Here is a 115,343-nt window from a genome sequence, read left to right on the forward strand (position 1 = left end):
GAAACGAGGCTGCGATCTTTTGATCTTGTTTTCGAAGATCCAGATCAAAAGATCGCAGCCTCGTTTCACTCGTCAGCTCCTACAGGGGCATGCATTTCAGGTGTTCCAGATTCGTGGGGGCATGGCTTCGCGGCCCAGCAGCGCTGGCCTTAGCAGTCGCCATAAATCAATCAGCCAGGCGCGGGCGAGTAACGCTTCACCGGCCAGACACCGCGCCACCAGCAACCCTGGCAACTGCGTCAAGTCTCCACGCACTTCGTGCCCCAGCGAGCGGCAGCGCTCCAGCAACCCGGCGTCTATCTCACCGGTGACCAGCATCGTTGCGAACACCGGATTGCCATCCAGGCCGATCGGCGAATCGAGTAAACCGTCCGCACCGACAATGCGCTGCCGTTCGTGCCAGAGCAACTGACCATCGCGGCGGATATCCAGGTGCGCCTGAAAATGCCCGAGGTCAAAACGCTCGCCGCTGGCCGGACGACCGAGCGCCACCACGTCCCAGTAGAACAGCCGCGCATCGCCTTCGAGCTCGATCGTTGTGCTCAACTCGGCCTGCGCGGCGCTGTAGACGATGGTTTCCTGCGGTAGCCATTCAAGCGTAGCGCCGGCGGCGACTTTCAAGTCGAGTTGCTGATAAGCCGGTCCACCGGCGCGATACCACTTGGCGGCGCCGGGGCTGGTGATTTGCGCCCAGGCGTTGGGTTCGACGCGGGCCTTGATGTCCAGCCGATCACCACCGGCAATTCCGCCCGGTGGGTGGACGATGATGTGCTGACAGACCTCGGGGCCTTCGGCGTACAGGTGCTTTTGTACGCGCAGCGGGCCGAGATGGCGGCGCATGACCGGGCGCGTGCAATCGCCGAAGCGCGCGTAAGCCAGTTCCAGCTCGGCGTGCCAGCTCGGGGTAAACAGGGCAGGTGAGGCAAGTGAATTCATGATTTGTGATTATCGTTAGGAAGCTACAGATTAGACCGGCGCGTTAGATCGTGACCAGCCCGCGTACACCCTCGGCCTCCATATTTTCACCGCGACCCTGCTGGACGATCTCGCCCCGCGACATCACCAGGTATTGATCGGCCAGTTCGGCGGCGAAATCGTAGAACTGCTCGACCAGCAGAATCGCCATGTCGCCGCGCGCCGCGAGCTGCTTGATTACCGCGCCGATTTCCTTGATCACCGACGGTTGAATGCCTTCGGTGGGCTCATCAAGAATCAGCAGGCGCGGGCGGCTGGCCAATGCCCGGCCGATTGCCAGTTGCTGCTGCTGACCGCCGGACAGATCGCCGCCACGGCGCTGCTTCATTTGCAGCAGCACCGGGAACAGTTCGTAGATGAAACCTGGAACTTCTTTGGCTTCTGAGCCTGGAAAGCGCGACAGGCCCATCAGCAGATTTTCTTCTACCGTCAGGCGCCCGAAGATCTCACGGCCCTGCGGCACGTAGGCGATACCGGCATGCACACGCTGATGCGGTTTGAACGTGGTGATCGGTTTGCCTTCCCAGTTCACCGCACCTTCCTTGGCCGGCAGCAGGCCCATCAGGCATTTGAGCAGGGTGGTCTTGCCCACGCCGTTACGCCCGAGCAGGCAAGTGACTTCGCCGACTTTCACGTCAAAGCTCAGACCGCGCAGGATGTGGCTACCGCCGTAGTACTGATGAAGTTGTTGGACTTGTAGCATCGGAACTCCGTTAGTTGGGCTTCAAGCCGCAAGCCGCAAGCCGCAAGCCGCAAGCTGCAAGCAAGAGCAGTGCTGTTTATGACTTTGCTTTTACTTGCTGCTTGAAGCTTGTCGCTTGCAGCTGGCCGATTCATCGGCCGAGGTAGACCTCGATCACCCGCTCGTTTTCCTGCACCTGTTCCAGCGAGCCCTCGGCCAGCACGCTGCCCTGATGCAGCACCGTGACGTGGTCGGCAATCGAGCCGACAAAGCCCATGTCGTGCTCGACCACCATCAGCGAATGCTTGCCCGCCAGCGACTTGAACAGCTCGGCGGTGAATTCGGTTTCGGCGTCGGTCATGCCCGCCACCGGCTCGTCGAGCAAGAGCAGTTGCGGGTCCTGCATCAACAACATGCCGATCTCAAGGAACTGCTTCTGGCCGTGGGACAGTAGGCCGGCCTGGCGATTGACCGAGGTGGTCAGGCGAATCGTCTCAAGCACTTCGCTGATGCGATCCTTCTGTTCGCCGCTCAGGCGTGCACGCAAACTGGCCCACACCGACTTGTCGGTCTTCTGCGCCAGCTCCAGGTTTTCGAACACGCTCAAGGCTTCGAACACCGTCGGTTTCTGAAACTTGCGGCCGATGCCGGACTGGGCAATCTGCACTTCGCTCATCTGCGTCAGGTCCAGGGTTTCGCCGAACCAGGCCTTGCCGTGACTGGGCCGGGTCTTGCCGGTGATCACGTCCATCAGCGTGGTCTTGCCCGCGCCGTTGGGGCCGATGATGCAGCGCAGTTCGCCGACGCCGATGTACAGGTTGAGATTGTTCAACGCACGGAAGCCATCGAAGCTGACACTGATGTCTTCCAGGGTCAGGATGGTGCCGTGGCGCGTATCGAGGCCGGGGCCGACGCGCTGGCCGAGGCCGATCGAGTCGCGGCTGGTGCCTTCGTCCTTGTTCGGTTCCACGGGAAAGAAGGACGGTTCCAGCATGAATTCAGCGCTCGCCGTGACTCTCATTGTTCACCTCGTTTCTTCAGCAGACCGATCACGCCCTTGGGCAGGTACAACGTCACGACGATGAACAGCGCGCCGAGGAAGAACAGCCAGTATTCGGGGAAGGCCACGGTGAACCAGCTCTTCATGCCGTTGACCACGCCGGCGCCGAGCAGCGGCCCGATCAGCGTGCCGCGCCCGCCAAGGGCGACCCACACCGCCGCTTCGATCGAGTTGGTCGGCGACATTTCGCTGGGGTTGATGATGCCGACCTGCGGCACGTACAGCGCTCCGGCGAGGCCGCACAGCACCGCACTCAGCACCCAGACGAACAGCTTGAAACCACGCGGGTCGTAGCCGCAGAACATCAAACGGTTTTCCGCATCGCGCAACGCCGTCAGCACCCGGCCGAACTTGCTCTGCGCCAGGCGCCAGCCGATGAACAGGCTCGCCACCAGCAACAACACCGTGGCCAGAAACAGCACCGCGCGGGTCCCCGGTTCGGTGATGCCGAAACCGAGAATGGTACGGAAATTGGTGAAGCCGTTGTTGCCGCCAAACCCGGTCTCGTTGCGGAAGAACAGGAGCATGCCGGCGAAGGTCAGGGCCTGGGTCATGATCGAGAAATACACGCCCTTGATCCGCGAACGGAAGGCGAAAAAGCCGAACACCAGCGCCAGCAGACCCGGCGCCAGCACCACCAGACACATGGCCCAGATAAAGCTGCTGGTGCCGGTCCAGTACCACGGCAACTCGCTCCACGACAGGAAAGTCATGAACGCCGGCAAGCCATCGCCGGCCGCCTGCCGCATCAGGTACATGCCCATCGCGTAACCGCCGAGGGCGAAGAACAGACCGTGGCCCAGCGACAGCAGGCCGGCATAGCCCCAGACCAGATCCAGCGCCAGAGCAACGATGGCGTAGCAGAGGATTTTGCCGACCAGGGTCAGCGTGTAGGCCGAGACGTGCATTGCATTGTCCGGCGCGAGCAGTGACAGCAGCGGCAGAACGATCAGCAGCGCGAGGATCACCCCGCCGACCGCGAGCGTGACTTTCGGCCCGGCCTTTTGTGTGGCCGTGACTAACAGAGGCTGGTTCATCAGTCGATCACCCGTCCTTTCAGTGCGAAGAGGCCTTGCGGACGTTTCTGAATGAACAGAATGATCAGCGCGAGGATCAGGATCTTGCCGAGCACCGCACCGATCTGCGGTTCGAGAATCTTGTTGGCGATGCCCAGGCCAAACGCCGCGAGCACGCTGCCGGCCAGTTGGCCGACGCCGCCGAGCACCACTACCAGGAACGAGTCGATGATGTAGCTCTGACCGAGGTCCGGGCCGACGTTGCCGATCTGGCTCAGCGCCACGCCGCCCAATCCGGCGATGCCCGAGCCGAGACCGAAGGCGAGCATGTCCACGCGCCCGGTCGGCACGCCGCAGCAGGCGGCCATGTTGCGGTTCTGGGTGATGGCGCGCACGTTGAGGCCGAGGCGGGTTTTGTTCAGCAACAGCCAGGTCAGCACCACCACGAACAATGCGAAAGCGATGATGACGATGCGGTTGTACGGCAGCACCAGATTGGGCAGTACTTGGATGCCGCCGGACAGCCACGCCGGGTTGGCCACTTCAACGTTCTGCGCACCGAATACCAGACGTACCAGTTGGATCAGCATCAGGCTGATGCCCCAGGTCGCGAGCAGGGTTTCCAGCGGCCGACCATAGAGATGGCGGATGACCGTGCGTTCCAGCGCCATGCCGATCGCGGCGGTGACGAAAAACGCCACTGGCAGCGCGATCAACGGATAAAACTCGATGGCCTGCGGTGCGTAGCGCTGGAACATCAACTGCACCACGTAGGTCGAGTAGGCGCCGAGCATCAGCATCTCGCCGTGGGCCATGTTGATCACCCCGAGCAGGCCGAAGGTGATCGCCAGACCGAGGGCGGCGAGCAGCAGAATCGAGCCCAGCGACATGCCGCTGAACGCCTGGCCGAGGACTTCGCCGATCAGCAATTTGCGCTTGACCTGAGCGAGGCTGGTTTCGGCGGCGGTGCGCACGCCGGCATCGCTTTCCACTCCGGGTTCGAGCAAACCTTCGAGGCGTGTACGGGCCAGTGGGTCGCCGGTTTCACCGAGCAACCGCACCGCTGCAAGGCGCACCGCCGGGTCGCTGTCGACCAATTGCAGATTGGCCAGCGCCAGGCTCAGGGCGGCATGCACGCTTTGGTCTTTTTCCCCAGCGAGCTGCTGGTCGAGAAATTTCAGCTGCGCGGGTTTCGCGCTTTTCTGCAATTGCTGTGCGGCGCTTAGACGGATTTTGCTGTCAGCGGCGAGCAATTGATGGCTGGCCATCGCGGTGTCGATCAGACCCCGCAGGCGATTGTTCAGGCGCAGGGTTTTCGCTTGGCCGTCGATCGTCAGTTCGCCTTGTTGCAGGGCGTTGAGCAATTCGATACGGGCCGGATCGGGCTGCGCGGCCCAGGCTTCCAGCAGTTTGGCCTGTTGCATCGGATTGGCCGCGACAAAGTCTTCGGCGTCGCCGGCGTGGGCCAGCAGCGGCAGCAACAGTGCGATGGCACAGATGAATCGGAAAAGGGCAGTGGGCATAGTCAGTCGCCTTGACGCGGACATTGTGGGAGCGAGCCTTTGTGGCGAGGGGATTTATCCCCGTTCGGCTGCGAAGCAGTCGTGATATCGGTCGACGCGATCAATCTGATACACCGCGACCGATGGCTTTGGGGCTGCTTCGCAACCCATCGGGGATAAATCCCCTCACCACAAAGGCCCGCTCCCACAGGGAATTGCATCAGCCTCACGCCAGGCGCGAGACTGACATCCGGTGACTCAGTTGCTCTTCACCGCATAATCCGGCTTCTTGTCGTTGCCCTGAATGAACGGGCTCCACGGTTGCGCGCGGATCGGGCCTTCGGTCTGCCACACGACGTTGAACTGACCGTCGCTCTGGATTTCGCCGATCATCACTGGCTTGTGCAGGTGGTGATTGGTCTTGTCCATGGTCAGGGTGTAGCCCGATGGCGCAGCAAACGTCTGCCCGGCCAGCGCTTCACGCACCTTGTCGACGTCAGTGGATTTGGCTTTCTCGACCGCCTGCGCCCACATGTGGATGCCGACGTAGGTGGCTTCCATCGGGTCGTTGGTCACGGCTTTATCGGCGCCCGGCAGATTGTGTTTCTTCGCATAGGCTTTCCAGTCCGCGACGAATTTCTTGTTCGCAGGATTCTCCACCGACTCGAAGTAGTTCCACGCCGCGAGGTTGCCCACCAGCGGTTTGGTGTCGATGCCGCGCAGTTCTTCTTCACCGACCGAGAACGCCACCACCGGTACATCGGTGGCCTTCAGGCCCTGGTTGGCCAGCTCTTTGTAGAACGGCACGTTGGAGTCGCCGTTGACGGTCGAGATCACGGCAGTCTTGCCACCGGCGGAGAATTTTTTGATGTTGGCAACGATGGTCTGGTAATCGCTGTGACCGAACGGCGTGTAGACCTCTTCGATGTCCTTGTCGGCCACGCCTTTGGAGTGCAGGAACGCGCGCAGGATCTTGTTGGTGGTGCGCGGGTAGACGTAGTCGGTGCCGAGCAGGAAATAACGCTTGGCGCTGCCGCCTTCTTCGCTCATCAGGTATTCAACCGCCGGAATCGCTTGCTGGTTCGGCGCGGCGCCGGTGTAGAACACGTTCGGCGACATTTCTTCGCCTTCGTATTGCACCGGGTAGAACAGCAGACCGTTGAGCTCTTCAAATACCGGCAGTACCGATTTGCGCGATACCGAGGTCCAGCAGCCGAACACCACCGCGACCTTGTCCTGGGTCAGCAACTGTCGGCCCTTTTCGGCGAACAGCGGCCAGTTGGAAGCAGGGTCGACCACCACCGGCTCGAGCATCTTGCCGTTCACGCCGCCCTTGGCGTTGATCTCGTCGATGGTCATAAGCGCCATGTCCTTGAGCGACGTTTCGGAGATCGCCATGGTCCCGGACAACGAATGCAGAATCCCGACCTTGATGGTCTCGGCGGCCTGGACAGTCCAGGTCATGCCCATCGCGGCAATGGATGCCGTGAGTGTGAAAGCCTTGATCAAACTGCGACGCTTCATTGTGCGATCTCCATGAACATTCGATTTTTTCTGGTTGGCAGATGCGGACGACTGAAGGTGTGTTTTGCAAAGGCTGTGCCCGGTCGCGTTCAGGCAAGAAAATGTCGTGCCAGAGCGTTTGCGCTCTCAAGACTTGCACCATGAGGGCACGCGCTATGGGCGATGGTGCGCAGAGGTGCGCCAGATTGGGGCGCGCAAGCGGCGCTGTTACAGAAACGATAAACATGTACCGCAGCCTCACGGCAGCTGCGACACACACTCGTCTGCTCATCCCGATTTTCTGCGCAGGTTTTTATGAATGATGTGTCTGGGCGTTCCGGTCGCGCCGCAAGTTCTCCGAAAAAATTCAAATTGCCCCCCCTTGGCCCGGCGTTCCTGAGCGAAGAAGACGCCGCCTATTGGGTGCATACACGGATCCCGCTCAACCCGGACAAAGAATACGGCAGCGTGATTCTGCGACGTCCCGACGGCAAGTTCCTGGCGACCTCACCCATCGCGGGCGAAGCCACAAGTTTCGAATTTGGCTCCATTCTCGAAAGCGGGGTGCTCGGCGAGCTGCGCCATCCCTTGGGCTACCGATGCATCGCCAGCGTACACAGCCATCCGCCACTGCATGACGAGTTCCGCAATGGCAATCCGCGTCAGGATGAAATGCTGCTCAGGTTGTTCATCAGTTTCTATTCTGCAGGCGACTTTCTGGGTGATGTGTCAGCGCGGGATTTTTTCCGTAGCGCCTATCTTTCCGGCCCTGACGGCAGCCTGCTCAAATATGTGTCGAGCGGCTCCCCGGAGGAGCGCGCATACGTCCTCTGGCATCAGTCCGGCGCGCCGTCCGGTCGGCCTCCAGCGATCAACGATGTGATGGGGCTGATCAACAAACTGGCGACGGTCGGCGAGCTCAAGGTCATTGTGTCGAATGCCGATTGGGGGCACTCGGTGGGGCGGGTACCTGCGGAGTGGAAGGCCGGCACGCCTTTTTCGACCGGGACAATCACCGAAATGCCGTTGATGACCCGGGTCTGCGTCAATCCTGAACGCGCCGTGCTGGCGGCATTGAAATCCCGTGGCGCACAGAGGTCGGGATTGCTGCTGAAGAAAAGCACGAGCGAGGAGTATGTAGCGACCCACGTGCGCGCTGCACAAGCGACATCCTGGGATCCTGCAAAGGTTTTTCCCGAAGCTGGCGATGGTCAGTTGCGATTGCCGCGAGGCTACGTGCTCGAAGGTTTTTACTTCGCATCGCGGCCCGATCCGGCGCGAGCGCCCGCGACCGAGCAATGGCTGGCAGAGAACTTTTTTGCGCCGCAGGACGTGGCGCTGGCGATCGCCCGTCGGCGCCGCGCATTACCTCTGGCGGCGCCGGGCAAGCCTCTTTCGCTGTACATGCAGGCAAGGGACACCGCCATGTTGAAGTACACCTTCAGCGGCAGTCAGGTCGAAGCGGCCTTCAGTCAGGAGCATCCCGACGGAACCGTCAGCGATGGCGGCATCGAGGCGAGACTGTCGAGCGGAACACTTCGACCACGCGAATTCGTGTCGATGCTGATCATCGCCGGCAGGCTGCAAGTGCTACGCGGCAGTGCCTTGTGGTCTCGCCTCGGGGTGCTGGATCTGCAATGGACGCCGTATCCGGATTTCACCTGGCCAGTGTTGAGCCGGGAATTTCTGACGTCCGATGATGCCGCGCGTTATGCCCATCAAGCGGTCGGCAATCGCCGCGACCGGCAATTTGCGGGCTACATTTTCCAATGCAGCAATCAACGCTTCGTGGTCACCGAACCGCTGCCAGGCGATATCGATGTGCTCGGCCAGGGGCGGCTTTATCCCCACGACAACCAAGGACGGGCTATTTTTCCGGATGATCATCGCCTGCACGCGCGCTATGTGTCCCATGTTGCCGTGTCGCAACTGGAACCGGTGGAGGTCGATTATCTGCAATGGACCCCGCACGAAGCCGTGCTCAGTCTGCAGATGCTCAGTGTCGAGGAAGTCCGGCGGGTGCTGCTTGATGAGATTGTCCTGTATGTATCGGCCGCTGCGGACAGTCTGCTGCGCTTTGAGGCCGACGGTTCAGCGCCCGCTGCGGAACTGGGCAGGCGTCTGGGAACCAGCCGGCATCCCGGTGCCCTCGCCACGGAACTGGGCAATGGCAGCAAGCGGCCGCAGGATTTTATCCGTGAGCAAGCGGCGGCCGGTCGGCTGACCAGCCTGGTCGATAACCCATTGTGGGGCTATCGCGGCCGGATCGCCTCGACCTGGTCGGTGCGTGAAGCGCCGCCCGCGCCCGACGCGCCGGTCTGGCCGGTGATTCATCCGTTTTCCCCGGACTACCCTGTGCTTCCAACGCCGGTATTGCCTGGGCTGACCCCGCCAGCGATCGCCGCGCCTCAGTTGATGCTGCCATTGCCGTTGCCGTGGCGCCGACCGGAAACGGTGGCCTACGGTGCGGTGTTCGCTTCAGCCGACGAGGTGGCACAGAGTCAGCATGAACGCGCCAGGCATTGGCAAGAGCAGGTCAACGCCTGCTTCGGGTTCATCCTCAAACACCGGCAAAATGAAGAGTACGTTGCCACGGAGCTGATTCCCGTCAGCGATGGGCAGAGCAGTCTGTTTCAACTCAACAGCCTGTTTGCCGCGCGAAGATCGGAGCCGTGGTATCAGTTTCCCGAGGGCTTCGATCTGTACGCCAGCTGGTATTCGCACCGTCGTTCAGATGACCCGAGGAAAACGCCGGATGACTGGCTCAACCATTACTTCATCTCGCCGGACAATCTCACCACCTCGATGTATTACGGACGTCGGCGTCCGGTTGTGGCGTCGCAGCTTCCGGTAGCCCTCTATATCGCAACGTGCGACGGTGCGCTGTTGAAATATGCGAGAAGCCCGTCCAGCAAACTCTTTTATGACGCCACGTCGCAGAGCACGCTCGACACGATCAAGAGCGATCTGGCGTCCGGACACTTGGTGCCTAGCGATTTCGTCCACGAGGTGGCCAACAGTGGCGAACTCTCGGTGATGCATGCTGGCTTGTGCTGGGACCGAACGGGGCTCGTCGGGGTGACCTGGCAGCCATACGCACACCTGCAGCGGCGCTGGCTGGGGCCGGTTTTTCTGACGGCTGACGATGCTGCCATGCATGCTGCAACCCTGCTCGCTGCAGTGAGCGACCGGGTGTTCGGCGGGGTAATCCTGGAGACGGCCGACAAGCGCTTCGTGGCGACTGCGCCGATTGAAGTCAGCCGTGAAGATTTCGACCTTTTCGAAATCTGCCCTGAGGAAAGCCGGACCTATGGATTTTTTCCGCTCGGTTGCCACATCGTGGCGCGCTATCGGTCGCGCGCCGTCCGAGAGGCCTCGCTGGTGCTGTCGCGCGTCCAGAAACAGATCTACCTGAACATGTTTACCGTCGATGTGCTGGAGTCGGCCTTCAACAAACGCGGGGTGAGGGAGGAATATCGGGTTACGGCAGACGGCTCGCTGGTTGCTTACAAACCGGCGTCCTTGCTTGAATTTCTCTTTGCTCCGGACGGTTCAGTGCTCAGGTATCAGCCGCAGGCCGAACTGTTTTCGCAGTTGCTTGGCCAGGGCGACCGGTTCGCGGCCGTCGATGCGAAAGCGATCAAGCAGGGCTTGCGCAGCAGACATCTGCAGCCCGTTGAATGGATCAATGCCCTGGCCAAGGGCGGGCATCTGCAAGTGATCAAGGGCAGCGAGATCTGGGGGTTGCCGCGACAGGTATCGGTGTGGGCACCTTTTTCCGAAGATCTGTTGCCGGCCAGAGAGTATGACAAGGCCTTGAGCAAGCCGCTCTGCAGTGCACTGTTCGTGCAGGCAGACGCTGCCGCCCAATATGTTCATGACGCGTCCGTCAGCAGGGATACCCAGACTTTCGGCTACCTTTTGCGCAACCAGCAAGGCGTATGTCTCGCCACCTTGCCGGTCGAAGTTCAGGGCTCGGCGCTGGCCCTTGATCGCGTGTTCGAAAACGGTGAGCTGATTTCGGGCTTTGCGCTCGACGCGATTTATCTGCGGGCACCGCTACCGCCACTGGGCGCGCGATCCGGCGACGTGCGCGAGGTCTTTCTGCTGCCCAATGATGTTCTGTCAGTCTGCGTTCGAGCCAATACCCCACAGGGTTATCGGCCGATCTACTTCTCATGCGCCGACGGGGCGTTGTTGAAACTGCAACTGCATGCCTTCGAGCCGGGCGAGTTCTACGACCGCCGCGGGCAGATCGAGCTGCGCCCCAATGCATTTGTCTCTGCGGTACAAGCCGCCAACGATGAGCGAGACATCGCCAAAGGCTCGTTCGACTTTCCTGCATATATCCGCCGAATGGCAGCTGCGGGCCGGCTCGAGGTGATCCAGAGCAGTGAGTACTGGTCCAGACATGGCCTGGTGGATGACAGTTGGCAGCCGCGCCAGGCCGATGTCAGCGCTGAGCAGCGCTGGCGAGAAAATCCCGTCCCGGCACTCGGCCCGGTTTTCCATCACCCCGACGACGCTGCACGCTATGCACAGCAGCGAGCGGCCGAGGCCACTCTCGACGTCGGTTACGAGAGTGCAATTCTGGCGCCAGCGGTCGCCAGTCAATTTGTACCGCTCGAACCCATCGCCTGGTCCGCGCAGGATCCGAGCCCGCTGGCGCGGATATTCCGGAAGTCGACGGACTCTTCGGTGAGTTGGCAGCACCCGGCGCCGCGTTATCCCGATGGTTACCATCCGATCGCCGCTCATCAGATGCACCTTTCAGGCAACACCACTCTGGTGCCGGACGCAGAGGGAATCAGAGCCAATTTCGCGACGCCAGAGCTCGTATACGCCCATTCCCACGACCTGAAAAACAGGGGCTTCGATATTCGGCATTATTTCTATTCGACGCCGCACAATGTCCTGCTCAAATACACGCCTTCCTATTCGGCTGCCGAGCGTGATCTGCTGTTGACCCGGTCGGTGTTTTTCGAGAACGGCCGATGGACCAGCCACCTGAGTCCGGGCGAATTCGTTTCCCGGCTTATGGCGCTGGGCGAGTTCCGGGTGTTGGTCGCCGGTTACTACTGGGCTCAGACCGGGCGCATGGGACGTGCCTGGAAGGTGCAGCGCAAGCAGCCATCGTCGCCAGGCACGGTGCGCATCCGCGACGAGTTGTAATTCGCCGCTGCTGGCTCCGGGGAGCGTGCCGCTATTGGCGGCCGCTCCTCATGGCGCATCGCTCAAGTCGAGGCCGGCGCACTCCGGCCAACACGCGACAGCAGCAGGCGATCAAGCAACCAGACCACCACCAGCGAAGCCCCCACCAGCGGAAACACCACCGCCAGCACCAGCATGATCGCCACGCCGGTTTTCCACTTCGGCAGATCATGGCGCAGCGGCGGCACACCGAATTTGCCTTCAGGCCGACGCTTCCACCAGATCACCACACCACTGACGGCGCTGAGCAGAATCATCAGGCAGATCAGCAGCACGACAATCTGGTTGAAGGTGCCGAACATCTTGCCTTCGTGCAGCATCACGCCGATTTCGGTAGCGCGAGCAACGGTGCCGTAGTGCTCGAAGCGCACATCGGCGAGGACCTTGCCGGTGTACTGATCGATATGCAGGGTGGCGTCGTTGCGCGGGTCATCGGCGAATACGGCGATGGTGAACACGCCGGTGGCGGTGGTCGGCAGGGTGATGCTGTAGCCGGGTTCGACCTTGCGTTCGCTGGCGATGTTCTGCACATCCTGCAGGCTGACTTCGGGTGCAGCGGGGCCGGCATGGGCATTGCCGTGATTCATGTGTTCGGCGTGGTCGCCGGACATCGGCATCGGTGTGTTCTCCATCGCCCATGGCACGGTCTGGCGCGTGGCGCTGTTGAGGCTGCGCGCTTCAACGTCGGAGGTCGGCACGTTGTTCCACATCGCGGCCGGGAACACGTTCCATACCGCCGCATATTGTTTGCCCCAGAAACCGGTCCAGGTCATGCCGCTGAGCAACATCACCAGCAGCAATGTAGCGCCCCAGAACCCGGTGACCGCGTGCAGATCGCGCCACAACAACCGACCGCGGCTGCTCAGGCGCGGCCACAGAATGCCTGCTGCCTGACCGCGTGGCCACCACAGAAACAGCCCCGACACCACCAGCACCACGCCCCAGCCAGCGGCCATTTCGATTAGCCGATCGCCGACCGTGCCGATCATCAATTCGCCGTGGATCGCGCGGGCGATGGCTTGCAGATTCTGCTTGGCATCCTGCTCGCCGAGGATGTCACCGTGATACGGATCGACGAATACGTTGAGTTCGTGACCTGCGTTTTTCACCACGAATTGCGCGCTGCGCTGGGCGTTCACCGGCGGCAGGTACTGAGTGACCTGGCCCTGCGGATAGGCAGCTTTCACCCGTTGCAGCAAGTCATCGGCCGGCACTGTGTGGTGCCCGACCGGTACTTCGAGCAGGCTGCTGTACATCAGCGAATCGAGCTGCGGTTTGAACAGATAAATGATCCCGGTCAGGGCCAGCATCACCATGAACGGCGCGACGAACAGCCCGGCATAGAAATGCCAGCGCCAGGCCAGGTTGTAGAAATTGGGTTGAGGCTTTTGCATCACGTGTGCTCCGCTTGGCTTGGTTCTTTTCGTTGTCTGTTACCTGTGGGAGCGAGCCTGCTCGCGAAGGCGTCATGCCAGACGACATCACTGTTGAATGCGCCGGCCTCTTCGCGAGCAAGCTCGCTCCCACATGGGTGTTTGTCAGAAACTCATATCCACTTTGGTCCAGAGCGTGCGCCCCGGTTCATTGATTGCCTGTGGGTCATTGGCCGGGTAACCGAACCCGGCGTTGCCAGCCAGATTCAAGTGTTCGGCGTAGGCTTTGCCGAACAGGTTGTCGACACCGCTGCTGACCTTCCAGTGCTTGTTGATGCGGTACGCGCCGTTGAGCGAGAACACGCCGAAGCCGGAGCTCTGGGCGTAATCCTTGCCGACCACGTTGCCCTTGTTCGCGTCGATGCGGTGCTGCGCGGCGACCACTCGCCAGAGTGCGCCGGCGCTCCAGTTGTCTTGGCTGTAGGTCAGGCCGAAACGCGCGTCCAGCGGCGGCATCTGCGGCAGTGCCGAGCCGTCACTGCTGTTCTTGCCCCAGGCGTAGGCCAGGGTCGCATCGGCTTTCCAGTTGTCGGTGAGGTTGTAGGCAGCTCCGAGTTCGCCACCCATGATCCGCGCGTCGATGTTCTCGGCGCGCGAGGTGCTCATGCCCATCATTCCCGGGGTGTAGTCGAACAGGATGTAATCGCGTACCACACCGATATAACCCGAGGCCCAGGCTTCGAGGTCGGCGCTCTTGTAGTTCACGCCAAAGTCGAACTGCGTGGTCTTTTCCGGTTTGATCGAGTCGAACGCATTGACCGATCCTGCCGGGCCGGACTTGGGCGAAAACAACTCCCAGTAATCCGGAAAGCGTTGCGCGTGACCGAGGCCGGCGTAGAGCGTGGTCGGGCTGTCGGCGAGGTCATGCTCGTAACGGATGAAGCCGCTGGGCAGGGTCTCGGCGCGGGTGTCGTCGGCGGTCGGGTTGGGACGGGACATCATCCCCGACCCGGTGGTCTGCCGGTAATCCTTGGCCGAAGCGCGATCCACCCGTGCGCCAGTGATCAAGCGATCACGCTCGGCGGCGTACCAGGTCATTTCGCTGAACACGCCGTAGTTATGGAAATCGGCGTCCTTGCTGTACGGCAGTTGCTTGTAGGTATCGACGCCCATTGCACTGCGCTGACGGTGCTCGTTCGTCTGTGCGTCGAGACCGGTGATCAGCTGAACATCAGCCCAGCGCCAGGTTGCTTTGATCCGTGCACCGAGGGTACGACGATCAACGTTGGACGCCATGGGCCCGGCCATCATGCCGGTGCCGGACGGCGTGCGCAGGGTGTAGTTGTCCATCACATGGTCGGCGTAGTTGTAGTAGACCTGCGCCTCGAGTTTTTCCAGCACCTCACTGATGTTGGATTTTTCCAGGCGCAGGCCGAGGCTTTCGCGCAGGAACTGCGAGCCGTCCATGCCGCGCCCGGCATACCGCGCCTCGCCGTCGCCCTTGCCGGCGGTGAGTTCGATCAGGGTGTCGGCATCCGGCGTCCAGCCCAGTGCGACATCGCCGTTCCACTTGTCGTAGCGCGAGGCGACGATGTCGTTATTGCCGTCGCGGTAATCGTCGGAATGCGCGGTGTTGCCGATCACCCGCATGTAACCCCGAGGGCCGCCGGCAGCTGCGTCGATGACCTTGTCGAAACGGCCGCGGGAGCCAGCCAGGATGCTGGCGTTGACGCGCGTGCCGAGTTCGCCGAAGTTCTCCGGCTCACGGTCGAACAGCACCGTACCGGCCGATGCGCCCGGCCCCCACAGGACAGTCTGCGGGCCTTTGATCACCGTGAGTTTGTCGTAGGTTTCCGGTGAAATATACGAAGTCGGCGCGTCCATCCGGCCAGGGCAAGCGCCGAGCATCATGCTGCCGTTGGTGAGGATATTCAGGCGCGAACCAAACATGCCGCGCAGCACCGGATCGCCGTTGGTGCCGCCATTGCGTACCAGAGCGAAGCCGGGAATGGTCTTCAGGTAATCGCCACCGTCACTGGCCGGCACTGGTTGGCGCGGATCCTTGGGGTTGGTGACGATCGTCAGTGGCGAGCTTGGGGCGATGGCAGTGATCACCGTCGGGCTCAGTTCGTTTTCATGGCCGGCGTGATCGTCGGCCAGCGCCAGCGGTGTCAGCAGTACGCCGCAAAGGACGGCAATAGCGTGCCTGCAACGAATCCGCGATTCATTCAGGGCAAAGTGCGCGCGGGCAGATTCCGCGCAGGGGACAGCAGTAAACCTGGACATGACAATTTCCATCGAACAATCGTAAACACCACGGCCGGCAGCCTGGAGCTGTCTTCTCAACCGTGTGCAATCAAAGGTGCGTGTTTACGTGGCGATGGGCGGGGCGCGGGTGCGGGCGCCGGGGAAGAAGGGTTGGCGGGCATGGCCCAGACGCGGGGAGGGTGGGGTGAAGGTGTTCGGTGGCGGGATATTGAAAGCGACGAAATCGCCGCCGCCGGTCAGTGCCGGGCAATTGAACAGCAGGCTGCAATAGCCGCATTTTTCCCACAGCACGTGATGCGAGGATTGCGGCGGGCAATGCTCGGCCGCAGGCTGGGCTGCATGGCCGCTATGATCCATGCCGGGCATGTCCATCGACATGTCCATGCTTATTGGCATCGATGTCGAGGCGTGTTGATCCATCGGCATCGACTGAGAAATCAGTGGACCGATGAAGATCATCAACATGGCGAACAGGGCGATCCAGCTGCCACGCGTCAGCGCTTGAGTCTGACGGTGATGCGGGACGGGCCTGGCGCGCAACGGGCGCATGGGCGAAGTCAGCCGGGTCGGTTACTGAGCGTGGACGTGGCCCTGAGCGGATTCCGGCGGTTTTTTCTGCACGGCGACGTCGACGGTGACATCTCCGGCTTTCTCGAAGTGCAGAGTCATCGCAAAGCGCTTGCCGTCGCTGAGCAGGTTGCGATCAGTCGGGTTGAGCAGCATAACGTGGTAAGCCATCGGCGCGAAGGTCACGGTGCCGCCGGCGGGGATTTCCACGCTCGGTACTTGCTGCATCTTCATCAGATCGCCCTGCATCACGTGCTCGTGCAGCTGCGCTTCGGCGGCAATCGGCGAATCGACGCTGAGCAGGCGATCGGCGCTTTTACCGGTGTTGTGGATGATGAAGTAGGCGGCGACGGTCGGCGCATTCGGCGGCAGTTCCTGCGACCACGGGTGGGCGATTTCCAGCGCACCCGCCTTGTATTCATGGGCATGGGCGAAGCACGCCGGCAACAACAGCGCAGCGAGGACGAAGAGTTTCTTCAACATGGCAGTTCTCCAGAACGATTTGAAACGCGGATTTTTGGCGCGAACAAATCAGACCAGAGGGGAAGCACGGGGATTGAGACTCGGCCATTGCTGGCGCGGCGTCGGGGCTTGCAGGGAGGCGGGCGCAACGCTGCGGTTGCTTTCAAATTGGGCGAAATACAGCTGCGGCGAATGCCCCGGCAGCGCCAGCAATGGCGCCCCACCTGAGCAACACCAGCAGTGCTGCATGTTCGAATGGCTGTCGTTCTGCGGGGCCTTCTGATCCGTGGCACCGATGTCGATCGCCACCATCTTCATGCCGCTGCCGGTGCAGAAACTGCTCCAGAGTATCTGCTCGGCCGGTGAACTGGCCGCCTGCGCCATCGCCCCGCTCAGCGGCATGGCGAGCATGTTGAACAGCACTGCAAGGCAGGCGATCCAGGCAAATGCTAACCGGCGTCGGTTCATGGGACAGGTCCGTTGGGTGGGCGATCAGGCGCGGCCCATTTAGCCTGATCAGGGCCGATAAGTAAAAAAGCGTCGTGCGGTTTGGTGTCGCAGTGCTTGCTGCAAAAGTTGCAACAGTCTGCGCCCCGTTTCGATTTCGCCGCTGTGAATGAGTGTAGCGGCTTCGATTCGCAATGCCTGGGCGAAATCCGCATCGGTCTCTATTCGTGCTCGTATGGTCTGCATAACGTCTCGACCTGCTGCTCGGTTAAGTTGCCCATCGCCCGAATCTTCCAGTGCACATCCTTCGATGTACTGGCCAAGATCGGCAGGAGTTTTCAGATAGTCCCGAACATCAAAACGAAGAAATTTCTCGGACATTGAATATCACGCCTTTGGGTTCAAAGGCCGAAGGGTAGGTGGTGTGCCTGAACGCTGAAAGTCGGTGTTGTTCTGAATTGATGTGGGTGGTGTCTGGCCGGGTTGTAGGAATCGAGACATAAATTCCGCCGAGCCGGAGTCATGTGGGAGCGAGCCTGCTCGCGAAAGCGCTGTGTCAGACAATGGAAGGCTACTGGTGCTGACGTCTTCGCGAGCAGGCTCGCTCCCACAAAGGGCCGTGCCGATTCAGTGGGAAAGGGCAGCGAGGACTTCAGCGACTGATTCAAACTCCTGATCAACCCCCGGCAACCCCGGTCGCTTCAACACCAGCACCGGCACTCCCCGCTCACGTGCCACTTCAAGCTTCGGCTCGGTGGCGCTGCTGCCGCTGTTCTTGCTGATCAATACATCGATCTGCCGGCGCTCGAACAGCGCTCGCTCCTCTTCCAGCAAAAACGGGCCGCGTGCGCCGATCACTTCGCAGCGCGGGTTGCCGGGATAAACGTCGAGGGCGCGCAGGGTCCAGAACTGGTGGGCGGGGATTTCGTCGAGGTGTTGCAGTGGTTCGCGGCCGAGGGTGAACAGCGGGCGGTGGAACGGTTGCAGCGCTGTGATCAGTTCGGCCCAGTCACTGACCTCGCGCCAGTCATCGCCTGCTTGCGGCTGCCAGGCGGGGCGGCGCAAGGCCCAGCAGGGAATGCCGGCAAGCTGTGCCGCGCGGGCGGCGTTGGCGCTGATTTGTGCGGCGTACGGGTGTGTAGCATCGAGCAGCAGATCGACGCCTTCATCGGCTATGAACTGCGCCAGCCCCTCAGCGCCGCCATAGCCGCCGACCCGAACCTGGCAGCGCAAATCGCTCGGCACCCGGCCAACGCCGGCGAGGCTGTAGATATGTTGCGGGCCGAGCGTGCGGGCAATCGCCAGCGCTTCAGTCACGCCGCCGAGCAGCAAGATCCGCTTCATACAAAACCTCCGGCATGTCCGACTATCCCGCCCTGACGATCAATGGCAAACACCTCGACCTGGACCTGCGCCGGCACTACGCTGCGAGCGAAATTCAGCGCATGGCGACACACCTCATCCCCCAAAGCAATGCCAGCCGCACTGGCCATGGCCAAGGCTTGTTGGCTGGTATTGGCTTCGCGAATGCCTTGCTGCAACGCCGAATCCGCGCCAATCGCCGTCGCCCATTCGGCCAGCTGCGGCAAATCGATGCTCGAATGCCGCGAATGCAGATCCATATGCCCGGCGGCGAGTTTGCTGATCTTGCCGAAGCCGCCGCACAGGCTGAGTTTATCCACAGGCACTTTGCGCAGATGCTTGAGCACCGCGCCGACGAAATCACCCATCTCGATCAGGGCGATTTCCGGCAGGTCATAGACCCGGCGCATGGTGTCTTCGCTGGCGTTGCCGGTGCACGCGGCGATGTGCAGATAGCCGTTGGTTTTCGCTACGTCGATGCCCTGATGGATCGAGGCGATGTAAGCGGCGCAGGAAAACGGTCGGACGATGCCGCTGGTGCCGAGGATCGACAGGCCGCCAAGAATGCCCAACCGCGGATTCATGGTTTTCAGCGCCAGTTCTGCGCCGCCCTCGACATTGACTGTGACCTCGAAGCCGGCGCCGTAGCCGGTTTCGGCGGCGAGCAAGGTCAAGTGATCGCTGATCATTTTGCGCGGCACCGGATTGATCGCCGGCTCGCCGACGGCCAATACCAGACCGGGTCGGGTCACCGTGCCGACGCCGACACCGGCGTTGAAGCGAATCCCCGGTTCGGCGCACAGTCGCACCTGTGAATAAAGCAGTGCACCGTGGGTGACGTCAGGGTCATCGCCGGCATCCTTGATCGTCCCGGCTTCGGCGCCGCCCTCGCTCAGGCGACAGAACTCCAGGCGCATCTGCACCTGTTTGCCCTTGGGCAAAGTGATGTGCACCGCGTCGGCAGCGATGCCGGTGAGCAACAGGCGCGCGGCGGCGAGGCTGGTGGCGGTGGCGCAGCTGCCGGTGGTGAGGCCGCTGCGCAGGGGCGCGGGTTGTTCGGCGGTTTCGTCACGCATCGAGGGGTTTGACCAGTTCCAGCAGGGTGATCGGCAATGCCTGACGCCAAGTATCGAACTCGCCGAGCGGTTGCGCCTGGGCGACATGGATGCGCGTCAGCTCACCGCCGTATTGTTCGCGCCAATGCATCAGGGTGACTTCGCTTTGCAGGGTCACGGCGTTGGCCACCAGACGGCCGCCGGGCTTGAGCTGATCCCAGCAGGTTTCGAATACGCCCTCACGGGTGACGCCGCCGCCGATGAAAACAGCGTCGGGACGTTCAAGGCCATCGAGCGCTTGCGGCGCCTTGCCGCGAATCAGTTGCAGGCCGGGTACGCCCAGCGCATCGCGGTTGTGTTCGATCAGTTGTTGACGGCCCTCGTCGGCCTCGACCGCCATGGTCCGACAGCTTGGGTGCGCACGCATCCACTCGATGCCGATCGAACCGCTGCCAGCGCCGACATCCCAGAGCAGTTCGCCGGGCCTCGGCGCCAGGCGGGCAAGGGTGATGGCGCGTACGTCGCGCTTGGTCAACTGACCGTCGTGGCGGAACGCCGAATCGGGCAAACCGGCGAGACGCGACAGGCCGGCAACACCGGGGGCGGCCAGACACTCCACAGCGACGACGTTGAGGTCGGCGACCGCCGCGTCGTCCCATTCACTGGCGCTGCGGTCGATACGCCGCTCGGCGTCACCGCCCAGATGCTCCAGCACAGACATGCGACTTGGGCCGAAACCACGCTCGCGCAGCAATTGCGCAACGGCGGCCGGGCTGCTGCCGTCATTGCTCAGCAGCAACAGACGCACGCCGCTGAACAGATGCGCATTGAGCGCCGCCAGCGGACGCGCCACCAGCGACACAACCGTCACCTCCTGCAACGGCCAGCCCAGGCGCGCCGCCGCCAATGCGCAGGACGAAGGGGCGGGAATGATCGACATCTCGTTGCTCGGCACCTGCCGCGCCAGACTGGCACCGACGCCGTAGAACATCGGATCACCGCTGGCCAGCACGCAGACCGGCTCGCCACGCGACTCGAGCACCGGCGCGAGGGAAAACGGACCCGGCCACAATTGCCGCTCGCCGCCAATGCACGGCGGCAGCAGGTCCAGCTGACGCTGGCCGCCGACGATCCGCGAAGCGCCCAGCAGAGCACGCCGGGCATTCTTGCCCAGGCCCTTGAAGCCGTCTTCACCGATTCCCACGATCGTCAGCCAGGGTGACATCTATATTCCTCAAAACGTGGCGTTCCGACGGGCAGACTTTTCATGCCGCCGGACAAAGCAGGCATAATACCGCGCCTTCGCCCGCGAAGCGCCTCTGCCACGCAACCGGTCAGCCCCTTGAACGAACGCCCGATGTCCACCGCCTTACGCCCCTCGGCCTGCCCGGGGTTGCTGCGTATCGTCCAGGCGCGGGACGGCGGTATCTGTCGGATCAAGCTTGATGGTGGTTCGATCAGCGCGGATCAGGCCGATGCGGTGGCCGCTGCCGCCGAAGCGTTTGCGAGCGGTGCGATCGAAGCGACCAATCGCGGCAACCTGCAGATTCGCGGCATCGGTGCGCAATCGGCGGCGCTGATCGAGCGCTTGCTGACCGCTGGCCTCGGGCCAAAGAACGCCGCCGGCGATGATGTGCGCAATCTGATGCTCAGCCCGGCCGCCGGCATCGATCGGCAGATGCTGATCGACACGCGCCCGCTCGCAGGGCAAATCCTCGACACCTTGCAAAGCCATCCGCGCTTCCATGAGTTGAGCGCCAAGTTCGCCGTGCAGCTCGATGGCGGCGAAGCACTGGCAATGCTCGAGCATCCGCATGATCTGTGGCTGTCGGCATTCGAGCGTGACGGCGAAATCCTCTGGGCATTCGGTCTGGCCGGTTGCCCGACCGATCGCCCTCTCGGCGCTGTGACTCAGGACAACGCTCACGCACTGGTAGTCGCCGCGCTGGAGCTGTTCCTCGACCTGGCCCAACCAGAGCAAACACGAATGCGCCATCTGCTCGACGAGTTGCCCAGGCTCGCGTTTCTTGAGTCATTGCGCGAGCGCGTATCGCTCAAAGCGATCAGCAACTGGCAGCGCCCGACGTCGGCAGACGCGCTGCACATCGGCGCTCATCAGCAAAACACGCAAGGTCGTTGCTACGTCGGCGCGGTGCCGCCACTGGGCCGACTTGATCCGGCGATGCTGCGTGGCGCGGCGCAACTGGCCCGACAGTCTGGCGATGGCAGTCTGCGCTTCACGCCGTGGCAGAGCCTGCTGCTGCCGAACGTGAAAGCCACGGATACCGACAACGTGCTTGAGCAGTTGCGGGCGTTGGGTCTGTTGACGACCGAGGCCGAACCACTGGCTCGCCTGATCGCCTGCACCGGCGCCGATGGCTGCGGCAAAGGCCTTGCCGACACCAAGCAGGATGCCTGGCAACTGGCACCTTTGCTGCCCGCAGGGCTCAGCGTGCACCTGTCGGGCTGCTCGCGCTCCTGCGCCGCCGCCCACTGCGCGCCAGCCACGCTGCTGGCCGTCGCCCCCGGTCATTACGACCTCTATTTTCGCGATGCAGCACAGCCCGGATTCGGCACGCTGCACGCCTGCAACCTTACTATTGAAGCGGCCGCGACCCTGCTCGACGCCCGCTCCCGGAGCCCCCTTGATGCTTGATTACATCCGCGACGGTCAGGAGATCTATCGCAACTCCTTCGCGATCATTCGCCGCGAGGCCAATCTGGCGCGCATCCCCGCCGATCTGGAAAAACTCGCGGTGCGGGTGATCCACGCCTGCGGCATGGTCGAGGCCGTCGACGGTCTGCAGTTTTCCGGGGGCGCGGGCAAGGCCGGGCGCGATGCGCTGGCGGCCGGTGCGCCGATTCTCTGCGACGCGCGGATGGTTTCCGAAGGCGTGACCCGCGCGCGCCTGCCGGCCAATAACCAAGTGATCTGCACTTTGCGCGACGACAGTGTGCCGGAGCTCGCCCGTGAGCTGGGCAACACCCGCTCGGCCGCCGCGCTGGAGCTGTGGCGCCCGCACCTCGAAGGCAGTGTGGTGGTGATCGGCAACGCACCAACCGCGCTGTTCTACTTGCTGGAAATGCTCGACGCCGGCGCGCCAAAACCGGCACTGATCCTCGGCTTCCCCGTGGGTTTTGTCGGCGCTGCCGAATCGAAAGCGGCACTGGCCGCCGACAGTCGCGGCGTGCCGTTCGTGATCATGCAAGGTCGCCTGGGCGGCAGCGCCATGGCCGCCGCCGCCGTCAATGCCCTCGCCACGGAGATCGAATGATGCAGGCCAAAGGACGTCTGATCGGCCTCGGTGTCGGCCCCGGTGATCCGGAGCTGATTACTGTCAAAGCCTTGCGCCTGCTGCGCGAATCGCCAGTGGTCGCGTATTTCGTGGCCAAGGGCAAGAAGGGCAATGCGTTCGGCATCATCGAGGCGCATCTGGTCGAGGCGCAGAATCTGCTGCCGCTGGTGTACCCGGTGACCACCGAGGCGTTGCCGGCACCGCTGTCGTACGAGCAGGTCATCAGCGATTTCTACGACGAAGCCGCTGTGGCGGTCGCCGAGCATCTGGATGCCGGCCGCGACGTGGCGGTGATCTGCGAAGGCGACCCGTTCTTCTACGGCTCCTACATGTACCTGCATGACCGCCTCGCCAGCCGTTATGAGGCTGAAGTCGTGCCCGGCGTGTGCTCGATGCTCGGCGGCGCTTCGGTGCTGGGAGCGCCGCTGGTGTATCGGAATCAGAGCCTGTCGGTGCTTTCCGGCGTACTGCCTCACGAAGAACTGAAGCGGCGTCTGGCCGATGCCGATGCGGCGGTGATCATGAAACTGGGGCGCAACTTTCCCAAGGTGCGTCAGGTGCTGGAGGAACTCGGCCTCGCCGAGCGTGCGTTGTATGTCGAGCGCGCGACCATGGCCAATCAGAAGATCGTGCCGATGGATCAGGTCGAGCCGATGTCCTCGCCGTACTTCTCGCTGATCATCGTCCCGGGCGAACGGTGGCAAGGTTGATGAGCCAAGCGACTCCCGCCATCGTCATTCTCGGCCAGGGCAGCCTCGCCACGGCGCGGCGCATTCAACAGGTCTACCCGGCGGCGCAGGTCCATGGCCTTGCCGGACGGGTTGAAGGCGCCGACAGCCGCTATGAGGAATTCGGCGCGACCCTGCGCGCGTTGTATCAGCAGGACACGCCGATCATTGCCCTGTGCGCAGCCGGCATTGTCATTCGCACGCTGGCGCCGCTGTTGCTGGAGAAAGGCGCCGAACCCGCCGTGCTGGCGGTGGCCGAAGACGGCAGCGCGGTGGTGCCGTTGCTCGGTGGCCTCGGCGGGGTCAACGTCATGGCCCGGGAGATTGCGGCGGCGCTGCAAGTCGCGCCGGCGATCACCACCAGCGGCGAATTGCGCTTTGGCACCTGCCTGCTCAATCCGCCAAGCGGCTACGCACTGGCTGATCTGGAATCGGGCAAACGCTTCGTTTCCGATCTGCTCGCCGGGCACAGCGTGCGCATCGAAGGCGCGGCGCCGTGGCTGGATCAGGCGCAGTTGCCGCAGGATCCGCAGGCGCAGCGGTCGATTCATGTGAGCAGTGCGCAGCGGGTGGCCAGCGCCGATGAATTGTTGATTTACCCGCGCAGTGTGGCGGTGGCGGTGAGTGCTGAGGTGGCGGATCTGCCGAACGCTATTCGCGCTGCTTTGCAACAGGCCAGCGTGGCCTTGCCGGCACTGGCGTGTCTGGTGGCAGCGGACGCTGAAATGGCCGCATCGAATCTGCGCGAGGCTGCGCTCGAGTTGGGCGTGCCGCTGCGCTTCGTCGCAGCGCAAAACGATCTTCAGGCGTTGGCCCGAGTTGCAGTGCCTGCGGCGAAGGTGATCAGCGCAGAACATCTGGCGATCGCGATTGCCGAGCAACCGCTGGACGTCGCGCAGATCGGCCGCCCGCGGGGTCGCCTCGCGGTCATTGGTCTTGGCCCCGGCGCCGCCGAACTGATGGTGCCCGCGGTGAAAGCCGAACTGGCCCGCGCCACCGATGTACTGGGCTATGAAACCTACGTGCGCATGGCCGGCCCGTTCCGCGACGATCAGGTGCAGCACTGCACCGACAACCGTGAAGAAATGCAGCGTGCCCGCCATGCCTTCAGGCTCGCCGCCGAAGGCCGCTCGGTGATCGTGGTTTCCTCGGGCGACCCGGGGGTATTCGCCATGGCCGCTGCGGTGCTCGAAGCCCTGCACGAATCGGACGATCCGGCGTGGCACAGCGTCGATCTGGAAATCCTCCCGGGCGTCTCCGCCTCGCTGGCCACAGCGGCTCAGGCCGGTGCGCCGCTGGGCCACGACTTCTGCGTGATGTCACTGTCGGACAACCTCAAGCCGTGGGCGATCATTGAGAAACGTCTGGATCTGGCCGCCGAAGCGGATCTGGCCCTGGCGTTCTACAACCCGATTTCCCGGGCGCGCCCGTGGCAGTTGGGCCGGGCGCTGGAGATCGTCGCGCAGCACCGCTTGCCTGAAACACCGGTGGTGCTCGGTCGGGACATCGGCCGACCGGGGCAGACGCTGCGCACCACGACGCTGGGCGCGTTGACGCCGGAACAGGTGGACATGCGCACGATGGTGCTGATCGGCTCTTCGACCACCTGCACGTTTGCTCGTGCCGGGGGCGGTGACTGGGTTTATACGCCGCGCTGGTACGGGGACAAGCCGCTTTGCTGAACCTGGCGCCGAGGCAAGTTGTAAACAAGTTGCCTCGGCGTGACATCCAGTCAAACATCACTGGCAGGTTCTTCAGTCTTCAACTGAGCGCTGCAAGCGTTGGTCAGGCTGTTGACAGCGTGCGAGTAATAACCCCAGCATGAACTTATATATTTCCGGATCATGCGCATAAGCAACTACATCGTTGGTGTATGTTTCCCGGGAAATTATTTGAGTCTTGTGCTTTTTGAAGTCGCCTCGCCGACAGCATAACTTCATTCGGATTCTTTAATTGAATCAGGTGAAGTCTTATGGGTGTCATGGAACAGTATGTTGGCGAGTCGGGTTTCATTTCCGCTGAAGACTTCTCAACGCTGAAACGAAACTTCAAGGAGTTCTCCGCTTCTGCCGACTATTTACAACTGGTTGAGATATACGAGCGCGGGGGGCAGGCGGCGAGCCTTGCGGAAAAACTGCAGGCAATAACCCTCTTTCTCGCCTGTTTTGATCGCTTGGCCAACCGCAAGTCGGCGCGTGGCTCCACGGCCGTTTACACAGTGGCAAACAGACTGCGCGGTTATGCGGTGCGCTTGACGAAGACTGTGAGCATGCTCAGCGACGCAGCCCCGCCAGTGCCGAAAATCATGCATTTTGTCTGGGTCGGCGGCAGTGAAGTTGGCAGTATCCAGCGTGATTACATGAACATTTGGCGCCAGGTTCTGGCCGCCGAGGATTACCGGTTCAGTCTCTGGTACGACAGTGACGCCTTGCTCGCGTACGAGATGAACCGGGTCATTACCGACAGCGCCAGAGTCGATGCGATGGAATCGGGCGGTGACACAATCAGCAAGCCCGCTGTATTGGCAAAGATGATCGAAGATCGTGCGCGGGTATTGAAGCGCGAGATGTTCGAGTTCCTGCAACAACCGCAATGGCGAGGCGACGCCGATCAGGCCCGTATCGAGCTGATGGTGTGCGCTTACGGTAAAGACCGTGCGACTCTGGAAAACTTTCGCCAACACTGCCTGCAAACCCATCAGCAAATGGCGGGCGACGACTTGCAGTTGCGTGATGTTCGCCGGGAGTTTGCCGGGCATTTTCTGGAAGATATCTATCAGCGTGAAGTGGCCATGCGCGGCAACTTTGCAGCGGCCAGTGATGTTGTGCGCTTGCAGGCTCAATACCAGGAGGGCGGTCGTTACAGTGACATGGATTACTTGCCGCCGTTGGTTGAAAAGCTGGGCGATGTCGATATCAGCAGTTACAACGCAGAACAACGTATTGGCGTGTTGCAGGTGTTGCTCAATAACGATGAAACATTGATGCCGGGTCGCGATCGTCAGCGTTATCTCGACAGAATCGGCACCATTGCCGCTGCGGATCTGGCAGCGTTGCAGACGTTTGCTCGCAATAAACACCGACCTGGCGAAATCTTTGTCGCCCCGCAAGAGCACTCGGCGCCGCTAGATGCGATGCGTCTTGGCACTGCTCATGGTATCCCCGTGGCGGGAGAAATGAATGCGCATATTCTGGCCCACGCGGAAAGTGGCATGACCATGGCGTACATGCAGATGATCCGCCTCAATTATGACTGTCTGCTGGAGGTCGAGCGTCGCGTGATTACCGATAGCATCGATACGACAGACGCAGGGCGGCTGGTCGCGGTTATTCAGAACGTGGTGAATGAAGCACTCGCGCAGCAGAAGTTTCCGGCTTCAACGATCCATTTCGCCGCTGGCAGACTCATCGAAGCTATCCATTCCTATTATCAGGACGGCATCAGAGTCGGCGCTCGCAGCACGATCACTCTTACCGGGCCGGGTGCCGCCGCAGCCGGGTTGACCAAATACATTGAAGAGTATCTGCTGCCTGAGCAGATCGATGGCATTCGCAATCATCTGAAGTTGGTTGACGGCTACAACGTGTTCACCGAAGAGGAAATGATTTCCGGCTGGACGGTTAATGACGATGAGACGCAATGGCTGGCCAATGAGCAGGAGAAATGGCGCAGCGGCAAACTCAAGTCGCGTTATACCGGCCAGCTGGCGGATCTGCTCAAGCCGCAACAGACGCTGACGTTCAAGCAGGGCTGGCCGGTGGTGGGCGGTAAACCGGTGTTGCTGACGGCGGTCTTGCAGCAATGGATCGATGACCTGGGCGAACCTTTTGTCTACGCCATGCGCGAAAAAATCAGCGGTGACATCACCTTCACCGATGCTGTTTCCATCGGCTTCGAAACGCGTCAGTTGATCCGTGCGCAAACGGTAAGCGAGTTGCCGGTTTCCCATGGCGCCGAAACGTCCAGCAATCTCAACGAATTGTTCAGCCGAATCGCCCACGACTCGCTGCCGCTGGAGCAACTGAGTCCGTTGGTGCGGGTCCTGCTCGGGGGGATTTTCGGCGCGGCCAGTCTCGACGAGGCGGGCTTCGCGGCTGCCTGGCAAACTACCCGCGAGCTTGCCGTTGAAACCGACGGCGACGGCACGTTCGCGCGTTTTGACGCCATCGAAAAAGCCATTCGTCAGCGCCAGGGGCCGGCCCTCGAGGCCGCCCTGATGCGCGGCGCGGCGCATCCCTTGCTGACGGCGCGCGAGCTCAAGGTCCAGGCGCTCTTCGAACCGCTGACGGTGCGGCAGTGGGGCATACGTATCGGGCAAATCAATCGCACCGCGCAGCGCGAGTACCGCACCCGGATCCTTGAGCGCAGCGCGCAGGTGCGCGAAGTGTTCGTCGGCGCAGGAGCCCTTTGCGCCAGGCAATTGCCGCAGGATTTGCTGATGCAGACGATCAGCGACCCCGGGCGCCGCTGTTACCCGCTGGCGCTGTTGACGGGCGCGGCGTTGGTGGCAGGCGAGTCAGCCGAGCGCACACTGGTGGGGCGTGCCGCCACGGCAGATATTCACCCTGAACAAACCGGCTCAAGGGCTTTGCTCAGTGCGCTGAATGAACTGCGCAGCTTGCCGACCAGCGCCATCGGTGAGGCGCGCGGCCTGCAAAATCTGGACACGCTGATGCAGACGCTGGAGGCGAAGGATGCGTCTACCGTTCTGCTGCTCGACACCGGTGATCACGCGTTGCTGATGGCCAAAGTGCAGGTGGACGGCCAGTTCGTTTACCGCTTCTATGACCCGAACTTTGCCATCTATGCGTTCGCTGAAGGTGCCCATGCCAAGCTCGCCGTGGAGCGTTATCTGGGCGCAGGCGACAGTGCGCTGGCGAAGCTTTATGGACTGGGCGACATGGCCGGGGCGAAGTTCAACGTGATCGAACTGAACACCGAGGTGATCGCCGCACGCAGGCTCTCGTCGGGGTTGCGCGTGGACACTTTTCTGCACTCGCCTTCGAGCGACTCGCGCCGTGCTTCGGTCTGGGCCAGGCAAGCGCTGGCGCGCCAGCGGTCGCTCAGCGAAAACGCGCGGATGGGCGCAAGCCTGGCGCACGTGGATGCGCGTTACTGGGCACAGGCATTCAGCGATGCCACGCAGCAGTTGCGCAGTGCCCACTCGCTCGGGGGGGAATATCTGCCGCTGCTGGATACCCTCAAGCCCCAGGCGGACGGCACTTTTTCGCTGACCCTGGTCGACGCGCAGAAACCGCATCAGACACGAATGGCAAGCACTGCCGATCCGCGCTTCGAGCAGCTCAAGCAGCATCTGGAACGAATGGTCAAAGCCACAAAAGCCGCTGCTCCTGGCGAATTTGACGGCGGCAGCCGCCTGAGTTTCGCCTTTGCGCTCCAGACCCTGATCACTGAAATGCGTTATCGCGAATACCAGGCCAGCGATCAGGTGCCTGCCTTGTCGATTGCGCTGCAAGTACAGACCTACGTCAGTTATGCGCAACTGGGTTTCGCCGTGGTCAGCGATAGCGCTCAGGTGATCAATCTGGTGCGACAAGTGGCCGCCAGTGAGCAGGCACTGCGCCTGAGCCGGTCAGCGCTGGCCGGCCGGGTACTCGGGGCGGCAGCCACCGGTGTCGGCTTTGCATTTTCGCTGGTCAACATCGGCTTCGACGCCTACAACTTGTCGCTGGCGGAGAATCACGAGCAGCGTTCGCGCTTATCTACGTCGCTGGCATTCAATGTCGCGGCGTTGGGACTGGATATTGTCGCACTGGCCGCCGGTGGAGCAGTGGGCGCAGCGGCGGCTGTCCTGTCCGTGCCGCTGCTGGGTGTCGGCATCGGTGCGACGGCCATTGCCAGCAACCTGGGGCAGATCGCCGACAAGGCCACCGAGGTCGGCAATCATTTGCGTGCCATCCACAACGCTTATCAGCCAGGCGCTTTCAGGTTGACCGACGGGGTGTTGCACTTCCCGGCCGAAGCCGTGATTACCCACCTCGATCTGCAAGACCGACAGGTGCGTTTCGACAGTCAGCGGTTTTATCCGTGGAGCGGTGGCCCATTTGAATTGCCGCAGTACAACGATGATCCGAAACTGGTCCATCTTTCCCTGAACATTCGCCAGGCCTTTGGCCTGCCCGAGCGTGCAGCGCTGAACCTGCAGGCTGATACTGTGCTGTTGCCCTGCACGCCGCTGTGTTACTACGGCTACGAATACCAGTTGGGCGGTGCCGGCCATGTCTACGAGCCCCTGCCGGGCGAACAGGTCGAACCGCGCAGTGCCAGTGAACGTCCCGAGCCGAGCTGGTTTGCGCATTTCAACTCGTTGGGAGCGCTGGGCGATGCGCTGAGGGTAGAGCTGGACGAGCGCATCCACACCCGCTACCCGCAATTGCGCAACCGCCTGGCAGACAAGCTGGAATATGACGAACACGGCAGACAGCACTTTTACCTGCACAGCACGCCGTCGCTCAAACACATTCTCTACAAGCTCCTTCCTGTCTACAAACCGACGACGATCAGCGTGCAACTGGATGATCAGGTTCGCCAGATAGCGGTTGCGACCCTGCCCGATGAATGGCGGCAGAAACTATCCTACGAAATTTCCGCTCCGCCAGGGCACCGTCAGCTGCGCCTGACTCCTGGTTTGAAGCAGGTGACATTGACCGGTTACGGCAAATGGCGGGTGCATGCGCCCTGGGTCAGTGTCGAGCAGGTCAGTTTCGGCACCACACCTTCACCGGAAGGTGATGGCGCGCGACTTTATCTGGCGGGGCGCCATTTGACGGTCGACGCTATCGTGCTGTCGGCTTTCGAGGGAACGATCGAGCTGGCCGGCGGCGAGTTGTTTGAGCTGGACTGGCAACGCAATGCATTGCGCCTGGTCTGCGTTACTCTCGGCGATACCAACAACTCAGGCGAAGTGATGGCCCGCCTGGGCAAACTGGATCGTGAACAACGTCTCACTGCGGGCTACCTGGCGCTTCAGCGATTCAACGTGCCGTTGCAACCCGCCACCCGCCCGCTGCGCACAACGGCCTACTACGACGTCGCGCAAAAGCGCCTGTTGTACGCGCGGGACGTACCGGTTGACGTCCACGAAGGCTTGTTGCTGGGTGCCGCCACCGCTGATCACGCGTGGTTCTATCACCCCGATCACGCTACGGTCTGGCGCGTCGATGCGATCAGCGGCCTGGTCGTGCGCCGCTATCGTTTACTGAGCGTCAAGTCCGCCACGAAAATCACCGCTTTCAGGCAACTCGCGGACGGCACTTTGCGTGTCTCGCAACAGTTGATTGAACGAAAGGACGTGAACGTACGCACCACGCTTGAATTTCATCTGACCGATCAGGCCGTGACGCTCACAGATATGAAGATGTGGACGGACGATCTGCAAGACTCTTTCCTGAAGCCGGAGCCGGGCACCAGAACAGCGTTTTTGCGCTACCGCCAGAAGACACGTCGCGCCTACGCTGACGGGGCCACGACCATGGCCTCGGCGATCCGCACCTGGACCTGCGCGCCCTATCTGCATGTTCAAGCTTATTGCCTCGATAAACTGCTCGAGCGAGCGTGGATCGGGGTCCGTAACGGTCGATACTTCGGGGCTGACACCGTCAGCGACACAGACCGAGTGCTGCTGATGCCCACATCGTCTGATCCGGGCACCGCGCTGCTGTTCTACAGCAAGCAAAGCCGCATGCTCAGCCACGGCATCGAACTGTCCGACAACGTTTTCTGGCACAAGGCGCTGGCCAGGGACGTGGTCGATCTCAGGCGCATCGGCTACCGCTACCTGGCTACCCTGAACGATGGTCGATTGTTCGAAATCGACCTTAACGCCAGGGACGATAACTGGCTGTCCGAAATCGACGGAAACGTTCTGCAATTCGTTGGCCTCAGCCAGCGTTGGCTGCAACACAATCCCGACTGGCTGGCAGCGCTGCCGCCGCTGGCCAAGGAATACAGCGGTGCAGCGTTTGCGATTGTTGGCCTGCACGCTCAGGCCGGGCAGCCATTTCTGGCCGCCTGGTGCATTGACGAAAAGCTCGTACTGATGGATGCCAGGAGTAGCGGCGAGCTGACCTTGTTGGGGTTGACGCCGGACCGCGAGGCCGTCTGGCTGCTGAATGCGGAAGCCGGAACATTGTGGCGCCAGAGGCTGGTGTCATTCGAAGAAGCCCGCGAGGCGTTCGGTGGCACCAGCGTTGTCCGGCATCGGCAGACGTTGCCACGGGCCGAACCGGTCTGGTCTTCGTGGCTGTTCAGCGAAGTGTTGCCCCACGGCAATGGTTTGCTCGGTCGCACGCGAGACGGCGTGACGCTGCAACTGCAAGATCGGCAACCGGCACGAATTGTCGGCACGGAAAACCACTGGTCGCACGTTCCCGGACAGACCTCTGAACAATTGCGCGAACGCCTGAAGCAACTGCTGGATGGACAAGCCCATGCTGCGTTTCTGCCCGTGGAAAATACCGGTGATCGCTATCAGTACTACGCGCCGGCGCTCGACAAGCTTTTTGTGGTGAGCGCAAGGGACGATGGCAAATGGGCGACTTTTCTCGGTACGCACAATGGTGCCGATCCGCTGTTGTTCGACCCGATCGACGGGTTGATCTTCAGCGCCGCAACGGCGGACCGCTTATGGTTGCCGAACAGCTTCGCTCAGCGTGACGACAACGTCATGTCGCTACAGGTAAGCGATGACCTTACCGATGTGCAGCCATTGCTTGTCGACGGCGTGGACACGTTGATCCTGACCTTCGGTTCGAGCACGGAGGGTTATCGTATTTCGACTGAAAGCTGGCAGCGTCTGGATTGCGTTGTTGTCGATGCACGGCGTCCATCGGCAGTGCAGGCGGCGGAGCCGGGCCTGCTGGTGCTGGATCTGGATGAATGCGGGCATTTTCTGATATCGAAGGTCGATGCCGATATGCTGTTTGCCGATCCGGACAGTGGCCACACGCTGATCGTCCGCCACGCCGAAGAGCAGGGTGCCTGTGAGCTGGCGCTCAGGGTGGCCGGTCGCCCCTGCCAGTTCGCCTTGACGCAGTGGATGCGGGCATTCGCAGCAGTGCAGGGCAGCGATGCAACTGTCAGTTTGTCAGCGGTGGTTGAGCAGTTGTCCTGACGGGGCCTTTCACCTGGGCGATAAAAAACGCCGCGGACGTTAACGTCCGCGGCGTTTTGTTTTGCATTCGGCCATACGGTGCTCGCTCAAGGCACCAGATACCCCTTCACGCCGGTAAAAATGATCTGCGCGGCCAGCGCGCAAACAAACAACCCCATCAAGCGGCTGACAATCTGCAAACCCTGATCACCGAGAATCCGCTCGATGCGATTGGACAGGTACAGCACCACACCGACAGTGAAACTGGCCAGGGCGATACTCATGATCGCGGTGAGCTTGTCGTCCCAGTGCGGCTGGCTGACGCCCATCACCAGCAAGGCGCCGATGGTGCCGGGGCCGACCGTCAGCGGAATGGTCAGCGGCACGATGGTCACGTCCTGCTGGACATTGTCGGCCTGCACCGCCGGTTTGCCCTGAGCCATGCCCAGCGCGGAAATGAACAACACGCTGCCGGCGCCAATGCGGAAGGCGTCCACGGTGATGCCGAAGACATCGAAAATCACTCGCCCGAACAGATACAGCAGAACACTGGAAATCAGCGTCGCGAGGGCGACCTTCCAGGCCAGGCGCCGCTGTTCCTTGCGCGAATAGCCGCGGGTCAGGCTGATAAAGCAGGACAACACGAAGAACGGGCTGTAGAGCACCAGCATCTTCAGGTAAACGCTGAACAACACATGGAGCATGATGCAAGCTCACTGGCGATGGAGTCGGGGGGAGTCTATCAGGCACCGGACAATCTGTCGGTTTACGACGGCTGGGTCGTGGCCCGGTTCTGCTGATCGCGTTCGGCGACCCAATGCTCGATCAGTTCACGCAGTTGCGACAGCTCAACCGGTTTGGACATATGTCCGTCCATGCCGGCCTGGCGGGCACGTTCCTTGTGTTCGGCGAGAATGTGCGCGGTGAGGGCGACGATCGGTGTGCGGATGCGCTGATTGCTGACTTCCCAGGCGCGCAGTTGCTGCGTCGCGGAGAAGCCATCGAGGATCGGCATTTCGCAGTCCATCAGCACCAGGTCGTAACGCTGGGCCTTCATCGCTTGCAGCGCTTCTTCGCCATTGCTCGCGGTGTCCGGTTGCAGGTTGAGCTTGCCGAGCATGCCGCGAATCACTTTGGTCGAAATGGTGTTGTCTTCGGCGACGAGGATGCGGAAGTCGCTCGGCACTTTCGCCGCAGTGGCCGCCGTAACCACTTGCGGCTGGAACACCACCTGGCCCTTGTTGCGTTGATTGAGCTCGTCCGCCAGCGTGGTCTTGAGCGTATAACCGGCCACTGGTTTGGCCAGAATCCGTTTGATCCCGGAATTGCGCGCAATGATCTTGCTCGGCGCGTTGCTGATGCCGGTGAGCATGATCAGCAGAATGTCGTGGTTCAGGCTCGGGTCTTCCTTGATCTTCGCCGCCAGTTGCATGCCGGTCATGCCGGGCATGTTCTGGTCGAGCAGGACCACGTCGAAGTAGTCGCGCAGGTGCGCCTTGGTGCGCAGCAGCGCCAGCGCTTCCTTGCCCGACGGCACGGCGCTGACATTCAGGCCCCAGGCGCTGCATTGCTGTACCAGCACTTTGCGGCAGGTGTCGTTATCGTCGACCACCAGCACCCGCGCGCCTTGCAGCGGGCTGTCCAGATCGGATGTCGGATGTTCGAGGCGATCCGGGTCCAGTGGCAAGGTCAGCCACAAAGTGCTGCCCTGAGTGGCGCCGCTCTTGATGCCGAACTCGCCTTGCATCAGACGAATCAGTTGGCGCGCAATCACCAGGCCAAGATTGCCGCCCAGGCGATTGGCCGAGAGGAAGTGCTTGCTGTGCAATTCGGCGTGCAGCAGCGCCTCGCGCTCTTCCGGCTCCATCGGCACGCCGCTGTCCTGCACGGCGATGCGCAGGCGCGGTTTGCTGCTGCGCTCGTCCAGTGCAACGACGATCAGCACCTCGCCTTCTTCGGTTTTCTTCAGGGCGTTTTCCAGCAGGCTCAGCAATGTCTGGCGCAGGCGCGTCGGATCGCCGCTGATCACCCGTGGCACTTGCGGCTGGATGAAACTGATCAGCTCGACGTTCTGTTGCTCGGCCTTGGCCCGGTAGATGCTCAGGCAATCATCGATCAAGGCGTTGAGGTCGAACTGCACGTCATCGAGTTCGATCTGCCCGGATTCGAGCTTGGAGATGTCGAGGATCTCGTTGATCAGCGTCAGCAGTTCGTTGCCGGCGCTGTGGATGGTTTGCACGTAATCGCGTTGCTTGACCGACAGCGGCGTGCCCAGCAGCAGCTCGGTCATGCCCAGTACACCGTTCATCGGCGTGCGGATTTCGTGGCTGATCTTGGCGAGGAATTCGGCTTTGGCGTTGATTTCGGCGTTGCTTGCCGCCAGGTCGCGGCTGATGCTGAAGCGGCTTTCGGTGATGCTGCGCTGTCGCTCGCCCAAGGCGATGCTCATCAGCAGGCCGCTGATGCAGATGAACACCATCAGCGTCATGATCAGGCCTTGCGGCGTGACCAGCGTCAGCCCCAGCAGCGCCGGGAGGATGACCAGCGTGCCGATGTTGAACACGACCATGGCGGCGACGAACAGACGCGCCGGGCGATAGCCTTTTTGCCAGTGATAGAAGCCCACCAGCAACATGCTCAGGCCGGCCAGTGCCACCAGTGCGTAGGTGATGATGTTCAGCGGCAAGGTGTTGACGAACAGCAGCAACAGGCTGCACGTGACGATCAACAGAATGTCGCCCCACAGCAGTTTGTTCAGCGCGTGCTGGCCCAGTGGCGCAAAGAAGCGCAGGGCGAACATCAACCCGGCTGGGGCGGTCAGCAGCAATGCCAGATAAGCGCCCGGCGTCTGAATGGCTTGCCAGTTCGGCAGCCACGGACCGGCGAGGTTGAGCAACAGGAACAGACTCAGCCCCAGCAGGCCCTCACAGATCGCCAGCCACAGACTGCTGCGCGAGCGCGAGTAGGCGTAGCGCACCAGGTTGTGCAGCAGGAGCATGGCGAGGCAGCCGAACAGCAGGCCGAAAATCAGCGTCTGCTTCTGATCGGCGGCGCCTTCGATTGCCGCTTGCAGGGTGATGTGCGGGCGCAGCTGATGGCCGGAGACCATGCGCACGTAGACGTCCAGCGGCTTGTCGGCCTGGGGCAGCGGCAGCATGAAATCGCTGCTCGGCAACGGATGTTCGGCCTGGGGCCGTTCGTTGCCGGTATTGCGTTGCTCGATCAGCCGGTCGCCGTCGAGTACGTAGAGATTGAGTTGTGACAGGTCGGGGGCAAAGATGCGTAGCACTTGTTCGTGCTTGCCCGGCGCCAGTTTGAAGCGCAGCCACAGGGCGCCCTCGGGTTCGGCCGCGGTCAGACGGTCAAGCTCGGTGGGGCTGAATTGATTGGTGTAGCGAGCGGAACGGATGTCGCTCAGTTGCAGGATGCCCTGATCGTCAAGCAATACCGACCAGCCACTGCCTTGCGCGGCCTGGGCCGGGAGCATGCAGAGCAAGGTCATCAGCGTGACGGTGAAGCTTATGGCAATCCTGAGCCAGCGCACGGCGAAATCCCTTCGTAGGTTGATGCCAGAATATAACGATGCGCGACGACCGAACAGCCCGGCGAGGAATGGCATCCCGCGCCGGGAATGATGGATCGCTTACTCCTGGGCTTCGCCGCGTTCACGGGCAATGGCGCGGTAGCCAATGTCCTTGCGGTAGAAGCAGCCTTTCCAGTCGATGGCAGCGGCCAGTTTGTAGGCCTGCTGCTGAGCTTCACCGACGGTCGCGCCCATGGCCGTGGCACACAGTACACGACCACCGGCGGTAACGACCTGACCGTCTTTCAGCGCGGTGCCGGCGTGGAAGACTTTGCCTTCCAGACCTGCCGCCGCGTCCAGACCGTTGATCGCTGCGCCTTTGGCGTAGTCGCCCGGGTAGCCGCCAGCGGCCAGCACGATGCCAACGCTCGGACGCGGATCCCACTGTGCTTCGATCTTGTCCAGCGCTTGCGCCAATGCGGCTTCAACCAGCAGCACCAGGCTCGATTGCAGACGCAGCATCACCGGTTGGGTTTCCGGATCGCCGAAGCGGCAGTTGAACTCGATGACCTTCGGATTGCCGGCCTTGTCGATCATCAGCCCGGCATAGAGGAAGCCAGTGTAGACGTTGCCTTCGTCGGCCATGCCGCGCACGGTCGGCCAGATCACCTGATCCATCACGCGTTGATGCACCTCGGCGGTGACCACCGGGGCAGGGGAGTAGGCACCCATGCCACCGGTGTTCGGGCCGCTGTCGCCGTCGCCGACGCGTTTGTGGTCCTGGCTGGTGGCCATCGGCAGCACGTTCTTGCCGTCGACCATGACGATGAACGAAGCTTCTTCGCCGTCGAGGAATTCTTCGATCACTACGCGCGAACCGGCGTCGCCAAACGAGTTGCCGGCGAGCATGTCACGCACGGCGTCTTCGGCTTCGGCCAGGGTCATGGCGACGATCACGCCTTTGCCGGCAGCCAGGCCATCGGCCTTGATCACGATCGGCGCGCCTTTTTCACGCAGATAAGCCAGGGCCGGCTCGATCTCGGTGAAGTTCTGGTAATCGGCGGTCGGGATCTTGTGGCGCGCGAGGAAGTCCTTGGTGAAGGCTTTCGAACCTTCCAGTTGCGCAGCACCGGCAGTCGGACCGAAGCAGTCCAGGCCACGGGAGCGGAACAGATCGACGACGCCAGCCACCAGCGGCACTTCCGGGCCGACGATGGTCAGGGAAACATTCTTTTCCGCGAAATCGGCCAGTTGCTCCAGGGCCAGCACGTCGATGGCGACGTTTTCGCACTTGGCTTCAATGGCGGTGCCAGCGTTGCCCGGTGCAACGAAAACCTTCTGCACACGCGGATCCTGAGCCACTTTCCAGGCCAGAGCGTGTTCACGGCCACCGCTGCCAATGATCAAAACATTCAAAGAGAGACTCCTTCGGAGAAAGCTGCAAGCTACAAGCTGCAAGTAAGAGCGACTGCGTGGCGCTCAATTACAGCTTACGGCTTTGAATTAATAAGGCTGCACCTGCAAGAAGGAGCGACACCTGTCTGCTCTTTCTTGCAGCTTGCAGCTTGAAACTTGCGGCTGCTTCAATGACGGAAGTGGCGCATGCCGGTGAAGACCATTGCGATACCGGCTTCGTCGGCAGCAGCAATCACTTCAGCATCACGCATCGAACCGCCGGGCTGGATCACCGCAGTGATACCGACCTTGGCCGCGTTGTCGAGGCCGTCGCGGAACGGGAAGAACGCGTCGGACGCCATGACCGAACCGGCCACCTGCAAACCGGCGTGCTCAGCCTTGATCGCGGCGATGCGGGCCGAGTTGACGCGGCTCATCTGGCCGGCGCCGACACCGATGGTCTGGCGGTTCTTGGCGTAGACGATAGCGTTGGATTTGACGTACTTGGCGACTTTCCAGGCGAAGATCAGGTCGTGGATTTCCTGTTCGGTCGGTGCGCGTTTGGTCACCACTTTCAGGTCGTCGGCGCTGATCATGCCGATATCGCGGCTCTGCACCAGCAGGCCACCGTTGACGCGTTTGTAATCCCAGGCAGCGGCGCGGTCAGCCGACCACTCGCCGCAGGCCAGCAGGCGTACGTTGGCTTTCGCGGCAACAATGGCACGGGCTTCTTCGCTGACCGATGGGGCGATGATCACTTCAACGAACTGGCGCTCGACGATCGCCTTGGCGGTCTCGGCATCCAGTTCACGGTTGAAGGCGATGATGCCGCCGAACGCCGACTCGGTGTCGGTGGCGTAGGCCAGTTCGTAAGCCTGACGAATGCCGCCTTCGGCGTCCGGGCTAACGGCAACGCCGCACGGGTTGGCGTGCTTGACGATCACGCAGGCTGGCTTGACGAAGCTCTTCACGCATTCCAGCGCAGCGTCGGTGTCGGCGACGTTGTTGTACGACAGTTCCTTGCCTTGCAACTGGGTGGCGGTGGCGATGCCGACTTCGGCCGGCTTGGCTTCCACGTAGAACGCCGCGCTCTGGTGCGGGTTTTCGCCGTAGCGCATTTCCTGGGCCTTGATGAACTGGCTGTTGAAGGTGCGCGGGAATTCGCTGCGACCTTCAGTGCTCAAGGTTTCAGCGGCCTGGTTCACGGTGCCCATGTAGTTGGCGATCATGCCGTCGTAGGCCGCGGTGTGTTCGAAGGCCTTGAGCATCAGGTCGAAACGCTGAGCGTAGGTCAGGCCGCCGGCCTTGAGGCTTTCCAGGACGTTGGCGTAATCGCTGGCATTTACCACGATGGCCACGTCTTTATGGTTTTTCGCTGCCGAACGGACCATGGTCGGCCCGCCGATGTCGATGTTCTCGATGGCGGTCGGCAGGTCGCAGCCTGGCTTGTTGATGGTCGCTTCGAACGGGTACAGGTTGACCGCTACCAGATCGATCGGCTTGATGCCGTGCTCGTTCATGATCGCGTCGTCAGTACCGCGACGACCGAGGATGCCGCCGTGGATTTTCGGGTGCAGGGTTTTCACCCGACCGTCCATCATCTCGGCGAAACCGGTGTAATCCGCGACTTCCACTGCGGCAACGCCGTTGTCACGCAGCAGCTTGAACGTTCCGCCGGTGGAGAGGATCTCGACGCCCAGCGCTTCAAGCTCCTTGGCGAATTCGAGGATCCCGGTCTTGTCGGAAACGCTGATCAAGGCGCGGCGGATCGGCAGGCGGGTAGTCTGGTCGGTCATCTCAATTTCCATCAAAAGCAAAGGAAGTCAGCAAAAAAGGCGACCGTTTTTTACGCGGGCGCCTTTCTGGTTTGATTGAATGCTTACAGCAGATCGTACTGCTTGAGTTTCTTGCGCAGCGTGCCGCGGTTCAGTCCCAGCAGCTCACTGGCCTTGGTCTGGTTGCCCTTGACGTAGTTCATCACGCTTTCGAGCAGGGGCGCCTCGACTTCGGACAGCACCAGGTTGTACACATCCGTGACGGACGCGCCCTCAAGGTGGGCGAAATAATTGTGCAGCGCCTTCTCGACACTCCCGCGAAGGGTCTGGCCTTCTTCGCTCGGCGTGTTGAGGTGCTGTTTCAAATTCACGTTGTCGCTCACGGGTGTTGTTCCACTCACTAAAGTCTCGGTCATCATCGTCATGCGGCCACCCCTTCTTCGTCCCCTGTCAGGCTCTTGTAACGCTCGGCGAAGAACTCCCGAACGTCGGCGCATTGTGTTTCCGTACCATCCAAACGATTGAAACGGGCGCGAAACTCCCTGGCGCCCGGCAAGGTTGCGAGATACCAGCCCACATGCTTGCGGGCAATGCGCACGCCCATCACGTCGCCATAGAAGGCGTGAAGGGCAGCCAGATGCTCCAGCAGGATGCGTTCCACTTCGCTCAGTTCCGGCGCGGGCAATTTCTCGCCGGTGCGCAGGAAATGTTCGATCTCGCGAAAAATCCATGGCCGCCCTTGAGCGGCTCGGCCTATCAGCAGGCCATCGGCACCGGTCGCGTCAAGCACGTAACGGGCCTTTTCCGGCGAATCGATATCGCCATTGGCAAACACCGGGATCGACACGGCCTGCTTGATCGCGGCAATCGTGTCGTACTCGGCTTCCCCTGTGTACAGATCGGCGCGCGTACGGCCATGTACGGCCAGCGCTGTGATCCCGGCCTGTTCGGCGATCTTCGCCACGTTCAGGCCGTTCTTGTTGTCGCGATCCCAGCCGGTGCGGATCTTCAGGGTGACCGGTACATCAACCGCGGCCACTACGGCCTGCAGGATCTCGGTCACCAGTGCTTCGTCTTTCAGCAACGCGGAGCCGGCGGCCTTGTTGCAGACCTTCTTGGCCGGGCAACCCATGTTGATATCGATAATCTGCGCGCCCAGCTCGACGTTGGCCCGTGCCGCATCGGCCAGCATCTGCGCGTCGCCACCGGCGATCTGCACCGAGCGCGGCTCAGGATCGCCTTCGTGGATCATGCGCATGCGCGACTTGCGGGTATTCCACAGGCTCATGTCGCTGGTGACCATTTCCGAGACTACAAGTCCTGCGCCCAGACGCTTGCACAGCTGACGAAAGGGCTGGTCGGTGACGCCCGCCATCGGGGCGAGGATCAAACCGTTCTGCAATGTATATGGGCCGATGCGTACCGCCGACATAGGACTTCCCTGAAGTGGGGCCGGATCATGAGAGTTCGAAAAAGGGTGGGCATGATACCCGCTCTCGATGACTGGTTAAAGGCTGAATTGAACAAAATCTGAACAGTTATTCTGTTATCGCCAACGGTTTGGTTGGCTGCGATCCAGTCAGAAAAATGCCGTCAATCGGGAAACGCTGAAGCGGTTCATTCCGGTGAATGGAAGTTCAGGCTGTAATTCACCGCTTTCGGCCCCGGATCGAGAATATCCAGGGCGATGTGGATCGGCGTCTGCGGCGGCATTTCCGCGAGGCCTTCGAGATCGCCGCTCAGATACTCGCCAGGTTTGAAGCGACGACTGGCGATCAGGTGACCGTTGAGGTCGGCAAAACGCAGCTCGAGCAAGGGAAACGGCTGGGAAAAGGTCGCGCGGTTGTAAATGATCGCGTCGACCACCAGCGCGCCGCTGAACTCGGGATGGCTGCGCACCACCAGGTTGCTGCTCTTGATTTTGCCGATGTCGACTTTGGACGGCACGGTGCAGCCGATCTGCGGGCAGATCTGCTGAAACCATGGGCGGTATTGATCCTGCCGCGCCAGCTCCTCGAAGTGATAGGCAACGTATTGAGCGGCAAGACCGCCGGCCGCCAACACCACCAGCAGCAGCCAGAGCAGGCGCCGGCCCCAGGGTGAACGGCGTTGCTGCCAGTCCAGTTGCAGCGGGTCGTCGGTCAGATCCTGCAAGACCTCGGCGCGCACGCCGGGCTCGGCCCTTTCGCGTTTTTTGCGCGGCGAGGTGATCAATGGCAGATCGTCGTCATCGCTGTCGTCGCTGGCCGAAAATCGCTCACGGCGGGCGTTGGGATCGATCGGATCGTGCAGGCGCAGTTGCGGGATCGGCGGCTCGTCATCCAGGTCCACCGGTTCCAGTGACAACGATGGCTCGGTGCGCTCGGATTCGAGGGCTTCGACGCCTTCGATATACGGCTCGATATCTGGCCCGACATCCGGCGCGGCGCGGCGCTCATCGGCAGGCTCGCTGAACAGGCCATCGGGCCAGGCGCCTTCTTCCGGTTCCGCGCTGTCGCGCCGCGCACTCAAGGATTCTTCGCGGGCCCGGCCGAATTCGGCGACCGGCTGGATTTCGCGCTGTTCGAGGCGGGCGAGTTCTTCGTCCAGATCGAGGCCGTCCAGATCCAGCTCCGACGCGCTCCATTGCTTTTGGCTGATGGCGCGCGGTGCGGGGATCTGTTCGACGACCGCAGAATCGCTGACAGGTGCGGGCGCTTCAGGCAGCGCTGGTGCGGTCGGCGTCACCGTGTCCTTACCAGAATGTTGCTCGAGCAGCTGCTTGGCGGCATTGAACACTTGCAGGCAGGAGCCGCAACGAACCACCCCGCGGGCCACGCTCAACTGAGCATGGTTGACGCGGAAACTGGTCTGGCAATGCGGGCACTGGGTGACGAAACTGTCGGTCATGCGGCGATCCGGTTCAGGCAAGCGGTCATTTTAGCGCCGACGCCCGGTGATGCGCACCCAGCCGTCGCGATTGGCGATCGGGTCGAGCTCGAAGTCCTGCGCATAAGCGGCGGCGACTTCTTCACCCTGCTCGGCGAGGATGCCCGACAACGCCAGGCGCCCACCGCTCTTGACCAGGCTGGACAATTGCGGCGCCAGGGTCACCAGCGGGCCTGCGAGAATATTGGCCACCAGCACGTCAGCCTGAACCTGCGGCAGATCCTCGGGCAGATACAGTGGGAACAACTCGTCGGCAATGTTGTTGCGCCCGGCATTGTCGCGCGAGGCCTCCAGTGCCTGCACATCGATGTCGGTGCCCACGGCTTCCTTGGCGCCGAGCAGCAGGGCGGCGATCGCCAGAATCCCCGAGCCACAGCCGAAGTCGAGCACGTGGCAGTCTTTCAGGTCCTGACCGTCGAGCCATTCCAGGCACAGCGCGGTGGTCGGGTGGGTGCCGGTGCCGAACGCCAGGCCCGGGTCCAGCAGCAGGTTGACCGCATCAGGCTCAGGGGCGGCGTGCCAGCTCGGCACGATCCACAGGCGCTGGCCGAACCGCATCGGCTCGAAACCGTCCATCCAGCTGCGTTCCCAGTCCTGGTCCTCGATGACTTCGCTGTGGTGCTCGGGCAGCGGGCTGCCGGTGAGCAATTCCAGATGGGCGAGGACCGGCTCCGGTTGCGTGCCGCCCTCGAACAAGGCCAGCAAATGGGTGTGCGACCACAGCGGTGTGGTGTTGAGTTCCGGTTCGAAGATCGGCTGGTCTTCGGCGTCCATGAAAGTCACCGACACGGCGCCGACTTCGAGAAATGCATCCTCGTAGGTTTCGGCTTGTTCCGGAGTGATGGCGAGACGGACTTGCAGCCAAGGCATGGCGGGCACCTTTGAAAATCTGTGGGGCAGCCCGAAGCTGCAAAAGCGCGCAGTTTACGCCAGGTCGCCGGCAAAGTGGACACGCCAGTCGGCTGTAACACATCCGCAGGTGCCATATACATATGTACGGCCTGGGCACGCTGGCCGGGAAATAGAGTGGGGGCTCATTTCCATGCAATAAAAGGCTGGACGATATGGCGGATCAACAAGGGATTGTAGAAGAAAAACTACCTGTAGCTGCGGCGCCTACGGGGTCGGTGCAGGAAATCCTGCTACGCATCACGCGCTGGCAGGTGATGATCGACAAGCGCTTGAGCAGCCAGATGACGCTGCTCGAGGCGCTGGAGCATTACGCGTTGACTGAATTGCGCATTGATTATCCCGAAGGTCATTTCGATCCGGGGTTCGTGGTTGCCCTGCTCGATGCCATTCTGCAAAAGCTTCTCGACGGCAAGCCAGTCACGTTCCTGGCAGTCCAGGACGCTCCATTTCGCTGGCCGGGAGCCGCTGACCTCGGGTTGCCAGCCAGCCGCCGGGAGCACGTCGCCCGGACGGTGGATTCCGTTTCGCTGCACTTCCTCGACCAGTACAAGAAATACCTGCGCGAACACTGGGCGACAAAAGGGCAGGAGGCGTTGTTCGATCGTTTGATGAAGCGCAAGCTGCGGCGCTATATCAAGGACATCGAGTCGCTGTTGCGTCGTGACCGGCTCGTGGGCGTGACATTGAATCAGTTGCGCCGAAAGATCGATAGAGTCCAGGCCCGAGGCACCCGTCGGTACCGGTTGACTGCATTGGCAACCGGTGCAGAGAAAAAGATTCTCGAGGCGCACTCCTTCGCGCAACTGCCGCAGTGGATGAAGGTGTTGAAGGACCCGGATCGCGCCTTGTTGCGCCATTATCAGGAGCAGACGTCACTGTCCCGGACAGCGCTCGATGAGCTGCTGCAGGGCTACGGCTCCTTGCGCGCCTTTGCCCGGCAGCAGGCCATCGAATACATTCAGCGCAAGCTCGACATGACGGTTGAACCGGATCGGATCGACGTGCGACTCAGATGGCGCTCGGCAGTCGGCGAGCCGACGCGCAATCGCAGCCTGACCGACTTGCTGGCATCCGGGCCGATCGGTCAGGACTTCGCAGCGGTCCTGTATATCGCCAGTACTGCGCCTTTGCGCAACCAGTCACTCAAGCCGACATTCATTGCCGACATGCTGGCGGAACAGGACTATCCGGCAGATTACCTGCGAGTCCTCGCCGAGCAGTACAAGCGCACAGAAGTGCAAAAGGCGCTGATCGACTGGTTCACCGCTCGGCTCCGGCAGAGCGCATACGTCGCGCGTTGTGCAGCTCATCTGTCGGAGTCCGATCATGAACTTCTGGAGCAGACGTGGTCCGGGCAAGCTGCAAGCAAGCCCCTGCAAGTGGCCGCACTGACGCTGCCCAACGGCATGCAATGCACCGATCTTCTGGTGTTCTACCATGCAGAGACTGCGCAAGCGGTAAGTAACCTGGTGCTGTACGCGCCCAACAAGCCGAACGGTCAGGAGTGGGTGCGGTTAACGTCTGTTGCGGCGTTGACCGGCGAGGTGTGGAGCTGGACGCAGAGCGAAGCCGGCCGCGAGTACCTGTTGCAGCAGCTTTCGCCGACGGCACATCGTACGGCGCGTGACTATCTTTTGGCCGTGGCGGACAACCCGGCCCTCTGGGGCATGACCAGTGACATTCGACGTGCACCCCTGTCATTCGTGGAATGCGTCGAAGCAGCTGTAAAAATGGGCCTGGCAAAAAACCTGCAGCAGGTCGAGGTGGACAACTCGCTGCGTTGGTACACAACGCTCGGTCTGGATGCGCGCCGGCGCATCAGCAGCCTGAATCAGGAATTGATTGTTCATCAGCAGGTTTTCAACGAGCTGCTGGGCGGCTTTGAAGTGTTTGTCGATTTCGCCAGGCGCACGGTTGCCGCAGCGATCGCGCCCTACATGCGCAGCAAGAACGTGCTGGAACCGGTCGACCCGGCCACTGTGTTGATCGATTACAACCCCGGCGTTGCCGATCGCAGGAAGCAGCAAGTGGCCACACTGCTTGACCTGGCGATTCACGGCTACGACGATAACTCCGGCATCGAGCACCCGAAAAAAGGTGTGCGCTCGTCGGTCGGGCAGGATTTGAGCCTGGTGCGCAGCGCCGATCTGGCGTTGTATCTGCGCCGGGCCTGGCTGGGCGAGAAATACGCCGACGAGATCCGCAGCAAATATCTCGACCCTCGTAATGCCGCCTACGTACCGCGTCGCTTCGCCTACCGCAACGTGCTGCTGTCAAAAATGGATCGTGATTTGCGCGTGGCCAGAAGTCAGGCGCGTCTGAGCGACGCGGTGTATTCAGCGCTGGTCCGCCAGGTCACACTGTTGAGTCAATTGCCAGCGCCGGGTACGCATTATCCGGGCGCCCGTATGGTTGAAAGCGACGGCGTGTTCAGGTTCACCGTGCGCAATCACGTCGTGCTCGGGGTTTACGTTCTGACTTCGTTCGACCCTGAGCCGTCCTGGTGGCTGTACACGCCTGATGCGCCCGACGGTATTGTGGTGCGTGCGTATCAGTCACTTTTCGGCGACATCGCGGGAACCTTGCATGACTATCTGATGGCGCGTACGCCGGTTGCTGCACGCAGCATCGTGTCGCGCACCCTGTACGCGATTGCGGCGAAAAAACAACGCGTCGATGTGCTCTACGAAGCGGAGCGCCTGGTTGACGCCCGCAGCGAGTTCAATGCGTACATCGAGCGCGCGGTCACGGATGTGCAAGACATCACCACCAGCCGCGCGCAAATGATCGAGCGCCAGGTGGTCAAGGGGCTGATGTTCGCCGCCGCACCGTTTTGTATGGTGTTTCCTCCCTTTGCCTTGCTGCTCGATGTCGTGTTCATTGCCATCAGCGCTGGTCAGGCTGTCGCTGCGCATCTGGAAGGCGATGTCGATGGCGCTCTCGGACACTGGCTGGAGGCCTCGTGGGGTGCGCTGTTTGCCATGGTCGGTGCCGGCAGTGCGATCAAGTTGCTGGGCGGTGCGGCCAGAAGTCTGAAACACACGATGAGGCCCGTCTCATTGTTGTCAGAGCACCTGAGTACCGTGGCTCCGGTGCACAAGGAAGCGCTGCCGGCGATCCGGGAAGTCCGCTTCCATGCCAGGCAGGCCGTCAGCAAGAGGCCCGAACGCTTGCAAAAGGTGACTGACGACGGTGTGTTTTTCGGCACTTGGCGCAGTCCGCCCAGTGCTGAACAGCCGCAACCGGCCTATTACATCCGTAACAGAGGCAAGTATTTCCTGGTCAGGGAGAATCCGCATTTCGGTGGTCTGAGCCTGGTCGATGCCCGCCGCCCGACAGCTATCTATCAGCAACCGATACGTCTTGCCCCTGGCGGCAGGTGGACACATGACCGGGTCGGGCTCAGAGGCGGCAACGTCCGCAACCTTGGGCGCGTGAACAATTTGCGTGATGCATTTCCGGCCCGTGTCGAACCATTGCTCAACCGCGGTGCGATGCAGGGCGAAGCGGTGGTGGGGCGTGCCGTTCCCGGATCGCGAGACAACTACCTGTTTTCGCTGAATGCGCAGAGTTGCGTCATTGCCTCGCTGTACAACCCGACGACGAGAACAGGGGCGGTGATTCATTTCGATCACAATATCCGCCCCCTGATCCAGCGCAGTGTAAGCAGCGTGTTGGAGCGTCTGGGGTACGCCGGCCAGGATATTCGCGCCACGCTGGTGGGAGGTGACTGGGTGTCGATGGGCGCTGACATCGGCGGCCCGGTCAGGCGTGTCCTGCGCGAACATGGCCTGCAACCGACGTGGGATTACTGGTCGTACTCCTCGTGCCTGGGCAACACTTACGGGGTAGTGTTGAATCTGAACAATGGAGTCTCGAAAGTGTTCAAGCATTCCGCTGGTCAGGTTGGTGACGTGTACAAAGCGCTTATCGACAGAGCGCCATATTCAACCGACCGACTCTCGATACGTGCCCAGAACTTCATGGACCGTGTCCGCAGTGAAGCGTTGCACGAGAATGCCGTCGGCAGCGTGGTCGATAGGGCCGGCAGCCGGGCGACCGCGGCGATGGTAGAGGACCAGGCGTTCTCGATGGTGCTGATGAACTGACGCGTCGTTCAGGCATAAAAAAACCCGATCCTCGGGGATCGGGTTTTTCCACGCCGGATCAGTCTTACGACTGCTTGGCCAGCTTGTGCTCGAGGTAGTGAATGTTCACACCGCCCTTGCAGAAGCCTTCGTCACGAACCAGGTCACGGTGCAGCGGGATGTTGGTCTTGATCCCGTCGACCACGATTTCGTCCAGGGCATTACGCATGCGTGCCATGGCTTCGTCGCGGGTTGCGCCGTAAGTGATCAGCTTGCCGATCAGCGAGTCGTAGTTCGGTGGCACGGCATAACCGCTGTACAGGTGCGAATCGACGCGAACGCCGTTGCCGCCTGGGGCGTGGAAATGCTTGACCGTGCCCGGGCTCGGCATGAAGGTCTTCGGATCCTCAGCGTTGATCCGGCACTCCAGCGAGTGACCGCGGATGACCACGTCATCCTGAGTGAACGACAGCTTGTTGCCGGCGGCGATGCTGAGCATCTCCTTGACGATGTCGATACCGGTGACCATCTCCGAAACCGGGTGCTCCACCTGAACACGGGTGTTCATTTCGATGAAGTAGAAACGGCCGTTCTCGTAGAGGAACTCGAAAGTACCGGCGCCACGGTAGCCGATATCGATGCATGCCTTGACGCAGCGAGCCAATACTTCCTGGCGCGCCTTCTCGTCGATGCCTGGTGCCGGTGCTTCTTCGAGAACCTTCTGGTGCCGACGCTGCAGCGAGCAGTCGCGGTCGCCCAGGTGGATGGCGTGGCCCTGGCCGTCGGACAGTACCTGCACTTCGACGTGGCGCGGGTTGGTGAGGAATTTTTCCAGATAGACCATCGGGTTGCCGAACGCCGCACCTGCTTCGGAGCGGGTCAGTTTCGCCGAGGCGATCAGGTCTTCTTCCTTGTGCACCACGCGCATGCCACGACCACCACCGCCACCGGCGGCCTTGATGATCACCGGGTAGCCGACTTCACGACCGATGCGCAGCGCCGTTTCTTCGTCTTCCGGCAGTGGGCCGTCGGAACCTGGAACGGTCGGTACGCCTGCTTCGATCATCGCGTGCTTGGCCGATACCTTGTCGCCCATCAGGCGGATGGTGTCGGCTTTCGGGCCGATGAAGGCGAAGCCGGAGTTCTCGACCTGCTCGGCAAAATCGGCGTTTTCCGCGAGGAAACCGTAGCCTGGGTGAATGGCGGTAGCGCCGGTCACTTCAGCGGCAGCGATGATGGCCGGGATGTGCAGGTAAGACTGAGCGGCGGACGCCGGGCCGATGCAGACGGATTCGTCTGCCAGACCCAGGTGCATCAGCTCTTTGTCGGCCTTGGAGTAAACGGCGACGGTCTTGATGCCCATCTCTTTGCAGGCACGCAGAATCCGCAGGGCGATCTCACCGCGGTTAGCGATCAGAACTTTTTCCAACTTCGCAGTCATCAAAGGCTCTCCGCGGTTCAAACGATGGTGAACAGCGGTTGGTCGTACTCAACCGGCTGGCCGTCTTCGACGAGGATGGATTCGATCACACCGCTGGTTTCAGCTTCGATGTGGTTCATCATCTTCATGGCTTCGACGATGCACAGGGTGTCGCCTTTCTTCACGGACTGGCCGACTTCAACGAAGGCTGGCGAGGTTGGCGAAGATTTACGGTAGAAAGTGCCGACCATCGGCGAACGGGCAACGGTGCCGTTCAGCGCGGGTGCAGCAGCGGCAGCCGGAGCAGCGGCAGCGACTGGCGCGGCAGCAGGGGCGGCGGCCGGAGCCTGCATCGGGGCTGGCGCGTAATACTGCTGCGCCGGGGTCTTGCTGTGGCGGCTGATGCGTACGGACTCTTCGCCTTCCTTGATCTCGAGCTCGTCGATGCCGGACTCTTCCAGCAATTCGATCAGTTTCTTAACTTTACGGATATCCATGAATCATCAACTCCCAAGGGTCGGTCAGGGGCGTATAGCTTGGTGTTCAAGCTGCTCTAGTGCGGCCTCCAGGGCCAGTCGGTAACCGCTGGCGCCAAGGCCGCAGATCACTCCTACCGCTACATCGGAGAAGTAGGAGTGATGGCGGAAAGGTTCGCGCTTGTGCACGTTGGACAAATGCACTTCGATGAATGGGATGCTCACTCCCAGCAGCGCGTCACGTAATGCGACACTTGTGTGCGTAAAAGCCGCCGGATTGATCAGAATGAAGTCCACGCCTTCACCGCGCGCAGCGTGGATGCGATCGATCAATTCGTACTCGGCGTTGCTTTGCAGATGCAGCAGATGATGGCCGGCTTCGCGGGCGCGCCGCTCCAGATCCTGATTGATCTGCGCCAGGGTCGTCGACCCGTAGGTCCCCGGTTCCCGGGTGCCGAGCAGGTTCAGGTTGGGGCCATGCAGCACCAGTAGCGTCGCCATCTGCGTTGTCCTTGTTATCAATGAGCAGTCGTCAGAACCCGGCGACTATGCCGCAAAGCCTTTGTGACTGTCCAGTTCCATGCAATAGGCGGCACGATGGGCGATGTTTGCGCGAAATTTGTGACCGAGGATCAGGATCCGGTCACTTGTAATGACAGGACCGCCGCCTTCGCGAGCAGGCTCGCTCCCACAGGGGTATGCATTCCATTGTGGGAGCGAGCCTGCTCGCGAAGGTGGTATATCAGACGCGGAAGGCCTGAACGGCCGTATGCAATTGGCCGCCGAGAACCAACAGGTTCTCGCCCTGTTCGCGCCCTTGGCCGATGCGTAGCAGGTTGTCCCCACCCAATTGATGAATGCGCTCGCTGTGATCGCGGATTTCGCTGACCGCGCCACTTTGCTGCGCCGTGACATCGGCGATGCGCACGGCGGTGTCGGCGATGGTCTGGATCGCGCCGACGATCTTGTCCAATGCACCGTCGGCCGCTTGCGCCTGACTGGCCGTGGCTTCGGCGTGTTCAACCTGCGCGCGCATGCCTTCGACCGATTGCCGCGCGGCGGTCTGCAGGCCGGCGATCAGTGTCTGGATTTCTGCCGTGGCCCCGGCGGTACGTTGTGCCAGCGAGCGCACTTCCTCGGCGACTACGGCGAAACCACGGCCCATCTCCCCGGCGCGGGCCGCCTCGATCGCGGCATTCAGGGCGAGCAGATTGGTCTGATCCGCAATCGAACGAATCACCGTCAGCACGCCGCCAATGGTTGCTGATTCTTCCGCCAGATGTTCGATCATCTGCGCGTTGCCTTGAACCTCACCGACCAGCGCATGCAGCCCGGTGAGGCTCTGGCCGATCACCGTCTGGCCATGCTCGACGGCCAGTCCGGCATGACGGCTGGCGTCGGCAGCCTGCCGGGCATCGCCGGCCACTTGCTGAATGGTCGCCTCGAGTTCTCCCAGCGAATCGCGAATCAGCGCAGTGTCACCGGCCTGATGCTCGGCGCCGCTGTGCAGGTCATTGCTCAGTTCGGCGAGGGTGCGGCTGCTGCCTGCGACTTGCTCGGCGTTACCGCGAATCGTGCCGACCAGATCCACCAGATAAGCGCGCAAGCGATTGAGCGACGCTTCTATGTCGTGCAGTTCACGATTGGTCTTGCCCAGTTGGATGTCGCGACTGAAATCGCCCTCGGCCCAGGTCGACAGCGCCGGGGCGAGGTTGGTCAGGGTGCGGGCCAGGCGCCGCTGCAAGGTATCGATGAGCAGGGCGATCAGCAGAATCAGGCCAATCATCACACCTTGCATCAGGCGCACTTCGCCCTGGATCTGCCCGTGTTGCGCGCGTACTACGGGTTCGAGGCCGGCGATGGCGTGTTGCACGCTGGCGATTTTTTCGTGGGTGGCGGCGCTGAGATCGGCGCGTTTCTGGATCTGCTCGCGGGTGCGCGCCAGTTCTGCCGGATAGCGGCCGAGCAAGCTGTTCAGTTCGCGTTTGAGCCCGACCCCGGCATCCTCTGCGGCGGCTTTGTCGGCGTTTTCGATGCCCATCAGCGCGGCGAAATCGTCACTGCTCGATTCGTTGCTGGCGACCACACCGAGCAAGGGCAGGGCATCGATGGCTTCGGCCTGGGCGCGCATGTTGCTCACTTCGCGCTCGACATCGGCCGCCAGTTCACTGCGCCCGCTGCTCACCAGTTTGTCCCGCGCCAGCGACAGTTTGCCCAGATGCTGCGATGCGGCGAGCAGTGGTGCGAGGTAGGCGGCGTTGCCATTGGCGTAGGTGTTGAGCTGGTCGAGGCTGGCGCTGAGTTCGCGTTCGGCCTGCAACAGCAGCGCCTGCGGATCGCCCGCCAGTTTGCCGGCGGCGAGCAGGTCGGTTTTGCTGAATTCATCAAGGCTCGACAGGCTTGGCTGCACGGTGTCGGCCAGCGTCGGGGGCAGCTCACCCAGTTGCTTGTGCACGCTGTCGATGGCCTGAGCGGCGCTGCTCAGGCGCAGCGCGTCACCGCTGGCGAGGTAATCCTCAACGTTGCGCGCCACTTCATTCTGAAATTGTTGCGACAGCCCCAGGTAACGCTCCATCAACAGATAGGGGCGTTCGAGGGCTTTTTGCGACCACCACAGCGTGGCGCCAAGGGCCACGCAGACGGCGACCAACAGCAGAGTGTTGAGATTGGTGAGCAACTTCAGGCGCATGACGGCTACCAACGGCAGAAATGGTAAGCGCCTGAATTTATTGCTGTTCTATTACAGGGTTATGACCGAATCAGTGGATTCCGATGAAAAAGTGGCACTTTGCTTTGACTGCCGCGCGGTCTGCACCCGATTGCGTCCGGCACCCTTGGCGCGGTACAGCGCCTCGTCGGCCTGGCTAGCCATCATCAGGCTGTCGGAGTCATCGCACATTTCCACCACGCCGGCGCTGAACGTGCACCACAGGTCCTGCGGCTGCGCAGGGTAATGAATCTCGGCAAAGCGCTGCCGAATTTCGTCGAGGACTTTGTGCGCGGCGTCGATATCGGTGTCGGGCATGACGATGGCGAATTCTTCGCCGCCGTAACGGCCAATGAAATCGGTCTTGCGCAAACGCTGTTTGAGAAACAGCGCCAGGCTCTTGATCACCCGGTCGCCCATCGGGTGGCCGTGGCTGTCGTTGACCCGTTTGAAGTGATCGATGTCGAGCATGGCAAAGCTCAGCGGCTTGTTCTCGCGGCGCGCACGGAACGAGCAATCTTCGAGCAATTGCAGAATGTGCGTGTGGTTGTACAGGCCGGTAAGACTGTCGCGGACCATCCGCGCTTTCAGATTGCGCGCCCGAGCGGCGCGATTGCGCACGGTGGTGATCAGGTGCCGCGGCTTGATCGGCTTGGTCAAGAAGTCATCGCCGCCCTCGCTCATCGCATCGAGCTGTTTGTCCAGATCGTCCTCGGCCGACAGGTAAATGATCGGCACGCTGACGTAGCGGTCGTTGTGACGAATGACTTTGGCCAGCTCGGTGCCGGTGCAGGCCGGCATATACATGTCGAGGATGATCAGGTCCGGCTGGAAGTCCGCTAGTTCGGCCATCGCCTGAATCGGTTCGATCAAGGTGCGGGTGACAATCCCTGCGCTGTTGAGCAGGCGCTCGGTGTGCAAGGCCTGGGCGCGCGAGTCGTCGATGATCAGCACTTTATAAGGCTCGTACTGGGCGACGCAGGTCAGCACTTCGATTTTTTCCAGCAGGCTCGAGGCTTCGAGCGTGCCGGTGAGGAATTCCTGGCCACCGGCGCGCACGGCGGCGAGGCGGGTCGGGGTGTCGGTTTCGTGCAGGCTGAAGAACAGCAGCGGCAGGGGTTCTTCGAGGCCGACCTGAGCTTCGGCGGCGAGTTTCAGGCCGATGCCGGGGCCACTGAAATCCACGTCCATGACAATCGCCGCGGGCAAGCGCTCGACCATCGACGAGCGAAACGCCGCCACGCTGTCCAGTGCCTGTGCGCTCAGGCCAAAGAATTCGAGCTGCTTGGCCAGGCGTTCGGCGCGGTCGTGATCCTGCAACATTACATAGATCGGCTTGCGCAGCGGCGGCAGGAAGGTCTGATCGAGTTGATCACCATGGCGCAGGCCGGTGCGCGACAGGCGCTGCATCAACCGATTGAGATCGGTAATCAGGCCGCTGCTGAGACGGCCACGGTTGGCATCCACCGCTTGCAGCGACTGGCTGATGTGGTGCGCCAGCTGGGTGTGTTCCGGCTGTTCGAAACGCTCGGCAAAACGCAGCAGACGCAGATTCGCCTCGCTCAGCTCGGCGAGATCGACGGAGGACCACTCACTGCGTTGCAGGCGCTGCCATATCTCAAGAATCTGACGTGCCTGATGAATTACCCGCTGGGCAAAGTGGTGCTTGAGACGCTCACGGCTGGGGTCTTCTGGCTCGGTCATATCCTGACTACTAGTTAGGGTGCATGCTGAGATCGACTGGTGGCTCTATGCTAGCACCTCTTTTCCCTTAGACGAGTGTCGTACGTCAATAATCTGCTGGACGACACGATTCAGTTTCTGACCGGGTGGTTTTGTTTTTGTATCCGATTTTGGCCAAGTGCCCGCATGCTGGGGTTTTGCGAGCAATCCTGCCAGCGCTGTCGACATTTCACCGGCCTTGATGGGCGGCGTCTGACAGCGCTTTCTGATTTTTCTTCTGCGCGCTTTCACCGGCCCGGTTGGCTGGTACGGTTCAGGGATTCCCCTAGTTGCCGTCCATCCGCCATGAGCCAATGTTTCACCGAACTCGGCAGTGATGCCCAGCGCCTCAATCACAACATCACGCCCATCGACGACTGCGCCTGCGGCGAAGAGTTGTTGTATGGCGAGCGGGTGCAAGTGACAGAGGTGCCAGTGCTGACCTGCACTGGTCTATGGCGTATCTATCAGCGCGAAGCCGAAAATATCGTTGCGCCAGACGGCGTTCTGATTGCCGATCCTGTGGAGCGTAATCAGGTAATTAATGCGGCCTATGCCCGATTGTGGTTGCAGGATTCTCGTTTTCAATGGGCAGGTTTAGCGGCGTTTGCCTCAAAACAGGTCGGTTGTGGATTGCTGCATGCTTCAAACACTGTCGATCTCATAGGGCAGCAGCGGGACCGCTCGAAGGGCTGGACCAGCTGCGCGCAGGCTTGATGATCAATCTGGACAGCGAAGTCCTGGCGCAGATCAAACAGGGTGAATGGTGCCTGATCAAAGCCGAAGCCGACTACGGCTACTGGCAGGGCGCCGAAGCGGTGTTCCAACAGGCCGTGCTCGAGCTGATGAACAACCCTCCCGAGCAGCCAACCCGCACCGCGCGAATCTTTCGTCTGGTCGACAGCGTGACCGGCGAGCCTTTGCCTGCGCAGGCCTACATCGCCACGATCGATGGCATACCCAGTCAGCGCCGAACTGACGCCCAAGGCATTGCACATCTGTTTACCGACGACCAAGTGCGGCAGCTTTCGCTGCGCATCTTCAACGTCTGAAATCTGCGTCTATCCTTTCGTTCGCGACGTCCTTCGCTTGTTTTGCGCCAGTGCCGCGATAGCGGGTGCTAGGCCTTGGCACGTTGTTGTATGGTTGTGGTCGAACCGTTGAACCCAAGTGATTGAAAGGATATCGCCATGCTGGACTGGAAAAACCGCGCGGGCAGCGCGCCTGAACGTGCCGCCGAGCCCAAGTCGGCCACTCGCAGCTATGTCGGCGGGCTGCTGTTCAGCCGGGCGCTGGCCACAGTGGTCGGTCTGTATTTGCTGGTCACCATCGCGCTGGGCTGGTACTGGAGCCAGGAACCGGAGCTGTTTCCGGTGGCGCAGAACGCCCAGGTCGCTGCCGAGAAAGAAGGCAAGCAAATGGTGGTCGGCTACACCACGGTCGAAACCCTGAAGACCGTTGCCGGCACCTTGCTCAACAAGCCGGGCGGTTACATTTCCAACGATCGTTTCCCGCCGGGCCTGTGGATGGACAACACGCCGAGCTGGGAATACGGCGTGCTGGTGCAGGTGCGTGACCTGACCCGCGCCCTGCGCAAAGACTTCGCTCGTTCGCAATCGCAGTCCGCCGAAGACGCCGATCTGGCCAAGGCCGAACCGCGCTTCAACTTCGACAACAAGAGCTGGGTGCTGCCATCCAGCGAGTCGGAATACCAGGAAGGCATCAACTCCCTGAGCCGCTATCAGTCGCGCTTGTCGGATCCGAACCAGAAAAACGCGCTGTTCTACGCGCGCGCCGACAACCTCAACAACTGGCTGGGCGATGTTGGCACCCGTCTTGGTTCGCTGTCGCAACGCCTGTCGGCCAGTGTCGGTCGGGTCAAGCTCAATACTGCGCTGAAGACCGAAGTTCCGGCGGTCGGCGAAGTGCCGCAGGTTGACGAAGAAGTCGTGGAAACCCCGTGGATGCAGATCGACAACGTGTTCTACGAAGCGCGCGGTCAGGCCTGGGCGCTGTCGCATCTGCTGCGCGCCATCGAAGTCGACTTCGCCGATGTGCTGGCGAAGAAGAACGCCACCGTCAGCGTGCGCCAGATCATCCGTGAACTGGAGGCTTCGCAAGAGCCGGTGTGGAGCCCGATGATCCTCAACGGCAGCGGTTTCGGCGTGTTGGCCAACCACTCGCTGGTCATGGCCAACTACATTTCCCGGGCCAACGCTGCGGTGATCGACTTGCGTCAACTGCTCAATCAGGGCTGATACGTGAGCCAGAGCACAAGAGAGGCGGCCCATCGCGCCGCCTCGGACGCCGAACAGATCGCCTGGGTCGACGAGCAGGACAACCTGCTCGGCGCGCTGGTGCGCTCCGATTTGCGCGAGCGCGGGCTGATTGGCCGTGGCACCTACATCATGCTGTTCAATTCCGCCGGTGAGCTGTGCGTGCACCGGCGCACGTTGAGCAAGGCGATTTATCCCGGTTACTGGGATGTTGCCGCAGGCGGCATGGTCCAGGCTGACGAAAGCTACGCCGAGTCGGCGGCGCGCGAGCTTGCGGAAGAGTTGGGCGTCAGCGGCGTCGAACTCACCGCTCACGATCACTTCTACTTCGAAGACACCGGCAACCGCCTGTGGTGTTCGGCGTTTTCCGCCGTGTGGGACGGGCCGCTGAAACTGCAGCCGGAAGAGGTCCTCGAAGCGCGATTCATCCCCGTCGAACAGGTCATGCGCGAAATCAGCGAAAAGCCTTATTGCCCGGACTCTCTGGCCGCGCTGAAGCGCTATCTCAAGGCGCAGCAAAGCGACGTCGCAAAGAACACATGAATTGGCGCCGATTGGCACTTAGCAATCGCGATTTTTGCCGTTACACTGCGCGACCTTTTCAAACTGCACCGGATAGCTTGAGGTTGGCCTGCAGATTTTGTAGGAGCTGACGAATGCAACGAGGCTGCGATCTCTTGATCCTGATCTTTTAAAAAACAAGATCAAAAGATCGCAGCCTTGTTGCACTCGTCAGCTCCTACAGATTCAGTCCAGCGTTCAAAGTTTTCCGATGCAGTAGCGCTGCCCCTGCCTGAGTGGGGCTTCGCGGTCGCTGACCTTGCCCAAGGTTGCGATCAGTCTTTGTCCTCCCGAGAGGATTGCCGGTGGCCAAGAAAGCCGCATCCTTCGCCGCCCTGGGCGGCCTGGTATTTTCCACCGACGCAGGTCGTCATTGCCCGGAATGCAGCAAACCGGTAGACGCCTGTATCTGCAAACAAACCGTGATCCCGGCCGGTGACGGCATTGCCCGCGTGCGTCGCGAAAGCAAAGGGCGTGGCGGCAAGACGGTGACCACCATCACCGGCGTGCCGCTGGCCGAAGACGCGCTCAAGGAGCTGGCGACGACGTTGAAGAAACGTTGTGGCACCGGCGGGGCGTTGAAGGACGGCATCATCGAAATCCAGGGCGATCACGTCGAGCTACTCTTGGCAGAGCTGATCAAGCACGGTTTCAAAGCGAAGAAGTCCGGCGGCTAGCAGCCTCTGTGAAACCCTCCGGCGGCTTGATCCAGCTTCGAGTGTTCTCGGATCCGGCGTCGTCGCCATGGTTTTCACAGAGCCTGTTCATGACCGGTTTCTAAACTCCACGCAGTCAGCGCGGTCTACCGCCGCACTGACGAACCGTCATTTTCATTCTTTAGACTGCGCCGGCCTGCACTTCAGGCGACGCACTCTGACTTCTTTATAGGGGACTTCGATGTCCGTACGACGCACACGTAAAGACGATGGCAGCCAATGGACAGTTGCGGACAGCCGCAGCGTTTACGGGATTCGCCATTGGGGGGCCGGGTATTTCGCGATCAATGAAGCCGGTCGCGTCGAAGTACGTCCGAACGGCCCGAGCAGCTCGCCCATCGACCTGTTCGAACAAGTCGACCAACTGCGCAAGAGCGGTTTGTCCTTGCCGCTGCTGGTGCGGTTCCCTGACATCCTGCAAGACCGTGTCCGTCAGTTGACCGGCGCTTTCGATTCGAACATCGAGCGCCTGGAATACCAGAGCAAGTACACCGCGCTGTACCCGATCAAGGTCAACCAGCAGGAAGCGGTGATCGAGAACATCATCGCCACCCAGAACGTCTCCATCGGTCTGGAAGCCGGCTCCAAGCCTGAGCTGCTGGCGGTGCTGGCGCTGGCGCCGAAGGGCGGCACCATCGTCTGCAACGGTTACAAGGACCGCGAGTTCATCCGCCTGGCGCTGATGGGGCAGAAGCTCGGCCACAACGTGTTCATCGTCATCGAGAAAGAATCCGAAGTCGGCCTGGTGATCGAAGAAGCCGCCTCGCTGAAGGTCAAGCCGCAGGTGGGTCTGCGCGTGCGCCTGTCGTCGCTGGCCTCGTCGAAATGGGCGGACACCGGTGGCGAGAAATCCAAATTCGGTCTGTCGGCGGCGCAACTGCTGTCGGTGGTCGAGCGCTTCCGTGGCGCCGGTCTGGATCAGGGTATCCGCCTGCTGCACTTCCACATGGGTTCGCAGATCGCCAACCTGGCTGACTACCAGCACGGCTTCAAGGAAGCGATCCGTTACTACGGCGAATTGCGCAACCTCGGTCTGCCGGTCGATCACATCGACGTCGGCGGCGGCCTCGGTGTCGACTACGACGGCACCCACTCGCGCAACGCCAGTTCGATCAACTACGACATGGACGATTACGCCGGTGTCGTGGTCGGCATGCTCAAGGAATTCTGCGACGCGCAGAGCCTGCCGCATCCGCACATCTTCTCCGAAAGCGGCCGTTCGCTGACCGCGCACCACGCAATGCTGGTGGTGCAGGTCACCGACGTCGAGAAACACAACGACGAAATTCCGCTGATCGAGAACAAGGAAAGCCTGCCGGAAACCGTGCAGTGGCTGGTCGATCTGCTCGGCCCGACCGACATCGAAATGGTCACCGAAACCTACTGGCGCGCCACCCACTACATGAGCGACGTCGCCGCGCAGTACGCCGACGGCAAGCTGACCCTGGCGGAAAAAGCCCTCGCCGAGCAGTGCTACTTCGCCGTGTGCCGGCGCCTGCACAACTCGCTGAAAGCGCGTCAGCGTTCGCACCGCCAGGTGCTCGACGAACTCAACGACAAGCTGGCCGACAAGTACATCTGCAACTTCTCGGTATTCCAGAGCCTGCCGGACACCTGGGCGATCGATCAGGTGTTGCCGATCATCCCGCTGCATCGCCTCGACGAAGAGCCGCTGCGCCGCGCGGTGCTGCAGGATCTGACCTGCGACTCCGACGGCAAGATCAACCAGTACGTCGACGAGCAGAGCATCGAAACCAGCCTGCCGGTGCACGCGTTGAATGAAGGCGAAGATTACCTGCTGGGCGTGTTCCTGGTCGGCGCCTACCAGGAAATCCTCGGCGACATGCACAACCTGTTCGGTGACACCGACTCGGTGAACATCTACCAGAACGCCGATGGCAGCGTGTACCACGCCGGTATCGAGACCCACGACACCATCGAAGACATGCTGCGTTACGTGCATTTGTCGCCGGAAGAACTGATGACCCACTACCGCGACAAGTGCGCCAGTGCGCGCATCAGCGCCAGCGAGCGCACGCAGTTCCTCGATGCCTTGCGTCTGGGCCTGACCCGCTCTTCCTATCTGTCTTCCTGAGACTCGATAGCGCTCCGGCCGGGTTGTCTGATTTTTCTCCGCAAGCTGTGGAAAAATCGGACAACCCGGTGGGACATCTCCGGAATTTTTCACGAAAACCTGTGCTGTCACGGTCAGCAAACTCCTCTGGTCTGCTTTTCGCGTAGGTCATTTCCTAAGTTGTACTTCGCCTCTCTACTCGGCCATGCCTCTCGGCGAGAATCCCCGGCCGCCCCTCCTGTAGAGATCCGCCCATGTTCGATCCAGTCAACGAGCCGTCGTTTCGTCTCGATGTAGCGGGCCTGTCCGACCCCTTCGAAGTTCTCGCCTTTACCGGAAGGGAAGCGCTCAGCGAACCCTTCGCCTTCGAGATCGATGTGGTGATCGACGATCCGCATCTGGATCTCGCCGGCCTGCTGCATCGTTCCGCGTTCCTGTGTTTCGGCCCGCCCGGCCAGGGTGTGCACGGGCAATTGCACAGTCTCGTCCAGCATGAGCACGGTCATTGCCTGCGTTTGTGCCGAGTCCGTCTCGGGCCCAGGCTCGACTGCCTCGACCTGCGTTTGAGCCAGCGCATCTTCAGCGGCCGCTCCGTGCCGCAGATCATCGAACAGGTGCTGCGCGAACATGGCATCGTCGGCCCGCAACGACGTTTCGACCTGCACAGCGACTACCCGGCCCGTACCTTCTGCACGCAGTACCGCGAATCCGATCTGCAATTGCTCCAGCGCCTCTGCGCACAGGCGCGCATTCACTATTACTTCGAGCATCACCGTGACCGGCATTGCCTGGTATTCGGCGACGATCCGACGCGCTTACCGCAGGCAGACGTCGCGCAATATCAGGGCGAGCATGAGCATCGTTGCGTCGCCCCAGCCATACGCCAATGGCAACTGCACGAGGATTCACAGGCCAGCCAGCACCGACCGGATGCCGAAGGTCACAGTGATCTGCCCGCTCTGCGCAGTGGCCAGTGGTTGCCGCTGGACGACCATCCCTTCATCGAATGCAACCGCCCCTGGTTACTGACCCGCATCGAACACCGTGGCGATCAATCTCTCGAACCGCCCTATGGCAATCGCCTGTTCGCGGTCGCACGGTTGCCAATCTGTGCGCCTGCCGCAACGCAACCCAAGCAACGCATGCACAGCCTGCAGCGTGCCTGGGTGGTTTCGGTCGACGAAGCGCAACCTGATCGCTCACGCCCGGTGGCGGTGCAATTCGACTGGCTCTATCAGGGCGAGGGCGCAGCGCCGAGTCATTGCTGGCTGCCGCTCGCGCCGACCTTGAGCGATTTGCCTTCGGCGGCGCTGGCCGATGGCGTGGAGGTGGTGGTGAGTTTTCTTGAAGGCGATCCCGATCAGCCGATGGTCAGTGGCGTTCTCCAGCCCTCGTTGGCGCCAGAGGATGCGGTCGAGGACGTTGCGCCGTCAGCGTTGCCGGAGCGGCTGGTGAGTGACGGGTTAAAGCAACTGTTGCAATCTGGCGAGCCGTTGCTGTTGCTGTGCATGATGCCGGGAGGTGGCAGCTTCAACCACTGCGCCGAGTCCGTATGCAGTTGCCGGCTGTTGACCGCGCTCGATCAGAGCAGCGCAAGATGAGCTGCGCGGCGCTTGAGCCTATGGCGCAATGGTTGTTGCTCGACACCCCGGACGCGTCACGTGCCTTGCTGACCTTGCGTCAGGGGTTTGCCGATGTGCAACGTCACCAGTTGTTCGACGGCACCGAATTTCAACCGGTCAGTGAGCACGGACCGGTCCTCGTTGATTTGCGTGAAAGTCCGGCATTGACCGCCTTGTGCCTGCGCGACCCGGACACCTGGCGCGGACTGTTGCTGAACTGCGAAATACCGGCGCAGCAGCTGATCAGCCACTTGCAGCGCATGCTCACCGTCTCGTTCGGATTGAATCATCGAGCCTTGCTCAGCTATTACAACCGTCAGACCGCCAGCTACTTCTTCGATGCCTGTGACGCCGCGCAACTGAGCCGCTGGCTCGGGCCGATCCGCCAATTGCGTTGGTTTGGTGGTACCTGGGCCGACCGCGCCATCGGCAGTCAGGGCTGGCAACAATTGCGCAATCCCGGCTTGCTCGTCGAACCGCTGGGCATCGAAGAAAGCCTGACCCGGCGCCAGCGCGAACGCCTGCAAACCTGCCTGCTGGAGCAACACATCTGGCGCTGGTGCCAGTCCCTGAGCGCCGATTACCAGACTATCTCTGTGCATGTGCAACAAGGCCTGGCGCTGGGTTTCAGCGATCGCGCAGTGCTCGATGGCTGGCTCTGGTTGCGGCTGCTGCATCCACGCGCCGTGCTGGTTGCGCCGCCGGCCGGTCTGACCCAGCAGGAACGGCTCGATCATCTGCGTCGGCAGTGGGGCGCGGCGGACTGACTTTTCTGATCAATGAGCCTTGCCGCTGAACCAGCCATCGCTGCGTTTCAGCCACAGGGCTTGCGCGCCAAGGGTGACGCTGCGCAAGACCATAAACAGCAGAAAAGATATCCACAGGCCGTGATTACCCAAGGCCTGCAAGAACCAGGCGAATGGCAGCAACAGCAGCACCGTCAGCAGCATGCCGTTGCGCATTTCCCGCGCGCGGGTGGCGCCGATGAACAAACCGTCGAGCAGGTAGCTCCAGACCGCAATCAACGGCAGCACGGCTAGGTAGGGCAGATAGACGAACGCCGTGTCGCGCACGCTCTGGATATCGGTCTGCATCTCGATGAACAGGTGCCCCGCGAGCAGAAACAGCACGGCGAACCCGAGGCTGGCGATCAGCGACCAGCCGCCCGCCACCACCAGCGATCGACGCAAGGCCAGGCGATCCCGCGCGCCGATGGCATGCCCGCACAACGCTTCAACGGCGTGTGCCAGGCCATCGAGGGCATGGGCCGTCAGCAGCAGGCCGTTGAGCAGCAGCGCATTCGCTGCAACGGTCGCATCGCCGAGCCGCGCGCCTTGCACGGTGATCAGGAAAAACACCGATTGCAGGGCGAGGCTGCGGATGAAGATGTCACGGTTGACCGCCAGCAGCGGGCGCCAGCTCTGCCAGATTTTCAGCGCCGACCAGATGATCTGCCCCGGATAGGCGCGTAACGCCGTGCGCGTCAGCCACAGGCCGAGCAGGGCGCCGCTCCATTCGGCGATTACCGAAGCGCGTGCCGAGCCGACCACGCCCCAGTCCAGGCCGATGACAAACCACAGATTGAGCACAATGTTGATCAGGTTGGTGCTCAGCAGAATCGCCAGCGGCGCTCGGGCGTTCTGCGTGCCGAGGAACCAGCCGACCAGCGCATACGTCGCCAGCGCTGCGGGTAGCCCGAACAGGCGCGTGTGGAAAAACTCCCGGGTCAGTTGTTCCAGTTCCGCCGACGGCTGCATGAAGTGCAGCGCAACGCCGCTGAGCGGCACACCGAGACAGCCGAGCACGACGGCCAGCCCCATCGCCAGCAGCAGGCCCTGCAAGAGAATCTGCCGCAACGCCGCGCCATCGCTGCGCCCGGCAGCCTGGGCGGCAAAACCGGTGGTGCCCATGCGCAGAAAACCCATCGCCCAGGCGAGAAAGGTGTACAGACTGGCGCCGACCGCCACCGCGCCGAGTTGATGGGCATGCGGCAGGTGACCGATGACAGTGCTGTCGACCAGCGCCACCAGCGGCAGGGAAATATTGGAAAGAATCATCGGCGCGGCGAGCGCCCAGACCTTGCGGTGAGTCGGGCGGTCGCGCCAGTCGGTAATCAGAGAGGACATGCAGGCTCCTTGGGGGAGCGGGGATTGTAGCGAGTCATGCCGTTCAATGTGGGAGCGAGCCTGCTCGCGAAGACTGACCGACTTCGGCTGTGCCGGCCATTCGCGAGCAGGCTCGCTCCCACAGGGTGGCGGTGGTGTTAATGGATGATCCAGCTCAACAACCACAACCCCAGCAGCAACCAGATGATCCCGGCAATGATCGACGCGTTCATGAACGCCCGGATCGCCGACCACAGCAGCATCAGGCCAACAATCAGGGCGATGATGCTGATGATCGAAGTGTCCATCCCCAGCGTCTGCGCCAGGCCGTCGACAAAGTTGCTGCCGGCATTGCTGAGCATGTTGAACAGGCCGCTGAGGCCATCGACGATAAAGCGGATGACCGAACCGAGTGCCTGGCCGAGCCATTCGAAAAAGCTTTCTACACGCATGTGTGCATCCCTGATGAAAGAGCTGAGCCTTGGGCCACACCGAGGGCGGCCGAGTTCCCTGCATGATAGAAGGTTTGCCCGGATCCTGTGTGGGAGCGAGCCTGCTCGCGAAGGGGGCGTGTCAGGCAAATCCGGTCTGGATGATCCACCGCCTTCGCGAGCAGGCTCGCTCCCACAATAGATCATCTGCGCTGCTTGCCTTCAGCCCGCATCCCCCCGAAGCTATGCGTCTTCAGGAGAGCCCGATGAACCTTGTAGAACTGACCGAACGCCTGCACGCCATTCGTGACCGCAATGACTGGCGGCAATTTCACAGCCCGAAAAACCTCGCCATGGCCGCCAGCGTGGAAATGGCCGAGCTGGTGGAAATCTTCCAGTGGCTGACGGAAGACCAGTCGCGCCAGTTGCCGGCGGACAAACTCGCGCATGCCGGGCAGGAAGTCGGCGATATCGTCCTGTATCTGTTGCTGCTGTGCAGCGAGTTGGGTCTGGACATGAATGAAGTGGTGCGCGCCAAGCTCGCCGACAGCGAACGGCGGTTCAGCTGATGAGCGACCGTCATTTCGATCAGTTGGCCACGCGCTTCGCCGAAAAAATCTACGGCGGCGCCAAAGGCGCGATTCGCCTCGCGGTATTGCAGGCCGATCTGACCGAGGCCTTGCCAGATCGGCCGCTACGCGTGCTGGATATCGGCGGGGGCCTGGGGCATATGTCGCTGTGGCTGGCCGAGCGCGGCCATGACGTCACCTTTACCGAGCCGGCCGAACCGATGCTCGAGGGTGCGCGCCAGCGTTTTGCCGAGGCCGGACACACCGCGACATTCATACAGGCGCCGTGGCAGGAACTGCTCGGCCAGCTTACCGAGCCCTACGATCTGGTGATCTGCCACGCGGTGCTGGAATGGCTCGCCGAGCCCCACGCGATCCTGCCGGTGCTGCATCAACTGACCAAGCCCGGCGGCTGGCTGTCACTGGCGTTCTACAACCGTGATGCGCTGATTTATCGCAATCTGCTCAAGGGCCACTTCAAGAAAATGCGCAAGAACGTCATGGCCGGCGAGAAGCAGAGCCTGACCCCGCAACAACCCCTCGACCCACGGGAATTGGCAACGCAACTCGCCGGAATGTGGCAGGTCGAAAGTCAGAGCGGCGTACGGGTATTTCACGATTACATGCCGGTGGAATTCCAGGCCCGCGCCGAACTGGCGGACTTGCTGGAAATGGAACTCGCGCACCGTCGTCACCCAGGCTTCGCCGGGCTTGGGCGTTACTTGCACTGGATCTGCCGGCCGATCTGAGCGGAGCGCGACATGAAAGCTCGATGCGGGTTATTGCTGATAAGTCTGGGGTTGGCCGCTTGCCAGGGCAGCAACCCCTACGTGGCCCAGTCACGGCCCTTGCCGCCGGCACCGCCGCAAGCAGCCACTACCTTCGACCGTAGCGCCTACCCGGCGCCGCCGCGTGATTACGGGCGCTACCGCAATTGGGCCTGGCGCGACGGCCAATTACCACCGGGGACGGCGTGGGCCGATTCGGCGCAAGTGGCCGAGGCGGTCAGCAACGCCCTCGACCAACGCGGCTTGCGGCCGATGCGCGACAACCGCCCGGCTGACCTGCTGGTCAGCGCCGACCTGCGTCTGGAAACCCGTCTGCGCCAGGTCCGCGACGACTACGGCTACTACGGCGGATACGGCGGCTATGATCGTTATGGTCGCGGTTACGGCATGTACAACAGCGTGCCGGTCATGCGCACTTATCAGGAGCAGGTCGTGGTGGTGCGGGTCGATCTGTTCGATGCCGGCAACGGCCAGCCGGTGTGGAGCGCCAGCGCCGAAACCGGCACCCAGGGCAATCAGATCGAACGCGCCGATGCGATCCGCGAGGCTGTGGAAAAAGCCATGGCGGCGTATCCTCCCAGCTGACGACGTGTCAGCAGGTTCATGTCTTCACCCGGAGAAAAATCATGTTCCGCCGTCTCGCTCTACTCGCTGTTGCCGCGCTGCTCAGTGCCTGCGCCGCCAATCAGGTCAATCACGATTTCGACGCCAGCCGCGACTTTGCCGCTTATCGCAGCTGGAGCTGGAAAGACCCGGCCCTGCAATATCGCCCCGATGATCCGCGCATCAAAAGCGACCTGACCGAACAGCGCATCCGCCAGGCGGTGGCCGATCAACTCGATCAGCGCGGTTTGCGCCCGGCTGCCGGCGGCGGCAAGGGCGATCTGAGCGTGCAGACCTACCTGATCGTCGAGGACCGGCAGCAGCAGGTGACGACCAATTACGGCGGCGGTTGGGGCGGCCCGTGGAACGGCTACTGGGGCGCACCGATGTACAACGAAACGCGCAACATCACCTACAAGGTCGCGACCATTCAGATCGACCTGCTCGACGGCAAGGACGGCAAACTGGTCTGGCGTGGCAGCGATGAGCAAATGCTCAGCAACCGACCCAATCCGGCCGATCGCAGCAATGCCATTCGCGAAACCGTCGCACGGATTCTGGCGAACTATCCACCGCGTTGAACCGCTCTGAACCGTCCCTGTGGGAGCGAGCCTGCTCGCGAAGGCGGTGTGTCATAGAGCATTGAATCCTCTGGCACGACGCTTTCGCGAGCAGGCTCGCTCCCACAGTGGCGGTGGTGACAGGAATGGCGCGACGCCAGCACTCTCGACCGACCGCGTCTACACTCTTTTTCATTAACGGAGGTAGCGCTCGGCACTGCGCCGGCAAAGGAGTGCGCCATGTCGCCAGGATCGCAAGGCAACGGCCCGGCCCGGCAACGCGGGGCGATCGGCTTGATGGCGGCTGCCACCCTGAGTCTGGCGCTGGTGATGATGTTGCTGGTGGTCGACAGCGGTCGCCTGTACATGGAACAGCGCAAATTGCAGCGGGTCGTCGATACCGCCGCCCTCGAAGCGGTCAGTCGCGGCGGTAATTGCCTGCCCGGGCTGAGCGCCGCCAGTTATGCCGGGCAAAGTGCGCTGCGCAATGGCTACGTGGTGGATGCCGCCAATACGCTCGCGACCACCTGCGGCACACTGGCCACCGCTGCCAGCGGTATGCGCAGTTTCACTGTCGATGCCACGCAATCAAGCGCAGTCAAAGTCGCTGCCAGTCGTACGGTCACCAGCAGTTTTGCTGGCGGTGTGCAGGCGCTGTTCAGCGCCACGCCGGTCAGCCTCAACACCACACTCAATGCTTCGGCAGTTGCCGCGAAACCGCAGCCGACCGTCGCCCAACTGAATATTCGCAGTACCCTCGCCAGCATCGACACGGCACAGTCGAACATCCTCAATCCGCTGTTTTCCGGGTTGCTCGGCGGCAACGTCAACCTCACGGCGGTGGGCTGGGACGGCTTGCTGCACACCGATATCAACCTGCTCAAATACCTCGATCAACTGGCGATCGACCTCAACGTCGGCGCCGGCAATTACACGCAGTTGCTCAATACCCAAGCGACGGTGACGCAGTTGATCCAGGCCGCCGCGACAGTGGTGCAACTCAACGGTGCGACCGCGCAAGTGGTCACCGCGCTGGGCCAGTTGCAGGCCGCCGCCATCAATGCGGCGCCGGTCAGACTCGGCGAGATCCTGCAGCTGCAAACCGGCACCACGGCGGCGGGGCTGGATGCCAATCTGCAATTGCTGCAACTGGTGCAAGGCGTGGTGCAACTGGCCAACAGCAAAAGCGCGGTGGCGGCGACCTTGCCGGTCAACGTGCTGGGGCTGGCCGGTGTCACGGTGCGGGTCAAGGTGATCGAGCCGCCACAGTTCTCGGCGATCGGCGACCCGGCGCGGGCCAAGGCCGATCCTTTGGGACCGGACCGGATATATGTGCGCACTGCGCAGATTCGCACGATGTTATCCGTCAACCTGCCAGTGTTGTCGGGAGTGACAGGGCTAACGAACGCGGTGCTGGGATTGGTCGGTACGCTGACGCCGACGCTCAATGCGCTGTTGAGCCTGAATCTGGTGGACACGCTCAATTCAGTGTTCTGCCTGCTGGGTGCCGGCTGCCAACAGCTCGATCCGAAGCTGCTGCCCTCACCGCAGATCGACATCGCGCTGGATGCCGGCGGGGCGAAAAGCTATGTCACCGATTACCGCTGCCCGACCGGCGACAGCGGCAGCAAAAGCCTGACCGCTACCACCACAACCTCGCTGGCTGATCTCAAGCTCGGCAAGATCGATCCTGTCGCAGCGTTCTCTTCAGTCGCCGAACCAACGGTGGCGCCGCTGCCGCTGGTCGATCTCGGCATCATCACTTGCCACAGGATTCTCGGCATCGGCAGTTGCGATGCCGCCTCCCACGTGCAATACGGCGCGGGCGGCATCGCCATCAAACTCGACACCAGCGTCGCGCAGACCACGCAGAACCTGCTGTTCTCCAGCACCACACCCTTCGCCACCCCGGCCAATCTGAAACTGCCGCCGAGCCTGCTGCCTGCCGCGCCGACCAGCAACATCGTCGGCAGCCTGGCGAACACCCTGTCGGGCATCAACCTGATCGTCTACAAACCCGTGGGCAGCAATCCGCTGGGCGCCATCGTCACCGGTGTGGCTTCGTTGATCAGCGACGTCAGCAACCGCTTGTTGCCGGTGGTCACCGGGTTGATCAGCCCATTGCTCGATCCGCTGTTGAACAATCTGCTCAAAGGCTTGGGCATCAATCTGATGAACACCGAGGTGGGCGCCAATATGACCTGCGGGCAGACCGGCAAGGCCTATCTGGTCATCTGATCGTCGCTGGCGATCGGCAATTCGATGCAGAACCGCGCGCCCTCCGTGGAGTTGCGCACGCTCAACTGGCCGCCCATGTTGGCGATGATGCCGTAGCTCACTGACAAGCCCAGACCGGTGCCGACGCCAATCGGTTTGGTGGTGAAGAACGGCTCGAAGATCCGCTCGAGCAAACGCGGATCGATACCGCCGCCATTGTCTTCGACCCACAGCCGCACGCTTTCCTCGTCGCGCTCGGCGTAGATCGAAATCCACGGCTTGAACGTTGAGTCGCCCTCGCGTTTGCCGAGCAGGGCGTCGCGGGCGTTGACCATCAGATTGATCAGCACCTGCTCCAACTGATCGACGTAGCCGCGCACCTGCGCCTCGAAACCGGTCTCACTGATGCGCAGATCGACACCTTTGCCGCGCATGCCTTCGGCCAGTAGCGACAGGGTGCCTTCGATGGCCTGGGCCGGGTTGAACAACTGTTGTTCGATTTCCGAGCGCCGGCCGAATACACGCATGTGGTCGACCACCTTCGCTGCGCGTTGAACCTGAGCGTCGATGCGGTTGAGTTTGTCGGTCAGATAATCGACCTGCACATCACCGTTGCCGAGGCGCTTGAGCACGTTGACGATGGCCATGCGCATGACGTTCAGCGGTTGATTGATCTCGTGGGCAAGGCCGGTAGCCATTTCGCCGAGGGTGGCCATTTTCGCGCTTTGGGTGAGTTGCTGTTGCGAGCGGCGCACCTCGGTGTTGTCGCGGCCCACCGCTTGCACTTCGATCAACTGTCCCTGCTCATCGAACACGCCGCGATCCGACCAGACCCACCAGGCGTGTTCGCGTCCGGGCAATTGCAGGCTGATTTCCGCTGTACTCACTGGCTGTTCCGGGGTCAGTTGGCTCAGGCGCTGCACAAAAGCGCCGCGCTGTTCTTCGGACATCCAGCCACCCAGATCAACCCCGGGCAGTTGTTCCGGGGTGCATTCCAGATAAGTCGCCAACGGTCGGTTGCCAAAGATTAGCGTCAGGTCCGGGCGATAACGGCAGATCATCGCCGGCGAGTCCTCGACCAGAATCCGATAGCGCTCTTCGCTTTGCCGCACCTGCTCGGCGGCAAGCGTCGCGTCGGTGACGTCCAGCCACAGGCCCACCGCCTCGACCGGCAACCCGAGATCATTGCGCAGCAGTTTTGCCTCATCGAGCAGCCAGTGATAGTCGCCACGGCTGTCGCGCAGGCGATAACGCGCACGCACCGAGCCTTCGCGCAGCAGCTGGCGGTTGCGCTGGAAATACAGTTCACGGTCGTCGGGATGCACGCGCTCGACCAGTGTTGCTGCATCGCAATCTTCCAGCGTCCAGCCCAGCAAGGGTTGCAGGCTGGCGCTGAAAAACGCCGGGATCAGCGCGCCTTCTGCATAGCGCTGCACGTAGATCACCGCCGGTGAACTGGCAATCAGATTATCCAGCCGCGCATGGGCGGCGGCGGCACGCTGTTGTTGATTCTGGATGTCGCTGATGTCGAGCATGAACCCGACCAGACGCCGATGCTCACCGGTGCCGCTGACCTGGCCCTGAATCCGATACCACGTCGCCGCTGCGCCGACCTCCGCGCGGTGCAGACGCACGCTCAGGGTCAGCGCTTCTCCTTGAAGTTGCAGGGCGCGCAGGCGGCTGCGCAACTCGTCGCGGTCGGCGGGATGAAACAGCGACAGCCAGTCTTCTACCGGCAGCAGGCGATCGCTGAGATTCAGTGCCGAGGCCAGCGTCGGCGCCAGTGCAATCTGCTCTTCGGCAGTGATTTCCCACCAGCCGGTGCCGAGCAGGTTTTGCAGCGAGTCCAGGCGCTCCATCGATTGCACATGACGCTGCTCGCGCAAGCGGCTGAGCAGCGGCCCGGCCAGCGCGCCGGCCAGGGTCAGCCAGTCACGATCGGTCAGCCATGGCGCCACGTTGTCGACCGTATAAAACCCACAGAGCAGCCACGCGACCACGCCTTGATCATTGCTGTAGGGCACAGCGAACCCGTTGGCGTTGCCGAAGGTGGCCTGCAATCGCGAGTGTTCATAGCGGCCCTGCGGGCCGGCGAGGCGTTGCGGCGCGCTGCCGTTGAGGCTGTCCAGCGGCGTGCCCAGCGGCTGGCCGTCCTCCCACAATTGTGGAGCGTCATGGCCACGAAACTGTTGATGAATCTGCCAGCCCTGGGCCTGTTCATCCAGCAACGCCACGGCGAGGCAGGGGATATGCCAGCGCTGGGCGATGGCCTGCAATTGTTCGCCAAGCACCGTCGGCAGACGCGTCAGGCTGCACGTGCGCAGACGATCGCTGACCTGCGCGGCGAGGGTCTGGCAGGCGTCGCGATCGCGCGCTTGCTGACGTTCGAGCAACAGGTCGGCGATGTCGAGCATCTGCAATCGCCAGCCATCCTCCAGCGGCTGCACCCAGCCGCGCAGGTGCAGCGGCTGACCATTGAGTCCAGAAAAGTCGAGATCAAGGAGTTGCCCCTGCCAGTCCCTCGGCTGACCTTCGATGATCAGCAGACTGTGCGACAGCAGATAGGCGCGGAGCGGCAGCGGCTGACCCTGGGGTTTGTGCTGGGCAAGCAAATGCCGCAGCGGGCCGGCGATCTGCAACACATCGCCGTTGCCATCCAGATAAAAATGCAGGCCGATCGGCGGCGCGCCGAGGTGGTCCGGCAAGTCGTGGGCTGCGACGGGGGCGCGCTTGAGCAAGCGCCCTAAAAGCTTATCGCCGGCGGTCAAAATTGCAGGCTCGAGCGCGCGGTCAGGTGCGTGGGCAGATTGGGCACCGTGCCAATGCCCGGGAGCACCAGAAACGGCATGATCTGATTGAGCTTGCTTACCGGGTAATTGACGCTGACGGTGAGGGTTCCGGTACCCGCGTCGTACGCTGAGCTGGTGTCCGTTCCGACGACCAGATTGAGTGCCGAGGGCAGCCATTGCAGTTGCTGGGTCAGCGCGGCATTGGCGGTGTTGACCACCACCGTCGAATAGTTCGGCGTGGTCGGGTCGACCGCAACGCTGCGGCGCACCGCTTCGGCAGTGGCCTGGTTGAACGATTGCATCATCACGAAGGGCAGACCGTAGCTGACCAGTGCGTAGAACACCGCGAAAAAGATGATGAACACCAAGGCGAACTCGATCGCCACCGCACCTTTTTGCGACCTGCGAAAGCCGTTTTTCATGCGTGCGTCTACCCTGACAGTCACTGCGTAGTATCAGCATAGAATCATTCAGGCAAAACGGACGGCTTTTGCAGATGCAGATTTCCCTTGTTCTGATCTGGCTGGCGATCTGCGCCGCGCAAGATGCCCGCCAGCGGCGAATTTCCAACCTGTTGACCTTGGGCGTGGGCGCGCTGGCGCTGGTCTGGTTGCTGGCGACCGGCAGCACCTGGCTGGGCGCCGATGCGGGGCAGGGCGGCTGGGCTTGTCTGATCGCTTTGCTACTGACGCTGCCGGGTTATTTCCTCGGTCGCATGGGCGCTGGTGATGTGAAATTAATGACAGCCCTGGGTCTTGCGACGAACGGCGTGTTTGTTCTTGGTGCGTTTATCGGCGCGGGTGTGGCCAGCGTACTTTGGCTGCTGCTCGCGCCAAAAGTCTGGCCCCATATGGGTCAATGGCTTAGAGAGCTTTTACGCCATATCGCCCCGGACAAGTCAAAAAAGCTGCCATTTGCGCCGTTCGTGTGGGTAGGTGTAGTGCTTTCGCTGTACTGGATCACCTGATCGCGGGGTGCCACTAGTCCTATGTACATAGTAGGAAAGTGGGTCTACTTTCAACGCAGGTGAATACGCCACCAAAGTGCAGGAATCGTCAGCGTTGGCCCGAGCAATGGAGTGGTTCGTGAACAAGCCTAATTCGGTAAAAATCCTCGTGGTCGATGATCAGCCGCTGATCGTCGAAGAACTCTGTGAGTTTCTTGAGAGCAGTGGCTACCGTTGCGTGCCGTGCGACTCCAGTCTTGAAGCCATCGAGCTGTTCAGGGCGGACCCGAACATCGGTCTGGTGCTGAGCGATTTGCACATGCCGGATATGGATGGCATCGAGTTGATCCAGGCGTTGCAGCGGCTGGCCGGCAAGCAGCGGGTGTTCGAAGCGATCATGCTCACCGGGCGCGCTGACAAGCAGGATGTGATCAAGGCGTTGCGTGCGGGGATTGCCGATTACTATCAGAAGCCGATTGATCTGGCAGAGTTGCTCGAAGGCGTGCAGCGCCAGGAGCTGGCCTTGCAGGAACGGCAGAAGAATCTGCATCTGGGGCATCTGAATCAGAAGTTGCAGTTTTTGTCCGAGTCGATCGATGACCTTTATCAGGATCTGGACAAAGTGCGGCGCTCGCCTGCGCCGGCGCTGGGTGATGGTGAGCCTGAGTCCGTGGAGATGCCGGCGGTGTTCAGTCAATTGTCGCCCCGGCAGTTGGATGTGGCGCGGTTGGTGGGCAAGGGGCAGACCAACTATCAGATTGCCTGTGAGTTGGGGATTACCGAGAACACGGTGAAGTTGTATGTGTCGCAGGTGTTGCGGTTGACGCATATGCATAATCGGACGCAGTTGGCTTTGGCGCTTTCTCCTGGTAGTTCGGCGGGGCGGCAGCGGGTTACTGCGCATTGACATGGCGGCCTTTGGGCCGACCATGCTTTGGGTGGTTGGGGTGAATATCCGTTTCTTCGGGTGTTGCGGCTGGCGGTTTCGCCCTTACGGCGAGTCACTTTTTCAAACGCCAAAAAGTAACCAAAAGGCTGTGCCCTGACGTTCGGCCCCTCGCTGGGGCTCGGTGTTCCTTCGCTCCGGGATCGATCCTGGCGCAGCGGCTCCGGTTTGCTTCGCTGCACCTCCTTCCGCTGTGTCTGGCTGCGCCAGACGGTCGCTGCGCTCCCACGCCCGGATCAATCCCTCCACTCAGCCTGCCGACGGGCTCCAAGATCAAAATCTACTCGAGCTTGCGCTCATTGTTGAGTGGTGCGGCTTCGCCGCGGGCAGCTGCGCTGCTTTTGCTTTCTGTGGGAGCGAGCCTGCTCGCGAAGGCGGCCTGACAGCCGACCTGTTTTTGAGTCTTACGCGATCCAACTGTAGGAGCTGCCGAAGGCTGCGATCTTTTGATTTTGATTTTGCTGTTCTGTAGGAGTGAGCCTGCTCGCGATGAGGCCAGTCGGTCCGCCGATAACTCGAAGTCGTTTAAATCTGTTTCAAAATAACCAGAACCTTCCCACAAGGTTTTCAGGTTGTCCGTCGGACGTCGGATCACTAGTCTCTGGCTGTCGTCGAATCTTCGGCGATCGGGTGTGAGAACCCTGCTACTTATGGTCATCCAGTATCTGTGCACGCATAATCGCCGCCAGCTTGTCCGCTGTCTGCAATGTGTTATGGCGGCTGTGTGCGGGCAGACTTCGGTCTGGCCGGGTGTCCATAACCGGTATTCTCACCCCGCATACAGTTGCCACCATTTGCCCCGTGAGAATGGCATTGGGTCGCACCGCAGATTTTGGAGAGCCGTTTCAATGGACAAACTGATCCCAGACCCACCCCCATCCCCCACCACCCCGCTCGAAGACGCCATGCGCGCCGACGATCTGGTGAAAAACCGCGAAGCGATAAAACGCGCGCTGGATTTCTATCTCTGCCCCGAACCTGCAAAACCGCATCCGCCCAGCACGCTGTTCATGGTGGTGCCCAATGTCGATACGGAAAGCCTGTTGGCGCATGCCTGTGAGTCGCTGGCGTCAGCGAGTGCGATGGCGAGTAATTTCGCTGGTGAGTTGAGCGGGTTTCAGCGCAGCACGGCGTTGGCGATTCAGCAGATTGTCATGCTGGCGGAGTTGGCGGTGAATCGGGCGCTGGATCGGGTGGATCCGCAGAGCTGAAACCGCGTTATCGTTCTTCGCGAGCAGGCTCGCTCCCACAGCAAGCACGCGGTCGACTGTGGGAGCGAGCCTGCTTGCGAAGGGGCCTTCAAGGGCTCCACCAGACTAATTCTTGCTCTCGATCTTCCCGCCCGCATCCGGATCGTAAAAATCCGGGATCTCGTACTGGTATTTCTTCAGCCAGCGCTGCATCGCCAGTTCGCGTTCGGTGGCTGTTGCACTCTGAGGTTTCGGCGAGGCGGCTTTGTTGCGGCTTTGCAGGACCAGCCAGCCTTCGGTTTCCTGTTGTTGCGCCGAGGCCGGGCCGGTGTCGATGGCGTGGGCGGTGAGGGGCAGGGCGAGCAGGGTCAGGTAGCACAGGCCTTTGCGGATGGTCATGGCTGTCTCCTATTCGAGCGTCGGCGGTAGCGGGTCGATGAAGGCGGCGACGCGGTCGCCGGGTGCGGCTTTGGCGTGGGCCGGGGCTTTGAGTTTTTCTGCGCGTTGCTGCGCTTCGGTGAATTGTTCCGGGGTCAGTTTCGAGCGGCTGACGATTTCCGCAGCTTGGGGCCAGTCGTTCTGGTAGAGCAGCAGGGTGACCATGTTCAGCGTCGCCAGTTGATTGTTCTGGCTCAGCTCGATGGCGGTGAGGAATTCGAATTTCGCTTCGTTGAGGCGCAGTTGGTTGAGGTAGACCACGCCGAGGTCGTTGCGAATTTTCTCGTCGGTGGGTGCCAGGCGCGCGGCGCGTTGCAGGTGGGCCTGGGCCTGGCCGTTGTCGCCACGGGCGGCGTAGACCTGGCCCAGGCCATGTTCGGCCTGGGCGGTGAGGCAGCCGCCGAGCAGGCTGCGGTAGAGCGGCTCGGCTTCGCTGCGACCGAGCAGGCGATAGACCTTGGCTTTGCGCAGGCGCACTTCGCTGAGGTTGTCCGGCAGGCTTTGCAGATTGGCTAGGCTGGCGTGGAGCTTGCTGTCGCTGGCCAGATCATCGGCGAGGTTTAGCGACAGTTCCTGCTCCGAGGTCAGTTTGCTGCAGCTGGACGGCGACAGCAGCGAGGTCCACGGCGCCTGGCCATCCGTGGCGCAGCCGCTGAGCAGCAACAGACTAGCCATGACTATCAGTACTTTCATCAAACGCTCTCCATGAGCCAAGGTCAGTTTGCGAACGCGCGAGCAATGGCGGTGAAACCCGGGCCGGCCAGTACGATCAGCAGGGCCGGGAACAGAAACAGCATCATCACCACCGACATCTTCGCCGACATTTTCGAGATGTATTCCTGCAGGCGGGTCAGGCGTCGGTCGTCCAGTAATTGCTTGAGCGCCAGCAGTGATTTCATCGCACCGCCGCCTTGGTGGATCAGTTGCTGGAGGATCACGCAGGTGTCGGTGAATTCGTCCACCGCGAGCATCACCGCGGTCTTGTTCAGCTCCTGACCCAGCTCCAGACCCGAGTCGACGCGGCTGAGGATCAGGCGCAGTTCGCTGGTTAGCTCCGGCAGCAGTTTTTGCGCTTCGACGCTGAGCACGCGCAGCGCTTGTTCCACGGCCATGCCGGATTCAAAGAGGATGCGCAGCAGCGGAATGAACGTGGAAATTTCCACGGCGATGGTTTTCTGTCGGCGGGCGGCGGCGTAGGCGAGCAGGCGTTTGGGCAGTAGATAGCCGCCGCCTGCGGCGAACATCGGCGCCATCCAGCGGTGGCTGGTCTGCGGGAAAAACACTTCCTGCAAAAAGATCGCCAGCCCCAGAGCGAGCAGCGGCGTGCCGATCTGGCAGGCGGCGAAGAGCGCGCGTTCGTTGGCGCGGCGCCAGCCGAGGCGGCCGAGCAGGGTCTGGGTTTCGCTGTCGATGCTCACCGAGCCCCGGCCGAAACGGCTGTTGCCCAGCGCGCGCAGCCAATGGCCGAAACGGTTTTCCCGGACCAATTGGCCATGCAAGCGCTGATGCACCTGACGCACGCGGCGGCGCTCGGTGAGCAGGTGATTGCCCAGCAATAACAGCGAACCGAGGAACAATAACAGCGCGGCGAGCCAGACCATTTCAAACGCTCCGCAACATGCGCCACAGCGCCAGACTGCCCAGCACCTGCAACGCGGCGGCGCTGAGCAGCATGGTCTGGCCGCTTTCGTCGTGCCACATGCCGAGCATGTAGCCGGGGTTGGTCAGCATGAAGTAGCTCACCAGAATCAGCGGCAGCAAACCCAAAACCCAAGCGGTCATGCGCGTTTCCCCAGTCAGCGCGCGCAACTGCCGCGCGCCCTGGTCGCGCTCGCGGATCAGTTTGATCAGGTTCTCCAGCAGCTCACTGGCATTGCCGCCGTAGCGATGATTGACCTTCAGGCCGAGGGCGAACATGCGCAGTTCGTCCTGCTCGTAGAGTTCGGCAAAATCGCTGACCGCATCGGGGAGGTTCACCCCCAGTTGCACGTTGCGCTGCACCCGGCCCATGGCCGCTTTCAAGGGGGCTTCACTGGCTTCGATGCCGCCCAGCACCGCATCGCTCAGCGTGCGCCCGGACTTGAGACTGCGCACCGTGTAGTCGAGCAGTTGCGGCAGTTGTTCGATCATGCGGCGGATCCGTCGGCGGTAGCGGACGGCGATGAACAGCCGCAATGCAACGGGTGGTGCAATCAGCATGAGCACCAGCCCGCCCCAGCTCGCGGTTAAAAATCCTGCTGCCATCGCTGCTGCCCACAGGCTCAGCCATTGCCCGAGACGTTCGCTCAGCCGACCCAGTCCTGCACGTAGAAACATGCGTTCCAGTCCCACCCATCTGGTCTGCTCGACGACCAGTTGCGGTTGCCCGGCGGCGAGTCGGTTGAGAACCTTTTCCGTCGCGGTCTTGCGCAGGCCTTGCAGGAACAGATAGATCGACAGCCCGAGCAGCATCAGGCAGATGGCGATAAGAATGATCGGTCCCAGCATCTGCGTGCTCCTCGCCGTCAGCCCAGGTGAGCGTCGTGGCGCAGCTTGTCGCCGGCCGGGTTGACCGCTTCGCGCACAAAGCCAAAGCCCGTGCGACGGTCGAGGCGGAACAGGGTGTTGGTGACGTAGACATCCTCGCGAATGCCGACCACTTCCACCACTTCGCTGACGCAGCGCCGGCCATCGGGCATGCGTGTCAGTTGAATAATCACGTCGAGGGCGGCGCAGATCATCTGGCGCAAGGTGCGTTCGGCAATCGAGCGCCCGGTCAGGCCCACCAGCGTCTCCAGACGCAGCAGCGCATCCTGGGCATTGTTGGCGTGCACGGTGCTCATCGAACCGTCGTGGCCGGTGTTCATTGCGGTGAGCACGTCGACCACTTCGACGCCTCGGATCTCGCCAAGAATGATCCGGTCGGGACGCATGCGCAGGGCGTTGCGAATCAGGTCGCTGGCCTTGACCTCGCCATGACCCTCAGCGTTGGGGGGACGGGTTTCCAGACGCACCACATGCGGATGGCCGAGTTGCAGCTCGGCGACGTCTTCGATGGTCACCAGCCGTTCGTGCGGGTTGATCAACTGGCTGAGGATGTTCAGCAGCGTGGTCTTGCCGGTGCCGGTGCCGCCACTGATGAGGATGTTGCAGCGCCTGCCCACGGCGTTCTGCAGGAATTCGAAAATCGCCAGATCGATGGTCTGCATCGCCATCAGGTCGGTGCTCTTGAGCATGTCCTTGCGGAACTTGCGGATCGACAGGCACGGGCCGTCGAGGGCGATCGGCGGGATGATCGCGTTGACCCGGCTGCCATCGGGCAGGCGCGCATCGACCATCGGCGAGGACTCATCGAGGCGTCGCCCAAGCGGCGCAAGAATGCGCTGCATGACCCGCTCGACGTGATGCGCATCGATAAAACGCAGATCGCTTTGATGCAATACGCCGTCGCGCTCGATGAACACCCGGTGCGGGCCGTTGACCAGAATTTCCGTCACCGACGGGTCGCGCAGCAGGACTTCCAGTGGGCCGAATCCGGTGAGTTCGTCGACGATTTCTTCGCCGAGGCGCTCCATTTCGTAGCGCGAGATCGCCAAGTGCAAACGCGCGATGTATTCGGCGACCTTGTCGGTGACGAACTGCGCCAGTTGCTGGCGTGAACCTTCCAGCAGGTTTTTTCCTGACTCCTCGATGGCGTCGATGATGTAGCGGTGCAGGACCAGTTTCAGGCCTTCGTGATCGCTGTTGCCGATCGCTCCGCGTGGCGTCGCGCCAAAGAGTTTTTCTGCGCTCATGAGTGGCCTCGCAGACGGTCGAACCAGGAGGGTTTCGGTTTGCTCAGGCCTTCGGAACGCTTGGCCAGACGCTCGCCGAGGGCGCGCAGGCTCTGGGTGAGTTTTTCCCGGGGCGCCAGTTCGAAAAGGCTGACGCCCTGGTTTTTCGCGTTCAGGCGCACGTCGGGACTGAAGGCCAGCACGGCGATGACTTCCAGATTGAAGGTCTTGCCCAGGGTTTCGGCATCCGGCGCGACGTTGCTCAGGTAGCGATCGATCAGCAAGCGCCCGTGCTCGAGTTTCATGCCTTTCTCGCGCCATTGGTTGAGCACGGCAAGATTGCGTCGGCAGTTGAGGACGTTCTGGTCGGTGTACCAGAGCAGTTTGTCGCAATGACTGACGAAGGTGCGCAACGCCTCACTGTCGGCTTGCCCGGTGAGGTTCACGACAATGTGTTGGAAGTGCTGGCGCAAAGCACTGAGCAGCATGTACAGCTCGGCGGCACTGGTGGATTCCAGCGGCTCGTCGCTGTTGGCGTAAGCAAGAATGCGCAGGCCGTGGTCGGCGCTGGTGAATGCGCTGTCGATCAGCGTCGCGTCGAGGCGGCGCAAATGACGCAGGGCATCGCCGAAGTGAAACGAACTCTCCAGACCCAACAGCGCCAGACTGTCGCCACGCGGCAGACCGAGGTCGAGCAGCAGGGTTTGCTGGCCGCTTTTCTGCACGACCATGGCCATGTGATTGGCGATCAAGGCGCCGTCCGACGCGCCTTGCACACCGTACAGAACGGTGAGGCCGCCGAGCTGGGTGCTAGGTGTAACGGCCGGCAGACGCTTACTCAGGCGCCGCACCAGTCCGGCGACTTCGCTGGAACGCGAGCCATAGGCGACAAAATCCCGCGCACCGGCGCGCATCGCATTCAGCACAAGCTGATTGTCCATGCCGTCACCGAGCGCAACAATCGCCAGCATCGGCTTGGCTTCCAGCGCACCTTCGATCAGCGCGCTCTGCGCCACGACGTGCTCGCGGTCGAGACCGACGAAGACCAGATTGGCGAACGTTACATCGACCAGTGCGAGCAATTCATCGAGGCTGCCGGCACCGGCGCTGATGACCTGGCCGAGTGGCGCGAGGGCGCTTTGCAGCCATTCCAGATCGGTGCTGTTGCGGGTGATGGCGAGGAAGGTCTGACTGAGATTCTGGTTCATTGCGACAACCCGCTGCGCTTGTCGAAGTTGCCGTTCTCGAGGAAGAACATGCGATAGAAGTTCGGGTCGTAATTGCGCAGTTTCTCCCCCGGCAACGACGGCAGTCGCGCGTCCGCCGCCAGTGGCTGGACCAGATGCGGGGTGACGATCATCAGCAGTTCGCGCTCTTCGCGCTTGATCTGCGAACCCTTGAAGAACGCGCCGAGGATGGGAATGTCGCCAAGGCCGGGAAACTTGTTCACCTGCGAGCTGTTGGTGGTGCTGATCAAACCGCTGATGACAAAACTTTCGCCATCACCCAGCGACACGCTGGTGTCGGTGCGGCGAATGGTCAGCGCCGGAACGGTGGTGCCGGCGATGTTCACCGCGTTGGCAAAATCCAGTTCGCTGACCTCCGGGGCGACCTTCAGCGCGATGCGATCGCGGCCGATGATGGTTGGCGTCAGGGTCAGGCGGATGCCGAATTCCTTGTACTCGATCGACACGCTGTCGCTGCCGGAACTGGGCACCGGAATCGGGATTTCCCCGCCGGCCAGGAAGCTCGCACTCTGCCCGTTCAACGCCACCAGACTCGGCCGCGCCAAGGTGTAGGCGAAGCCGCTGGTTTCCAGGGCGTTGATGATCGCCATGGTCTTGCCGCCGACCCAGGAGAAATTGAACAGCGAGTTATCCACCGGCAAGCGCGGCTGCGGCACGCCGTCGATTGGTGGCAGCGTGCCGGGCGAGCCGAACAGGAAATTGCCGCGCGTGCCGATCAGCGACGCCGTGGCTTCCTTGAGTTTGGTGCGGCTGACTTCGACGAAACGGATATCGGTCTGCACTTGCGACGGCAGGGTCGGATCGTCCGACGGCACGCTGCTGGTCAGCGCCGTGGTTGCCGCGCCCTGGACGAAGACCATGGCTTGCTGAGGCTGCGCCGAGCAGGCCGTCCAGACCATCAGGCTGGTCGCGCCGGGGCCGACGCCAGTCAGCAAAAAGGACGATCCGCCATTGGCATGCACGTCGGCAATTTTCGGGTCGCCCACTGCCAGCCGAGTGATTGCCACCGGTGACTGCATGTCCTGCTGGAAGCCTTCACCGATTTCGATCACCGAGGGCAGGCGCGGCAGTGCCGAGCAGTTGCCCACCGCCGCGAGGACGGTATCCATTGTCAATCCCAACAACAGCAAGGCCCGGAGCGCCGGTTTCAATGTCGGTCTGAGTCGACTCTGCATGCACGTGAATCCTTGCGCAGTCATGGGGTTTGTTGGCTGATCTGGTTGCCGCGAATGATTTCCACCGCAGGCCTGGGCGCCGCGCCGGTACTGGCGGTGGCAGGTGCTCTTTGCGCGCTGCCCAGAGCGAGTTGAGTGAACTGGAAGAGCTGGCTGTTGGCGCGATCCAGGTGCGCGGGCGATTGCGCTTCGCCGGCCCAGTATTTGGCCAGCCGTTGTTCTTCGCTGCTGCGCACCGCGAGACGCAAGGTGCCGACTTGAGTGGCGAGCATCAGGCGGCTGAGCAGTTGTTCCGGCACCGCCAGCACCACAGTGCGTGCTGCAATCCGGCGTTGGTCCTGTTTGATTTTTTCTTCGGCGCTGAGGCTGGGCGTCGCCGGTTGGCCGTCGTTGGTCAGGCCGTACTGATCACCGATCCCGAGCACGCGCAGGGCGGGAACGGCGATCTGCGCCGACTGCTGCAGATTGCTCGCGTCCTCGCGCAGATACAGCAGCACATCAACGTAATCGCCCGGCAGCAACTGCCCGGCGCCACCGATCACTTCATCGACGGCCACGGTCAGTGCGCGCTCGTCGCGGCGAATCATCCGCGCCAACGCACCGCCGGCCTGGAAGCTTTCGTCATTCAGCCAGGTGCCGGCGCTGAGGTGGCGCCAAGGCGTGCGGCCGACTGCTTGTTCGATGCTGGTCAGGCTGCCGGCCGGTGCGCTGCGCAGTTTTTCCACGGTCACATCGGCGGCGGTCAACGGCGTGAACGGCGCTACATCGTGGAGCACCACCACCACCGGTTGGCGGTTCTGGTCTTCGGCAATCGCGACAGTCTGTTCAACGCTGGTCGCAGGGGCGACGGGTGCCTCGGCGACTGGGGCCGGCTGACGACTGAGCACCAGCCCCCAGTAACCGACAAAAACCGCACCGAGCAACAGCAACGCGGCGAGGCTCATGGTGACGCGACTGTTCATGACGGCTCTCCCTTTCCTGCTGCACAACCGATTGCATTTGCTTGCGAAAGGCGGACTGCTTCGGCAGCTATGAACATGCAACTATTTCGCTATTTCCAAGCTAGCTGATCCAAGCAAAAGCGCCATTAATGACAGGCGAAATAACCGTACCAAAGTATGACTCTGGCCAGTTAACAGCCGGAAACGGCGGAAAAACGATGGGATTAATGCTTTGTGATTAATGCGTTCTTACAGTTGTTGGGCGGGGGTTTGTTGACAATGCTCAGGTGGCACGGTGGAACCTTGCCGCGGTGGTGATGTCGGCGCCAGAGGCGCGAAGGAGTGGACCTATGTTTCGTATGACTTTTGATTATGTGATCGCCAAGGCTCGCGCGTTTGCCCGCAGTGAAGAGGGTGCTTCGGCGATTGAGTATGCGATTGTGGTGGCGATGGTGGCAGTTGTTGTCGTCGTGTTCGTGACGCCGATCGGCGCGAAGGTACTCGCGATATTCAACTCGGTACTGACCTCGCTGGGCGGTACAGCGCAAGTGCGTCCGACCACTTGATGGCTATCTCTTCTTCCTGTTCGGTGTCTGTGCGTAAGTGACAGGTGCGCCCAGGCATTGACAGGACCTCCGTTTGCCAGCGTCCGACCATGTCGGCGCGAGGAGAATGTCCATGCTGCTTGATTATTTGCTGACGCGGGTACGAGCATTTCTGGCTAGCAGTGACGGTGCCTCTGCCATCGAATATGCGATTGTCGTGGCGATGGTTGCCGTGGTGGTTGTGGTGTTTGTGACACCGGTTGGCGCGAAGGTACTGGCGATTTTCAACAGTATCCTGGTGTCGCTCGGTGGCACCGCGCAGACGGCTCCGGTGCAGACGCCCTGATTGAAGTGCCGGTCGCGTCTGGCCAACGGCGCGCTACACTGAGATTTACTTTCAGTATTTCGGGGCTGCCCATGAATTCTCCCTCGCTGCCGCGCCAACAGTTGCTTCTGGTTGACGATGAACAAGACGCGTTGCTGGAGTTGGCGGAGTTGCTGGAGGGGGAGGGGTTTACCTGTCATACCGCGACGTCGGTGAAGCTGGCGTTGCATCTGCTGACCCGGCATCCGGATATTGCTTTGGTGATTACTGATCTGCGCATGCCGGAGGAGTCGGGCATGTCGTTGATCCGGCGGTTGCGTGAGCATACGTCGCGGGAGCATTTGCCGGTGATTGTGATGTCGGGGCATGCGGATATGGAGGATGTCAGCGATATGTTGCGGTTGCAGGTGCTGGATCTGTTTCGCAAGCCGATTTATCACGTTAGGTTGTTGGAGACCCTGGATAATCTGTTTCCCAAGCCTCGGGTTGAGGCTGGGTGAACTCGGCGGCCTTTGGGCCGACCGTGTTCTTGGGGGGGGGGAATATCCGTTGCTGCGGGTGTTGCGGCTGGCGGTTTCGCCCTTACGGCGACTCACTTTTTTTACAAACGCCTAAAAAAAGTAAGCAAAAAAACGCTTGCTCCTACGTTCGGCCCTCGCAGGCTCGGGTTCCTTCGCTCCGGGACTGATCCGGGCGCAGCGGCTCCGGTTTGCTTCGCTGCACCTCCTTCCGCTGTGTCTGGCTGCGCCAGACGGTCGCTGCGCTCCCACGCCCGGATCAATCCCTCCACTCAGCCTTCCGACGTCGCCGGTGGATCAAGATCAAGAGCACTCGAGCTTGCGCTCATTGTTGAGTGGTGCGGCTTCGCCGCGGGCAGCTGCGCTGCTTTGCTTTTGCTTTTGTGGGAGCGAGCCTGCTCGCGAAGGCGGCCTGCCTGCCAACCTGTTTCTCACTGATGTACTCGATTCAAACTGTGGGAGCGAGCTTGCTCGCGAAGGCGGCCTGCCAGCCGACCTGTTTCTCGCTGATGTACTCGATTCAAACTGTGGGAGCGAGCCTGCTCGCGAAAGCGGCCTGCCAGCCGACCCATTTCTTCCTGATGTACATCAATCCTGTGGGAGCTGGCTTGCCAGCGAAGGCGGTCAGCCAGCCAACCTGTTTCTCACTGAACGCACCCGATCAAACTGTGGGAGCGAGCCTGCTCGCGAAGGCGCCCTGCCAGCCAACCCATTCCTGCCTGATGTACATCAATCCTGTGGGAGCTGGCTTGCCAGCGAAGGCGGTCAGCCAGCCAAAAAGGCTCTGCCTGACTCACCACCTGCGCAACCAACATCCTGCTCTTGTCACTCCGGCACAAGCCTGTCCAGTACGCGGTTGACCGCCAGTTCGCCCAGCATGATCACCTGCTGTATTCCCAACAGAGAGCTGCGCTGCGGTCCATCGATAAATCCGGCGAGGTCGCTGGCCATAATGCTCGCCGAGGCCAGTGATTCGCAGGCATGGACCAACAGGGTTTCGTTGTCCGCAGCCGGGTCGACGATGAACAGGGTGCTGGGTTTGCGCGGTGCGGCGGGGTCTTTGATGAGGCGGGGGTTGAGGTAGTAATCGATGGCGCGGTCGGCGGCTTCCTTGAGTTTTTGCGCTTCGACGAGCGGGTCGGCGAAGGTCGGATCGGCAAGGGGTGGATCGGGCGTTATCTTTTTCACGGGCTCAGTCTCCTGATGGAGTAGGGCCGCAACCGGTTCGCGACTAAACGAAAGGGAGGCAGCTGCACGCAGGTTAGTCGACCGATGAGCCACGAAATCGGCGCGCCCGAAGGCGCCCTGCGCACAGCCACCATCAAGTGCAGGTATGCAATACCTGGCTGACAGGAACCTGTGCGTCGTGGACAAGCGGGCGACTAAACCCGACCACTGATGAGCAGTGGCAGGCAAACGATAGAACCCGCACCCCAGGCGCACAAGCCGGCGGATTCTGGCGTAGCCGTAGGCAAAGGCGCAAGGATTTGTGGGTTGTTGCGAGGTAGCGGGGCGTGTGTTTAAACGGCTGGTTTAAGTGCTGCGATAAATCGGTTGAATAGCCGCACCCTTTCGCGAGCAGGCTCGCTCACACAGCGACGGCGGTTGTACTGAGGAACCGTGAACACCGCCGAATCTGTGGGAGCGAGCCTGCTCGCGAAGGCGGTGCGTCAGTCAAAAAATCCTGACTGACACACCGCTCGGCCATCACAACTGATAACTGAAACTGATGCTGTACCGAGGCTTGCGGTTCAACGTATCCAGCGCTTCATCGGACATGGCCTTCGCCACTTCCAGCGCGACGTTGTAGTACTTGGCATCGCCGAACCTCAGTCCGAGCGCGGTGGATGACAGGTTGTTGGCCTGCACCGGCAGTTGGTTGAACCAGCTGCGCGAGCGGTCGACGACGACGTAGGGTTGCAGGATGCGCACCCAGTTGCCGTCGCGGTTGAAGCTGTAGTTGACCTCGTAGGCCACGCCCCAACCCTTGTCGCCCGAGGCCTGGTCGTCGGGGTAGCCACGGCCGAAGTTCTGCCCGCCGAATACGGCGCGTTCGCTGTCGGGCAAGGTGTCGTCGCTCCAGTACAGCGCCGCCGAGAGCACGCCTTGCCAGTTGTCGAGGAACTTGTCGCTCTGCACGCCGGACAGCCTGACGCGGAAGAAATCCAGGTCGATGTCGTCGTAGTTGGTGTGCGCGCCGAGGCTGTCGAAGCCCTGGTAGACGCCGGCACTGAGGATGCGCAGTTGGCGGGCGTCGGCCTTGCGCCAGTCGCCTTCGAAAGCCAGGGCGCGGACGTCGGTGCGCAGTTCGGTGCTGAAGGGAAAGTTGATGCCGTCGTAGCGCGTCTTGTCGTCGACCGCATACAGGCGCGAGCCGGCGGTCAGCAGTTCGTTGGCGGAGGCGATCAGGGGCGTGCTGAAGCCGATCGAGTAGCGATCGTTCTCGCGGTGGGTACTCAGGCGTCCGCCACCGCCCACCAGCACTTCGGTGTCCGGGTCGGCGCGGTAACGCGAGGCCGAGACGTTGAGTTGCGTGCCCTCGGTATCGAGGAACTGGCTGTAGTCGAGACGGTAGTAATGCTCTTTATCGTCGCCCGGCGGAAACAGGCCGCTGAGGCTCAACTGTTCGCCCATCGAGGTCTGCGAATTGCTGCTGATGCCGAGCAACGCCTGCGGGCCGTTACGGTTGTCTTCGGTGGTGCTCAGGGTGCTGGTGAACGGTTTGCGACTGGCCTGGGCAACCAGGGTGGTCGCGCCATCGGTGGTGCCGGGCGGTGGCACTTGCGCTTGAATGGTTACCCCGGGAATGCGGCTCATCAGCGTGGTATAGCGCTCGAAGGTCTTGCGCGTCAGCGGGCGTTCGGCCTGGATTTTCGCGGCGAGTTTGTCGAGCAGGCCTTTGACCCGGCCGATGTCGCCCTGCATCTGGATATCGCGCACGTAGCCCTCGACCAGCACCACCCGCGCCACGCCGTCATCGAAGTTCTGTTGCGGCAGGAACGCGTAGGACAACAGATAGCCGTCCTGCTGATAGCGACGGGTGATGTTGCGCGTGGCTTCGATCAGTTCGGCAAGGCTGGCCTGGCGGCCGATCAGGGGCTTGTAGATTTCCGCCAGTTCGTTGAGCGGGTAGATCGTGCCGCCTTCGATCTGCACGGTTTTCAGGTTGACCTTGGTTTCCATCAGCAATGGCTGTGCGGCGGTCGCACCCGGGTCCGGCACTTGCAGCGGCGCCGCGCTCGGCCGATAGGCGTCGGCGGGCAGGTTGGGTACGGGGAGGTTGCGGATGGTTTCGTTGCTGTTGAGAAAGCTGGGCAAGGTGTCGGCGAGGGCAGCGGAACTGAGGCTCAGGCACAGCAGGGATGCCAGTACGCGCATAGGACACTCCATGGTCAGAACACAGCACAGGGCAAAATTTTCCTTAGAAAAAAGGCGGAAGACTCGTGGGAATCTTCCGCCCTCAACCAAGCGTAGGCGCTGTAGGTAAGGCCGTCGAATCGGCCAGGTGCAATTCAGCGTTGAGTGCCGCTCAACGCGCCGGTCAGGCCACCGAGTACCCCGCCCAGACCACCGGTTGCCGTGCCGCCGCCAGTGGCAGTGCCGCTGTTGACCAGACCACCGACCGCTGCCACGGTGCCGCCGACGTTGGTAACCAGACCGCCGACAGCAGTGGTGACCGGATTGTTGGTGGCGGCAATCGCTCCGCCGAGATTGCCGACTGCGGCGCCCACCTGATTTGTAAGACCAGCGACCGGAGTGCCGAGACCGGTAGCGGCGCCGACCTGTTGAGTGACAGTGGTGACCGCGCTGGTGACCGGATTGAGGCCCGCACCGACTGCGGCGCCGACACTGGCCAGCGGCGACGTGGTTGCAGTGATCGGTGTGCCCGAGCCGCCGAGTACGGTGTTGATCGACGCAATCGTGTTGCCCAGCCCGCCAGCGGTGACGCCGCCGGCGCTGACCACGCCGCTGGTGCTGCCGGCATTCAGACCGCTGCCGACGTTGACCACCGCACCACCCACGGTTTGCAGCAGACCGGTGCCGCCAAGCCCGCCGCCGATGCCGCCGATGCCGCCAGTACCCGAGCCAGTGCCATTGGACACCAGGCCTCCCGCTTTGCCGACCGCGGTGCCGGTGTTGCTCAGGGCGCCGCCGAGGGTGTTGGTCAGGGCATTGCCGCTGCCTGCGTCGGTGACTTTGCCGCCGAGGCTGTTCACCGTTGCGCCGACTTGCGCAATCGCTCCTTTGAGCGGATCACCCAGTCGCGTGGTAACGCCAAGTTTGTCGGTGGTGCTTTCGACCATGGCGATCACCGGCACCAGGCCGCTGCCGACCTTGTTGGTCAACTGGCTGGTCGGGCCGCTGGTCAGTGAGGTGTTGAGGGTGTCGCCAAGCATGGTGACTTTTTCACCGATGCCATCGACCAGCGGCGCCACTCGGGTGACTACACCGCCAACGACGGGAACGCTACGGGTCGTTGTGTTCAGTTTGACGCTGAGGTCCGACACGCCGTCGCCAACATCGGAAACCACGCCGCCAACCGAGGCCACGGTGGTGGTCAGGCCATTGGGGTCAGTGGCCAGTTTGCCGATGCCATCAGTGACGCCATCGCCCAGGGTGCTGACCACGTTGCCGGTGGTGTTGGCCACGCTTTGGACGATGCCGCCAGCGACCGGAACAGTGCTCAGTGAATCACCGATCTGGCCGACGCCATCGCCGGCACTGCTGACGGTTTTGCCGACGTCCTGAACAAGTGTTGTGGTCACCAGCGAAGGTGCAGCGGGATTGGTCGGGTTGGTGGGATCGGTCGGGTCTGTCGGATTGGTTGGGTTGGTCGGATCGGTGCCACCGCCGGTACCGCCAGTGCCGCCAGTGCCACCGGTTCCACCAGTGCCTGCGGTATCGCCGCCGGTGCCACCTGTACCGCCGGTGCCGGCAGTATCGCCGCCGGTCCCGCCGGTTCCGCCGCCCGCGCCACCGCTGCCATCGGTGCCCGCCGTGCCGTCCGCCGTCGAGCTGCCCGAACTGCTGCGATGACCGCCACCGCCGCTGCTGCAGCCGACGAGGCCGACCGAAAGAATCAGTGCCAGCGCGATTGCCGATTTGGACCACATCACTTGAGTTTTCATGATTGAGATTCCTGCACCTGTCACAACGTTACGTTGCCTTCGATGGCCCGCCGATCTGTCGTCGGCGATGCCTCGTCCGTGGCTGTAATCTCAGTCGAGGGCAGGTTTTTCACCATTCTCAAGTTGGTATTAACCCCTTTATGTAGAGGGGCCGGCGCAATGCCGAAGGACTAGTACCCAAGTAATAAACGCGCAAAAAAAAGCCTTGAAATTCAAGGCTCGGTTTTTTCCAAAGCGGCGGGCAGGGCGCGGAAAAACTTAAGTGATATATACACAATTAACGGGTTTTTCCGCCCCGCCAGATCAGGCGATCGGTTGCCATTGACCGACCATATGTTCCAGGTCGCCGGCACCGATCAGGCGCAACTCACCGCTGGAGCCTGCGGCACTGGCCAGCAATGTCACTTCACTGGGCAGGCGCACCGGTTTGCGAAAGTGCACGGCGATTTCCAGGTTGGCTTTGGGCAGGTGATCGGAGAGTGCCGCCAGTGTCCGTGCCTTGTTCCACAGTCCATGGGCAATCGCGGTGGGAAAACCGAACAGTTTGGCGCTCGCCGCACTGAGGTGAATCGGGTTGTAGTCGCCGGAGACTTTCGCATACTGGCGACCGATATCGGCCGGTGCAGTCCAGCGCGTCACTTCGTGCAAATCCTGTGACGGCTGCCAGTCCTGAGCGAGCGCCTCGCCCTCGAGTTTCACCCCGCGACAGAGCATCCGGCTTTCGGCTTCCCACAGCGGCCCGAGTTGATCGTCCAGGGTAGTGAGCAGATCGAATGTCGCGCCCTTGGCATGTGGTTGCAGGTTGTGCACGCGCACGCTGACTTGCGCGCGACTGATCGCGCCCATCGGCCGCAGCACGCGAATGCGGTTGCTCAGGTGAATCAGCCCCAGCAGCGGGAACGGAAATTCCCTGGCCGTAAGCAATTGCATCTGCAAGGCGAAGGCGAGGATGTGTGGATAGGTCGGCGGCAGCAGGCCGTCATCGACGAAACCGCAGACCTTGCGATAGGCCTCCAGCCGTTTGCTGTCGATATCGACCCAGCAGCGCAGGCCGCTGTCGGGCAGTTGCGTACCGGTGATTTTGCGTCGCGTCGCTGCGCGCGAATAAAGCCCCGGCAGACTCGGTTGGCGATCCAGCGTGTGCCATTCGATGCTCATGCTCACGCCCCCAGAACGCTTTGGCCACAGACCCGCAACGCCTGCCCGGTGAACGCGCCCGTACCCGGTTGCGCCAGCCACGCCACGGTTTCGGCGACATCTTGCGGCAAGCCGCCCTGGCCCAGCGAACTCATGCGCCGCCCGGCTTCGCGCAGGCCGAACGGAATGTGCGCAGTCATTTGCGTCTCGATAAAACCCGGGGCGACGGCGTTGATGCTGATCCCGCGTTCCAGCAATGTCGGCGCCCATGCCTGGGCCAGACCGATCAGGCCAGCCTTGCTCGCCGCGTAGTTGGTTTGCCCGCGATTGCCGGCGATGCCGCTGATCGAGGCGAGCAGGACCACCCGTGCGTTGTCGCGCAGGGTGCCGCTGTCGAGCAGCGCCTTGGTCAGCACTTGCGGCGCGTTGAGATTGACGGCCAGCACCGCGTCCCAGAATTCCGGGGTCATGTTGGCCAGGGTCTTGTCGCGGGTGATGCCGGCGTTGTGCACGAGGATGTCGAGGCCGTCGGGCAGCTGTTCGATCAATCGCGCGGCGGCGTCATCGGCGCAGATATCGAGGGTGATCGCACGGCCGCCGAGGCGCGCGGCAAGGGCTTCGAGATCGGTTTTGGCCGGCGGTACGTCGAGCAGAATCACCTCGGCGCCATCGCGGGCGAGGGTTTCGGCAATCGACGCGCCAATGCCGCGCGCAGCACCGGTGACCAGCGCCTTGCGCCCGGCCAGGGGTCGCGTCCAGTCGGTCACTGGGGTGGCGCACGCGGTCAGGCGAATCACCTGGCCGGAAACGAATGCACTTTTCGGCGAGAGGAAGAATCGCAGCGGGCCTTCCAGTTGATCTTCGGCACCTTCGCCGACGTAGATCAGCTGCAAGGTGCCACCGCCGCGCAGCTCTTTGGCCAGCGAGCGCGAGAAGCCTTCAAGTGCTCGTTGTGCGCTGGAGGCGAACGGATCACCCAAGGTTTCCGGCGCGCGGCCGAGGATGACCAGATGCGCGCTATGGTCGAGCTTCTTCATCAATGGCTGGAAGAATTCGCGCAGTTGCTTGAGCTGGTCGGTGTGCTGCAGAGCGCTGGCGTCGAACACCACCGCTTTGAGTTTCGGACCGTGGCCGGGGATCCATGCAGTGGCCAGCGAGGGGTCGGTGCCGTAGCTGTAGATCGCATCGGTCAAGCGGTTGGCAAACACGCTGATCCGTTCGGCCAGCGGTCCGCCACCGAGCAACAGGGCGCCCTCGATCGGCCGCAGACGCCCCGCCTGCCAGCGTTCCAGCCGCACCGGCGACGGCAGGCCCAAGGCCCCGACCAGACGATGGCCGAAGGATGAGTTGGCGAAGTCGATATAGCGGTCAGACATGGAACGCTCTCCAGAAGTTGGGGTTCAAAGTGTGGACTGCCTACGGCAATCAATCGTTCGATCGGCGCAATAAGGCCTACGCTGGAACATTCAGGTTTAGCAGGTCTTGCAGATTAATGCGGTTCATGTGGGAGCGAGCCTGCTCGCGAAGGCGCTGTATCAGACGCTGAAGTGGCTGAATGTGCCGGCCTCTTCGCGAGCAGGCTCGCTCCCACAGGGATGTGCAAATTCGACCATTTGGAACAGGAGCTTTTCATGACCCAGCTGCGCCGCGTCGCGATCATCGGCGGTAACCGCATCCCTTTCGCCCGCTCCAACGGGCCGTACGCCACGGCCAGCAATCAGGCGATGCTCACCGCCGCGCTGGAAGGCCTGATCGAACGCTACAACCTGCATGGCCAGCGCATCGGCGAAGTGGTGGCGGGCGCGGTGCTTAAATTGTCACGGGATATGAACCTGACCCGCGAATGTGTGCTCGGCTCGCGCCTGTCTCCAGCGACGCCGGCCTATGACATTCAGCAAGCCTGCGGCACTGGTCTGGAAGCGGCGTTGCTGGTGGCCAACAAAATCGCCCTCGGCCAGATCGACTGCGGGATTGCCGGCGGCGTCGACACCACTTCCGACGCGCCGATCAGCGTCAGCGAAGGCCTGCGCAGGATTCTTCTACAGGCCAACCGCGCCAAGAGCACCGGCGACAAACTGAAAACCCTTTTGCAGTTGCGGCCCCAGCATCTTATTCCCGAATTCCCGCGCAACGGCGAGCCACGCACTGGCCTGTCCATGGGCGAGCACTGTGAGCTGATGGCGCAGACCTGGAATATCCCCCGCGAAGAACAGGATCAACTGGCCCTCGAAAGCCACCACAAACTCGCTGCTTCCTACAGCGAAGGCTGGTACAACGATCTGATGACGCCGTTTCTTGGCCTGACCCGCGACAACAATCTGCGCCCGGACCTGACCCTGGAAAAACTCGCCACGCTGAAACCGGCCTTCGAGAAAAGCGCCAAGGGCACGCTGACGGCCGGCAATTCCACGCCGCTCACCGATGGCGCTTCGGTGGTGTTGCTGGGAAGTGAGGAATGGGCCAAAGCGCGCGGCTTGCCGATCCTCGCTTATCTGCGCGACGGCGAGGCGGCGGCGGTGGATTTCGTCAACGGTGCCGAGGGCCTGCTGATGGCGCCGGTGTACGCCGTGCCACGCTTGCTGGCGCGCAACGGCCTGACCTTGCAGGATTTTGATTACTACGAAATCCACGAAGCGTTCGCCGCGCAGGTCTTGTGCACGCTCAAGGCCTGGGAAGATCCGGAATATTGCAAAACCCGCTTGCGGCTCGATGCACCGTTGGGTTCGATTGATCGCAGTCGGCTTAACGTGAAGGGCAGTTCGCTGGCGGCGGGGCATCCGTTTGCCGCGACGGGCGGACGGATTGTGGCGAATCTGGCCAAGCTGCTGGATGCGGCGGGCAAGGGGCGAGGGTTGATTTCGATCTGTGCGGCGGGCGGGCAGGGTGTCACCGCGATCATTGAACGCTGAAAGACCCCCTCACCCTAACCCTCTCCCAAAGGGAGAGGGGACTGATTGGGGGATGCTTGAAATCGACGCCGACCTGAGCGCCCTTTACCGAATCCAGAGATGCGATTCAAACCATAAGCGCTGGGGTATCTCAGGTCGATGTATACGGGAGACACCTCGATCGGCCCCCTCTCCCTCTGGGAGAGGGCTGGGGTGAGGGCAACAGAAGTTCACCGACCATGTCAGATTCTGTCGCAAATGCCCTTGCCGGCCGATACCAATCAATGCCACGGTCTCGGCTATGATTCGCCCGGGTCGCTGCGATTGATCCGGCACAGTGTGTGCATCCTCAAGGTTCACAGGTCGGCAACCCCTCCCCGTCGGGCGAGGATTGCCGTATAACGAGTGACATTCGCGTGTTTGGTAATAAAGGACCCACAATAAAAGCTGATGAAGACTCCAAAACGCATTGAACCCCTGATCGAGGACGGTCTGGTCGACGAAGTGCTGCGCCCACTGATGAGTGGCAAAGAGGCAGCTGTTTATGTAGTGCGCTGCGGCAATCAGTTACGTTGCGCCAAGGTCTACAAGGAGGCGAATAAACGCAGTTTCCGCCAGGCAGCCGAGTATCAGGAAGGCCGCAAGGTTCGTAACAGCCGTCAGGCGCGGGCCATGGCGAAGGGGTCCAAGTTCGGTCGCAAAGAGACCGAAGACGCCTGGCAGAACGCCGAAGTGGCGGCGCTGTTCCGTCTGGCCGGCGCCGGTGTGCGAGTGCCCAAACCCTATGACTTCCTCGACGGCGTGCTGTTGATGGAGCTGGTGGCCGACGAATTCGGCGACGCCGCGCCGCGTCTGAACGACGTGGTACTGGAGCCGGATCAGGCGCGCGAGTATCACGCGTTCCTGATTTCGCAGATCGTGTTGATGTTGTGTACCGGTCTGGTGCACGGTGACCTCTCCGAGTTCAACGTGCTGCTGACCCCGACCGGCCCGGTCATCATCGACCTGCCCCAGGCAGTCGACGCTGCGGGTAACAACCACGCGTTCAGCATGCTCGAGCGTGACGTTGGCAACATGGCTTCGTACTTCGGCCGTTTCGCGCCGGAATTGAAGAAGACCAAATATGCCAAGGAAATGTGGGCGTTGTACGAAGCCGGCACCTTGCACCCGAACAGTGTGCTGACCGGCGAGTTCGACGATCCGGAGGACCTGGCCGATGTTGGCGGGGTGCTGCGCGAAATCGAAGCGGCGCGCCTCGACGAGGAACGCAAGCAAGCCATTCGCGCGGCGGACGACGCGCCGAAAGGCAAACCCGAAGAACCGCCTCCACCGCCGTGGATGCAGTGATCGCGTGATGAAAAACCCGGCTTCGGCCGGGTTTTTTGTTTGAGTCAAAAAGCACCCTCACCCCAGCCCTCTCCCGGAGGGAGAGGGGGCCGACCGAGGTGTCTTTAGCCATACATCGACCTGAAAAAACCGAGTCGATTATGGATTCAAAGAAAAACGTTCAGGTCGGTGTATCTCCCAAATATCCCCCAATCAGTCCCCTCTCCCTTTGGGAGAGGGCTAGGGTGAGGGGGGCTTTCGGATCCTGGCTTATTCGCGTCTACTGTCCACCGCTCCAACCACACTCAAGGACTGAATGTGACCATCCCACGCAACACCCACCTGATCGTAACCGCCCGGCTGATCTCCGATTTCGGCGCCTTCCTCAACATGGTCGCGCTGGCCACCTACGTCTACCTGCTGAGCAACAGCGCCATGAGCGTCGGCATTTTCCTTGCCAGCCGTGTCGGTGGCGGAATCTTCGCCAGTCTGATCGGCACACGCTTCTACCGGCGCTGGCAGGGCCGCGCGTCGCTGATTGCTTTCGATCTGTTGCGCGCTGCACTGCTGGCGCTGCTGTTGATCACACCGGCGAGTCAGCAGGCATGGCTGTTGCCCTTCATTGCCTTCGGCCTCGGCTTGGGCAATTCGATGTTCGCCATCGGCCTCAACAGCCAATTGCCGCGCTTGATCGCGCCGGCGCAGTTGCTCAAGGCCAATGCCTGGATCACCTCAGCCTCTTCAGCCGCCATGGTCGGCGGCAGTCTGGTGTCGGGGTTGCTGGTGGCTGCTTTCGGTTTTGAAACGGTCTTCGCCCTCAACGCGCTGACCTATTTGCTCGCCGCGCTGCTGATCATGCCGCTGCGTTTCGAAAAAACCGATGTCAGCGAACAGCCGGAGCGTGGTGAATGGTTTGCGCTGCGGCAAGGCCTGCGTTCGGTGCCAGTGGTCGCGGCCATGCTCGCGGTGACCATGGCCGACACCTTGGGCAGTGCCGCGCATAACGTCGGCTTCCCGATCATTTCGAAACTGCTCACGCCCGAGGCGGCGAGTACGACCTTGGGCCTGGCGCTTGCGGTATGGGCCAGCGGCAAACTGCTCGGCGCGCGCATCGCCAGTCACCTCAAGGGCTCGGAGAACAGCCACCTCGAAAGACGATTTTTCTGCGGCGTGGCGCTGATGTCCTGCGGGTTCATTCTGATGTTCCAGCAGCACAGTCTCGTGGGCCTGCTGCTGTTCGCCTTGCCGGCGGGGCTCGGCGATGGCGTGTCCGAAGTCAGCCTGATGTCCCGTTTGCAACGGGAACCTGCGGCTTTGCGCCTGCCGATTTTCAGCGTGCTGACCTTGCTGCAGATGACCGGATTCGGCATCGGCATGCTGGTCGCCGCGCCGTTCTACGCGTGGTGGACGCCGGGGGCCGTGGTCATGCTGTTCCACGGCATTCCCCTCGGCACCCTGTGCGTGGTGACGCTGTTGCGGATCAGGCGCGGGCGGGTTGCGCGCAGCAGCCCGACGCCAGCTCCTTGAGGATCGGGCAATCCGGGCGGTGATCACCGCTGCAGTGCTCGACCAGATCCTGCAGGGTGTCACGCAGCTCGCCGAGCTCGCGGATCTTCTGATTCAGCTCATCGATGTGCTGGCGCGCCAGTGCTTTCACATCGGCGCTGGCACGCTGGCGATCCTGCCAGAGGGTCAGCAGCTTGCCGACCTCCTCCAAAGAAAAGCCCAAGTCCCGCGAGCGCTTGATGAACGCCAGCGTGTGCAGGTCATCGCTGCCATACACGCGATAGCCGCTGTCGGTGCGATTGGCTGCTTTGAGCAGGCCAATCGACTCGTAATAGCGAATCATTTTTGCGCTCAGGCCACTTTGTCGGGCCGCTTGGCCGATGTTCATCGGTGTTCCTCCAGGTCCTTGGGTTTCCAGGTTTTCAACAGTAACGCATTGCTCACCACGCTGACGCTCGACAGCGCCATCGCCGCGCCGGCCAGCACCGGATTGAGGAAGCCGAACACCGCCAGCGGAATGCCGATCAGGTTGTAGACAAAGGCCCAGAACAGGTTCTGGCGAATCTTTGCGTAGGTCTTGCGGCTGATCTCCAGCGCTGCCGGCACCAGCCGCGGATCGCCGCGCATCAAGGTGATGCCGGCCGCATGCATGGCGACGTCGGTGCCGCCGCCCATGGCGATGCCGATGTCGGCGGCGGCGAGGGCCGGGGCGTCGTTGATGCCATCGCCGACCATGGCGACTACGCCGGTTTTCTTCAGCTCGGCGACGGTCGCGGCCTTGTCGGCAGGCAGCACTTCGGCGTGGACATTTTGGATGCCCAGAGCCTCGGCCACCACCCGTGCGCTGCCACGATTGTCGCCGGTCAGCAGGTGGCTCTGGATATCCCGCGCGGCGAGTTGTTGCACCGCTTGCAGAGCGCCGGGTTTCAGCGTGTCACCGAAGGCGAACAGGCCCAGCACCTTCGGCTGAGGACTTTGTTCAATCAGCCACGACAGTGTCCGACCTTCGCGTTCCCACGCTTCGGCGGATGTGCTCAATTCACCGGCACTCAAGGCGCTTTCGTCGAGCATCCGCCGATTGCCCAGCGCCAGGCGCCGGCCATCCAGCGTGCCGGCGATGCCGCGTCCGGTCAGCGCCTGGCTGTCGCTGACATCGGGCACGTTCAAGCCGCGTTCGGCGGCGGCATCCAGCACCGCTTTGGCCAACGGATGCTCGCTGCCGCGCTGCAAGGCACCGGCCAAGGTCAGCAGATTATTTTCGTCACCATCGACCGCGCTGAAGTGCGCGATACGCGGCGTCCCCGAGGTCAGCGTGCCGGTCTTGTCGAATACCACCGTGCTGACTTCGTGGGCACGCTCCAGCGCCTCGGCGTCCTTGATCAGAATGCCGTGGCGCGCCGCTACGCCGGTGCCGGCCATGATCGCCGTCGGAGTGGCGAGGCCGAGGGCGCACGGGCAGGCGATCACCAGCACGGCGACGGCATTGATCACCGCCGTTTCCAGCGGTGCGCCGTACAACCACCAGCCAATCAGCGTGGCCAGGGCGATCAGCAACACGGTCGGCACGAAGATCTGGCTGACCTTGTCCACCAGTTTCTGAATCGGCGCTTTCGCCGCTTGCGCGTCCTCGACCAGACGAATGATCCGCGCCAGCACGGTTTCCGCGCCGAGCGCCTGGGTGCGCACCAGCAAACGACCTTCGCCGTTGATCGCGCCGCCGGTGACCTTGTCGCCCGGTTGTTTCGGCACTGGCAGGCTTTCGCCGCTGATCAGCGCTTCGTCGGCGTGGCTCTGGCCTTCGACGACTTCGCCATCCACCGGGAAGCGTTCGCCGGGTTTGACCAGCACCAGATCGTCGAGGCGCAGGGCGCTGATCGCAACGTCTTGCTCACGCCCGTCGATAACTTGAATCGCCCGCTCCGGCCGCAACGCTTCGAGAGCGCGAATGGCGCTGGCGGTCTGGCGTTTGGCGCGGCTTTCGAGATATTTGCCGAGCAACACCAAAGCGATGACCACCGCCGAGGCCTCGAAATACAGATGCGGCATGCGTCCGGCGGCGCTGGCCCATTCATAGATACTCAGGCCATAACCGGCGCTGGTGCCGAGGGCGACGAGCAGGTCCATGTTGCCGGCGCCGGCGCGCACGGCTTTCCACGCCGCCACATAAAAGCGTGCGCCGAAGATGAATTGCACGGGGGTGGCGAGGGCGAATTGCACCCAGGCCGGGAGCATCCAGTGAATGCCGAACGGCTGCAGCAACATAGGCAACACCAGCGGCAGAGCGAGGGCGATCGCGCAGATCAATGCCCAGCGCTCACGGTGCAGGCGTTTTTGCTGGTCATCGGACTGTGGCCGTTCAGCTTGCCAGACGCTGGCCGAGTAACCGGCCTTGCTCACCGCGGCGAGCAGGGTTTGCGTATCGACCTGGCCGAGCAATTCGAGGTGCGCACGTTCATTGGCCAGATTGACGCTGACGCTGCTCACGCTTGGGACTTTGCTCAGGGCGCGTTCGACGCGACCGACGCAGGACGCGCAGGTCATGCCGTCGATGCTCAATTCGACAGTTTGCCGAGGCACGCTGTAACCGGCGCGCTCCACGGCTTGCATCAGCGCCGGCAGGCTGTCGCCGGGCGCCTGCACCCGGGCCTGTTCGGTGGCGAGGTTGACGCTGACGGCACTGGCGCCGCTGACCTTGCGCAGCGCCCGCTCGACACGCCCGGCGCAACTGGCGCAGGTCATGCCGGCAATCGGCAGATCGAAAGTGGTGGATTCGGACATCGGTCGCGCTCCCTGTAGTGGATGTCTACAGGATCAACCTTGCCACGCGGGCAAGGTCAAGCGCCATTCTTGTGGGAGCGAGCCTGCTCGCGAATGCGGTGCATCATTCAGCAATCATGTTGGCTGACCCGGCGCTTTCGCGAGCAGGCTCGCTCCCACAGGTCGAGGCGGTTGCTCAATAACCCAGGCCTGCAGGTTTCAGGTACACGCCTTCGGCATTCATCGCCAGGCGGAACTTCAGAACATCACCGGCATGCAGCACGACTTCCTGCGAACCCGGTGCGAGCATGCCGGGGTTGCAACCCGGTGCCTGGCCCGGCAGCAGTTTCAGGCGCAGCGAAACCTTGCCCGGTGGCAGGTTGAACGACGTGCTCTGTTCCTGGAACAGGCGCGCCGAGAGCTGGTCCTGGATGTACACGCCGATTTCGCACGAGGTCGCCACTTCGAGGCGCTCGCGGGAAATGATCAGTACCGCGTAATCCTCGCCGGCGGCTTGCACCTGCGGTACGGCGGCGAAAAGGCTGAGCAAGCCAAACAGGCCCAAAGCTGACCAGCGCATGGCTGAATCTCCTGAATTCGAGTCATTGATGCATGCAGCTTGGCCGAGCGCGGCGCCGAATGCCAGCCCGGCAGTTTTTCGCAGAACTTGACCTTGCCATCGTGGCAAGCTCGAGACTGCCGGCAATCTCACTCAAAGGAGTTTTCCCCATGCAAGTGTTCAACGTTCAAGGCATGTCCTGCGGTCATTGCGTCAAAGCCATCACCTCTGCGGTGCAGGCCCTGGATCCGGCGGCCAGTGTGCGCGTCGATCTGGCGGCCAAGGAAGTGGGCGTCGAAAGCGCGCTGAGTGCCGATCAGGTCATCGAAGCGATCCGCGAAGAGGGTTATGAGGTGAAGCTCGTCTGAAATTGATCGTTAGCGAGCTATCGGAATGTTCAAGGCGTCCGGGCGCGGCTAGACTGTCGGGCTGCGACTTGCCCACCTGGATGCCTGATGAACTTCCGCACGATTTTGATACTCGGCGCCTTGAGCGCCTTCGGTCCTTTGGCGATCGACTTCTATTTGCCTGCCTTTCCGGCCATGGCGCTGGCGTTCGGCACCGATGAGCAGCATGTCCAGCTGACGCTGGCGGCGTATTTCCTCGGTCTGTCCCTGGGCCAATTGGCTTACGGGCCGATTTCCGATCGTTTCGGCCGGCGGCTTCCGCTGCTCAGCGGCGTTGCTCTGTTCACCCTGGCGTCACTAGCCTGCGCCTACGCGCCAAGTCTGGAATGGTTGATCGGCGCGCGCTTCGTCCAGGCACTCGGTGGTTGTGCGGGCATGGTGATTTCCCGTGCGGTGGTTGCCGACAAGTGCGACGCGGTGGGCTCGGCGAAGGTGTTTTCGCAACTGATGCTGGTGATGGGCCTGGCGCCGATTCTGGCGCCGATGCTCGGTGGTCTGCTGGTCAACACCACGGGTTGGCAGTCGATCTTTCTGGTGCTCACCGGATTCAGTGCGGCGGCGGGTCTGGCGGTGGCATTGGGGCTGCCGGAAAGCATGCCGGCCCACGTGCCGCGTCAGCCGTTGTCCGGTGCATTGCGCCAGTACGGGCGACTGGTCAAGGATTCGGTCTACCTCGGCCACGCCCTGACCGGCGGCATCGCCATCGCCGGCATGTTCGCTTACATCGCCGGTTCACCGTTTGTGTTCATCAAGCTCTACGGTGTACCCGCCGAGCACTTCGGCTGGCTGTTCGGCACCAACGCGGCGGGCTTCATTCTGGTGGCGCAGGTCAATGCTCGTTTGCTGGCCAAGCGTGGTCCGGCGTTTTTGCTGGTGCGCGCGGTGTGGGTGTACTTCCTCGCCGGGCTGACGTTGCTGGCGGTGAGCGCGATGCGTCCAGAGGCATTGTGGCCGTTGCTGATTCCACTGTTCATCTGCATCGCCAGCCTCGGCTGCATCATTCCCAACGCCTCGGCGTGCGCGATGAACGGTCAGGGCGCCCGCGCCGGCAGTGCGTCGGCGATGCTCGGTTGCCTGCAATTCAGCATCGCCGCCGCTGCCGCCGCGCTGGTGGGTGTGTTGCACGATGGCAGCGCCGTGCCGATGGCCATGGTCATCAGCCTGTGCGGTCTGCTGGTGGTGAGCGTCGCGCTGCTCACCCGGCGCTTGCAGAATGCCCGGGCGCTGGCGCAAGCCCAGGTCTGAACGCTCGACTTTGGAGCTCAGCCGGCGGCGCGCTGCTGGCTGGGTTCGGGGATCCGGTGGGGCGCGCAGAGTCGCGCTTCGAGGGTACGAGTGAAGGCCAGCGCCTCGGCTTCACTGCGAAAGGTCACGACATGCTGGTCCAGGCGCACTTGCCATTGAGACTTTGCCACTTCTTTTATCAGGATCTTCATTGCTGACCTCCCTTGCGTAAAAGATGTATCGCAGAGGCTTCGATTGTAGACCCCGATACCCGCGCAATTGTGACAAGGGTCAAGCAACCGACTGACGGCAAAAAGCCCCGCAACCGCTCTGGCATCACGAGCGGTTGCGAGGCTTTATTTTTTTAGAAACCTTCTAAAACAATTTTCCCCTTGGCCTTGCCGCTTTCCAGCAGCTCATGGGCGCGGCGCAGGTTGGCCGCATTTATCGCGCCGAAGTGCTCGCCCAAAGTCGTCTTCAAAGTGCCGGCGTCAATCAGCTCTGCGACGCGGTTGAGCAGCTTGTGCTGTTCGATCATGTCCGGCGTTTCGAACAGCGAGCGGGTGTACATGAACTCCCAATGCAGCGACAGGCTCTTGCGCTTGAGCAGGCTGATGTCGAGGGACTTCGGATCGTCGATCAGCGCCAGCTTGCCTTGCGGTGCGAGGGCTTCGACCAGTTGTGCCAGATGCTGATCGGTCTGGGTCAGGCTGGCGACGTGGGTCACGCTGGCGATGCCGGCGCGCTTCAATTCTTCGCTCAGCGGCTGGCTGTGATCGATGACCAGATCGGCACCGAGTTCACTGACCCAGTCACGGGTTTGTGGGCGCGAAGCGGTGCCGATGACTTTCAGACCGGTCAACTGTTTGGCCAATTGGGTCAGGATCGAACCCACGCCGCCCGCCGCACCAACGATCAGCAGGCTCTGGCCTTGATCATTGCTGCCTTCGCTGATTTGCAGGCGCTCGAAGAGCAATTCCCACGCAGTGATCGCGGTCAGCGGCAGCGCAGCGGCTTCGGCAAAACCGAGGGACTTGGGCATGTGGCCGACGATGCGCTCATCGACCACGTGCAACTCGCTGTTGCCACCGGCCCGGGCAATCGAACCGGCGTAAAACACCTTGTCACCGGCCTTGAACAGGGTGACGTCGCTGCCGACCGCCTTGACCACACCGGCAACGTCCCAGCCCAGCACTTTCGCCGCGCCGTTTTCCGGCGCCACGTTCTGCCGCACTTTGGTGTCGACCGGGTTGACCGAGATGGCTTTGACTTCCACCAAGAGGTCGCGCGGGCCGGCGACCGGTTCTGGCAGTTCAATGTCTTGCAGGGACTTGGCGTCGCTGATCGGCAGGGACGCGTAATAGGCAATGGCTTTCATAAGTGGCTCCGTACAGTTGATAGAAGGAGTAATCAGGCAATCGCGCCGAGACGTTTGAGCTGGAAGTGTTCGATGGTGTGGCCGGCGCTGGCCTGAAACTTCTGAAAATGCGCGCTGGCGTTGTGCGCCTCAAGAATCTCGTCACTGGCCCACTGTTCGATCACATAAAAAACCTGCGGATCGGCAAGGTCGCGGTGCAGGTCGTACTGGCCACAGCCCGGCTCGGCGCGGCTCGGTTCGACGAGGGCACGCAGGGCCTGTTCGAGGACGTCCTGCTGACCGGGTTTGGCGGTCAGGGTGGCGATAGCGGTAAAGGGCTGGGACATGCGCGGACTCCAGAATCGGGATGAATTGATGGAGGCCATCATTGGCTATTTCTCTGCGCGATAAAACCAGCTAAAAGAGCAGTCTCTTTCAATATTTTTTTGATAATCGAGGCTGCGCATGTTGCGTTTTGATGACTTGCAGTTGTTTGTTCGCGCGGCGGATCTGGGCAGCCTGTCGGCGGCGGCTCGGGTGATGGACATGTCTGCGGCGGTGGCCAGCGCGGCCTTGAAGCGCATCGAGCAGCAACTCGGTGCGCGGCTGCTGGCGCGGTCGACCCGCAGCCTGCGCCTCACCGCCGAGGGCGAAGGCTTCCTCGAATATGCCCGCGCCGCCCTGAGCAATCTCGACGAGGGGCGTCGACTGCTCGCCAGCGGTCAGGATCAGGTCAGCGGGATTCTGCAACTGTCGGCGCCTTCGGATTTCGGGCGCAATCTGCTGCTGCCGTGGCTCGACGCGTTTCAGCGTGAGCACCCTAAGCTGACGGTGCGCCTGCTGCTTGGCGACCGCATCGCCGACCTGTTCCGGCAGCCGGTGGACATCGCCCTGCGCTATGGCGAGCCGGAGCACTCCAGCCTGATCGCCTTGCCCATCGCACCGCACAATCGCCGCGTGTTGTGCGCATCTCCTGACTATCTGGCCCGGCATGGCGAGCCGCGCCAGCTCGAGCAACTGGCCCAGCACAACTGCCTTCTGTACATGCTCGGCAGCCGCGTCCACGACCACTGGAGTTTTCACGATGGCAAGCGCGAAGTCGGCCTGACCGTGAGTGGCGACCGCTTCAGCGATGACGCCGACGTCGTGAGATTATGGGCGTTGGCCGGTGCCGGCATTGCCTACAAATCCTGGCTGGACGTCGGCACCGATGTGCTCGCCGGGCGCCTCAAGGTGCTGATGCCGGAACTGCTGTGTGAGCGCGCACCGCTGAATCTGTTGTGCGCCCATCGCGCACAATTGAGTAAGCCGGTGAACCTGCTGAGGGAGATGCTCGCCAGTCGTTGCGCCGAATTGAGTAGTCAATTTCCCGCTTTTCTCAAAGTCGATCATTAGTCGCAGGCAAATAGAGAAATTTCTGTCAGGAACAATCGCCACCTGCGCAGGCCCAGGCGCAGGACGTCTGGCTTAACCCGCTTATACTAGCGCCCGCCTCATGCCTGCACTGACACCGGCGCGCAGACCCCGTAACGCGTTGCCGGCTTTTGGTGACGGTTGCTACTTCTGCTGCCAGGTTGTGTGCCGGAGCAGCTGGTGTCGGTGGCATCCCTTGCTCCGATCCAGGGCGATATTCGCGTGTTGGCCGATGCCCTATAAGCGGCCAAGATGTCTCCGAGCGGTAGACGATACGATTCAACAGGGAGTGAACATATGGAACATGCACCGTGCATCAGCCAGATCGCGACATTGCTGGCCGACCCCAAGCGCAGCGCGATGATGTGGGCGTTGATGGATGGCTCGGCGCGGCAAGCCGAAGAGCTGGCGCTGCTGGCCGGGCTCTCGCCGTCGTCGGCCAGTGCGCATCTGGGGCGATTGTCCGCAGGGGGTCTGTTGAACGTCGAAATGCGTGGGCGCAAACGCTTCTTTCGCCTGGCAGCGCCGGAAATCGGCGCGGCGATCGAAGCTTTGGCCAGCGCCACCATTGCCAGCGCGCCACGACAAGTGCCCGCTGCGCTGAAACGCACCATGCCGATGGTCAGGCCGCAGGCGGCGCCGTCTTCGCTGTTGCGCGCGCGGTTCTGCGACGACCATCTGGGCGGCACCCTGGCGGCCGACCTGTATCAGCGTCTGCTCGATGCCGGCTGGATCGAACAGCTTGAGCAGCGGGTGGTGGTGACGCACAAAGGCTCCACCCAACTGGCGCAGCGCGGTGTGTTCATCCAGGCCCTGGCCCACCGCAACGTGCAGGTCGCCTGCGCCTGCCCGGACTGGAGCGAGCGGCGTCCGCACATGGGCGGCTCACTGGGTGCGGCGCTGTTGCAGTTGTTCATGCAGTCCGGCTGGCTGACCTTGCCCAACGATTCCCGCGCCTTGCAGTTGACCGCCACCGGTCAGCGCGAAATCCATCGCTTTGCCAAGGAAACCGAGCTGGAAACAGCATTCTAGAGCGCTGCTCTGCAATGAGCTGGCGGGCAGCGTCGCGCACGACTGTGAACAGGTCGCATCCAGTACGACCTCCGAATGACCATCACGCACACTCGATCCGGGGAATTTCCGGATGGGGGAGCGCAACATGAATACACAACACTTCAGTGCGGCTGAGCGCCTGGAACGGCTGCCGCTCAGTGGTTATCACCGCGTCATTTTCATCATCATTGCGCTGGCGTTTTTCTTCGACTCCATGGATCTGGCGATGATGACTTTCCTGCTCGGCTCGATCAAAGCCGAGTTCGGCCTGAGCAGTGCGCAAGCCGGCCTGCTCGCCAGCTCAAGCTTTTTCGGCATGGTGCTGGGGGCGTCGTTGTCGGGAATGCTCGCCGACCGCTTCGGGCGCAAACCGGTGTTTCAGTGGAGCATCGTGTTGTGGGGCGTGGCCAGTTATCTGTGTTCGACGGCGCAGACGGTGGAGACGCTGACGCTGTTCCGCATCCTGCTGGGTATCGGCATGGGCATGGAGTTTCCCATCGCGCAGTCGATGCTGTCGGAGTTGATTCCGGCGCAACGACGCGGGCGCTACATCGCCCTCATGGACGGCTTCTGGCCGCTGGGGTTTGTCGCGGCGGGCGTGCTTTCGTACTTCCTGCTGCCGCTGATTGGCTGGCGCGATATCTTTCTGGTGCTGGCGGTGCCGGCGGTATTTGTCCTGGCGATCCGCTTTTTCATCCCTGAGTCACCGCGATGGCTGGAACAGGCCGGGCGTGACGCCGACGCGGACAAAGTGTTGAACGGCATTGAAGCGCGGGTGCGTGCTTCGCTGGGCGGTGCGGCGTTACCGGAACCGGTTCGTTTGCCACGCACGGTGACGCCACCGGGCAATTTCTTCTCGGCGCTCAAGCAGATCTGGTCGCCGCAATATCGCCAGCGCACGACGATGATCTGGAGTCTGTGGTTCTTCGCATTGCTGGGTTTCTACGGGCTGACTTCCTGGCTCAGCGCATTGCTGCAGCAGTCGGGTTTCGCCGTGACGCAATCGGTGTATTACACGGTGCTGATCTCGCTCGGCGGGATTCCCGGCTTCCTCATGGCGGCATGGCTGGTCGAGCGTTGGGGGCGTAAACCGGTGTGCATCGTCACCCTGCTCGGCGGCGGGGGGATGGCGTTTCTGTATGGGCAGAGCGCGGTGTTCGGCGGCAACGTGGCGCTGCTGATCGGCACCGGATTGTTGATGCAGTTTTTCCTGTTCGGCATGTGGGCGGTGCTCTACACCTACACGCCGGAGCTGTACCCGACTTCGGCACGGGCAACCGGCTCGGGATTCGCCTCGGCGATCGGCCGCGTCGGCTCGCTGCTCGGGCCACTGGTGACCGGGCTGGTGTTCCCGATTACCGGGCAGGGCGGGGTGTTCGCGCTGGGCGCGGCGTGCTTTGCGATTGCGGCGGGCGTGGTGTGGCTGTTCGGGATGGAGACGCGGGGCAAGACGCTGGAAGAGCTTACCGAGTGAACATCGATATGAATGTGGGAGCGAGCCTGCTCGCGAAAGCGGTGTTTCATCCAACGAAAATGTTGACTGATACTCCCTCTTCGCGAGCAGGCTCGCTCCCACATTGGTTTTGCGGTGTTGCTTACGGTTTTACCAACCGCGCATCCAGGCTGTTCTGCGCCAGGCGCTTGGCCTGATCCTGGGTCATGCCCAGATGCTCGTGCAGCGCATGGAAGTTCTCGGTCACGTACCCGCCGAAATACGCCGGGTCATCTGAGTTCACCGTGACCTTCACGCCGCGCTCGAGCATGTCGAGGATGTTGTGCTGCGACATGTGATCGAACACGCAGAGCTTGGTGTTCGACAGTGGGCACACGGTCAGCGGGATCTGCTCGTCGATGATCCGCTGCATCAGGCGCTCGTCTTCGATGGCGCGCACGCCATGGTCGATGCGCTGGATTTTCAGCAGGTCGATGGCTTCCCAGATGTACTCCGGGGGGCCTTCTTCACCAGCGTGGGCGACGGTGAGAAAGCCTTCGTCGCGGGCGCGATCGAAGACGCGTTTGAACTTGCTCGGCGGGTGGCCCATCTCGGAACTGTCGAGCCCGACCGCGACAAACGCATCACGGAACGGCAGCGCCTGATCGAGGGTTTTCTGCGCTTCGTCTTCGCTGAGGTGGCGCAGGAAGCTGAGGATCAAACCGCTGCTGATGCCCAGTTGCGTCTCGCCATCCTTGAGGGCGGCGGCGATGCCGTTGAGCACCACTTCGAACGGGATGCCCCGGTCGGTGTGGGTTTGCGGATCGAAGAACGGTTCGGTATGAATCACGTTCTGTGCTTTGCAGCGCAGCAGGTAGGCCCAGGTCAGGTCGTAGAAATCCTGCGAGGTGCGCAGCACATCGGCGCCCTGGTAATACAGGTCGAGAAATTCCTGCAGATTGTTGAAGGCGTAGGCCTTGCGCAGGGTTTCGACGTCGCTCCACGGCAGGGCGATCTTGTTGCGTTCGGCCAGGGCGAACAGCAGTTCAGGCTCCAGCGAACCTTCCAGATGCAGGTGCAGTTCGGCTTTGGGCAGGGCGTTGAGCCAGTCGTACATAGTCTTTTCTCATCAGGTGCAATGCCGGCATTCTACAGAGGCTGGCCGCAACAATTGGCAAAACCTGACCAGGTGATCGATCAAACCGCCTCTTGCTCGCGACGATAGGCATAGGTATCGGCGAAGCGCGACAGCAGGAATTGCGCACAGGTGGTGGTCGGATATTTCGCCGGATGCTGTGCGTCCTGGCAACCGGGCAGGCATTCGATGCGCGTGTCCGGGTGCGGTTCGGCGAAGAACGGCATCGAATAGCGATCCACACCCAGCGGGCTGATCACCCGGTGCGGCGTCGAGCGATAACGGTCGTTGCTCCAGCGCGCCATCATGTCGCCGAGGTTGACCACGAACGTGCCGTCGATCGGTGGCGCGTCGATCCATTCACCATTGACGTTCTTCACCTGCAAACCGCCGGCGCTGTCCTGATAGAGCAGGGTGATGCAGCCGTAATCGGTATGGGCTCCGGCGCCTTGTTGCTCGGCGGAGCTGGCGGTGTGACGCGGCGGATAATGGATCATGCGCAACACGCTGACCGGGTCGACAAAGCGCGAATCGAAGAAGTCGCGCTCGATGCCCAGCGCAATGGTCATCGCCCGCAACAGGGTTTGCGCCAGCGCCTGCATGTCGAGGTAGTGCTGCTCCATCAGGGCTTCCCAGCCGGGTTGCGCCGGATGCCGATTGGGGCCGCGCAAGGGTTTCTCCGCGAGCACCTCGGGATGCTCGGCCGGCAAGTGCAGGCCCATGTCGAAGGTTTCCTTCAGATCGCTGGGTTTGTCCGGGTCCAACTGCTCGGTGGCAATCGCACCGTAGCCGCGATGGTGGCGGGTCTGAGTAATGTCGATCTTCAGTTTTTCTGCGGCGGGCAATGCAAAGAAGCGCTGGGCGTGATCGAGCAGGGCGTCGATGCGCTGCGCAGAGATCGGATGGCCCTTGATGTAGAAAAAGCCCCATTCGCGACAGGCTTGGTCGATTTGGTCGGCCACCGCAGGCCAGGCGTTTTCGTCGTCGCTATAGAGCGGGCTGATATCAATGATCGGAAGCTGATCCATACACAATCCTTGAATACGCTGTGTTTCCAATGTGGGAGCGAGCCTGCTCGCGAAGAGGGAGTGTCAGACAACATTTTTGTTTAATGACACACCGCTTTCGCGAGCAGGCTCGCTCCCACAGGGTTCTGTGTGGTGAATCGGGGGACTACTTCGGCATCTCGGCCTTCATGCCCTCAACGTAATAATTCATCGAAGCCAGTTCCGCATTGGTCGCGCTCACGCCCGCGGGGATTTTTTCCACACCGGCCTGATCCTTGATCGGCCCGGTAAACGGCTGCAATGCGCCGCTCTTGATGTCGGCGATCAATTGCTCGGCTTCGGCTTTCACCGGCGCCGGCACCAGATCGCTGATCGGCAGTTCCACTGTGCCTTCCTTCAACCCGCCCCAGTAATCCTGGGATTTCCAGGTGTGATCGATCACGCTCTGCGTCGCTTGAATGTAGTGCGGCGCCCAGTCGTTGACGATCGAGGTCAGCACCGCTTTGGGGCCGAAGTGGGCCATGTCCGAGGCATAGCCCACGGCATACACGCCGCGCCGTTCGGCAGCCTGGATCGGCGCCGGGCTGTCGGTGTGCTGGAACACCACGTCGACACCCTGATCGATCAGCGCGTTGGCGGCGTCGGCTTCCTTGCCCGGATCGAACCAGGAGTTGACCCACACCACTTTGATTTCGGTGCCAGGGTTGTACTTGTTCAAGGCCAACTGGATGGCGTTGATGTCGCGGATCACTTCCGGAATCGGGAACGAGGCGACGTAGCCGATCTTCTTGGTCTTGGTCATCTTCGCCGCGAGGAAACCGCCGACGTAACGGCCCTCGTAAGTGCGCGCCAGGTAGGTGCCGAGGTTCTTGTCCTGCTTGTAGCCGGTTGCGTGTTCGAAAGTGACCTTGGGGAATTGCTTGGCGACTTTCACTGTCGGGTTCATGTAGCCGAAAGACGTGGTGAAGATCAGGTCATATTTGTCCTTGGCCATGTTGCGGATCACCCGCTCGGCGTCGGCGCCCTCGGCGACGTTTTCCACGTAGTTGGTGGTGATCTGCGTGCCGAGTTTTTCCGCCAGGGCCTTGCGCCCCTGTTCGTGCTGATACGTCCAGCCGTGGTCACCGATCGGGCCGATGTAGACGAAACCGACCTTCAGCGGATCGGCAGCGCTGGCGCTCAGGCTGATTCCCAGACCGATGGCGGCGTACAGCAGTTTGTGCAGCGGACGTATTGGCATGAACCCGAACTCCATTTTGTTGTGTGTGCCCAGGGCCAATGCAAATTGCTGACCAACAGGACAACAAACACATTTGAAAACGCGGCGCGGCCTTCGCGAGCAGGCTCGCTCCCACAGGGACGCATTTCAATGTGGGAGCGAGCCTGCTCGCGAAGAGGCCGGCAAGGCCAATAAAAGTGCATGCCTGAATCCAGCTGCCATCGCGTGGTGCGCAAAGATGTAACGAAACGTTAGCGCCGCGCGGCAGTCAGTAGCTTCATCAGCTCTTTTCGGCAAAAGGCCCGTCATGCTCTCGATCCTCAAACAAGAAAGCTTCCTGCTGCTGGCAGTCCTTGCCGCGTGCGTCGCTTATCCACTGGAACATTGGATGCTGCACAGCGGCCAGATCGTCGCGCTGGGCGGCGGCCTGCTGCTGATCGCCTTTATCGTCGCCGCTTCGATGCGCGTCGCCCATCACGCCGAATTGCTCGCGGAAAAGGTCGGCGATCCCTACGGGACGATGATCCTGACATTGTCGGCGGTGCTGGTCGAAGTGGTGATCCTGGCGATCATGATGAGCAACGAAGCCTCGGCGACGCTGGTGCGCGACACGATCTATTCAGCGGTCATGCTCGACATCAACGGCATCCTCGGCCTCGCCGCACTGATGGGCGGGATCAAACACGGCGAGCAGTCCTACAACGACGACTCGGCGCGCAGCTACAGCGTGATGATCCTCACTGCGATGGGCGTGTCGATGGTGGTCCCGGAGTTCATTCCCGAGGCCAACTGGAAGATGTATTCGGCGTTCACCATTGGCGCGATGATGGTGCTCTACGCGCTGTTCCTGCGCATGCAGGTCGGCCCGCACAGTTACTTTTTCAGCTACAGCTATCCGGACAAACGGCGCAAGAAGGAGCCGGTCGAGCAGGAGCCGAAGCCGGTCAGCCTGGCGCTGTCGATCGGCATTCTGGTGTCGGGGGTAGTGATCATCGGCGCACTGGCCGAGGTGATGTCCAAGACTCTCGATCTGGGCCTGGAAGGCACGGGCGCGCCGCCGGTGATCACGGCGATTCTGGTGGCAGCGATTTCCGCCGCGCCGGAGATTCTCACCGCACTGCGTGCGGCACTGGCCAATCGCATGCAGTCGGTGGTCAACATTGCGATGGGCGCGTCACTGTCGACGGTGATTCTGACCGTACCGGTGATGGAAGCGATGGCGCTGTACACCGGCCAGCCGTTTCAAATGGCGATGACCCCAGTGCAAACGGTGATGATCTTCATCACCCTGATCGTCAGCGCGATCAACCTCAATGACGGCGAGACCAACGCCATTGAGGGGATGACGCACTTTGTACTGTTTGCCACGTTCATCATGCTGTCGCTACTGGGCCTTTAGGGCTGACAGATACCCATGTGGGAGCGAGCCTGCTCGCGAAAACGGTGTGTCATCCAACAAACATGTTGTCTGACACTCCTTCTTCGCGAGCAGGCTCGCTCCCACAGTTTTGAACGGCGGTGAGTCAGGTCCCGGCGATCAGTTGGCGAGCGGCTTGACTGTGATCGGCGATCAAACCTTTCAGATCCAACCCTTCAACCTGACCACCAACCACACGCCACTTGCCGCCAATCATCACTCGATCCGCCCGATCCGCGCCGCACAACAACAGCGCCGAAATCGGATCATGGCTACCGGAGAAGCGCAGTTCATCGAGCTTGAACAACGCCAGATCCGCCTGTTTGCCGACGGCAATTTCGCCAATGTCGGTGCGGCCCAAAAGGCTCGCCGAACCCTTGGTCGCCCAGCCCAGCACGCGCTCCGGGGTGATCTTTTCGGCGCCGTAGCGCAGGCGCTGGATGTACAGGGCCTGACGCGCTTCGAGGATCATGTTCGAGGCATCGTTGGACGCCGAACCGTCGACGCCAAGGCCGAACAGCGCGCCGGCGTCGGTCAGCTCGATGCTCGGGCAGATGCCGGACGCCAGGCGCATGTTCGAGCTTGGGCAGTGGCAGATGCCGGTACCGGCCTGGCCGAGGCGGGCGATTTCGTCGGGGTTGAAATGGATGCCGTGGGCCAGCCAGGTACGTGGGCCGAGCCAGCCGACGCTGTCCAGATAATCGACGGTGCGCAGACCGAAACGTTGCAGGCAGAAGTCTTCTTCATCAAGGGTTTCAGCGAGATGGGTGTGCAGACGCACATCGAGTTTGTTCGCCAGATCAGCGCTGGCCGACATGATTTCCGGAGTCACCGAAAACGGCGAACACGGCGCCAGGGCGATCTGGATCTGCGCGCCGTCGCCACGCTCGTGGTACTCGTGAATCAGCCGCTGGCTGTCGTCAAGAATCACCTGGCCTTCCTGCACTGTCTGCTGCGGAGGCAGGCCGCCGTCCTTCTCGCCAAGGCTCATCGAGCCGCGCGTGAGCATGGCGCGCATACCCAGTTCACGCACCGTTTCGACCTGCACGTCGATGGCGTTTTCCAGACCGTCCGGGAACAGATAGTGATGGTCGGCAGCGGTGGTGCAACCCGAGAGCAGCAATTCGGCCAGCGCCACTCTGGTGGCGAGGGCGAGTTTTTCCGGGGTCAGCCGCGCCCATACCGGGTACAGGGTTTTCAGCCACGGGAACAGCGGCTGATTGACCACCGGCGCCCAGGCGCGGGTCAGGGTTTGATAGAAGTGATGGTGAGTGTTGATCAGGCCCGGCAGGACCACATGCTCGCGGGCATCGAACACTTCATTGCACGGCGCCGACGGCTGCTGACCGGCAGCGAGCACTTCGACGATCACACCGTCTTGCACGACTAGACCGCCACGGGCATCAAGCTCGTTGGAGGTGAAAATGGCGAGGGGATTTTTTAACCAGGTACGGGTCGCAGGCATTGTGGCCGGCTCCTCTGAAAGTTGGGTTCAGGGTTGCCAGCTCAGTGTTGCCCTGTCTGCTGATCCAGGGTCGCCGCGAAGGACGAGGCGCGCAGTTTCAAACAAATCGCAGCGCCGGGCAAGCGCCACCCGACCATTCACCATCATCCCCCTGTGGGAGCGAGCCTGCTCGCGAAGGCGTCATGTCAGTCGATACAGATTTACCTGACAGATCGTATTCGCGAGCAGGCTCGCTCCCACATCGGGATTTTCAGTGCTTACCAGGCAATCGTTTCACCCTTGTAATTGACGAAGTGATGCCCGCCCTTGCCGGTAAACGCATTGACCTGATCGATCAGCCCGCGAGTGCTGGTCTCTACATCCAAGTCAGCACCTTCGCCGCCCATGTCGGTCTTCACCCAGCCCGGGTGCAACGACAGTACGGTGAGTTTCTGTTCACCCAGTTGCGTGACAAAACTGTTGGTCATCGAATTCAGCGCCGCTTTGCTCGCCTTGTACAACGCCAGCTCCGGCGCGTCGGGCATGGTCACGCTGCCGAGCACCGAACTCATGAACGCCAGCACGCCGCTGCCGTCGCGGATCTGCCCGACGAAACGCTGAGCCAGATTGATCGGCGCCACCGCGTTGGTGAAAAACAGTTGCCCGACCTCGGCCAGGGTCGCGCCGCCCGGGGTCTGTACTTCCGGGCCTTTGACCCCGGCGTTGACGAACAACAGGTCGAAGGTTTCGCCCTTGAGTTTCTGGCTCAGAGCGATCACCGCTTGCTGATCGTCCATGTCGAGCTTCTCGATGCGCACGTCACCCAGCGCTTGCAGCGCCTCGGCCTTCTGCGGATTGCGCACCGTCGCGGTGACCTGCCAGCCATCGCCCAGCAGAGTCTTCACCAGACCGAGGCCCAAGCCGCGGGAGGCGCCGATGATCAGTGCGTTTTTTGCCTGAGACATGATGGGTTTCCTTGAAAGTCAGCATTCAGGATTCAATGGACACGCCTGACCGCGCCACAGTTGCAGCGCTTGGCGAAAAACAGGCTTTGATCCCGGAGCATACTCCAGGCTTCTTGAGTTTCTCGAGGGTGTTTGATCAGAAATAGTTGTGGGTCGTGGTCCAGGTGTTGCCGGTGCGGACGCCTTCGCGAGCAGGCTCGCTCCCACATTTGCCCGCGTTCACTCAGATCCCCTGTGGGAGCGAGCCTGCTCGCGAAGAGGCCCGCTCTGACAACGATCAGTGTCCCGATTGCCACGGCTGCCCCAACGAAACCGGCGCATACAACCGAGTGCGCACGGCATCGCGGGAGAGCAGCACCAGCACCAAAATCGTCGCCACATACGGCAGCATCGCCAGCAGGCTCGAAGGAATCGCCAGTCCTAGCCCCTGCGCCACCAAATGCAGGATGCTGGCGAGGCCGAACAGATACGCCCCGAGCAGCAAGCGCCACACCCGCCAACTGGCAAACACCACCAGCGCCAAAGCGATCCAGCCGCGCCCTGCGGTCATGTTTTCCGCCCACATCGGCGTGTAGGCCAGCGACAGATACGCCCCGGCCAGCCCGGCCATTGCTCCGCCGAACAACACCGCCAAGGTGCGTACGGTCAGCACCGGCAAGCCCATGGCGCTGGCCGCATCCGGGTTTTCACCGACCGCTTGAATGATCAGGCCGACACGACTTTTGACGATCACCCACGCCACCAGCGCAAACAGCGCAAACGACAGATACACCAGCAGATCCTGGGCAAACAGCATCCGCCCGATCAGCGGGATCTCACTCAGATACGGAATCGCCAAAGGCTCGAAACCTGCCAGCGGCTTACCCACCCAGGCCGCGCCGACAAATGTCGACAGGCCCACGCCGAAGATCGTCAGCGCCAGCCCGGTGGCGACCTGATTGGCGTTGAACACCAGCGCGACCAGGGCAAACAGTGACGACAACAACATCCCGGCCAGCATCGCCAGCAGCACACCCAGCCACAGGTTGCCGCTGTTCAGCGCGACGATAAAACCGATCACCGCACCGAACAGCATCATGCCTTCCTGGCCGAGGTTGAGGACGCCGCTTTTCTCGCAGATCAACTCACCCAATGCCACCAGCAGCAGCGGCGTGCCGCAGCGGACCATCGCGTAGAAAATATTGCTCAACAGATCGATATCCATCACAGCGCTCCGGCGGTTACGGCAGGGGTCGAGGCGCGCCGGGTCCAGCGCAGTTTCAGGCGTGGCCGATAAAGAATCAGCACGTCGCAGGCGAGCAGGAAAAACAGCATCATGCCCTGGAACAATTGGGTGATCGCTTGCGGCAGATTGAGCGACATCTGCGCGCTCTCGCCGCCGATGTACAGCAGCGCCATGAGCAGACTGGAGAACAGAATGCCAAGCGGATTCAACCGTCCGAGAAACGCCACGGTGATCGCCGCGTAGCCATAGCCCGGCGACACCTGGGGCACCAGTTGGCCGATCGGCCCGGTCACTTCGCAGACCCCGGCGAGTCCGGCCAGACCACCGCTGATCAACAGCGCCAGCCAGATCAGGCGCTTCTCGCGAAAGCCGACAAAACCTGCCGCACGCTTGTCCAGCCCGAGCACTTTGATCTGGAAGCCGATAAAGCTTTTCTGCAACAACACCCACACCACAACCAGCGCGAGCAGGGCGAAATACACGCCGGCATGCACGCGGCCGTCCTCCAGCAGCAGCGGCAAACGACTGGCGTCGCCGAACATCGCCGACTCGGGAAAATTGAAGCCCGCCGGATCTTTCAACGGCCCGTGCACGCAGAACAGCAGCAGGTTCAGCGCGATGTAGTTGAGCATGATGCTGGTGAGGATTTCGTTGGCGTTGAAGCGCGTGCGCAGCCATGCGGTGAGCCCGGCCCATGCGGCGCCCGCCAGCGTCCCGGTCAGCAGAATCAGCACCAGCGCCCAGCGACTTTGCATGTCGATAACGTTCACTGCCAGAGCACTGCCGGCCAAGGCGCCAAGTAGAAGTTGGCCTTCGGCGCCGATGTTCCAGATCCGCGCCTGATAGGCCACGGCCAGGCCGAGTGCGCAGAGTAGAATCGGCAGCGCCTTGACCAGCAATTCAGACACGCCATACAAATCGCTGACGGGCGCGATCAGCAGCGTGTGCAAGGTTTGCAGTGGGTCGTGGCCCAGCGCGATGAACAACAGCGAGCCGCAGCCGAGGGTCAGCGCCGCCGCCAATAACGGCGAGCACCACAGCATCAAGCGCGATTGCTGGCCACGGGGTTCGAGGGAAAGCAGCATGTTGAAACTCCGTTAAACCGAGGCGGTGCGGGGTGAGTGATCGAACTGGCCGGCCATCCACGCGCCGACATCGCTCAGTTGTGTAAGGCCGGTGTCTTGCAGTGCCGACAGACGCCCGCCGCACAGCGCGCCGAGACGATCGCTGATCTGGAACAGCTCATCGAGGTCTTCGGAAATCACCAGAATCGCCGCGCCGGCATCGCGCAGGGCGATCAACGCGCGATGGATGGTGGCGGCGGCACCGACGTCGACGCCCCAGGTCGGGTGCGCGGCGATCAGCAGTTTCGGTTGCTGAAGAATTTCCCGGCCGAGGATGAATTTCTGCAAGTTGCCGCCCGAAAGGCTGCGCGCAGCGGTTTGCGTGTCCGGGGTCTTCACGCCGAAACGCTGGATGATCTGCTGCGCGAGCGCTTCGACTTTGCCGCGTTGAATCAACCCGTGGCTGACCAGTCCTTGCTGAAAAGCACTGAGCAGAGCGTTATCGGCCAGACTCAACTCCGGCACCGCGCCGTGGCCGAGGCGTTCGGCCGGCACGAAGGCCAGACCGAGTTTGCGCCGCGCGTCCGGGCGCAGATCGGCAACGTTTTTCTCTGCGAAGCGCAGGGTCGCCGCCTGCGCGCGCGGCAAGGGCTGTTCGCCGCTGAGCAGGGCGAGCAATTCATCCTGACCATTGCCCGCGACCCCGGCGATGCCGACGATTTCACCGCTGCGCACTTGCAGATCGATGTCGGTCAGCGAGCAACCGAACGGATCCGGGTT

General features: G+C 61.9%; 94 protein-coding genes and 1 pseudogene (1 of these 95 running past the window's edge). 36 read left to right on the forward strand and 59 right to left on the reverse strand.

Annotation, left to right across the window (positions count from 1 at the left end):
• Positions 1-96 precede the first annotated feature (96 nt).
• The 6 genes from PS14A_RS02250 to urtA form a co-directional block, all read right to left on the reverse strand.
• On the reverse strand, positions 97-936 hold the full coding sequence (locus PS14A_RS02250) for an urease accessory protein UreD (RefSeq protein ID WP_212615190.1): 840 nt from the start codon (positions 934-936) through the stop codon (positions 97-99).
• 43 nt (positions 937-979) lie between these two features.
• Entirely contained in the window at positions 980-1,678 is a 699-nt protein-coding gene (gene urtE / locus PS14A_RS02255; RefSeq protein WP_056787636.1) for an urea ABC transporter ATP-binding subunit UrtE, read from the reverse strand.
• A gap of 130 nt (positions 1,679-1,808) precedes the next feature.
• Positions 1,809-2,651, reverse strand: a complete 843-nt coding sequence (urtD, locus tag PS14A_RS02260) for an urea ABC transporter ATP-binding protein UrtD (RefSeq protein WP_212615247.1) — start codon at positions 2,649-2,651, stop codon at positions 1,809-1,811.
• A 23-nt stretch (positions 2,652-2,674) separates the two neighbouring features.
• Positions 2,675-3,754: an urea ABC transporter permease subunit UrtC gene (gene urtC / locus PS14A_RS02265; RefSeq protein WP_137215869.1), complete on the reverse strand. Its 1,080-nt coding sequence runs from the start codon at positions 3,752-3,754 to the stop codon at positions 2,675-2,677.
• Entirely contained in the window at positions 3,754-5,256 is a 1,503-nt protein-coding gene (gene urtB / locus PS14A_RS02270; RefSeq protein WP_212615191.1) for an urea ABC transporter permease subunit UrtB, read from the reverse strand. Before urtB ends, urtC begins: the two co-directional genes overlap by 1 nt.
• 237 nt (positions 5,257-5,493) lie before the next feature.
• Positions 5,494-6,759, reverse strand: coding sequence for an urea ABC transporter substrate-binding protein (gene urtA / locus PS14A_RS02275; protein WP_056787644.1), 1,266 nt, complete (start codon positions 6,757-6,759; stop codon positions 5,494-5,496).
• 294 nt (positions 6,760-7,053) lie between these two features.
• On the opposite strand from urtA, the gene PS14A_RS02280 reads away from it, so the two are divergent.
• Entirely contained in the window at positions 7,054-11,910 is a 4,857-nt protein-coding gene (locus PS14A_RS02280; RefSeq protein ID WP_212615192.1) for a DUF4329 domain-containing protein, read from the forward strand.
• Positions 11,911-11,972: 62 nt separating this feature from the next.
• On the opposite strand, the gene PS14A_RS02285 is transcribed toward PS14A_RS02280, so the two are convergent.
• From PS14A_RS02285 to cbiE, 9 genes are all read right to left on the reverse strand, one after another.
• A complete protein-coding gene (locus PS14A_RS02285) occupies positions 11,973-13,343 on the reverse strand; it encodes a PepSY domain-containing protein (protein WP_212615193.1) in 1,371 nt (456 codons plus the stop codon).
• A gap of 144 nt (positions 13,344-13,487) precedes the next feature.
• Positions 13,488-15,608 carry a TonB-dependent copper receptor gene (locus PS14A_RS02290; RefSeq protein WP_212615194.1) on the reverse strand — a complete coding sequence of 707 codons (2,121 nt, stop codon included), beginning with the start codon at positions 15,606-15,608 and terminating at the stop codon, positions 13,488-13,490.
• An 84-nt stretch (positions 15,609-15,692) separates the two neighbouring features.
• A complete protein-coding gene (locus PS14A_RS02295; protein WP_212615195.1) occupies positions 15,693-16,139 on the reverse strand; it encodes a DUF2946 domain-containing protein in 447 nt (148 codons plus the stop codon).
• A gap of 21 nt (positions 16,140-16,160) precedes the next feature.
• Entirely contained in the window at positions 16,161-16,640 is a 480-nt protein-coding gene (locus PS14A_RS02300) for a copper chaperone PCu(A)C (protein ID WP_212615196.1), read from the reverse strand.
• Positions 16,641-16,688: 48 nt separating this feature from the next.
• Positions 16,689-17,087, reverse strand: a complete 399-nt coding sequence (locus PS14A_RS02305; RefSeq protein ID WP_071174272.1) for a DUF2946 domain-containing protein — start codon at positions 17,085-17,087, stop codon at positions 16,689-16,691.
• A gap of 48 nt (positions 17,088-17,135) precedes the next feature.
• Positions 17,136-17,447 (reverse strand): hypothetical protein, encoded by a 312-nt coding sequence (locus PS14A_RS02310; RefSeq protein WP_212615197.1) that lies wholly within the window; start codon positions 17,445-17,447, stop codon positions 17,136-17,138.
• Positions 17,448-17,693: 246 nt separating this feature from the next.
• A complete protein-coding gene (locus PS14A_RS02315; protein WP_212615198.1) occupies positions 17,694-18,410 on the reverse strand; it encodes a cobalt-precorrin-6A reductase in 717 nt (238 codons plus the stop codon).
• Positions 18,407-19,504, reverse strand: coding sequence for a cobalt-precorrin-5B (C(1))-methyltransferase (locus PS14A_RS02320; RefSeq protein WP_212615199.1), 1,098 nt, complete (start codon positions 19,502-19,504; stop codon positions 18,407-18,409). The genes PS14A_RS02315 and PS14A_RS02320 overlap by 4 nt, the downstream gene beginning before the upstream one ends.
• Entirely contained in the window at positions 19,497-20,708 is a 1,212-nt protein-coding gene (cbiE, locus tag PS14A_RS02325; protein WP_212615200.1) for a precorrin-6y C5,15-methyltransferase (decarboxylating) subunit CbiE, read from the reverse strand. The genes PS14A_RS02320 and cbiE overlap by 8 nt, the downstream gene beginning before the upstream one ends.
• Before the next feature lie 132 nt (positions 20,709-20,840).
• Between cbiE and cobG the strand changes: the two genes are divergently transcribed.
• The 5 genes from cobG to PS14A_RS02350 all read left to right on the forward strand — a co-directional run bounded on the left by cobG (position 20,841) and on the right by PS14A_RS02350 (position 32,640).
• Complete coding sequence (gene cobG, locus PS14A_RS02330; RefSeq protein ID WP_282961449.1) at positions 20,841-22,139, forward strand: precorrin-3B synthase; 1,299 nt, start codon at positions 20,841-20,843, stop codon at positions 22,137-22,139.
• Positions 22,132-22,758: a precorrin-8X methylmutase gene (locus PS14A_RS02335; RefSeq protein ID WP_212615202.1), complete on the forward strand. Its 627-nt coding sequence runs from the start codon at positions 22,132-22,134 to the stop codon at positions 22,756-22,758. The genes cobG and PS14A_RS02335 overlap by 8 nt, the downstream gene beginning before the upstream one ends.
• Positions 22,758-23,489, forward strand: a complete 732-nt coding sequence (locus PS14A_RS02340; protein ID WP_039757046.1) for a precorrin-2 C(20)-methyltransferase — start codon at positions 22,758-22,760, stop codon at positions 23,487-23,489. Before PS14A_RS02335 ends, PS14A_RS02340 begins: the two co-directional genes overlap by 1 nt.
• The gene (gene cobJ / locus PS14A_RS02345; protein WP_212615203.1) at positions 23,489-25,189 is read left to right on the forward strand and encodes a precorrin-3B C(17)-methyltransferase; all 1,701 of its coding nucleotides are present in this window, start codon (positions 23,489-23,491) and stop codon (positions 25,187-25,189) included. The genes PS14A_RS02340 and cobJ overlap by 1 nt, the downstream gene beginning before the upstream one ends.
• Positions 25,190-25,776: 587 nt before the next feature.
• Entirely contained in the window at positions 25,777-32,640 is a 6,864-nt protein-coding gene (locus PS14A_RS02350) for a TcdA/TcdB pore-forming domain-containing protein (protein ID WP_249121144.1), read from the forward strand.
• 86 nt (positions 32,641-32,726) lie between these two features.
• On the opposite strand, the gene PS14A_RS02355 is transcribed toward PS14A_RS02350, so the two are convergent.
• From PS14A_RS02355 to prmA, 8 genes are all read right to left on the reverse strand, one after another.
• Positions 32,727-33,323 carry a MarC family protein gene (locus PS14A_RS02355; protein ID WP_016771870.1) on the reverse strand — a complete coding sequence of 199 codons (597 nt, stop codon included), beginning with the start codon at positions 33,321-33,323 and terminating at the stop codon, positions 32,727-32,729.
• Positions 33,324-33,385: 62 nt separating this feature from the next.
• Entirely contained in the window at positions 33,386-36,163 is a 2,778-nt protein-coding gene (locus PS14A_RS02360) for a hybrid sensor histidine kinase/response regulator (RefSeq protein ID WP_130910590.1), read from the reverse strand.
• A 99-nt stretch (positions 36,164-36,262) separates the two neighbouring features.
• Complete coding sequence (purD, locus tag PS14A_RS02365) at positions 36,263-37,558, reverse strand: phosphoribosylamine--glycine ligase (RefSeq protein WP_212615205.1); 1,296 nt, start codon at positions 37,556-37,558, stop codon at positions 36,263-36,265.
• Between the two features lie 167 nt (positions 37,559-37,725).
• Positions 37,726-39,333, reverse strand: coding sequence for a bifunctional phosphoribosylaminoimidazolecarboxamide formyltransferase/IMP cyclohydrolase (gene purH, locus PS14A_RS02370; RefSeq protein ID WP_212615206.1), 1,608 nt, complete (start codon positions 39,331-39,333; stop codon positions 37,726-37,728).
• A gap of 83 nt (positions 39,334-39,416) precedes the next feature.
• Positions 39,417-39,737 (reverse strand): DNA-binding transcriptional regulator Fis, encoded by a 321-nt coding sequence (gene fis / locus PS14A_RS02375; protein ID WP_002555375.1) that lies wholly within the window; start codon positions 39,735-39,737, stop codon positions 39,417-39,419.
• A complete protein-coding gene (gene dusB / locus PS14A_RS02380; protein WP_212615207.1) occupies positions 39,734-40,744 on the reverse strand; it encodes a tRNA dihydrouridine synthase DusB in 1,011 nt (336 codons plus the stop codon). The genes fis and dusB overlap by 4 nt, the downstream gene beginning before the upstream one ends.
• A 185-nt stretch (positions 40,745-40,929) precedes the next feature.
• Complete coding sequence (locus PS14A_RS02385; RefSeq protein ID WP_212615208.1) at positions 40,930-42,201, reverse strand: DUF3426 domain-containing protein; 1,272 nt, start codon at positions 42,199-42,201, stop codon at positions 40,930-40,932.
• A gap of 30 nt (positions 42,202-42,231) precedes the next feature.
• Entirely contained in the window at positions 42,232-43,110 is an 879-nt protein-coding gene (gene prmA, locus PS14A_RS02390) for a 50S ribosomal protein L11 methyltransferase (RefSeq protein ID WP_212615209.1), read from the reverse strand.
• 194 nt (positions 43,111-43,304) lie between these two features.
• Between prmA and PS14A_RS02395 the strand changes: the two genes are divergently transcribed.
• The gene (locus PS14A_RS02395; protein ID WP_212615210.1) at positions 43,305-47,261 is read left to right on the forward strand and encodes a DUF6543 domain-containing protein; all 3,957 of its coding nucleotides are present in this window, start codon (positions 43,305-43,307) and stop codon (positions 47,259-47,261) included.
• 64 nt (positions 47,262-47,325) lie between these two features.
• Here PS14A_RS02395 and accC read toward each other — a convergent pair whose 3' ends face one another.
• The 5 genes from accC to gcbA all read right to left on the reverse strand — a co-directional run bounded on the left by accC (position 47,326) and on the right by gcbA (position 53,547).
• On the reverse strand, positions 47,326-48,681 hold the full coding sequence (gene accC, locus PS14A_RS02400; RefSeq protein ID WP_024011424.1) for an acetyl-CoA carboxylase biotin carboxylase subunit: 1,356 nt from the start codon (positions 48,679-48,681) through the stop codon (positions 47,326-47,328).
• A 17-nt stretch (positions 48,682-48,698) separates the two neighbouring features.
• Entirely contained in the window at positions 48,699-49,157 is a 459-nt protein-coding gene (gene accB, locus PS14A_RS02405; protein ID WP_212615211.1) for an acetyl-CoA carboxylase biotin carboxyl carrier protein, read from the reverse strand.
• 24 nt (positions 49,158-49,181) lie between these two features.
• A complete protein-coding gene (gene aroQ, locus PS14A_RS02410; protein ID WP_016771861.1) occupies positions 49,182-49,637 on the reverse strand; it encodes a type II 3-dehydroquinate dehydratase in 456 nt (151 codons plus the stop codon).
• A 241-nt stretch (positions 49,638-49,878) separates the two neighbouring features.
• Positions 49,879-51,825, reverse strand: coding sequence for a methyl-accepting chemotaxis protein (locus tag PS14A_RS02415; protein WP_212615212.1), 1,947 nt, complete (start codon positions 51,823-51,825; stop codon positions 49,879-49,881).
• Between the two features lie 51 nt (positions 51,826-51,876).
• Positions 51,877-53,547, reverse strand: a complete 1,671-nt coding sequence (gcbA, locus tag PS14A_RS02420) for a diguanylate cyclase GcbA (protein ID WP_137215888.1) — start codon at positions 53,545-53,547, stop codon at positions 51,877-51,879.
• Positions 53,548-53,871: 324 nt separating this feature from the next.
• On the opposite strand from gcbA, the pseudogene PS14A_RS02425 reads away from it, so the two are divergent.
• The 8 genes and pseudogenes from PS14A_RS02425 to PS14A_RS02460 all read left to right on the forward strand — a co-directional run.
• Positions 53,872-54,222: pseudogene (locus PS14A_RS02425) on the forward strand (hypothetical protein); the annotation flags it as partial.
• A gap of 59 nt (positions 54,223-54,281) precedes the next feature.
• The gene (locus tag PS14A_RS02430; protein ID WP_212615213.1) at positions 54,282-54,617 is read left to right on the forward strand and encodes a hypothetical protein; all 336 of its coding nucleotides are present in this window, start codon (positions 54,282-54,284) and stop codon (positions 54,615-54,617) included.
• 138 nt (positions 54,618-54,755) lie between these two features.
• Entirely contained in the window at positions 54,756-55,823 is a 1,068-nt protein-coding gene (locus tag PS14A_RS02435; RefSeq protein ID WP_016771859.1) for a DUF2333 family protein, read from the forward strand.
• A 3-nt stretch (positions 55,824-55,826) separates the two neighbouring features.
• Positions 55,827-56,384, forward strand: a complete 558-nt coding sequence (locus PS14A_RS02440; RefSeq protein WP_130910584.1) for an NUDIX hydrolase — start codon at positions 55,827-55,829, stop codon at positions 56,382-56,384.
• A gap of 323 nt (positions 56,385-56,707) precedes the next feature.
• Entirely contained in the window at positions 56,708-57,079 is a 372-nt protein-coding gene (locus PS14A_RS02445; RefSeq protein ID WP_007914613.1) for a translation initiation factor Sui1, read from the forward strand.
• A 220-nt stretch (positions 57,080-57,299) separates the two neighbouring features.
• Positions 57,300-59,213 (forward strand): arginine decarboxylase, encoded by a 1,914-nt coding sequence (speA, locus tag PS14A_RS02450; protein ID WP_016771856.1) that lies wholly within the window; start codon positions 57,300-57,302, stop codon positions 59,211-59,213.
• A gap of 233 nt (positions 59,214-59,446) precedes the next feature.
• A complete protein-coding gene (locus PS14A_RS02455) occupies positions 59,447-60,793 on the forward strand; it encodes a contractile injection system protein, VgrG/Pvc8 family (protein WP_212615214.1) in 1,347 nt (448 codons plus the stop codon).
• Positions 60,790-61,581: a DUF4123 domain-containing protein gene (locus tag PS14A_RS02460; RefSeq protein ID WP_212615215.1), complete on the forward strand. Its 792-nt coding sequence runs from the start codon at positions 60,790-60,792 to the stop codon at positions 61,579-61,581. Before PS14A_RS02455 ends, PS14A_RS02460 begins: the two co-directional genes overlap by 4 nt.
• Positions 61,582-61,590: 9 nt before the next feature.
• Here the strand turns inward: PS14A_RS02460 and PS14A_RS02465 are convergent, their stop codons facing one another.
• Together PS14A_RS02465 and PS14A_RS02470 are read right to left on the reverse strand one after the other, a co-directional pair.
• Complete coding sequence (locus tag PS14A_RS02465; protein WP_212615216.1) at positions 61,591-62,940, reverse strand: MATE family efflux transporter; 1,350 nt, start codon at positions 62,938-62,940, stop codon at positions 61,591-61,593.
• 137 nt (positions 62,941-63,077) lie between these two features.
• Positions 63,078-63,371, reverse strand: a complete 294-nt coding sequence (locus tag PS14A_RS02470) for a hypothetical protein (protein ID WP_016771853.1) — start codon at positions 63,369-63,371, stop codon at positions 63,078-63,080.
• A 245-nt stretch (positions 63,372-63,616) separates the two neighbouring features.
• On the opposite strand from PS14A_RS02470, the gene PS14A_RS02475 reads away from it, so the two are divergent.
• The 5 genes from PS14A_RS02475 (at position 63,617) to PS14A_RS02495 (ending at position 68,108) form a co-directional block, all read left to right on the forward strand.
• The gene (locus PS14A_RS02475) at positions 63,617-63,919 is read left to right on the forward strand and encodes a MazG-like family protein (protein WP_016771852.1); all 303 of its coding nucleotides are present in this window, start codon (positions 63,617-63,619) and stop codon (positions 63,917-63,919) included.
• A complete protein-coding gene (locus PS14A_RS02480; protein ID WP_212615217.1) occupies positions 63,919-64,668 on the forward strand; it encodes a methyltransferase in 750 nt (249 codons plus the stop codon). Before PS14A_RS02475 ends, PS14A_RS02480 begins: the two co-directional genes overlap by 1 nt.
• A gap of 12 nt (positions 64,669-64,680) precedes the next feature.
• Positions 64,681-65,292 (forward strand): DUF4136 domain-containing protein, encoded by a 612-nt coding sequence (locus PS14A_RS02485; RefSeq protein WP_073471800.1) that lies wholly within the window; start codon positions 64,681-64,683, stop codon positions 65,290-65,292.
• Positions 65,293-65,333: 41 nt separating this feature from the next.
• On the forward strand, positions 65,334-65,891 hold the full coding sequence (locus tag PS14A_RS02490; RefSeq protein WP_016771849.1) for a DUF4136 domain-containing protein: 558 nt from the start codon (positions 65,334-65,336) through the stop codon (positions 65,889-65,891).
• A 219-nt stretch (positions 65,892-66,110) separates the two neighbouring features.
• Complete coding sequence (locus PS14A_RS02495) at positions 66,111-68,108, forward strand: pilus assembly protein TadG-related protein (RefSeq protein WP_212615218.1); 1,998 nt, start codon at positions 66,111-66,113, stop codon at positions 68,106-68,108.
• Here the strand turns inward: PS14A_RS02495 and PS14A_RS02500 are convergent.
• Together PS14A_RS02500 and PS14A_RS02505 are read right to left on the reverse strand one after the other, a co-directional pair.
• Positions 68,093-70,855, reverse strand: a complete 2,763-nt coding sequence (locus PS14A_RS02500; RefSeq protein WP_212615219.1) for an ATP-binding protein — start codon at positions 70,853-70,855, stop codon at positions 68,093-68,095. The genes PS14A_RS02495 and PS14A_RS02500 overlap by 16 nt on opposite strands.
• On the reverse strand, positions 70,852-71,298 hold the full coding sequence (locus PS14A_RS02505; RefSeq protein WP_137215897.1) for a TadE/TadG family type IV pilus assembly protein: 447 nt from the start codon (positions 71,296-71,298) through the stop codon (positions 70,852-70,854). Before PS14A_RS02505 ends, PS14A_RS02500 begins: the two co-directional genes overlap by 4 nt.
• 74 nt (positions 71,299-71,372) lie before the next feature.
• Here PS14A_RS02505 and PS14A_RS02510 point away from each other — a divergent pair, with 74 nt between their 5' ends.
• The 3 genes from PS14A_RS02510 (at position 71,373) to PS14A_RS02520 (ending at position 73,979) form a co-directional block, all read left to right on the forward strand.
• A complete protein-coding gene (locus PS14A_RS02510) occupies positions 71,373-71,843 on the forward strand; it encodes a prepilin peptidase (protein ID WP_137215898.1) in 471 nt (156 codons plus the stop codon).
• A 118-nt stretch (positions 71,844-71,961) separates the two neighbouring features.
• A complete protein-coding gene (locus PS14A_RS02515; RefSeq protein WP_212615220.1) occupies positions 71,962-72,729 on the forward strand; it encodes a response regulator transcription factor in 768 nt (255 codons plus the stop codon).
• 887 nt (positions 72,730-73,616) lie between these two features.
• A complete protein-coding gene (locus PS14A_RS02520; RefSeq protein WP_024011438.1) occupies positions 73,617-73,979 on the forward strand; it encodes a DUF6124 family protein in 363 nt (120 codons plus the stop codon).
• Positions 73,980-74,084: 105 nt separating this feature from the next.
• Here PS14A_RS02520 and PS14A_RS02525 read toward each other — a convergent pair whose 3' ends face one another.
• Genes PS14A_RS02525 through cpaB form a run of 8 tightly spaced genes read right to left on the reverse strand, consistent with a single transcriptional unit; the run spans position 74,085 to position 81,532 of the window.
• Positions 74,085-74,357, reverse strand: coding sequence for a DUF3613 domain-containing protein (locus PS14A_RS02525; RefSeq protein WP_016771842.1), 273 nt, complete (start codon positions 74,355-74,357; stop codon positions 74,085-74,087).
• A gap of 9 nt (positions 74,358-74,366) precedes the next feature.
• Positions 74,367-75,089, reverse strand: a complete 723-nt coding sequence (locus tag PS14A_RS02530) for a tetratricopeptide repeat protein (RefSeq protein ID WP_212615221.1) — start codon at positions 75,087-75,089, stop codon at positions 74,367-74,369.
• 23 nt (positions 75,090-75,112) lie between these two features.
• Positions 75,113-75,997, reverse strand: coding sequence for a type II secretion system F family protein (locus tag PS14A_RS02535; RefSeq protein WP_024011441.1), 885 nt, complete (start codon positions 75,995-75,997; stop codon positions 75,113-75,115).
• A 1-nt stretch (position 75,998) separates the two neighbouring features.
• Entirely contained in the window at positions 75,999-76,883 is an 885-nt protein-coding gene (locus PS14A_RS02540; RefSeq protein WP_212615222.1) for a type II secretion system F family protein, read from the reverse strand.
• A 17-nt stretch (positions 76,884-76,900) separates the two neighbouring features.
• Positions 76,901-78,169 (reverse strand): CpaF family protein, encoded by a 1,269-nt coding sequence (locus tag PS14A_RS02545; RefSeq protein ID WP_024011443.1) that lies wholly within the window; start codon positions 78,167-78,169, stop codon positions 76,901-76,903.
• Positions 78,166-79,356 carry a pilus assembly protein gene (locus tag PS14A_RS02550; protein WP_212615223.1) on the reverse strand — a complete coding sequence of 397 codons (1,191 nt, stop codon included), beginning with the start codon at positions 79,354-79,356 and terminating at the stop codon, positions 78,166-78,168. Before PS14A_RS02550 ends, PS14A_RS02545 begins: the two co-directional genes overlap by 4 nt.
• On the reverse strand, positions 79,353-80,570 hold the full coding sequence (locus PS14A_RS02555; RefSeq protein ID WP_212615224.1) for a type II and III secretion system protein family protein: 1,218 nt from the start codon (positions 80,568-80,570) through the stop codon (positions 79,353-79,355). Before PS14A_RS02555 ends, PS14A_RS02550 begins: the two co-directional genes overlap by 4 nt.
• Positions 80,571-80,590: 20 nt before the next feature.
• On the reverse strand, positions 80,591-81,532 hold the full coding sequence (gene cpaB, locus PS14A_RS02560) for a Flp pilus assembly protein CpaB (protein ID WP_212615225.1): 942 nt from the start codon (positions 81,530-81,532) through the stop codon (positions 80,591-80,593).
• 338 nt (positions 81,533-81,870) lie between these two features.
• Here cpaB and PS14A_RS02565 point away from each other — a divergent pair, with 338 nt between their 5' ends.
• From PS14A_RS02565 to PS14A_RS02580, 4 genes are all read left to right on the forward strand, one after another.
• Positions 81,871-82,077: a Flp family type IVb pilin gene (locus tag PS14A_RS02565; RefSeq protein ID WP_110603771.1), complete on the forward strand. Its 207-nt coding sequence runs from the start codon at positions 81,871-81,873 to the stop codon at positions 82,075-82,077.
• A gap of 112 nt (positions 82,078-82,189) precedes the next feature.
• Positions 82,190-82,402: a Flp family type IVb pilin gene (locus PS14A_RS02570; protein WP_110603764.1), complete on the forward strand. Its 213-nt coding sequence runs from the start codon at positions 82,190-82,192 to the stop codon at positions 82,400-82,402.
• 71 nt (positions 82,403-82,473) lie between these two features.
• Positions 82,474-82,881, forward strand: coding sequence for a response regulator (locus PS14A_RS02575; RefSeq protein WP_212615226.1), 408 nt, complete (start codon positions 82,474-82,476; stop codon positions 82,879-82,881).
• Between the two features lie 356 nt (positions 82,882-83,237).
• Positions 83,238-83,759: a hypothetical protein gene (locus tag PS14A_RS02580; protein WP_212615227.1), complete on the forward strand. Its 522-nt coding sequence runs from the start codon at positions 83,238-83,240 to the stop codon at positions 83,757-83,759.
• Here PS14A_RS02580 and PS14A_RS02585 read toward each other — a convergent pair.
• The 5 genes from PS14A_RS02585 to PS14A_RS02605 form a co-directional block, all read right to left on the reverse strand.
• Positions 83,725-84,087: a DUF6124 family protein gene (locus tag PS14A_RS02585; protein WP_041479635.1), complete on the reverse strand. Its 363-nt coding sequence runs from the start codon at positions 84,085-84,087 to the stop codon at positions 83,725-83,727. The two genes, PS14A_RS02580 and PS14A_RS02585, sit on opposite strands and share 35 nt — an antisense overlap.
• Positions 84,088-84,606: 519 nt before the next feature.
• A complete protein-coding gene (locus PS14A_RS02590; RefSeq protein WP_212615228.1) occupies positions 84,607-86,277 on the reverse strand; it encodes a ShlB/FhaC/HecB family hemolysin secretion/activation protein in 1,671 nt (556 codons plus the stop codon).
• Between the two features lie 134 nt (positions 86,278-86,411).
• Positions 86,412-88,028, reverse strand: a complete 1,617-nt coding sequence (locus tag PS14A_RS02595) for a collagen-like triple helix repeat-containing protein (RefSeq protein ID WP_212615229.1) — start codon at positions 88,026-88,028, stop codon at positions 86,412-86,414.
• A gap of 303 nt (positions 88,029-88,331) precedes the next feature.
• Positions 88,332-89,186 (reverse strand): MaoC/PaaZ C-terminal domain-containing protein, encoded by an 855-nt coding sequence (locus tag PS14A_RS02600; protein WP_212615230.1) that lies wholly within the window; start codon positions 89,184-89,186, stop codon positions 88,332-88,334.
• A gap of 2 nt (positions 89,187-89,188) precedes the next feature.
• Entirely contained in the window at positions 89,189-90,541 is a 1,353-nt protein-coding gene (locus PS14A_RS02605; protein WP_212615231.1) for a 3-oxoacyl-ACP reductase, read from the reverse strand.
• A gap of 255 nt (positions 90,542-90,796) precedes the next feature.
• Between PS14A_RS02605 and PS14A_RS02610 the strand changes: the two genes are divergently transcribed.
• The 3 genes from PS14A_RS02610 to PS14A_RS02620 all read left to right on the forward strand — a co-directional run bounded on the left by PS14A_RS02610 (position 90,797) and on the right by PS14A_RS02620 (position 94,906).
• Complete coding sequence (locus PS14A_RS02610; RefSeq protein WP_212615232.1) at positions 90,797-92,074, forward strand: acetyl-CoA C-acetyltransferase; 1,278 nt, start codon at positions 90,797-90,799, stop codon at positions 92,072-92,074.
• A 429-nt stretch (positions 92,075-92,503) separates the two neighbouring features.
• On the forward strand, positions 92,504-93,400 hold the full coding sequence (locus PS14A_RS02615) for a PA4780 family RIO1-like protein kinase (protein ID WP_016771829.1): 897 nt from the start codon (positions 92,504-92,506) through the stop codon (positions 93,398-93,400).
• A gap of 297 nt (positions 93,401-93,697) precedes the next feature.
• On the forward strand, positions 93,698-94,906 hold the full coding sequence (locus PS14A_RS02620; protein ID WP_212615233.1) for an MFS transporter: 1,209 nt from the start codon (positions 93,698-93,700) through the stop codon (positions 94,904-94,906).
• On the opposite strand, the gene cueR is transcribed toward PS14A_RS02620, so the two are convergent.
• The 3 genes from cueR to PS14A_RS02635 form a co-directional block, all read right to left on the reverse strand.
• Positions 94,860-95,273 carry a Cu(I)-responsive transcriptional regulator gene (gene cueR, locus PS14A_RS02625; RefSeq protein WP_016771827.1) on the reverse strand — a complete coding sequence of 138 codons (414 nt, stop codon included), beginning with the start codon at positions 95,271-95,273 and terminating at the stop codon, positions 94,860-94,862. The genes PS14A_RS02620 and cueR overlap by 47 nt on opposite strands.
• A complete protein-coding gene (gene cueA / locus PS14A_RS02630; RefSeq protein ID WP_212615234.1) occupies positions 95,270-97,663 on the reverse strand; it encodes a copper resistance metal-translocating P1-type ATPase CueA in 2,394 nt (797 codons plus the stop codon). Before cueA ends, cueR begins: the two co-directional genes overlap by 4 nt.
• 175 nt (positions 97,664-97,838) lie before the next feature.
• Positions 97,839-98,222, reverse strand: a complete 384-nt coding sequence (locus PS14A_RS02635; protein ID WP_024011458.1) for a hypothetical protein — start codon at positions 98,220-98,222, stop codon at positions 97,839-97,841.
• A 149-nt stretch (positions 98,223-98,371) separates the two neighbouring features.
• On the opposite strand from PS14A_RS02635, the gene PS14A_RS02640 reads away from it, so the two are divergent.
• Positions 98,372-98,569, forward strand: a complete 198-nt coding sequence (locus PS14A_RS02640; protein ID WP_212615235.1) for a cation transporter — start codon at positions 98,372-98,374, stop codon at positions 98,567-98,569.
• 87 nt (positions 98,570-98,656) lie between these two features.
• The gene (locus tag PS14A_RS02645) at positions 98,657-99,853 is read left to right on the forward strand and encodes a multidrug effflux MFS transporter (protein WP_212615236.1); all 1,197 of its coding nucleotides are present in this window, start codon (positions 98,657-98,659) and stop codon (positions 99,851-99,853) included.
• 17 nt (positions 99,854-99,870) lie between these two features.
• Here the strand turns inward: PS14A_RS02645 and PS14A_RS02650 are convergent, their stop codons facing one another.
• From PS14A_RS02650 to PS14A_RS02660, 3 genes are all read right to left on the reverse strand, one after another.
• Entirely contained in the window at positions 99,871-100,044 is a 174-nt protein-coding gene (locus PS14A_RS02650) for a hypothetical protein (RefSeq protein ID WP_016771823.1), read from the reverse strand.
• A 152-nt stretch (positions 100,045-100,196) separates the two neighbouring features.
• Positions 100,197-101,210: a zinc-binding alcohol dehydrogenase family protein gene (locus tag PS14A_RS02655; protein ID WP_212615237.1), complete on the reverse strand. Its 1,014-nt coding sequence runs from the start codon at positions 101,208-101,210 to the stop codon at positions 100,197-100,199.
• 32 nt (positions 101,211-101,242) lie between these two features.
• Complete coding sequence (locus PS14A_RS02660) at positions 101,243-101,536, reverse strand: putative quinol monooxygenase (RefSeq protein WP_130912905.1); 294 nt, start codon at positions 101,534-101,536, stop codon at positions 101,243-101,245.
• 118 nt (positions 101,537-101,654) lie between these two features.
• Here PS14A_RS02660 and PS14A_RS02665 point away from each other — a divergent pair, with 118 nt between their 5' ends.
• From PS14A_RS02665 to PS14A_RS02675, 3 genes are all read left to right on the forward strand, one after another.
• Positions 101,655-102,584 carry a LysR family transcriptional regulator gene (locus PS14A_RS02665; protein ID WP_212615238.1) on the forward strand — a complete coding sequence of 310 codons (930 nt, stop codon included), beginning with the start codon at positions 101,655-101,657 and terminating at the stop codon, positions 102,582-102,584.
• 315 nt (positions 102,585-102,899) lie between these two features.
• Positions 102,900-103,634 carry a helix-turn-helix transcriptional regulator gene (locus PS14A_RS02670; protein ID WP_130912903.1) on the forward strand — a complete coding sequence of 245 codons (735 nt, stop codon included), beginning with the start codon at positions 102,900-102,902 and terminating at the stop codon, positions 103,632-103,634.
• A gap of 127 nt (positions 103,635-103,761) precedes the next feature.
• Entirely contained in the window at positions 103,762-105,129 is a 1,368-nt protein-coding gene (locus PS14A_RS02675) for an MFS transporter (protein WP_212615239.1), read from the forward strand.
• A gap of 121 nt (positions 105,130-105,250) precedes the next feature.
• Here the strand turns inward: PS14A_RS02675 and PS14A_RS02680 are convergent, their stop codons facing one another.
• From PS14A_RS02680 to PS14A_RS02690, 3 genes are all read right to left on the reverse strand, one after another.
• Entirely contained in the window at positions 105,251-106,204 is a 954-nt protein-coding gene (locus PS14A_RS02680; protein WP_024011466.1) for an adenosine deaminase, read from the reverse strand.
• Between the two features lie 80 nt (positions 106,205-106,284).
• Positions 106,285-107,250, reverse strand: a complete 966-nt coding sequence (locus PS14A_RS02685; RefSeq protein ID WP_212615240.1) for a 2-oxoglutarate and iron-dependent oxygenase domain-containing protein — start codon at positions 107,248-107,250, stop codon at positions 106,285-106,287.
• Between the two features lie 145 nt (positions 107,251-107,395).
• A complete protein-coding gene (locus PS14A_RS02690) occupies positions 107,396-108,469 on the reverse strand; it encodes a BMP family ABC transporter substrate-binding protein (RefSeq protein WP_016771815.1) in 1,074 nt (357 codons plus the stop codon).
• A gap of 286 nt (positions 108,470-108,755) precedes the next feature.
• On the opposite strand from PS14A_RS02690, the gene PS14A_RS02695 reads away from it, so the two are divergent.
• Positions 108,756-109,847, forward strand: coding sequence for a calcium:proton antiporter (locus PS14A_RS02695; protein WP_130912899.1), 1,092 nt, complete (start codon positions 108,756-108,758; stop codon positions 109,845-109,847).
• A 124-nt stretch (positions 109,848-109,971) separates the two neighbouring features.
• On the opposite strand, the gene PS14A_RS02700 is transcribed toward PS14A_RS02695, so the two are convergent.
• The 5 genes from PS14A_RS02700 to PS14A_RS02720 all read right to left on the reverse strand — a co-directional run.
• On the reverse strand, positions 109,972-111,330 hold the full coding sequence (locus PS14A_RS02700) for an 8-oxoguanine deaminase (protein WP_212615241.1): 1,359 nt from the start codon (positions 111,328-111,330) through the stop codon (positions 109,972-109,974).
• Between the two features lie 257 nt (positions 111,331-111,587).
• Positions 111,588-112,274: an SDR family oxidoreductase gene (locus PS14A_RS02705; protein ID WP_212615242.1), complete on the reverse strand. Its 687-nt coding sequence runs from the start codon at positions 112,272-112,274 to the stop codon at positions 111,588-111,590.
• A 277-nt stretch (positions 112,275-112,551) separates the two neighbouring features.
• A complete protein-coding gene (locus PS14A_RS02710) occupies positions 112,552-113,478 on the reverse strand; it encodes an ABC transporter permease (RefSeq protein WP_130912896.1) in 927 nt (308 codons plus the stop codon).
• Positions 113,478-114,584, reverse strand: coding sequence for an ABC transporter permease (locus PS14A_RS02715; RefSeq protein ID WP_130912895.1), 1,107 nt, complete (start codon positions 114,582-114,584; stop codon positions 113,478-113,480). The genes PS14A_RS02710 and PS14A_RS02715 overlap by 1 nt, the downstream gene beginning before the upstream one ends.
• A 12-nt stretch (positions 114,585-114,596) precedes the next feature.
• Positions 114,597-115,343, reverse strand: the 3' portion of a protein-coding gene (locus PS14A_RS02720; RefSeq protein WP_212615243.1) for an ABC transporter ATP-binding protein. 801 nt of this gene lie beyond the right edge of the window; the window shows 747 of its 1,548 coding nt (coding positions 802-1,548); the start codon falls outside the window, past its right edge; the stop codon is at positions 114,597-114,599.

Source organism: Pseudomonas sp. 14A (assembly GCF_018132745.1).
Taxonomy (GTDB): Bacteria; Pseudomonadota; Gammaproteobacteria; order Pseudomonadales; family Pseudomonadaceae; genus Aquipseudomonas; species Aquipseudomonas mercuritolerans.

Coding starts and splice junctions, on each gene's coding strand:
- PS14A_RS02250 (WP_212615190.1), bottom strand. CDS start 936: ATGAATTCACTTGCCTCACCTGCCCTGTTTACCCCGAGCTGGCACGCC.
- urtE (WP_056787636.1), bottom strand. CDS start 1,678: ATGCTACAAGTCCAACAACTTCATCAGTACTACGGCGGTAGCCACATC.
- urtD (WP_212615247.1), bottom strand. CDS start 2,651: ATGCTGGAACCGTCCTTCTTTCCCGTGGAACCGAACAAGGACGAAGGC.
- urtC (WP_137215869.1), bottom strand. CDS start 3,754: ATGAACCAGCCTCTGTTAGTCACGGCCACACAAAAGGCCGGGCCGAAA.
- urtB (WP_212615191.1), bottom strand. CDS start 5,256: ATGCCCACTGCCCTTTTCCGATTCATCTGTGCCATCGCACTGTTGCTG.
- urtA (WP_056787644.1), bottom strand. CDS start 6,759: ATGAAGCGTCGCAGTTTGATCAAGGCTTTCACACTCACGGCATCCATT.
- PS14A_RS02280 (WP_212615192.1), top strand. CDS start 7,054: ATGAATGATGTGTCTGGGCGTTCCGGTCGCGCCGCAAGTTCTCCGAAA.
- PS14A_RS02285 (WP_212615193.1), bottom strand. CDS start 13,343: ATGCAAAAGCCTCAACCCAATTTCTACAACCTGGCCTGGCGCTGGCAT.
- PS14A_RS02290 (WP_212615194.1), bottom strand. CDS start 15,608: ATGTCCAGGTTTACTGCTGTCCCCTGCGCGGAATCTGCCCGCGCGCAC.
- PS14A_RS02295 (WP_212615195.1), bottom strand. CDS start 16,139: ATGCGCCCGTTGCGCGCCAGGCCCGTCCCGCATCACCGTCAGACTCAA.
- PS14A_RS02300 (WP_212615196.1), bottom strand. CDS start 16,640: ATGTTGAAGAAACTCTTCGTCCTCGCTGCGCTGTTGTTGCCGGCGTGC.
- PS14A_RS02305 (WP_071174272.1), bottom strand. CDS start 17,087: ATGAACCGACGCCGGTTAGCATTTGCCTGGATCGCCTGCCTTGCAGTG.
- PS14A_RS02310 (WP_212615197.1), bottom strand. CDS start 17,447: ATGTCCGAGAAATTTCTTCGTTTTGATGTTCGGGACTATCTGAAAACT.
- PS14A_RS02315 (WP_212615198.1), bottom strand. CDS start 18,410: ATGAAGCGGATCTTGCTGCTCGGCGGCGTGACTGAAGCGCTGGCGATT.
- PS14A_RS02320 (WP_212615199.1), bottom strand. CDS start 19,504: ATGCGTGACGAAACCGCCGAACAACCCGCGCCCCTGCGCAGCGGCCTC.
- cbiE (WP_212615200.1), bottom strand. CDS start 20,708: ATGTCACCCTGGCTGACGATCGTGGGAATCGGTGAAGACGGCTTCAAG.
- cobG (WP_282961449.1), top strand. CDS start 20,841: ATGTCCACCGCCTTACGCCCCTCGGCCTGCCCGGGGTTGCTGCGTATC.
- PS14A_RS02335 (WP_212615202.1), top strand. CDS start 22,132: ATGCTTGATTACATCCGCGACGGTCAGGAGATCTATCGCAACTCCTTC.
- PS14A_RS02340 (WP_039757046.1), top strand. CDS start 22,758: ATGCAGGCCAAAGGACGTCTGATCGGCCTCGGTGTCGGCCCCGGTGAT.
- cobJ (WP_212615203.1), top strand. CDS start 23,489: ATGAGCCAAGCGACTCCCGCCATCGTCATTCTCGGCCAGGGCAGCCTC.
- PS14A_RS02350 (WP_249121144.1), top strand. CDS start 25,777: ATGCTCAGCGACGCAGCCCCGCCAGTGCCGAAAATCATGCATTTTGTC.
- PS14A_RS02355 (WP_016771870.1), bottom strand. CDS start 33,323: ATGCTCCATGTGTTGTTCAGCGTTTACCTGAAGATGCTGGTGCTCTAC.
- purH (WP_212615206.1), bottom strand. CDS start 39,333: ATGACCGACCAGACTACCCGCCTGCCGATCCGCCGCGCCTTGATCAGC.
- fis (WP_002555375.1), bottom strand. CDS start 39,737: ATGACGATGATGACCGAGACTTTAGTGAGTGGAACAACACCCGTGAGC.
- dusB (WP_212615207.1), bottom strand. CDS start 40,744: ATGTCGGCGGTACGCATCGGCCCATATACATTGCAGAACGGTTTGATC.
- PS14A_RS02385 (WP_212615208.1), bottom strand. CDS start 42,201: ATGACCGACAGTTTCGTCACCCAGTGCCCGCATTGCCAGACCAGTTTC.
- prmA (WP_212615209.1), bottom strand. CDS start 43,110: ATGCCTTGGCTGCAAGTCCGTCTCGCCATCACTCCGGAACAAGCCGAA.
- PS14A_RS02395 (WP_212615210.1), top strand. CDS start 43,305: ATGGCGGATCAACAAGGGATTGTAGAAGAAAAACTACCTGTAGCTGCG.
- accC (WP_024011424.1), bottom strand. CDS start 48,681: ATGACTGCGAAGTTGGAAAAAGTTCTGATCGCTAACCGCGGTGAGATC.
- accB (WP_212615211.1), bottom strand. CDS start 49,157: ATGGATATCCGTAAAGTTAAGAAACTGATCGAATTGCTGGAAGAGTCC.
- aroQ (WP_016771861.1), bottom strand. CDS start 49,637: ATGGCGACGCTACTGGTGCTGCATGGCCCCAACCTGAACCTGCTCGGC.
- PS14A_RS02415 (WP_212615212.1), bottom strand. CDS start 51,825: ATGCGCCTGAAGTTGCTCACCAATCTCAACACTCTGCTGTTGGTCGCC.
- gcbA (WP_137215888.1), bottom strand. CDS start 53,547: ATGACCGAGCCAGAAGACCCCAGCCGTGAGCGTCTCAAGCACCACTTT.
- PS14A_RS02430 (WP_212615213.1), top strand. CDS start 54,282: ATGATCAATCTGGACAGCGAAGTCCTGGCGCAGATCAAACAGGGTGAA.
- PS14A_RS02435 (WP_016771859.1), top strand. CDS start 54,756: ATGCTGGACTGGAAAAACCGCGCGGGCAGCGCGCCTGAACGTGCCGCC.
- speA (WP_016771856.1), top strand. CDS start 57,300: ATGTCCGTACGACGCACACGTAAAGACGATGGCAGCCAATGGACAGTT.
- PS14A_RS02455 (WP_212615214.1), top strand. CDS start 59,447: ATGTTCGATCCAGTCAACGAGCCGTCGTTTCGTCTCGATGTAGCGGGC.
- PS14A_RS02460 (WP_212615215.1), top strand. CDS start 60,790: ATGAGCTGCGCGGCGCTTGAGCCTATGGCGCAATGGTTGTTGCTCGAC.
- PS14A_RS02465 (WP_212615216.1), bottom strand. CDS start 62,940: ATGTCCTCTCTGATTACCGACTGGCGCGACCGCCCGACTCACCGCAAG.
- PS14A_RS02470 (WP_016771853.1), bottom strand. CDS start 63,371: ATGCGTGTAGAAAGCTTTTTCGAATGGCTCGGCCAGGCACTCGGTTCG.
- PS14A_RS02475 (WP_016771852.1), top strand. CDS start 63,617: ATGAACCTTGTAGAACTGACCGAACGCCTGCACGCCATTCGTGACCGC.
- PS14A_RS02480 (WP_212615217.1), top strand. CDS start 63,919: ATGAGCGACCGTCATTTCGATCAGTTGGCCACGCGCTTCGCCGAAAAA.
- PS14A_RS02485 (WP_073471800.1), top strand. CDS start 64,681: ATGAAAGCTCGATGCGGGTTATTGCTGATAAGTCTGGGGTTGGCCGCT.
- PS14A_RS02490 (WP_016771849.1), top strand. CDS start 65,334: ATGTTCCGCCGTCTCGCTCTACTCGCTGTTGCCGCGCTGCTCAGTGCC.
- PS14A_RS02495 (WP_212615218.1), top strand. CDS start 66,111: ATGTCGCCAGGATCGCAAGGCAACGGCCCGGCCCGGCAACGCGGGGCG.
- PS14A_RS02505 (WP_137215897.1), bottom strand. CDS start 71,298: ATGAAAAACGGCTTTCGCAGGTCGCAAAAAGGTGCGGTGGCGATCGAG.
- PS14A_RS02510 (WP_137215898.1), top strand. CDS start 71,373: ATGCAGATTTCCCTTGTTCTGATCTGGCTGGCGATCTGCGCCGCGCAA.
- PS14A_RS02520 (WP_024011438.1), top strand. CDS start 73,617: ATGGACAAACTGATCCCAGACCCACCCCCATCCCCCACCACCCCGCTC.
- PS14A_RS02525 (WP_016771842.1), bottom strand. CDS start 74,357: ATGACCATCCGCAAAGGCCTGTGCTACCTGACCCTGCTCGCCCTGCCC.
- PS14A_RS02530 (WP_212615221.1), bottom strand. CDS start 75,089: ATGAAAGTACTGATAGTCATGGCTAGTCTGTTGCTGCTCAGCGGCTGC.
- PS14A_RS02535 (WP_024011441.1), bottom strand. CDS start 75,997: ATGGTCTGGCTCGCCGCGCTGTTATTGTTCCTCGGTTCGCTGTTATTG.
- PS14A_RS02540 (WP_212615222.1), bottom strand. CDS start 76,883: ATGCTGGGACCGATCATTCTTATCGCCATCTGCCTGATGCTGCTCGGG.
- PS14A_RS02545 (WP_024011443.1), bottom strand. CDS start 78,169: ATGAGCGCAGAAAAACTCTTTGGCGCGACGCCACGCGGAGCGATCGGC.
- PS14A_RS02550 (WP_212615223.1), bottom strand. CDS start 79,356: ATGAACCAGAATCTCAGTCAGACCTTCCTCGCCATCACCCGCAACAGC.
- PS14A_RS02555 (WP_212615224.1), bottom strand. CDS start 80,570: ATGCAGAGTCGACTCAGACCGACATTGAAACCGGCGCTCCGGGCCTTG.
- cpaB (WP_212615225.1), bottom strand. CDS start 81,532: ATGAACAGTCGCGTCACCATGAGCCTCGCCGCGTTGCTGTTGCTCGGT.
- PS14A_RS02565 (WP_110603771.1), top strand. CDS start 81,871: ATGACTTTTGATTATGTGATCGCCAAGGCTCGCGCGTTTGCCCGCAGT.
- PS14A_RS02570 (WP_110603764.1), top strand. CDS start 82,190: ATGCTGCTTGATTATTTGCTGACGCGGGTACGAGCATTTCTGGCTAGC.
- PS14A_RS02575 (WP_212615226.1), top strand. CDS start 82,474: ATGAATTCTCCCTCGCTGCCGCGCCAACAGTTGCTTCTGGTTGACGAT.
- PS14A_RS02590 (WP_212615228.1), bottom strand. CDS start 86,277: ATGCGCGTACTGGCATCCCTGCTGTGCCTGAGCCTCAGTTCCGCTGCC.
- PS14A_RS02595 (WP_212615229.1), bottom strand. CDS start 88,028: ATGAAAACTCAAGTGATGTGGTCCAAATCGGCAATCGCGCTGGCACTG.
- PS14A_RS02600 (WP_212615230.1), bottom strand. CDS start 89,186: ATGAGCATCGAATGGCACACGCTGGATCGCCAACCGAGTCTGCCGGGG.
- PS14A_RS02605 (WP_212615231.1), bottom strand. CDS start 90,541: ATGTCTGACCGCTATATCGACTTCGCCAACTCATCCTTCGGCCATCGT.
- PS14A_RS02610 (WP_212615232.1), top strand. CDS start 90,797: ATGACCCAGCTGCGCCGCGTCGCGATCATCGGCGGTAACCGCATCCCT.
- PS14A_RS02615 (WP_016771829.1), top strand. CDS start 92,504: ATGAAGACTCCAAAACGCATTGAACCCCTGATCGAGGACGGTCTGGTC.
- cueR (WP_016771827.1), bottom strand. CDS start 95,273: ATGAACATCGGCCAAGCGGCCCGACAAAGTGGCCTGAGCGCAAAAATG.
- cueA (WP_212615234.1), bottom strand. CDS start 97,663: ATGTCCGAATCCACCACTTTCGATCTGCCGATTGCCGGCATGACCTGC.
- PS14A_RS02635 (WP_024011458.1), bottom strand. CDS start 98,222: ATGCGCTGGTCAGCTTTGGGCCTGTTTGGCTTGCTCAGCCTTTTCGCC.
- PS14A_RS02640 (WP_212615235.1), top strand. CDS start 98,372: ATGCAAGTGTTCAACGTTCAAGGCATGTCCTGCGGTCATTGCGTCAAA.
- PS14A_RS02645 (WP_212615236.1), top strand. CDS start 98,657: ATGAACTTCCGCACGATTTTGATACTCGGCGCCTTGAGCGCCTTCGGT.
- PS14A_RS02650 (WP_016771823.1), bottom strand. CDS start 100,044: ATGAAGATCCTGATAAAAGAAGTGGCAAAGTCTCAATGGCAAGTGCGC.
- PS14A_RS02655 (WP_212615237.1), bottom strand. CDS start 101,210: ATGAAAGCCATTGCCTATTACGCGTCCCTGCCGATCAGCGACGCCAAG.
- PS14A_RS02660 (WP_130912905.1), bottom strand. CDS start 101,536: ATGTCCCAGCCCTTTACCGCTATCGCCACCCTGACCGCCAAACCCGGT.
- PS14A_RS02665 (WP_212615238.1), top strand. CDS start 101,655: ATGTTGCGTTTTGATGACTTGCAGTTGTTTGTTCGCGCGGCGGATCTG.
- PS14A_RS02670 (WP_130912903.1), top strand. CDS start 102,900: ATGGAACATGCACCGTGCATCAGCCAGATCGCGACATTGCTGGCCGAC.
- PS14A_RS02675 (WP_212615239.1), top strand. CDS start 103,762: ATGAATACACAACACTTCAGTGCGGCTGAGCGCCTGGAACGGCTGCCG.
- PS14A_RS02680 (WP_024011466.1), bottom strand. CDS start 106,204: ATGTACGACTGGCTCAACGCCCTGCCCAAAGCCGAACTGCACCTGCAT.
- PS14A_RS02685 (WP_212615240.1), bottom strand. CDS start 107,250: ATGGATCAGCTTCCGATCATTGATATCAGCCCGCTCTATAGCGACGAC.
- PS14A_RS02690 (WP_016771815.1), bottom strand. CDS start 108,469: ATGCCAATACGTCCGCTGCACAAACTGCTGTACGCCGCCATCGGTCTG.
- PS14A_RS02695 (WP_130912899.1), top strand. CDS start 108,756: ATGCTCTCGATCCTCAAACAAGAAAGCTTCCTGCTGCTGGCAGTCCTT.
- PS14A_RS02700 (WP_212615241.1), bottom strand. CDS start 111,330: ATGCCTGCGACCCGTACCTGGTTAAAAAATCCCCTCGCCATTTTCACC.
- PS14A_RS02705 (WP_212615242.1), bottom strand. CDS start 112,274: ATGTCTCAGGCAAAAAACGCACTGATCATCGGCGCCTCCCGCGGCTTG.
- PS14A_RS02710 (WP_130912896.1), bottom strand. CDS start 113,478: ATGGATATCGATCTGTTGAGCAATATTTTCTACGCGATGGTCCGCTGC.
- PS14A_RS02715 (WP_130912895.1), bottom strand. CDS start 114,584: ATGCTGCTTTCCCTCGAACCCCGTGGCCAGCAATCGCGCTTGATGCTG.